Below are 112,799 nucleotides of genomic sequence, written 5' to 3' on the forward strand. Positions count from 1 at the left end.
GACCCCGGCCGCCGCCGCGGACACGCCCCACATCGTCGAACCCGGCATCGTCGAAGCCCTCGCCGAGCTGGAGCGGGCCCACGACGCCCGCCTGGGCGTCTACGCCCGCAACACCGCCACAGGCGTCACCGTGCGGTACCGCGCGGACGAGACCTTCCCGATGTGTTCGGTCTTCAAGACCCTCGCCGCCGCGGCCGTCCTGCGGGACCTCGACCGGCGCGGCGAGTTCCTGGGGCTGCTGATCCGGTACACCGAGCAGGACCTCAAGGACGCGGGGGGCTCCCCCGTGACGGGCCGGGCGGACAACCTCGCCAACGGCATGACCGTCGCCGCCCTGTGCCACGCGGCCATGGCGCACAGCGACAACGCCGCGGCGAACCTGCTGCTGCGCGAACTGGGCGGCCCGACCGCGATCACCCGCTTCTGCCGCTCGATCGGGGACACCACGACCCGCCTCGACCGATGGGAGCCCGCGCTGAACACGACCGAGCCGTGGCGTACGACGGACCTCACCAGCCCCGCCGCCGCCGGGCGGACGTACGCGAAGCTCGCCCTCGGTGACGCGCTCGTGCCCCGGGACAGGCGGCAGCTGACCGAGTGGCTGCTGGCCAACACCACCAGCACGAATCGTTTCCGCGCGGGCCTGCCCGCGGACTGGGCGCTCGGCGACAAGACGGGTACGGGCAGGTACGGCACGACCAACGACGTGGGCATCGCCTGGACCCCGGGCGGGGCACCGGTCGTGCTGTCGGTCCTGTCCACCAAGTCGGCCCCGGACGCCCCGATGGACGAAGCACTAGTCGCCGGCGCCGCCGAACTCCTGGCGGCGACGCTCAACGACTAGGGCGTGCGGTCGGTCACGGCCGCCAGAGCGGGTGCTCCCGCTTCGCCCACTCCCTGCTGACCGAGCCCGTCCGCAGTCCCCGCCGGGACTCCGGGCGGGCGAGGGCCATCCCGATGTGCCCCGCGAGGACGAGTCCGATGGTCAGCGCGAGCCAGTCGTGGACGAAGGTCGCGCTCGTGCGCCAGACCAGCGGGGCGAGGTGCGTGAACCACATCAGCAGCCCCGTGCCGACCATGACCAGGACGGCCCCGGCGATCCAGGCCGCGTACGTCTTCTGTCCGGCGTTGAACTTCCCGGCCGGCCGGGATTCGGGCCGGGCGTCCCGGCGCAGCGCGGAACGCAGCCAGACCCGGTCGTGCGGTCCGAAGCGGTTGAGGAGCCGCAGGTCCGCCCGGAAGGCGCGCGACGCGAGCCCGGCGAGGACGGGCACCGGAAGCAGCAGCCCGGACCATTCGTGCAACCGCACGACCAGCTCGCGGCGGCCGACGAGTTCGGCGAGCTGGGGCAGGTAGAGGCAGCCCGCGGTCAGCACGCACAGCCCCATCAGGAGGGCCGTGGTCCGGTGCACCCAGCGTTCGGCGGGCGTGAAGCGGCGGACCCGCAGCGCACCCGCGAGACGCTCCCCGGCGGCCGGTCCCCCGGAGGCGTCCGTCTCGGACTGTGTCTCAGACGGTGTCTCGGGCGATGTCTCAGGTGGTCTCATCGTCACGTCCGTTCGACCGGCCGACCCATGCGTCCACGTCGTAACCGCGCTCTTCCCAGTAGCCGGGGCGGACGTCCTCGGTGACGGTGATGCCGGAGAGCCACTTCGCCGACTTGTAGAAGTACATGGGGGCCACGTAGAGGCGGACGGGGCCGCCGTGGGCGTGGTTGATGTCCTTGTCCTGCATACGCAGGGCGACGAGAACGTCGGCGCGGCGGGCCTGGTCCAGCGTCAGGCTCTCCGAGTACGCCCCGTCGAAGCAGGTGAAGCGCACCGCCCCGGCCGAAGGGCGCACCCCTGCGGCGTCCAGCAGCCGGGACAGGCGTACCCCTTCGAAGGGGGTGTCGGGCACCCGCCAGCCGGTGACGCACTGGACGTCCCGGACCATCCGTGTCTGCGGCAGGGCGCGCAGGTCGGACAGGGTGTACGTACCGGGGTGGTCGACCAGGCCGTCGATCTTCAGGCGGTAGGAGTCCTCGTCCTTGTGCGGGACGGAGGAGGTGACCGAGTAGTAGCGGAAGCCGCCGCCGTTGGGGAGCAGGCCGGTCAGACCGGTGGGGTCCTTGTCGGCGGCGCCACCGAGGAAGGACTCCAGGCCGCGCTGGAGGGTGGGCGCGGTCACCACGCCGAGGGCGCCGAGTCCGAGCACCCCGAGCATGAGCCGGCGCCCCACCGGGGCGCCCCCCTCTTCGGGACCGCCCGCGGCCGCTGACGAAAGTTCCGGGTTCACAGGGTGATTCGAGCACCCCCGGCCCCCGTAAGCCAGGGCCCAAGGGTGCCCGTCAGCGTTCCGTAATGACTTCTTACGTATTTCTCAGGAGCCGTGACTTTCAGCAGCGGGCGGTCGGGCGTCGGACCCCGCCGCCTTGTCCAGCTGGAACGCCTCGTTGCCCAGGCCGATGCCGGCGTACGCCTCGGGCTTGCGGGCGCGCAGGAACAGGCCCTGGGCGACGCCCCCGGCGGCGGCCAGCACGATGATGCCGGGCAGCAGCCGGCTGAGCGAGGAGCCGGGTCCCGCGCCCACCAGGACGTCGAAGTCCTTGATGGTGTAGACGGCGATGACGAGGAGCGCGAGCCCCGCGATCACCGAGCAGCCCAGGCGCCAGGCCTGGGCGCGCCCGGCGCCCCGGCGGACGAAGAAGACGACGACGGAGAGCGAGGCGGCGGCCATCAGCACGATGACGCCGAGCGCGCCGACGTTGCCCATCCAGGTGAAGAGGTGCAGTACGGGCGCGGTCGGGTCGCCGACCGGCTTGTCGTCGGCGACGGCGAACGCCACGACGGCCACCACGGCGACGGCCGACTGGAGGAGCGAGCCCGTGCCGGGCGCACCGCTCGCACCCGTGGTCCGGCCGAAGGCGGCGGGCAGCAGCCCCTCACGGCCCATGGCGAAGGCGTACCGGGCGACGACGTTGTGGAAACTGAGCATCGCGGCGAACATGCCGGTCACGAACAGCACATGGAGCACGTCGGTGAACGTGCCGCCGAGCCGTGACTCGGTGAGGAAGAACAGCAGTCCCGCGCTCTGCTTCCGGGAGGCGCCCACGATCCCGGAGGGGCCCGCGGCGACGGTCAGCGCCCAGGAGCTGAGCGCGAAGAACACGGCGACGAAGCCGATCGCGAGGAACATCACACGCGGGACCAGGATGTGCGGGCGGCTGGTCTCCTCCGCGTACACGGGGGCCTGCTCGAAGCCGAGGAACGCGGCGACGCAGAAGCACAGCGCGGTGCCGAGGCCCGCCCCGCCGAGGGTGTCCGGGTTGAAGGCGTGCAGCGACAGGCCTTCCTTGGCGGGGTCGGCGACGGCCGCGATGTCGAAGATCACGACGAGGGCGACCTCGATGAGCAGCAGCACCCCGAGCACGCGCGCGTTGACGTCGATCTTCAGCCAGCCGAGGGCGCCGACGAGCACGGCGGCCAGCAGCGCCGGTATCCACCAGGCGAGTTCGACGTCGAGGTAGGTGGCGAACAGGCCGGACACCTCGAAGCCGAAGATGCCGTAGATCCCGACCTGGAGGGCGTTGTAGGCGACGAGGGCGACCGCCGCGGCGCCCGAGCCCGCCAGGCCGCCGAGTCCTCGGGAGATGTACGCGTAGAAGGCGCCCGCGTTGTGGACGTGGCGGCTCATCTCGGCGTATCCGACGCTGAAGAGGACGAGCACGACGCCGAGCAGGACGAAGAGCAGGGGCTGCCCTACGATGCCCATCACTGCGAATGTTGTGGGCATGACACCTGCGACCACCATGAGGGGGGCGGTCGCCGCGAGGACGGAGAGCAGCAGGCCCCCCGTGCCGAGCCGGTCGGAACGCAGGGCCCGGTCCTGGCCCTTGAAGGTACTGATGCCGTTGTCCGCGGCGGCCGGTCTGCTCGTGCCCGTCGTCATGGCGGGATCGTCCTTTCGGCTGGCAGGCTGCTGCCTGGCTGGGTGACTGGGGGGCGGGGCGACTGGGTGACAGGGTGAGTGGGGTGGCTGGGTGGCTGCCGGGTGGCCGGCCGGGTGTCGTTCAGACCGTGCCGAGCACGCTGTCGCGGGCGGCACGGAAGGCCGTGTGCGGGTCCCGGTCGGGGTACGACCAGGGCACCGCGGTCGCGTGCGGTCCGATGCGGTGGAACAGGGCGGCTGCCTCGGCGCCCCGGCCCTCGCAGAACTTGGCGTGGACAAGGAAGTTGAGGTCGAGCCGGCTGCGCGGATGGTCGTCGCGCTCCCACTCCAGCCACCAGTCGAAGGCCGACTTCATCACCTGCCGCGCCCGGCGCCCCACCCAGTGCCCGGAGGCCACCGGGTCGGGCGGTTCCCTGCCGGCGGCGGCCAGGGCGCGATAGCGCTCGGCGTGCGCGACGACGGGCAGGATCGCGAGCGGTGAGTCGGCGGGCGCCTGTTCGGCGGACCAGGTCGCGAAGTCGTAGACCTCGTGCAGCGGGTCCTGCCCCGGCTCGGGGCGCCGCTCGGCGAGCCGGGCCACCATCAGATGGTGGGCGTGGTGGTGGTCGGGGTAGCGGTGGCGGACCTCGTCGAAGAGCCGCACCACGTCCTGGTCGGCGCCGAGGACGCGCTCCAGCATCAGCAGTCCGAGCCAGGGCGTGGGGTCGTCGGGCAGCGCCTCGGCCGCGGTACGGCACGCCTCACGCGCCCCGGCCGGCTTCTCCTTGCCGTTCAGGGCGCGTTGGACGGTGGCGACGGCGAGCAGCACGGCGGCGTCCGGCGACTCGGGTTCGGCGAGCTGCCAGTCGCGGGCCCAGGCGAGCGTGCCGCTCTCCTGGGCGAGGGTCGTGACGCGGTGGCCCCGGCGGTCCCAGTCGTCACCGGTCGCGGCCAGCAGGGCGCGTACGGCGGTCCACCGCCCCTGGGCCAACGCGGCGCGGGCAGCGATGAGTTCGGTGTCGTCGAGTGCGGCGTCGAAGGGCTGGACCGCGCGCTTGCGGGCGCGGCCGAGGGGCGGCGGAGGTGGGGACACCGCAGAACTCCCTCGCACGACGCGGATATTCAGTGTCTGTTTTGTGTGACCGGTTGACATTCACCGTTGACTGGTTCTGTCAGCTCCCGGTCACGGACAGCCAACCCCCGTCACGGGTTCACGTCAAGGCCCGATGATTACTGACACGCTTCAACACGGCCCCGCGGAGAGTGAGTTGAGCCTCACCGCCAGTCGTCGAGCCTCAGCGCCGGTCGTCGAGCCACACCGTCAGCCGTCGAGCCGCACCGTCAGTCCACGGCCTTCGCCGCGGCCCGCCCCGCCGTGCGCCCGGAGAACAGGCAGCCGCCCAGGAACGTCCCTTCGAGGGCCCGGTATCCATGCACTCCGCCGCCCCCGAAACCGGCCGCCTCCCCCGCCGCGTACACCCCGGACAGCGGGTCGCCGCCCTCGGTCAGCACCTGCGACGAGAGGTCGGTCTCCAGGCCGCCGAGCGTCTTGCGGGTGAGGATGTTGAGGCGGACGGCGACGAGCGGGCCGGCCTTGGGGTCGAGGATGCGGTGCGGGGTCGCCGTGCGGGTCAGCCGGTCGCCGAGGTAGGCGCGGGAGCCACGGACGGCCATCACCTGGAGGTCCTTGGTGAAGGGGTTGGCGATCTCCCGGTCGCGCGCGGTGATCACGCGGCGCAGCCCCGCCTCGTCGATGAGCGGCTCCTTGGTGAGCGCGTTCATCCCGCGGACGAGTGCGCCGAGGTCCTTCTCGACGACGAAGTCGGCGCCCTTGTCCATGAACGCCTGCACCGGCCCCGGCACGTCGGCCCGCGCCCGCTGGAAGACACCCTTGACGGACTTGCCGGTGAAGTCGGGGTTCTGCTCGGAGCCGGAGAGCGCGAACTCCTTGCCGATGATCTTCTGGTCGAGCACGAACCACGTGTAGTCGTAGCCCGTGCCCATGATGTGTTCCAGCGTGCCGAGCGTGTCGAAACCCGGGAACAGCGGTACGGGCAGCCGGTTGCCGCGGGCGTCCAGCCAGAGCGAGGACGGGCCCGGGAGGATACGGATGCCGTGCTTGTCCCAGATGGGGTCCCAGTTCTGGATGCCCTCGGTGTAGTGCCACATCCGGTCGCGGTTGATGAAGTGCGCGCCCGCGTCCTCCGCGACACCGAGCATCCGGCCGTCCACGTGCGCCGGCACACCGGAGATCATCCGCTCCGGCGGGACGCCGAGGCGCTCGGGCCAGTTGGCGCGCACGAGTTCGTGGTTGCCGCCGATGCCGCCCGAGGTGACGATCACCGCCTGGGCCCGCAGCTCGAAGGCACCGGTGACCGCGCGACCGCTGGCCCGGCCGCGCTCGACGCCCGACGGCTCCAGGATCTCGCCGCTCACCGTGTCGACCGCGCCCGCGCTGCGCGACAGACCCGTCACGCGGTGGCGGAACCTCAGCTGTACGAGCCCTCGCGCCACGCCCTCGCGGACCCGCCGCTCGAAGGGGGCGACGACACCGGGGCCCGTACCCCAGGTGATGTGGAAACGCGGCACGGAGTTGCCGTGGCCGTTCGCGTCGTAGCCGCCGCGCTCGGCCCAGCTGACCACCGGGAACCAGCGCACGCCCTGCTTGTGCAGCCAGCTCCGCTTCTCGCCGGCCGCGAAGTCGACGTACGCCTCGGCCCACTTGCGGGGCCAGTGGTCCTCCGGACGGTCGAAGGCCGCGGTGCCCATCCAGTCCTGGAAGGCCAGCGCGCGGCTGTCCTTGATGCGCATCCGGCGCTGCTCGGGCGAGTCCACGAAGAACAGGCCGCCGAAGGACCAGTGCGCCTGGCCGCCGATCGACTGCTCCGGCTCCTGGTCGAGGAGGATCACCTTGCGCCCCGCGTCGACGAGTTCCGCGGTCGCCGCGAGCCCGGCGAGCCCCGCTCCGATCACGATCACATCTGCGTCGTACGCCATGAGCGGGTCCTCCTGGGGTGTGTCACCGATCGGTGGTCACTGATCGCTTGTTACTGACCGGTCAGATCCTTGGGCAACGGAGTGACCCAGTCAACTGCCGGGTCGCGGGTACTCGGGCTACAGTCGATCGCAACCACACCCCGCCCCGTCACCGTCCGAAGTCTTGAGGTACGCAGCGTGTCGGTTCTGGTTCTCGTCCTCGCCGTCGGCGCGGCCTGCTGTCTGGGCGTCGGTTTCGTCCTCCAGCAGAACGCGGCGGCGCACGCTCCCCTGGGCGACTTCCTCTCCCCCCGGCTGCTCCTCGACCTCGTGAGGGTGCCGCGCTGGCTGGGCGGCATCGGGTTCATGGCGGTGGGCATGGTGCTCGGCGCGATAGCGCTGGCGCACGGTGAGGTGTCCCTCGTCGAACCGCTCCTCGCCACGAATCTGCTCTTCGCGCTCGTCCTCTCCCGGCGCCAGACCCGCCAGCCGCTCGGCCGGCAGGGCTGGGGCGGGCTTCTGCTGCTGGCCGGCGGGGTGACGGCCTTCATCGTGGCCGGGCAGCCGCGGGGCGGCGACGCGATCTCCGACCCGGTACGGCACTGGCTGATCATCGGCGTGATGGTGGGCCTCGCCCTGCTGCTCACCGCGTACGCCAAACGGTCCCGGCTCAGCTCGGGACCGGCGCTCGGGGTGGCGGCGGGGCTGCTGTACGGGGTCCAGGACGCGCTCACCCGGGTCAGCGGACAGCGCTTCTCCGACGGCGGCTGGGCCGCGCTCGCCACCGGCTGGCAGCTGTACGCGGTCGTCGCCCTCGGGATCACCGGGCTCGTGCTCGTCCAGAGCGCCTTCGAGACCGCGCCGCTGCGGATGTCGCTGCCCGCGCTCACCGCCGCGCAGCCGCTCGCCGGGATCGTGTGCGGGGTGGGGTTCCTCGGGGACCGGCTGCGGGCCGACACCGGGGCGCTGGCCTGGGAGGCCGCCGGACTCGCCGGGATCGTGGCGGGGGTCGTCCTGCTGGGACTGCATCCCGCGATGCCGAACGGTGTGGCGCTCAAGGAGCGGCTGCGGGATCTGCAGCCCCGCTGACGTCCCACCGGCCGGGGCGGGCCGCCGGCGGGCTGCTTTGATGGTCGGATGACTTCCGCTGACGAGATTCTCGACGTCGTCGACGAGCACGACGAGGTGGTGGGGCAGGCCCGGCGCGGGGACGTGTACGCGCGCGGGATGCGGCATCGATGCGCGTTCATCCAGGTCAGAGACGCGCAAGGGCGCCTGTTCGTGCATCGCCGCACGTCGACCAAGCTGGTGTTCCCCTCCCTCTACGACATGTTCGTCGGCGGAGTGGTGGGCGCGGGCGAGAGCTACGACGAGGCGGCTCTGCGGGAGGCCGAGGAGGAGCTGGGGGTGTCCGGGCTGGCCCGGCCGTCCTTCCTGTTCAAGTTCCTGTACGACGACGGGGCCGGGAAGAGCTGGTGGTCGGCCGTGTACGAGGTGCGGTGCGAGGTGGCGGTGCGGCCTCAGGTCGAGGAGGTCGCCTGGCACGCGTTCCTGCCGGAGGGCGAGGTGGAGGAGCGGCTGGGCGAGTGGGAGTTCGTGCCGGACGGGTTGGCCGCGTTTGCGCGGCTGCGGGCGTTTCGGGAGGCGGGGGCGGGGGCGGGCTGAGGTGCGTTCCCCTGTGCGGGTCGGTGGGGGCTTGTCGCGCAGTTCCCCGCGCCCCTGAACAGCCAGAAGACTGCGCCGTTCCCCGCGCCCCTGAACAGCGAAAAGCGACACGATTGCGCCGTTCCCCGCGCCCCTGGCGGGCGGAAGGCCGCGCCGTTTACCTTGGCGGGGGCCGGTAGTGTCGCTGGCGTGATCGAATTTGTGCGGAACGTCCGGTTGTGGTTCGCGCCTGCGCGGATCGAGGAAGAAGGGGTCACCCCCGACTACCGGTTCTCGTTGGCGAACGAGCGGACGTTCCTGGCGTGGCTGCGGACCTCGCTCGCCCTGATCGGCGGCGGTTTCGCCGTGGACCAGTTCCTGCCGGATCTGCGGTGGGAGTGGCGGGCCGGACTGGCGCTCGGACTGCTGGCCGCGGGAGTGCTGTGCGCGCTGCGGTCGGTGAACCACTGGGTCCGCTGCGAGCGCGCGATGCGCAGGGGCGAGGACCTGCCGGTGTCCCGCTTTCCGGCCCTGCTGAGCATCGGTGTGGCCCTGGTGGCCATCGCGATGGTGGTGGTCGTACTCGCGGGGTGGGAGTCGTGACGGCGGGCGCCGGCGGATCCGGGGGCCGGGACCCCGGACTGCAGCCCGAGCGCACCCGGCTGGCCTGGCGACGGACGACCCTCGCGGCGACCGTGGCCGCCGTGCTCGCCGGGAAGTCGGCACTGCGCGACGGGCCGGGCGTGACCGCGCTGCTGGTGTGCGCGCTGTGCTGCGGGCTGTGGCTGGGGTTCCTCGCCGTGGCACACCGGCGGATCCGCGCCCTGTCCGGGAGCGTGCCCCCGGAGGCGTTCACCCCCGGGCACGCGAGCACCGCCGCCCTGTGCACGATCGCGTTGGCCGTCTGCGCGGCGGCGCTGGTCTTCTGAGGATCCGGCAATGATCACGTGCCGTTGCGGGCGAACACATCGCGGTTCGTGTGGCCGGCCCGGCCGACGTCACACTCCGCACCTCGAAGGCGAGCGAGCACCATGGCCACCACTTTCATCACGAACACCCCTCCCACCGGTACGCCCACGGTCCGGACCGCGGGCACGCCGAGGTGCCGCACGGCGACCGCGTCGACTACGTTCATGACGGTCACCGCCACGTCCGCCACGAAGGGCACCGGGACGACCACCAGGCCCCGCGGAGATCCCGGAACCCTCGAAGCCGCAGGTGACGGCCCGCGGGTTCCTCATGCCTTCGTGGCCGAGACGCCGATCACGTTTCGTTTGCCCACTGGACGGCATACCGACCGGTCGGCATCATGTGGGGAGTCCTGATTCCCGCCTACGGAGGAAACACGATGAGTCCAGACCACCCGCCAGGTCTCGATCTCGACCGGCTGCGCGGCCTGCTCGACAGCGAGCGGCCCGGGCTGGTCGACGGCGCGCTGACCGGCCGGCTGATCGAGGGCGGACGGTCTAACCTCACGTACGCGGTGACGGACGGCACCTCCCAATGGGTCGTGCGCCGGCCGCCGCTCGGGCACGTACTGGCCACCGCGCACGACATGAAGCGCGAGCACCGGGTGATCAGCGCGCTGCACCCGACCGCCGTGCCCGTGCCGCGCACACTGCTGCTGTGCGAGGACGTGGAGGTGCTGGGCGCGCCCTTCTACGTCATGGACTTCGTCGAGGGCACGCCCTACCGGACCGCCGAGCAGCTCGCCCCGCTCGGCCCGGAGCGCACGCGCGGCGCGGTGCTGGGTCTCGTCGACACCCTGGTCGAGCTGCACGCCGTGGACCCCGCCGAGGTGGGCCTCGCCGACTTCGGCCGGCCGGAGGGCTTCCTCGACCGGCAACTGCGGCGCTGGGGCAAGCAGTTGGACGCCTCCCGCAATCGCGAGCTGGCCGGCATCGACGAACTGCACGCCGCCCTCGGACGCGAGCTGCCGCACTCCCCCACGGCCACCGTCGTACACGGCGACTACCGCCTCGACAACGTGCTGATCGGCGAGGACGACCACATCAGGGCGATCCTCGACTGGGAGATGTCCACGCTGGGCGACCCGCTCACCGACCTGGGCCTGCTGGTCATGTACAGCATGCCGCTGGGACTGACCGACTCCCCCGTCTCCACGACCGCGACGGCCGCCGGGCACCCGTCACCGGCCGAGCTGGTCGAGCGGTACGCCGCGCGCTCGGGGCGCGACGTGTCCGCCGTCGCCTGGTACACGGCCTTCGCGTGGTTCAAGCTCGCCGTGATCCTGGAGGGCATCCACTACCGCTACACGCTCGGCCAGACCGTCGGCGCGGGCTTCGACCGTATCGGCGACCTGGTGCCCGTGTTCATCGAGCACGGCCTGACCACCCTTCAGGAAGGCTGACCGCACCATGGACTTCGCATTCGACGCACGCACCGAGGAACTGCGCGCCAAGCTGCTCGCCTTCATGGACGAGTACGTCTATCCGGCGGAGGCCGTCGCCCACGAGCAGCGCGAGCGGCTGGCCTCGCCGTGGGACACCCCGGCCGTGGTCGGGGAGTTGAAGGCCGAGGCCCGCCGTCAGGGGCTGTGGAACCTCTTCCTGCCGGACTCCGAGTACGGGGCCGGGCTGACGAACCTCCAGTACGCGCCGCTCGCCGAGATCACCGGCCGCTCCCCGCAGTTGGCGCCCACCGCGCTGAACTGCGCGGCGCCCGACACCGGCAACATGGAGGTGCTCAGCCAGTTCGGCGACGAGCAGCAGCGCAAGCAGTGGCTGGAGCCGTTGCTCGCCGGGGAGATCCGGTCGGCGTTCGCGATGACCGAGCCGGAGGTGGCCTCCTCCGACGCCACCAACATCACCACGCTGATCGAGCGGGCCACCGATACGGCGTCCGGCACCGACGAATACGTCGTCACCGGCCGCAAGTGGTACATCTCCGGGGCCATGAACCCCGACTGCAAGATCTTCATCGTGATGGGCAAGACGGACCCCGAGGGCTCCGACATCCGCCGCCAGCAGTCGATGATCCTGGTGCCGCGCGACACCCCGGGCGTCGAGGTGAGGCGCGCGATGCAGGTGTACGGGTACGAGGACCACTCCCACGGGGGCCACGCGGAGGTCGTCTTCCACGGGGCGCGGGTGCCGGTCGCGAACCTCGTCGGCGAGGAGGGCGGCGGCTTCGCCATCGCGCAGGCGCGGCTCGGGCCCGGCCGTATCCACCACTGCATGCGGCTGATCGGCATGGCCGAGCGGGCGATCGAGCTGATGTGCCGGCGGGCGGTCTCCCGTGAGGCGTTCGGCAAGTCACTGGCCCAGCAGGGGGTCGTCCACAACTGGATCGCCGACGCGCGGGTCGCCGTCGAGCAGCTTCGGCTGCTGGTCCTGAAGACCGCGTGGATGATGGACACCGTGGGCAACAAGGGCGCGCACACGGAGATCCAGGCGATCAAGATCGCTACGCCTCGTACGGTCGTCGACATCATCGACAAGGCGATCCAGCTGCACGGCGCGGGTGGTGTGAGCCAGGACTTCCCGCTGGCCGAGCTGTGGGCGGGCGCTCGCACCCTGAAGCTGGCCGACGGGCCGGACGAGGTGCATCAGCGGTCGCTGGCACGGCACGAGCTGAAGAAGTACGTCTGAGGCAGCGCGGGCGGTGGCACCCCCCCATTGCGCAGTTCCCCGCGCCCCTGAGGGGCTCAGGGGCGCGGGGAACTGCGCAATCCTTGGCGTCCGCCCCCACCGGCCGGCGGAAGGCCTCCTACGGGCGGAGCGCCCGAAGGAGGAGGTCCGCCAGGTGGTCGGCGACCTCCTGCTGGGTGAGCGGGCCGTCGGGCCGGTACCACGTGGACAGGTGGTGCACGGAGCCGAAGTGGTAGTCGACGACGAGGTCCGCCGGGGTCTTCCTGGAGAAGACCCCCGCCTCCTGGCCCTCCTCGACCAGCGCGCGGAACCGTTCGTGGTAGCGCCGCCGCTCGGCCCGTACCTGCTTGTTCTTCTCCGGGCTCAGATGGTGCATCGAGCGGAAGAAGATCGACGCGTCGTCGAGGTTGTCGATCGTCGTGACGACGACATCGGCGGCGGCGCCCCGCAGCCGCTCCTCCACCGGCGCGTCGGCGTCCGCGAAGGAGTCGAGCCGCTCCTGCTGCACCCGCAGCACCCGCGCGTACACCTCGTGGAGCAGATCGTCCTTGGAGCCGAAGTAGTGGTACAGCGCACCCTTGGTGACACCGGCCGCCTCGACGATCTCCTGGACCGAGGTGCGGTCGTAGCCGCGCTCGGCGAAGAGCCGGGTGGCGGCGGCCAGCAGCCGCCTCGGAACGGGCGTGCCGTCCCCGTCCGTCGTCCTGGGCACTGCCGCCACCTGCCTTCCAGTGTTCTTTGTGTTGTTCACGTTGTAGAGGCCGTTCAAGGCGTTCCGGTTGCGCCCCGCCCTGTTCGTCCGCGTTTGTCCACGAGCGTTCGTCCGTGTTCGTCTACGAGGCCTCGTGCGGACGCGAGCGCAGTTCCCTCCGGAGGATCTTCCCACTGGCCGTCTTCGGCAGGTCGGTCAGGATCTCCACCTGCCGCGGGTACTTGTAGGCGGCCAGTCTCTCCTTGCAGTACGCGGCGAGTGCGGCCGGGTCCTCCTCCGCGCCGGGCCGCAGGCTGATGTACGCCTTGACGGTCTCGCCGCGATACCCGTCGGGCACCCCGACGACAGCCGCCTCACGCACGGCCGGGTGGGTGTAGAGGACGTCCTCGACCTCACGCGGCCACACCTTGAAGCCGGACGCGTTGATCATGTCCTTCTTGCGGTCGACGACATAGAGCCAGCCGTCGGTGTCGATGAACCCGATGTCACCGGTGCGCAGTTCCCCGTCAGGGAAGGTCTCCGCGGTGGCCTCTGGGCGCCGCCAGTAGCCGGGCACGACCTGCGGGCCCCGTACGAGGATCTCGCCCTGCTCCCCGAACGGCACCTCCTGGCCGTGGTCGTCGACGATGCGTACGACCGTGTCCGGTCCTGGCAGGCCGACGGCGAGCGTCCCGGAGGCCGGGTCGACCGGCGCCTCCAGGTGGGGCGGCACGGAGGCGCAGGGCGCGGTGCACTCGGTGAGTCCGTAGCCGTTGCGGATGTACGGCCCGAAGCCCGCCCGGAACTTCTCGACGAGCGCGGGCGGCAGCGGCGCACCGCCCGAGGAGATGTTCACGAAGGAGGAGAAGTGGTCCGGCGTCACGGACGGATGCGCGGCCAGTGCCATGAAGGCCGTCGACGGTCCGACCGTGTAGTGCGGCCGGTGCTCGGCGAACGCGTCGAGGACGACTCCCGACTCGAAGCGGTACGCGAGGACGAGCGTGCCCCCGCTGTTGAGGCAGGCCAGGAACTGGCAGACCATGCCGGTGATGTGGAACAGCGGAGCCATCGCGAAGTACACGGGCGCCTCGGGCAGCGCCAGGCCGGTGCGCTGGCGCTCGGCGTTGTACATGACGTTGCGGTGCGTGTTGGTGGCCCCCTTGGGAGCGCCGCTCGTCCCCGAGGTGTAGCTGATGAGCGCGATGTCCGCCGGACCGGGATCGCGGTCGGCCGGGGCCCGGTGGCCGGCCTTCGCGACGGTCGTCAGGTCGTCGGCGTCCGGCGCCTGCGGCAGCCGTTCGAAGGTCAGCACGCGCGCGTCGTCCCGCGTCTGGAAGTCCAGTTCGCAGGCGGTCAGCACGATGCGTACGGGCGAGCCGGCGGCCGTGTCGCGCAGATACGACTCCCAGGCCCGGTCGGCGCAGATCAGCGCGGCGACCTCGCCGTCGCGCAGGACGTGGGTCACCTCACCGGACTTGTACATGGGGTTGACGGGCAGGACGGTCGCGCCGGCCTTCCAGGCGCCGAGGACGGCGAGCACGAAGAGCGGGCTGTTCTGCAGCAGGACGGCGACCCGGTCGCCGCGCTCCAGACCGCGTTCGGCGAGGTGCCCGGCGACCGAGTCGCTCAGCTCGTCGACCTCGCGGAAGCTGAGCCGTCCGTCGAAGTAGGCGAGGAAGGTGCGGTCGGGCGTCCGGGCGGCGGCCCGGCGCAGGGCGTGCACGGGCGAGTCGTCGGGGCTGACGGGCCCGCGCTGGGCCTCGTTGAGGAGGGCGACCCAGGGCTGGGCGGCGTACAGGGAGGTGGTGGTCATCGGCGGTCGGCCTCCCACTTCTGCTGGATGTGGTTCATGTTCGCCAGCCAGCGCTCGGGGTCGGCGGCGCGCGCCCGGTAGTACTCGGCGACCTCGGGGTGCGGAAGGATCAGGAAGCGGTCCTCCTCGATCCCCGCGAAGAGGGCGTCCGCGACGGCCTCGGGCTCGATGGCGGTGGGCAGCAGCACGAGGTCTCCGGCGCTGCCGGTGCCGGCGAGCATGTCGGTGCGGACGCCCTGCGGACAGATCGCGTGCACCTTCAGACCGCGGTGGCGGTACGTGAGGGAGAGCCACTCGGCGAAGGCGTACGCGCCGTGCTTGGTGACGCTGTACGGGGCCGCGCCGATCATGGTGAGCAGTCCGGCCGCCGAGACGGTGGAGACGAAACGGCCGCTGCCGCGCTCCAGCCAGGCCGGGAGCAGCTCCTCGGCCGCACGGACGTGCGCCATCACGTTCACGTCCCAGGCGAGCTCCCAGACCCGCGCGGGGGCCGCCTCGGAGCCGCCGGAGGGCAGTCCCGCGTTGGCGCAGTAGACGTCGACGGTGCCGCCGAGGGCGTCCCGTGCCTCGGCCACGATCGTGGAGGCGTCGCCGGGGACCGCGATGCCGCCGATCTCCTCGGCTACGGTCCTGGCCTTCACCGCGTCCAGGTCGTTGACCACGACCCGGGCCCCCGCGGCGGCGAACCGCCGGGCCAGCGCGGCCCCGATCCCCCCGCCCGCTCCGGTGACGACCACTCCGGCATCCTGCAAGGCTTCCACCATCGGTCTCCTTCGACACGACATCTCTGCTCCGCTCCCACCAGACTAACCAGTCGGTATGCGACCCGTAAGGGGCGCGGGGAACTGCGCGACCGGCCACGACGGGCCGGCAGCTTACGAACGACCCGCGGAAGCCATACCGTGCACGTGCCAACCTTCCGCGAGAACGGAGGCCCCACATGCGCCGCCTGTCCAGACGAAGTCTCCTGGCCGCAACGACCACCGCAGCCGCGGTCTCGGCAGGCCCACCCTCCACGGCCACGGCCGTTCCCGCCCCGGAAACGGCGCCCCGCCGTTTCCGGACCGGCTTCGACCGGCTCGCCGCGAGCGGCTACGCCCTCCTGGAAGGCAGGCGCGTCGGGATCGTCACCAACCCGACAGGCGTCACCGAGGACGCCCGCCACCTCGTGGACGTGATGCACGCCGACGACCGCGTGGACCTCGTCGCCGTCTTCGGCCCGGAGCACGGCTTCCGCGGCACCGCGCAGGCCGGCGGCTCCGAGGGCCGCTACGACGACCCGGCGACCGGCCTGCCCGTCTACGACACGTATCTCAAGAGCGGGCAGCCGCTGGCCGACATCTTCACCGCCTCCGGTGTGGACACGGTCGTCTTCGACATCCAGGACGCGGGCGCCCGCTTCTACACGTACATCTGGACGCTGTACGACTGCATGGACGCGGCCAGGATCGCGGGCAGGCGTTTCGTGGTGCTCGACCGGCCGAACCCGGTGACGGGCCGCGGCGCGTACGGTCCCGTACTGCACAAGGAGTTCGCGACGTTCGTCGGCCGGGAGCCGATCGCGCAGGCGCACGGGATGACCGTCGCGGAGCTGGCCCGGCTGTTCAACGCGGAGTTCCTGGCGGAGCCGGTGCCCCTGGACACCGTACTGATGTCGGGCTGGCGGCGGTCGGACTTCTACGACGCCTCGGGGCTGCCGTGGGTGCCGCCGAGCCCGAACATGCCGACGCCCGACACCGCTCTCGTGTACTCGGGCACCTGTCTCTTCGAGGGGACGAACCTGTCGGAGGGGCGCGGCACGACCCGCCCGTTCGAACTGCTCGGCGCCGAGGGCGTCGACCGGCGGTGGGCCGCCGAGGCGGAGCAACTCGGGCTCCCCGGCGTGCACTTCAGGGAGGCGTACTTCGCCCCCACGTTCTCGAAGTTCCAGGGCAGGACGGTCGGGGGTGTGCAGATCCATGTCCACGACCGCGCCGCCTACGACCCCGTACGCACCGGGATCGCGCTGCTGGTGACCGCCAAGCAGGTCTGGAGCGGGTTCGCCTGGCGGCCGGACAACTGGATCGACAAGCTGACGGGCTCCACGCTGGTGCGCACGATGATCGACGCGGGCGCGACGGCCGACGAGGTCGTGGCGGGCTGGCAGGACGAGCTGGCCGCGTTCCGGCGCGTACGCAAGGAGTACCTCCTGTACCGCTGAGACGGCCGCTCCCGATGGGCCGTGGCAGCCCACCCGTATCGGATCCCCTATCCTGGACCACCCGTTCTGGATCATCCGCCGAGACATGAGTTCGGGCTGGTCGGACTGGACGTGGCCCCTGGTCAACTCCCCCGGTCGGCGGGACGATTACGTGCACATCGCGCGGGTCGCGGAGGCCGAAGGGGGCTTGTCATGGCGGATCCTGAAGTGGGCGTGACTCCCTACTGGGAGCTGACGTTCGACGCGGACGGCGACGTGGACGCGCGGCAGCGCGACCGGCTGCTCCGGGAGGTGGTGGACCGGGGTGTCAAGGACCTGGTCGTGTTCGCGCACGGCTGGAACAACGACCGTCCGACCGCGACCCGGCTCTACAGCCGCTTCTTCGAACCCCTCCCCGCCCTCGCGCCGAACGCCCGCCTCGGATACGTGGGCGTGCTGTGGCCGTCGATGCGGTTCACCGACGAGCCGATCCCCGACTTCGCGCGGAGCGTCGCCGCGGTGTCCGTGGGCCCGGCACTGGACAAGGGCACGCGCGGGGCCCTGCTCACGGCCTTCCCCGGCCGGGCCACCCTGATCGACCAGCTCGCCCGGATGCTCGACCAACAGCCGGAGGGAGACGCCGCGTTGGAGGAGTACGGGCGGCTGGTGCGGCTGCTCGTCGAGTTGCGGCCGGAGGCGCCGGGCGCCGCGTTCGCCGCGGACACCCTGACGGATTCCGGCACCCCGTCCGCGACCCCGAACGATCCGCGGATGTTCCTCGGGGACACGGCGCGGACCTGCCGGGAGTTCGCGCGGGCACTGGCGGAGGACGCCGGCGCCGAATCCGCGGAAGAGGGTGCGCGGGCCGCGCCCCGCCTCGCGCGCGCCTGGGACGGGGCACACGAACTGCTGCGGCAGGCGGCGTACTTCGCGATGAAGCGCCGTGCGGGCACGGTCGGCGAGCGCGGGCTCGGGCGGCTGGTCGGGCGGCTCGCACAGACGGCGCCCGGGGTGCGGGTGCATCTCGTGGGGCACAGCTTCGGCGGGCGCCTGGTGTCGTTCGCACTGCGCGGACTGCCCAAGGGGGTGCGGACCGTGAAGTCCGTGACGCTGCTCCAGGCGGCCTTCTCGCACTACGCGTTCTCGGGGCGCCTCCCGCACGACGTACGGCACAGCGGTGTGCTCCACGGTCAACAGGACCGTATCGACGGGCCGTTGGTCTGCTGCTTCTCCCGGTTCGACTCGGCGCTCGGCACGGTCTACCCGCTGGCCTCGCGGACGGCGGACGACGACCGGACGGCCGCCGACCTCGCCCTTCCCCGTCTTCTCGGCCCCAGGTGGGGGGCGTTGGGCCACGACGGGCTGCAGGCGGTGTCCGGCACGAGGACGTTCACGCTCGCCGACGCGCTGCGGGCGAGACTGCCCGCTTCGGGGTGCGTGAACATCGACGCGTCCGCGGTGGTCCGGCGGGGCGGCGCCCCGGCGGGCGCCCACAGCGACATCTGCCACCGGGAACTGGCCCAGGTGGTCCTGGCGGCGGGCCGCATCCGCTGACCCGCCGCCAGGACCCACGTACTCACCTCGCCGACGTGTACGTCAGCGGTGTGAGGTGAACTCCACGACCTGCTGGTAGGTCGGCCGGTTCTGCCAGCTGATCTTCCCGTGCTTGATGCCGCCCAGCGTGCGCTGGTTGACCGAGTCGGCGCACCACTGGTCGCCCGCCGAGCAGAGCTCGTCGCCGGGGTAGACCTGGGCGGTGGTTCTGCCTGCGGCGGTCCTGAGCGTGCCGATCAGGATGTCCCGGCAGGCGCTGAGGCTGCCGCCGCCGCAGTACGGCTTGGCGAGGCCGCCCTGCACGGACTCGCCGAGCACCGCCCGGAGGTCCTTGTGGACATAGCTCCACCAGCCGTACTGGAAGGAGCTGCCGGCGTGCGATCCGGTGGGCCCGTGTCCCGCCGAAGGGGCCTCGTCCACCGGGAGGTTGGCGGTCATCGCGGTGTAGAGGCCGCTGCCGAGGCCCGGTTCGAACTCGCCCTTCACCAGCAGGGGCCACCAGGCGTCGAGGAGGCGGATCGCGTCGGCGTTCGCGTAGGCCTTCGAACCGGCCGCGGTCTCCTTGCGCCTGGCGCCCGCCGTCACCCAGTCGGACAGCTTCGTCACGGCCGCCGCGGCCGTCGTGTCGGTGACCGGCGAACTGGTGACCACCTGCAGCAGCTTCGGCAGTACGTCCTCGGCGCGCAGGTCGGCCAGCGCCGCGTCGGCCATCGCCTTGGTGAGCGACGCCCTGGTCACCCCGCCCGCGGTCACCAGTTTCCGCACCCGGTCCTCCAGGAGGTCGCCGCGGTGGACGGAGCCGTTGCCCCAGGGAGCCGTGGTGTAGTCCTTGGCCTGCTTGTTGTTCCAGGAGATGTAGTAGTCCTGGTCGATCGAGTTGGGGTGGGCGGAGGCCGGGGTGTAGTCGGCGGTGTTCGTCGCCGGCGTCCAGTTCCTCCACTCGTACGGCGCCTGCGCCCAGACCGGGAACTCGGCGTCGACGCCGTCGGCGCGTACGGGATTGTCACCGCTGTTGTAGTAGGCGGTGTGCTGCGAGTCGGCGTAGAACCAGTTGAAGGTGTAGTTGATGTGCTGCACCGCCGCCTGGAAGGTCTGCGGACTCTTCACGTAATCAGGGTCGTTGAGCATCTGGAAGCCGATGATGGAGTCGGCCTCGTGCAGGAAGGAGGAGCGCAGCGTGGTGTACGCGACCTTCTTGCCGTCGACCGTGGCCCGGTGGGTGACCGGCCCGTACCTGGTTCGCCAGACCTGCATGCGGTAGGAGCCCGCGGGGGTGCTGTCGGCGGTGGTCGGCTTCCACGCGTTGGTCTGCTCGATCTTCTCCATGGCCGTGCAGGTGCCGCGGTACAGGTAGTGGGTGTCGTCCTGGCACAGCTCGACCGCGTAGGTGTCGATGATGTCCTGGCCGGAGGTCGTGGCGCTCCACGCGTAGTCCTGGCCGCGGCCGAGTTCGACGTACATGCTCAGGCCCGCGAAGGAGGCGCCGCGGGCGCTGAGGCCTGGTCCCTGGATCTCCTGGAGCATGAGCAGCTGTGGCGCGAAATAGCCGGTCTGCGGTCCGAAGACGGCGATGGGGTGGCCGCTCGCCGTGCTCCTGCCGCTCACCACGAGGGCGTTGGACATGCCGCGCTTGGCCGAGCTGAGTGCGCTCGCCGTCGCGGAGGCGGACGTCCCGGTGGCCTTGGCGGTGGCCGCGCTGCCGGTGCGGTCGTGGACCAGTGGCTCCTCGGTCACCGTGCCCGCGGTGGGCAGCGCGGCGCCCTGCGGGGTGGCCGGTTTGGTGGCGTACGGGAAGCTCTCACCGTTGTGGACGGTGAGTACGGCCTCGGGGTCGTTGCGCTCGCGGAAGGACTCCCAGACCTTGGTGCCCTCCTCCACGCCGTACTTGGACTGGGCGGCCAGCAGGGAGACGGCGTTGTTGACCTCTCCGCCGCCCCCGGAGCCGAAGAGCGCGCCGATGACGGAGGCCAGGGCGACCAGGTCGGTCTCCTTGAAGTGCTCGATGGTCCCGGCGTTGGTGACCGAGTCCTTGTGGCCGGTCAGGACGTACTCGCCGGGGAAGTAGCGGCCGCTGTCCGAGGCGTCTATGTAGGAGTTGATGCCGGCGAGGTAGGCCCTGACGTCGGCGAGCGCCTGCCGGCCCCGGGCGCCGTTGCCGGCGACGGCGCTGTCGATCTGCGCCTGCAGATCCGCCTCGGTGTACGGGGCGTGGCGCCAGAACTCCTGTTCCAGACCCTGGTTGGAAGGGGCGCCGCCCGCGAAGGGGGTCAGCCCGCCGCGCCCGACGTGCCGGAAGACGTCCATCAGCCACAGCCGGTCCTGGGCGGCGGCGTAACCGGCGCCGAACTCGGTTCCGTAGCGGGTGGTGCCTGTGATGTGCGGCACGCCGGTCTTCTTGTCGCGGACGATAGTGACGTCCGTGCGTCCCGCGGGCTTCAGGGTGGACTCGACCTGGTCGGCGGGGACCCCGAACGACGCGTCCCTGAAGAATTCATTAATTTTGGCGTCGGTGAGCGCGGAATAGCCGGACGCCAGATTGCCGTAGGGCGCCAGCTGATCGTCCGCGTGGGCGGGCTGGGTGCCGAAAGCCTGGTTGAGAAGGATCTCGGCGAGGGTCGCGTTGCCGTTCTGACCTGCGGGGAGAATGTCCGAGCACTGGCTGCCGCAGTAGTCGTTCGCCGCCGCGACGGGGGTGTCGGCGGCGACCGCCTGGGAAAGCGGTGACAAAAGACCGGCAATGAGAACGCATACCGAGGCGCCCATGAGGAACTTGGGGAATCTGCGGGGAGTTCTCAGTCTGTCGAGGATGGTGCGTGGGATACGCCGGGGCATGGCTGACTCCTCACGACGGGGGTGGGCGGGATGTTACTGCCGGTATCCCCGGGTTAGAAGATGAACATGCGTCACTTTCGGCGCCGGAGGGGCCGACGGAGCCCCGCCGGGGCCGCCGACCGCCACCGGACGACGGCCGGGAATGACCCGAGAGACGACTGACAACCGTCTTGCGGATGGCCGATAACAGGTTGATTGGCGGTTTTATGGCGGTCGCCGAAAATCAGATGGAGCCGAATCGCGTGTCGATACGTCTATTCGGCGACGTCCTTACGACGACGACGCCGAAGTGACCGAAGTACAGGTGCAGGTGTGACGGAGGTGCAGGGCGATGGCGGGATTCCGCAGTCTGGCGAGACAGGTGCGCGACCCGAGGAGCGATCTGGCACTGCGGCGCTATTCACTGCGCAAGTGCCTTGAGAGGTTCGCTCCTTACGGTCACCGGGCGACCTGGGATCATCTGTGCTCCCGGGCCGGGTTCGACCCCGAGGACCGCTCCCCCGATCCGGTGCGGCTCGTGGCCGCATTGGACGAACTGGAGGCGGCCCGCTCCGTCTGGCTCACCTACGAGGCCGGGTTCGCCCAGCGCCGCAAGAAGGAGAAGCACGACGGTCTGCGCAGCCCCGGCAGCGTGGACGACTGGCACCGGCTCACCTGGGGCGGCTTCGGGGTCGCCTGGTGCGACGACCCCGGGATCCATCCCCATGAACCGCTGGCCGAGGTGCTGCGCCGGCTGATCGCCGCCCTGGAGCGGGAGCCCGGCGCCGTCTGCCCCGTCTGCTCGGGCGAGCGCCTCGTCTGGAAGTACGACCTGGCCCACGAACCGTCCTCCGGCCCCGTCTGCACGGCCTGCGGAATCGTGGTCCCCCGCCCGGTCCTCACCTCCGAGGCGCTGGCGGAATGCCGCCGGGGACGCCTCCTCATGGCGGTCGCGGGTTAGGGCGTGTTTCGAAAGTCCCGTCTGCCCGGCGACGCCATGCACGCACTCTCACCGCACCGGGCGCAGACCCAAGTACGTCCAGTACGAGAGTCTGCGCCCGGCACGCCGAGAGCACGCACCTGACGCCGCCGGGCCCGCCCTCCGGGCGGACGACGCTACTTTCGAAACACGCCCTAGCGCAACGCCGGGGGTGCGCCGGAGGAGCCGCACCCCCGGGTACATGCTTACGGGACCTTGACGTCGGTGTGGATGGCGAGCTTGAACTCGGCGCACATCAGCGGTGCGGAGATCTTCGCGTCGCCCGCGCCGCGTACGGACACCTTCAGGCCGACCGGTGTGCCCGGGTGGACGAACATCTGCCACATGTAGGAGCGGTACTGGCCGCCCCGGGTGGGCCCGAAGTCGGTGGTGGCCGTCGAGTTGTAGCCCGCCGTGGTGAGGTTCAGCGGGTCGCGCACGAAGCGCGCCCGGTACTCAAGGCCGCGGGCGTCCGCCTCCCAGAAGACCAGCGCGGACAGGACTCCCCAGCCGTCGTGGCTCGGCCAGATCAGACCCGAGCGGGCGTCGGGGAACGCCGACGCGGCGCCGCCGCCCTGCCCCGGGTCGTGCATGTTCCAGCGGTCGTACTGCTCCTCGCCCGTGACGTACGGGAAGCGCACGAGGTGGTACCCGTCGCTGTCGTACGTGACCCGCTGGGCCCCCGTGTGCGCGGCTTCCCACTTGAGCGAACAGATGACCAGGCTCATTGCCTGTTCCCCTTTCGATCTCCGGTTGTCGGTACCGCCTGGCACCATCGGGGACATGGTCCAGGTCTGTGTGAACGGGGGGCGCGGGTCCGGCGACGGCGCGCTCGTGCCGCTGTCGCCGAAAGCGATGGCCGGCTCCGCCGCGGAAGCCGTCGCGGCCGGGGCGTCGGACATCCATGTGCATCCCAAGTCCCCTTGTGGAGAGGACACCCTGTCGGCGAAGGCGGTCGCGGCGACGCTGGACGAAATCCGGACAAGGGTGACCGTCCCCGTCGGGGTGACCACCGGAGCCTGGGCCGAGCCCGACCCCGCGGCCCGGCTCGCACGCGTCCATGAGTGGAGCGTCCTGCCGGACCACGCCTCGGTCAACTGGCACGAGCCGGGTGCCGAGGAGGTCGCCGCCGCGCTTCTGAAGCGTGGCGTGGGCGTCGAGGCGGGCATCTGGTCCGGCACGGACGGGGCCGCGCGGTTCGCGGCGTCACCGCTGGGTCCGCGGGTGCTGCGCGTCCTGGCGGAGGTGACGGACCCCGATCCGGACACGGCCGAGGACACGGCCCGCCGGTTGCTGGCCGCGATCGGCGCCGCGCACGGCCGCCCGGTCCTGCTGCACGGCGAGGAGGGCGGCACCTGGCCCGTACTGGCCCTCGCCGCGCGCCTCGGCCTGGCGACCCGCATCGGCCTGGAGGACACGCTGACCCTCCCCGACGGCCGACGGGCCACGTCCAACGCCGAGTTGGTGACGGAGGCACTGGTCCGGTACGGAGCCGGCTCCGGATCCGGCTCCGATGCGGGGCCTTGCGGCCGACAGCCGTGAGGTCGGCTCGGTGGCGGTGAGGTCGGCTCGGTGGCGATGAGGTGGGCTCGGCGGCGGTGGGGCCGGCGGTCATAGCAGCCCCAAAACCCGTCGCTCCACCCCTTTCCCGTCCGCACAGTGGAAGGCGATGAGACCAGGCTGAGCACCATGTGAGCCCCCGAGGAGCCCCACCATGTCGACGCTGCGCGTCACCGCCGAAGTACTGACCGTCCACGAGCATCCGAACGCCGACGCGCTCGAACTGGCCCAGGTGGGCCTGTACCGGGCCGTGGTCGCCAAGGGCGCGTACCGCACCGGCGAGAGCGCCGTCTACATCCCGGAACAGTCCGTGCTGCCGCAGGAGCTGATAGCGGAACTGGGGCTCACCGGGCGTCTCGCGGGCAGCGGCTCGGACCGGGTGAAGGCGGTCCGGCTGCGCGGCGAGCTGTCACAGGGGATCGTCTGCCGGCCGAGCGCGCTGGCCGACGTGGACCTGGCGCGGGCCGCCGCCGACGGCACGGACTTCGCGGAACGGCTGGGCGTCACCAAGTGGGTACCGCCCGTCCCTCCCACCATGGACGGCGAGATCGAGGCGGCCCCCGACCTGCTGCCCTGGGTCGACATCGAGAACATCCAGCGGTATCCCGGCATCTTCACCCCGGGTGAGGAGGTGGTCCTGACCGAGAAGCTGCACGGCACGGCCTGTCTGCTCACCTACTTCGCCGAGGACGACCGCGTCCAGGTCTCCTCCAAGGGCTTCGGCGCCAAACGCCTGGCCCTGAAGGAGGACCCGCGCAACCTGTACTGGCGTGCGGTCCACGGCCACGGGGTCGCGGCGGTCGCGGCCCGGCTGGCCGAGCGGCTCGGGGCCCGCCGCGTCGGCGTCTTCGGCGAGGTGTACGGGGCGGGCGTCCAGGACCTGACGTACGGCGCCGACGGCCGCCGCGAGACCCTCGGGTACGCGGTGTTCGACGTGTCCGCGGAGATCGACGGCGAGGTCCGCTGGCTGGACGCGGACGACCTGCTCACCGGCGAACTGCCGCTCGTACCCAGGCTGTACACCGGCCCGTACGACATCGGGCGGGTACTGGAGTTCGCCTCCGGCCGCGAGACCGTCTCGGGGCAGGGGATCCATCTGCGCGAGGGGGTCGTCATCCGGCCCGCCACCGAGCGCTACAGCCCGCTGACGGGTGGCCGGGCGGTCGCGAAGGCGGTCAGCCCGGCGTACCTGATCCGCAAGGGCGGCACGGAGTACGAGTGACGGGGGCACCCGGGGGGGTAGGGCTCGGCGGTCCGGGGCACGGGGGGGTCGGGAACTGCCTCAGCGGCAGGTTCCGGGCTCCGGGTTCCCTTCGGGCTGCTGGTCCGGCTGCGGGTCCGGGGTCCGGCGTACGCGTTGTCCGGTGCCTTCGACCATGAGGCGGGAGCCGCTCCGGCGTTCGCCGAAGACGTCGTCGGGGTTGGACAGGACGCAGTTCTCCAGGGAGAGGCAGCCGCAGCCGATGCAGTCCGTGAGGTGATCCCGCAGACGGCCCAACTGCTTGATGCGCTCGTCGAGTTCGGAGCGCCAGGCCTCCGAGAGCCGGGCCCAGTCCTCCCGGGTGGGTGTGCGCTCCTCGGGGAGTTCGGCGAGGGCGTCACGGATCGTGGCCAGCGGGATGCCGACGCGCTGCGCGGCCCGTACGAAGGCGACCCGGCGCAGGGCGTCACGGTGGTAGCGGCGCTGGTTGCCCGAGGTGCGACGGCTGCTGATCAGGCCCTTGGACTCGTAGAAGTGCAGGGCCGAGACGGCGGCTCCGCTGCGGGCCGACAACTGGCCGACCGTGAGTTCATGGATGGTCTCGGGAATCTGGGGCACCCCTCGAACCCTACCCAGTCCGTCACCCCTGCGGTCCGTTGACAGGGGACCTCGCTGCGACCATGCTAAGCAGTTGCTTAGGGATATTGCTCAGCAACGCAGCGACGGGAAAGGCCAGGGACATGGCAGAGCCGAGGATCTTCGCGTCCGCCGACGAACTGAAGGCGGCGGTGGGTGAGCAGTTGGGGTACAGCGACTGGGTGGAGGTCGACCAGAAGCGGATCGATCTGTTCGCCGAGGCCACGGGTGACCACCAGTGGATCCATGTGGATCCGGAGAAAGCGGCGACTGGCCCCTTCAAGACGACCATTGCCCATGGGTATCTGACGTTGTCGCTGCTGCCGCTGTTCGGACCTCAGCTGATCGCGGTCGAGGGTGTGAAGATGGGCGTCAACTACGGGACGAACAAAGTCCGTTTCCCGGCTCCCGTGCCGGTGGGGTCGCGGCTGCGCGCCACGGCGAAGATCATCGCGGTGGATGAGGTGACGGGTGGGGTGCAGGTGGCTGTCGGCTTCGCCGTGGAGCGGGAGGGTGGGGAGAAGCCGGTCTGTGTGGCCGAGTCGGTGTCCCGGTACTACTTCTGACGGACCGGGCCGCGGGGGTGCCTGCGGGCCCGTTGTGGCCGATCGCGCAGTTCCCCGCGCCCCTTGAAGGCGGGCTGCCGCCGGTCGGAAGTTGGCTGCGGGTCCGTGGGGGCCGGTCGCGCAGTTCCCCGCGCCCCTTAAAAGCGGGCTGGTGCCGGTCGGGTTTTAACTGCGGGCTCGGTGGGGGCTGAGCGCGCAGTTCCCCGCGCCCCTTAAAAGCGGGCTGGTGCCGGTTGGGGGTTGGCTGTGGGTCCGTGGGGGCTGGGCGCGCCGTTGCCCGCACCCCTGGGGGGTGGGCGTTCGGTTTTTGGGGGCGCGGGGAACTGCGCCGCCGGCCACAGTGGACCCGCAGACAATCCCCGGCCGGCGGCAGCCTCCTGCCCCTAGGCGTGGGGGCGTGTCCCGACCATGCGCAGGACCAGGTCCGCGTACAGGTCTCCGACCATTTCCGGCGTGCGCGGGCCGTTCACGTTGAACCAGCGGGCCACGTCGATGCACAGGGAAAGCACCGCGAGCGTGGTGCCCGGCACGTCGGGAACGTCGAAGTCGCCCGCAACCACGCCGTCCTCGATGATCGCGCGCACCTCCGCGTCGACCTGGCGGCGCAGAGCGATGATCTCCGCGCGGGCGTCGGCGCCGAGCGAGTCCAGTTCGTACTGCACGACCCGCGCGGTGGTGCGTCCGCCGGCGTGCCAGCGGACGAAGGAACTCACCGCGTCGGCGAGCCGCTCGGCCGGGCTGCCCTCGCGGGCGCCCGCGGTCCGCAGGATGTCGAGGGCCTTCTCGTGGCCGATCCTGCTGATCCGGTGGAGCAGCTCTTCCTTGGTCTTGTAGTGGATGTAGAGCGCGGCCGGGCTCATCCCCGCCCGGCCCGCGATGTCACGGGTCGTCGTCGCGTGGTACCCGCGCTCGGCGAAGGCCTCCACCGCGGCGACGAGCAGCCGCCTGGCCGCGTCAGGGGTGACCTCGGCCCACGGCTGCAGCTCGCCGCCGGCCGTCTCCTCCGCCGTACTCATCGCCCGTTCGCCCCTTCCAGTGACAGAACGAACACCATACCTCCGATGCTGAGCGAGCGCTTAGAGTGCCCGCTCAGAGGCGCACGACCTCACAGCCTGCGGAGCCTCACAGCTTGTCGAAGGGGTCGTGTTCCGCGAGGAGCTTCTCCAGGCGGGCCTGATCGACCCGGCTGACGATCTGCCCGGCCTCCTGCCGGTCCCGGATGACCTTGGCGAGGGTGAACGCCGAGGTCACGAGGTACAGCACGGCGATGCCCAGGAAGGCGCGCACCCAGGTGTCGGCCTCCAGCTTGAAGATGCCGATGGCGGTGGCGACGATGGCGACGGCGAACGAAAGCACCGCCTGGCCGTAGAACGCGGCGGTGGACTGCTGCTTGACCTGTGTCTCACTCATGCGACCAGAGTCGGCGGAGGTGGCCGGAACCACATCCGCTCTCGTACTCACGTCACGTACTCAGAACGTCGCAGCGGGCCGCAGAAGACGCCGGGAGACCTCAGAAGGCCGAAACGCCCGTCAGCGCGCGGCCGATGACCAGTTTCTGTATCTGGCTGGTGCCCTCGTAGAGCGTCATGACCCGGGCGTCGCGCAGCAGCTTCCCGACCGGGTACTCGTCGATGTAGCCGTAGCCGCCGAAGACCTGGAGGGCGTTGTTCGCGGCGCGCACCGCGGCCTCCGAGGCGAAGAGCTTGGCCTTCGACGACTCGGTGGCGAACGGCTCCCCACGGTCGACGAGATCCGCGACGCGCCAGGTGAGCAGCCGTGCCGCGTCCACGTCCACGGCGATGTCGCTGAGCAGTTCCTGTACGAGCTGGTGCCGGGCGATGACCTTGCCGAACTGCTCTCGCTCGGTCGCGTACGTCACGGCGGCGTCCAGTGCGGCCTGGGCGATGCCCACACAGCCCGCCGCCACCGACATCCGGCCCTTGGCCAGCGCGGACATGGCGACGGCGAAGCCCTTGCCCTCGGGGCCGAGCATCGCCGAGGCGGGTACGCGGACGTCCTCCAGGGTCAGCTCGGCGGTGGCCTGGCCGCGCAGTCCGAGCTTGCCGTGGATGGCGCGGCGGGTCAGACCGGGGGTGTCCGTGGGCACGAGGAAGGCCGAGACACCCTTGTGGCCGGGGGCGTCGGTCGAGCGGGCGAAGAGCAGGACGACGTCCGCCCAGGTGCCGTTGGTGATGAACGTCTTGCCGCCGCTGACGACGTACTCGTCGCCGTCGCGCACCGCCTTCGTGGACAGGTTGCCCGCGTCGGAGCCGGTACCCGGTTCGGTGAGGCCGAAGCAGCCCACGTACCCGCCGGAGGTGAGGCCCGGCAGCCACCGGCGCTTCTGCTCCTCGGTCCCCCAGGACGCGATGGTCTTGGCGACGAGTCCGAGCGAGACCGAGACGATGCCCCGGACCGAGGAGTCGCCGCGGCCCAGTTCCTCCGTCACCAGGCAGTACGCGAGGTGGTCGCCGCCGGAGCCGCCGTACTCCTCGTCGACGGTGAGACCGAGGAAGCCGACCTCGCCGAGCTTCTTGACGATCGAGCGGTCGACGTCCTCCGCGCGGTCCCAGGCGATCACGTTCGGGGTGATCTCGCGCGCGACGAAGTCCCTGGCCAGCCGTCGGACGGCGGTCTGCTCCTCGCTGAGTTCCAGGTTCACTGTGATCAACCCCTACTTTAAATTAGCACTGCTAGTTTCTGGTCCGCAGCCCTACTATGTGGGCCATGGCCCGACCGCGCAAGCCCCTCCTCAGCACCGACCGCATCGTCGCGGCGGCACGGACACTGGTGGACGCGGAGGGGCTCGCCGCGGTCTCCACACGGCGACTGGCGGCGGAGCTGGGTGTGAGCGGGCCGTCCCTCTACAACCACTTCCGTACGAAGGACCAGATCCTGGAGGCCGTCGCGGACTCCGTGAGCGCGCAGGTCGACCTGTCGATGTTCGAGGACGGGCGGGACTGGCGGACCGCGCTGCACGACTGGGCCGTGTCGTACCGGGCCGCCCTGCGCGACCATCCCAACATCGTTCCCGTGCTGGCGCGGGGGCCGGGGCGGCGGCCGGCCGGGCTGCGGCTCGCGGACGCGGTGTTCGGGGGGATGGTCGCCGCGGGGTGGCCCGCGGCGCAGGCGACGTCCATCGGGGCGCTGATGCGGTACTTCGTGATGGGGTCCGCGCTGTCGTCGTTCGCCGGGGGGTTCGTGGACGACGAGACGGCGTACGATCCCGCGGATTACCCGCATCTCGGGCAGGCGCACCTTCTTGCCGAGCAGCAGGAGAAGATCGATGAGCGGGCCTTCGAGACGGGGCTCGCCGCGTTGCTGGACGGGTTGGCGTCGCAGTACGCGGGGTTGCGTGAGTAGGCCGCTGCACGAGTGCGGGCCGGTGACCGAGAAGGACGAGCGGATGCTCTCGCGACTACTGCGGATCCAGGCCACGTCACCGCGCTGACCCACGCGCTTCGAAGGGCGCGGGGAACTGCATGCCCGGCCCTCACCGGCCCGCAGACAGCCCCGCACCACCGCGCGGAGCGCCCGGTCCGAAAACCGCGAGCCCTTTTCCGCCACCCCACCTAGCCTCGGGAACGTGATGAAACCTCTTCCCGCCACCCGCCGGACCGACCCACTCGCAGCCGCAGCGGCCGGCGTGACCGTGCTGCTGTGGGCCTCCGCCTTCGTGTCCATCCGCAGCGCCGGCGAGGCCTACTCCCCCGGCGCGCTGGCGCTGGGCCGGCTGCTCTCCGGAGCGCTGGTCCTCGGAGCGATCTGCCTGGTACGCCGGGAAGGGCTGCCCGCGCGGGCGGCGTGGCCCGGGATCGTGGTGTCCGGGCTGCTCTGGTTCGGCCTGTACATGGTGGTCCTCAACTGGGGCGAGCAGAAGGTCGACGCGGGCACCGCCGCACTCGTGGTGAACATCGGTCCGCTGATCATGGCCCTGCTCGCCGGATGGCTACTCAAGGAAGGCCTGCCGTCGCGGCTGCTCGCCGGGATGGCCGTCTCCTTCGTCGGCGCGGCGGTCGTCGGCCTGTCCATGTCGGGCGAGGGCAGCGCCTCCGTGCTCGGCGTCCTGCTCTGTCTGCTCGCGGCGGTCGCGTACGCGGGCGGTGTGGTCGCCCAGAAGCCCGCCCTGCGGCACGGCTCGGCGCTCCAGGTGACGACGTACGGGTGTGTGATCGGCGCGGTGGCCTGTCTGCCGTTCGCCGGGCAGCTGGTCTCCGACGCCCGGGACGCCCCGCTGTCCGCGACCCTCAACATGCTGTATCTGGGTGTCTTCCCGACCGCGCTCGCCTTCACCACCTGGGCGTTCGCACTGGCGCGTACGACGGCCGGGCGGATGGGAGCCACGACGTACGCGGTGCCGGCGCTGGTGGTGCTGATGTCGTGGGTGGCGCTCGACGAGGTGCCGGGCTGGATCACGCTCGTCGGCGGACTGGTGTGTCTGGCGGGGGTGGCGGTGTCCCGGTCCGGTCCCAGGGACGAAGCGACCGCGGCCCGGACCGCGACGGCCGCTCCCACCACGGCTCCCGCCACGGCTGTCGCCGCCGCTCCGGAGCCACGGTCCGACAAGGCCTAGTGCCGGCCAGGGCACTAGGCGAGAGGCCGGTCCCTAGGCTCCTGGAACATCACCAGCGCCCGCCCGCCCTTGCCCGCCAGCATGTTCTCGAACGCCGCCGGGATGCCGTCCAGGGCGATCCGTTCCGTGACGAGGGCGCTCAGGTCCAGCCGTCCCGCCCGGACGTGCTCGGCGAGGATGGGCAGGTCGCGGGCGGGGTCGGAGTTCCCGTACACGCAGCCGGCGAGGGTGCGGCCCCAGTGGAAGATCTCCAGGGCGTTGAAGGTGACCTGCTGGTCCTTGCCGCCGATGCCGACGACCGTCGTACGGCCGCCGCGCCGGGCGGACTCCCACGCGGTACGGATCGTGACGGCGCGCCCCGCGCACTCCACGGCCACGTCCACACCGTGCTTGCCGGTGAGTCCCCGGATCTCGCGGGCCGTGTTGTCCGAAGCGATCACGTACTCGGTGGCTCCCGCCGCGCGGGCCAGGGACTCCTTCTCCGACGACACGTCCACCGCCACGATGGTGGAGGCACCGGCGATGCGCGCGGCCTGGATCGCCGAGAGTCCCACGCCGCCGACCCCGAAGACCGCGACCGTCTCACCGGCGCGGACCCGGGCCGAGTAGTGCACGGCCCCGTAGCCGGTGAGTACGGCGCAGCCGAGCAGGGCCGCGTCCGCCAGCGGGATCCCGGCCGGCGCGGGCAGTACGCAGGAGGAGGCCACCACCGTCTCCTCGGCGAACGCGGCGACGTTCAGGCCGGGGTGGAGGTCCGTCCCGTCGGAGGAGCGGTGGGCGTAGACGTTCGCGGCTCCCGCCAGCGCGTCGGCGCACAGCCACACCTCGCCCAGTGAGCAGGCGTGGCACCTCCCGCAGGAGGGTGCCCAGTTGAGCACCACCTCGTCGCCGGGTGCGACATGCTCGACGCCGGGGCCGACGGAGACGACGGTCCCCGCCCCCTCATGGCCGAGCACGGCGGGTACCGGCAGCCGCATGGTGCCGTCGGTCAGTGAGAGGTCGGAGTGGCAGACCCCGGCGGCGGCGAGGCGGATCCGCACCTGCCCCGGTCCTGGCTCGGGCAGGTCGATCTCGGTGATCTCCAGGGGAGCCCCGACGGCGGGCAGCACAGCGGCGCGGGTCATGACGTACAACGCTCCTAGGACTCTGGGACGTCAGAACTGGGACTTCGGAACTGGGACTGGCGAACTGGGGCTGGCGAACCGGGACTTCAGAACTGCAGGGACTTGGTCTGGAGGTACTCGGACAGTCCGTGCGAGCCGAGTTCGCGGCCGACGCCCGACTGCTTGTAACCGCCGAAGGGGGCCCGGGGGTTGAAGCGTCCGCCGTTGATGTCGACCTGCCCGGTGTCCAGGCGCCGCGCGAAGGCCACGGCTTCCGACTCGTCCGCGGCCCAGACGGCGCCCGCGAGCCCGTACACCGTGCCGTTGGCGATCCGAAGCGCGTCCGCCTCGTCCTCGTACCGGATGATCGACAGGACCGGGCCGAAGATCTCCTCCTGGGCGATCGCCATCTCGGGGGTGACGTCCGCGAAGACGGTCGGGCTGACGAAGTAGCCCTGTTCCTGGGGGGATTCGGGGCCGCCCGCGACCAGTCGCGCGCCGTCGCTGACACCCTTCTCGATGTAACCCACCACGCGGTCCCGCTGCTTGGCGTTGACGACCGGGCCGATGCGGTCGCCGTACTTCGCGGCGGCGTCCGCGGCCAGCGTCACGGCCTCTTCGTACTGGGAGTGGTGCACCAGCATGCGGGTCCAGGCGCTGCACGTCTGGCCGGAGTTGGACATCACGTTGGCGACGCCGACGTTGACGGCCTTGGCGAGGTCCGCGCTCGGCAGGATGACGTTGGCGGACTTGCCGCCCAGTTCGAGGGCGACGCGCTTGACGGCCGCGCCCGCCGTCGCGCCGATCTGCCGGCCGACGGCCGTGGAGCCGGTGAAGGAGACCAGGTCCACGCCCTCGTGCTCGGCGAGTGCCTGGCCGGCGACCGGGCCGAGGCCGGTGACGAGGTTGAAGACACCGGCCGGGATGCCCGCCTCGTGGACCGCCTCCGCGAAGAGCTGGGCGGTCAGCGGGGTGTCCTCGGCGGGCTTCAGCACGACCGTGCAGCCGGCCGCGAGGGCGGGGGCCACCTTGGCGACGATCTGGTGCAGGGGGTAGTTCCAGGGCGTGATGGCGCCGACCACGCCGACCGGTTCGAGGTAGACGGTCGAGTTGCCGACCTTCTCCTCGAAGGGGTGGGAGGCGGCGAGGTCGGCGTACGAACCGGCGACCGCGATGGGGGCGCCGACGTGTACGGCCTGGGAGAACTTCAGCGGTGAGCCGAGTTCGGCGGTGACCGTCCCGGCGATCTCGTCCTTGCGGGCGACGAGGACGTCCCGGAGGGCGCCGATGCGTTCCGCGCGTTCGGCGGGCGGGGTGGCGGCCCAGGCCGGGAAGGCGGTGCGGGCGGCGCGTACGGCGGCGTCCACGTCCTCGATCGTGCCGGCCGGGACGTGGGCGATGAGCTGTTCGTCGGCCGGGTTCACGACGGCGATCGTGTCCGTCCCGGCTGCGGGGCGCCAGGCGCCGTCGATGTACATGCCGTCGTGTGCCTTCATGGGGTCCTCCCGCGGGTGGGGGTGTCGTCGTCCGCCGCCCAACTTAGCCGTCGTCCGCGCTACAAACTAGCGGTGTTAGTTTTTGACCGCCAGGGGTAGGGGGTGGGGCGGGTTGCTGGTGGACGGACCCGCCGCGGCAACCCGCACCGTTTCCCTCTGGGGGGCGGGGGGTGGCGTGCGTTGTTGGGTGCGGGTGCGTCTAGGTTGCCCGCGCCGTTCCCCGCGCCCCTTGAGGGGTGGGGGCGGGTGTGCGTTGTTGGGCGCCCGTCCGTCGTGGTGACCCGCGCCGTTCCCCGCGCCCCTGAAGGGGTGGGGGGGGTGGCCTGCGTTGTTGCGTGCGGGTCCGTTGTGGTTGCCCGCGCCGTTCCCCGCGCCCCTTAGGTGGCGCTTCTGGGGAGTGGGGTGCGGTTTTTTGGGGGCGCGGGGAACTGCGCGGTCGGCCACGGCGGGTCCGCACCCGGTAGATGCACGTCCATCCCCCCAGGGGCGCGGGGGCCGAAGGGGTGAGGGGTCAACCCTCCAGGTTCGGGAGTCTTGCCGGGGTCGGCGAGATGCGTACGCCGTCGTGGTCGAAGACGAACAGGTGCGCGAGGTCCACGAGCAGCGGCACCTGCATGCCAGGGCGCAGCGCGTGATCCGGTGTCGTACGGACGATGAGGTCCCCCGGCAACCGCGCCTCCGCCGCCGCCGGTGCACGCCGATCCGGCTCCGCGCGGGCGTCAGCGGCGCCGGCGGCGGCGTCCGCGGGGTGCTCCAGCACCACGACAGGCCCGGCCCGCAGCGCCCCGGCCGCCCGCCCCCGCAGCCGGTCGAACACCCCGCCCTCCCGACGGCGGCGCCCGCCCGCCCGCACCACCGGCCGCGGCGCCTCCAGATCCGGTACCAGCGCGGGCTGCGAACCGGTGTCGAGGTGGACCAGCACCTCGTGCCCCTGGAACTCCACATGCTCGACGAGCCCGCTCATCGCCACCTCCCCGAGCCGGGCCCGCGTTGGCCGGGCAAGGCGTACGGCCTCGGAGCGCAGCCCGACGATGACCTCGCGGCCCTGCTGCACCCGGAGCAGACTGTGGTCCGGGGACAGCGGTTCGGGCAGGACGAGGGCCTGGCGGCCGAGGCCGATCGACATCGCCCCGTCGAGCGGGGCGAGGACGACACCCCGCAGGAGATTGATCCTCGGCGTGCCGATGAACGCGGCGACGAAGACGTTCTCCGGCAACGCGTAGACCGTACGCGGGGTACCGAGCTGCTGGAGGACGCCACCGCGCAGCACGGCCACCCGGTCGCCGAGCGACATCGCCTCCGCCTGGTCGTGCGTGACGTACAGCGTCGTGACGTCCAGGTCCCGGGTGAGCCGGGCTATCTCGGCCCGCAGATGGCTGCGGAGCTTGGCGTCCAGGTTGGCGAGCGGCTCGTCCATGAGGAAGGCGGAGGGGTGCCGGGCGATCGCCCGGCCCATCGCCACACGCTGGCGCTCCCCGCCGGAGAGCTGGTGGGGGAAACGGTCCAGGAGGTCCTCGATGCCGAGCATCCGGGCCGTGGCCTCCACCCGCGGCCCCGGGTCCCGGCCGGGTGCCTCGATGCGTAAGGGGAAGCCGATGTTCGCGCGGCTGTTCATGGTCGGGTAGAGCGCGTAGTTCTGGAAGACCATCGCCATGTCCCGCTCGGCGGGCGCGAGATGGTTCGCGTACTCCCCGTCGAGCCGCACCTCTCCCTCGGTGGGCTCCTCAAGTCCGGCGATCATCCTCAGCACGGTCGACTTGCCGCAGCCGGAGGGGCCGAGGAGGACCAGGAACTCGCCGGGCTCGATGTCCAGCGACAGCCGCTGCACGACACGGACGCCCGGCGTGTAGGACTTGCTCACCTGGTGAAGAGAGACGGCACGTGGCATGAGACGTGACCCCCGGGGCTCACGGGGCGCTGATGCTCCGCGGTCGGACGGCTCGTTCGGATGCGGCGGACACGGCGGAGGTACCGGATGCGTCGGATGCGCCGGATGCGTACGAGACCTATGAGTCACGGAAGCTAACGGACCGCGCATGCCCCGGGGAACCCCTTGAACACCTCGAATCGCCGCAACTCAGGCGCCGCCGCGGCCCGTTCGGCGTTTCTCCAGTTCAGGTGAGGGCACGGACGAGTCCCGGCCCGTGACCGTTTCGGATTCAGGGGGCCCTGCGGGTCCGGTGGGTCCGGCGGCAGGGCGGCCCTGTCGCAGCCCCAGTCCCGAGGCGATCAGCAGGAGCGCCCCGAGCATCACGAACGGCGCGGCCACGCCCGCGACTCCGGCGATCAGGCCCGCGGTGGCGGGCGCGGCGACCTGCCCGAGCCGGTTGCCGGTCAGCCGCAGGGCGAGGGCCGTGGAGCGGGCGTCGTCCGGGGCGGCCCGGACGACCGTGGTCATCGACAGGGGCTGGCCGACGCCCAGGCAGAAGCCGAGCGCGGCGAGGATCACGGCGAGCGCCCAGACCGGCACGGGCAGCGCGATCCCGGCGCACAGCAGGGCCGCCAGCAGACAGGTCGTGGTGAGCAGCGCGGCCCGGCCCAGCAGCCGCAGCATCGGCGTCATCACCAGGCGGCAGGCGATGGTCGCCGCCGCGCGCAGGCTGAGCAGCAGGCCGATCACGGAGGGCGCGATGCCCCGGTGTTCGCCGACCACCGGCAGGTACGCGGTGAGGATGTCCGTCGCGGAGAGCACGGCGAGGCTGATGAAGATGCCCGCCGGTACGCCCCGGGTCCGCAGGATGCGGTGCACGGGCACGCGTTCACCCGGTCCCGTACGGGACGTGGACCCCGTACGGTGCTCGATCCGCCACAAGGAGACGAACGAGACCGCCGCGACACCGCCCGCGACCAGCAGGGCGAAGGCGCTGGTGCCCGCCATGTCGGGGCCGCCGATCAGCGCGCCCGCGGCGATCGGTCCGACGAGCTGGCCGAGCGAGGCGCCGATGGTGAAGTGGCCGAAGTTGCGGTCCTGTTCGTGCGGCGCGGACTGGCGGGCCACGAGCGACTGGGCGCCGATGACGAAGGAGAGGTGTCCGAGGCCCATCACACCGCTCCAGGCCGCCATCGCGGCGAGGGAGTCGGCCGTACCGCTGAGGGCGCAGCCGCCGGCGATCAGGACGACACCCGCCGGCAGCAGCGGGGCGCACCGGCCGTGGTCGGTCCTGCGGCCGAGCGGTACGGCAGCGAAGAGCGGCAGCAGCGCGTACACCCCGGCGATCACACCGATCGCCCGCTCGTCGGCGCCGAGCGCGAGGGCCCGGTAGGAGACGGCGGGCCGTGCCATGGACACCGCCCCCTGCGCGAAGCTGAAGGCGAGGACCAGGCGGAGCAGCCAGCCGCGGTTCCTACCGGGCCTCATGGTGTCGTTCTCCATCGGTTGGAATCGGCCTCCCGGCCGGTCGTCGGGTACGCGGCCGGGGCCGGGTCCGGGTCCGGCTCAGATGATGCCGAACAGGATTCCGGATCCGAGCACCACGAGTGAGGTGAGGGCTGCCCACTTGACCACGAACTTGGTGTGGTCGCCGAAGTCGACCTTGGCCATGCCGACCAGGACGTACACGGCCGGGACCAGCGGGCTCGACATGTGCAGCGGCTGGCCCACGAGGGAGGCGCGGGCGATCTCCAGCGGCGAGACGCCGTGTGCGGAACCGGCCTCGGCGAGGACCGGCAGGACGCCGAAGTAGAAGCCGTCGTTCGACATGAAGTAGGTGAGCGGCAGGCTCAGGGCGCCGGTGACGAGGGCCATGTGCGGGCCCATGCCGTCGGGGATGCCGTCGACGAGCCACTTGGCCATGGAGTCGACCATGCCGGTGCCCTGGAGGACGCCGGTGAAGACGGCGGCGGCGAACACCATGCCGGACACGTTGAGGACGTTGTCGGCGTGCGCGGCGAGCCGTTCACGCTGGTCCGGAATGTTCGGGAAGTTGACCGTCAGGGCGAGCGCCGCGGCGAGCAGGAACAGGACCGGGATCGGCAGCAACTCCATGATCATGGCGGCGAGCAGGACCGCCGTGAGCAGCGCGTTGAACCAGTACAGCTTGGGCCGCAGGGTCGCGCGGTTCGGGTCCAGACCCTGGAGACGTACGTCGTCCACGTCGTCCGTGCCGTCCGCGTCGTGCTCTTCAGGTCCTCCCCGGGACTCGGCGGGGGCGTCGGTGCCGGAGCCCGAGCCGCCCGTGGTCTTGGTGAAACGCACCTTGCCGTCACCAGGACCGCCGGCAGCACCGGCACCGGCACCGACCAGTACCGTCTCGGTCTCGGTCTCGGTCTCGGTCTCGGTCTCGGTCTCGGCCCCGGCTGCCTGCTGCTCCCGCTGCTCCTGCTCCTTCTCCGTCTCCAGTACGTCGGCCAGGCTCAGCACGCCGAGGCGCTTGCGCTCGCGCAGGCCGAGGACGTACGAGAGGACGATGACGGCGACCAGGCCGACGGCGAGCGCCGGGATCATCGGGACGAAGATGTCGCCGGCGTCGAGCTTGAGCGCGGTGGCGGCGCGGGCCGTCGGGCCGCCCCAGGGCAGGGTGTTCATCACGCCGTTGGCGGTGGCGGCGACACCGGTCATCACCACGAGGCTCATCTTCAGGCGCTTGTACAGCGGATACATCGCCGAGACCGTGATCATGAAGGTGGTCGAGCCGTCGCCGTCCAGGGAGACGATCGCGGCGAGCAGGGCCGTACCGACGACGATGCGCATCGGGTCTGCCTTGCAGAACTTGAGAATCCCCCGGACGACCGGATCGAAGAGACCGACGTCGATCATGACGCCGAAGTACACGATGGCGAACATCAGCATCGCGGCGGTGGGCGCGAGGGTGCCCACCCCTTCGATCACGTAGTCGCCGAGGTGTGCGCCTTTTCCGACGAACACACAGAAGAGTGCCGGGATCAGCACCAGCGCCGCGATCGGCGACATCTTCTTCATCATGATCAGGACCAGGAAGGTCGCGATCATGGTGAAGCCGAGGATGGTCAGCATGAGTGGATACCTAACGTTCGCCCTTGAACTCCCACCAGGGACGGCGGTTCGAGTGACGTTAGGTCGGGCCGACAAGTCTTAACAAGATGTTGACACGAGAGCAATAAGCGCAAAACTCCTGGTCACAGCGTTCGCGGTAGTCACAGCTCGGTTCCTGCCGGTGCCACGTCGACGGGTACGCCGTTGAGGACCGCGGTGCCCGACAGCGGGTCGAGCAGGCTGCCGTCCAGGAGCTGGTTGACGTTGACGCCGGGGTCCGCGGTGGCGTGGTGCAGCCGGGTGCCGGGCCGGTCGTGCCCCCAGCCGTGCGGCAGGCTCACGACGCCGCGTCGTACGGAGTCGGTGACCTCGGCGGGGGCGACGACCTCTCCCCCGGCGCCCTTCACGCGTACGGGTGCCCCGTCGCCGACGCCGAGACGTTCGGCGTCGTCGGGGTGGATGTGCAGGGTGCAGCGGTTGGTGCCGCCGGTGAGGGCGGGGATGTTGTGCATCCAGCTGTTGTTGGAGCGCAGATGGCGGCGGCCGACCAGGACGAGGCCGTCGGGACGCTGCCGGAGGGCGTCCCGGAGCCGCGGGAGGTCGTCGGCGAGCGGCCGGGGAAGCAGTTCGACGAGGCCGCTGCGGGTCTTGAGGCGGCCGGGCAGGCGCGACCGGAGCGGCCCGAGGTCGATGCCGTGGGGCGCGGCCAGCAGCTTCTTCAGGCTCAGGCCGTCGGGGCGGGCGCCGAATCCGTCGCCGTACGGGCCGAGGCGCAGCATCATGTCGAGGCGGCGTTCGGGGCCGGTGTCACCGGTGAGGGCGGCGGCGAGTTCGCGGGGGTCGCGGCCGTGCGCCGGGGAGTGCGGTTCCTTGACGGCCTTGCCGAGGGTCTGGTCGATGACCAGGGTGTCGACGGCGGAGGGGTCGGCGCCGTGCATGCCGGTCGCGGCGAGGACGAGCCGGGCGAGGATCTCCGTCTCGGCCATCCTGCCGGCTTCGAGGGGGACGGCGGCCCGGCTGTAACGGACCTGATTGCGTACGGCGAGGGTGTTGAAGGCGAAGTCGTGGTGCGGGCTCTGCGAGGGCGGGGGCGGCGGCAGCACGACGTGGGCGTGGCGCGAGGTCTCGTTCAGGTACGGGTCGACGCTGACCATGAAGTCGAGCGAGTCGAGGGCCTTGTCGAGGCGGTCGCCGTCGGGGGCGGAGAGGACGGGGTTGGCGGCGATGACGACGAGGGCGCGGATGGGCTCGCCCTCCTCGCTCGCCGTGTCGATCTCCTCGGCGAGTGCGGAGAGCGGCAGTTCGCCCTTGGCCTCCGGGTGACGGCTGACGCGGCTGTGCCAGCGGCCGAGCGCGAAGCCGCGGCCGGGTCCCGCGGGGCGGGGCGTGCGGTCGGTGGCGGCCTGCGGGAAGAGGGCGCCGCCGGGCCGGTCGAGGTTGCCGGTGAGGATGTTGAGGACGTCGACCAGCCAGCTGGCGAGGGTGCCGTGCGGGACGGTGCAGCTGCCGATGCGGCCGTATACGGCGGCGGTGGGCGCGGCGGCGAGTTCACGGGCGAGCGCCCGGATCGTGTCGGCGTCGACGTCGCATGCTTCGGCGGCGGCCTCGGGCGTGAAGTCGCGTACGGCGTCGCGGAGCCCGTCCAGTCCCTGGACCAGCTCGCTCAGCTCACCGAGGTCGGTGAGCTGCTCGTCGAAGAGGACGTACGCCATGGCCGCGAGGAGCAGGGCGTCGGTGCCGGGGCGGACGGCGACGTGCCGGTCGGCGAGCTTGGCGGTGCGGGTGCGGCGGGGGTCGATGACCGTGAGGGTGCCGCCGCGCGCCTTGAGGGCCTTGAGCTTGCCGGGGAAGTCGGGTGCGGTGCACAGACTTCCGTTGGACTCCAGGGGGTTGGCGCCGATCAGCAGCAGGTGGTCGGTGTGGTCCAGGTCGGGTACGGGGATCGCGTTGGCGTCGCCGTAGAGGAGACCGCTGGAGACGTGCTTGGGCATCTGGTCGACGGTGGACGCGGTGAAGACACTGCGCGTGCCCAGTCCGGAGAGCAGGAGGGCCGGGTAGAGGGCGCCGGCCATGGTGTGCACGTTCGGGTTGCCGAGGACGGCTCCGACGGAGTGCGGCCCGTACCGCTCGACGACCGGACGCAGTCCGGCGGCGACGGCGTCGAAGGCCTCCTCCCAGGTGGCCTCGCACAGCTCGCCGTCCTTGCGTACGAGGGGGGTGCGCAGGCGGTCCGGGTCACTGTCGGCGGCCCCGAACGACGCCCCCTTCGGGCAGATGAACCCCTGGCTGAACACATCGTCGCGGTCCCCGCGCGCGCTCGTCACCCGGGTCCCCTCGATGGTGAGCGTCAGCCCACAGGTGGCCTCGCAGAGCGGGCAGACGCGCAGGGCTGTGCGGGAGTCGGCGGTGGTGGACACGGGTCCTCCGGAAGGGAATGGCGACAACGATGGCGCTCTGACCGGCCCGAGCATACCGACCGGTATGGACGGTGGGGAGGGGGCACGGGCCGTCAGGTCGGAAAACCGCGAACGGGTTGGGGTGGGGTGGGGTGGGGGTTGGGGTGGGGGTTGGGGTGGGGGTTGGGGTGGGGGTTGGGGTGGGGGTTGGGGTGGGGGTTGGGGTGGGGGTTGGGGTGGGGGTCCGGCCCGGGGGCCGGGGCCGGGGCCGAGGGTCGGGGGCTCGGGGGCTCGGGGGCTCGGGGGCCGGGGGCCGGGGGCCGGGGCCCTCAGACCCTGGGCCGTGGGCCGAGGGCCAGGTTCGGGCCCGTGGTCCGGGCCCGGGCTGCGGGCTGCGGGCTGCGGGCTGCGGATGTTCGCGTAGCCCGGGGTCGGCGGGAGGGCGGGCGGGACGCGCGTCGCGTCGCGCGGCGGACGCGCGGATGCGCGGGTCGGCTGCACGGCAGCACGGCCGCCGCCCAGCGGATCAGTCGAGCGAGCGCGAGAGATACGCCCGGAGCAGTTCCCGTGTCTCGTCGATGACCCGCTCGTCGCCCGCCGGGTCGAGGCGGAAGGCGAGCTGGACGAGGGTGTCGGCGGCCTCGACGGCGATGAGGAAGATGCGCCGGAGGTCGTCGTCGGGAGCGCGGTCGAGATACGCGGAGAGCATGTCGGTCAACCGGTCGGCGACGCGGGTGTTGGGCTCGGCGTCGCGGGTGCCGACGGGTATCTGGTTGCCGAAGTCGACGAGGGAGAAACCGGGTGCGGTGCGCTTCATGGCGAGGTACTCGTCGAGGACCGCGTCCATGGCGACCCGCCAGCCCGCTCCGCTGCCGGTCTCCTGAAGGCGGTGGGTGACACGGTCGGTGTAGCTGTCCAGGTTGCGCTGGGCGAGCGCGTCGACCATGGCCCGCTTGTTGCCGAAGAACCGGTAGACGGAACCTATGGGCACTCCGGCGCGCAGGGCGACCGCGCGGGTGCTCAGGGCGTCGTAGCCGACCTCGTCCAGGAGGTCGGCGCAGGCGTCGAGAATACGGGTGAGTCGTTCGGCACTACGGCGCTGGACGGGCGCGCGGCGCAGCGAGGTCGCATGGGGCACGGGCTTCATGATGCCTTTCCGCCGGAGTCCGGTGAACCTTGCCCTTGGGTACGAAGTCAGTGCCCGTACCACTCATTCAACGACGCGCGCGGCTTGCCGCGGGACGCGGCACGGGGCCGCGCGGGGTACGGCGCTGGTCACGGGCCCCGGGCCGTGCGCCGCCGCCCACTGGGACCGCACGGCATACGCCGCCGCCCCCGGAATCCGAGGGGTGTCCACCACCACTCGGCAGAGGCGCGGACCCTGGCGCCGCAGGAGGCATGCGGCGCTGATCACGGGGCCCGGGCCGTGCGCTGCCACCGCGCGGCAGAAGCCACAGGTCCCGCCGCCGCCCGCAGAGGCCGCAACCCGTGCGCCACCACTCTCGGAGGCCGCCGGGGCGCGCGCAGCCGCCCCCAGATGGTGCAGGTCACGCACCACTGATCGCGGAGGCGGGAGGCCGGGGGACGCCTGCCAGGGTGGCCAGGCTGGCCGGAGCGGACAAGCGCGGCACGCCGTCGGCCGGGGCGGGCAGGCCCGCCGGGGCACCCGGCGGGTCGGCCGACAGCGACAGGCCTGCGGCCGGCCCCGCGGTGAGGAGTGGCGGGCCGTCGACAGGGGGCGCCACAGACAGCGCAGCGCCTGTCGGCGGGGCCGAGTGGCGTGAGTGACCCGCTGGAGCTGTCAGGGGCGCCTCGCCCACCGGGACCGTCACGGACACGGCGACCCCAGCCGCTGCAGCCGTCGCAGCCGTCGCAGCCGCACGGCACGACCCACCCACCGAGGACGCCGCACGCGCCGAGGCCACCTCGCCCGACGGGCACGCCACGGACAGCGTGGCCGCCGCCGTCGGGGCCCAGCCACCCGCCGGGGACGCCGCAGGCGCCGAACCGCCGAGTGCTGTGGTCCAACCCGACGGTCCCGCCGCCGTCGGTCGGAGGGCCGTCGTGGGACCCGGGTCGGACACCGTGATGTCGGCCGTGCTTGCGACGGGCTCTCCGTCGACGGCCCACACCGTGTCGTCGTCGGCGTGCAGACGCACCGTCACCTGATGGGTGCCGCGCGGGACGACGTCGCCCGCGAGGTGGTGGTTCGGGCCCCGGAGCAGGGACAGGGGACGGTCGTCCAGCCGGAGCAGCGCGTAACCGCGACCGCGTACGGCCTTCTTCTCCGTGGCGGCCGGCGAGAAGCGGAAGTCGTGGACGGTCAGCCGGACCTCCCAGCCGTCGTCGCCCTCGCCCTCGGCGCCGCCGCCACCGTCGCCGTCGCCGCCGCCGTCCACGGCCGGCTGTATCTCGATCTCGACCTCGGGTGCGCTCTTCTTGTCGATCTCACGGTAGTGCCGCCCCTCCTCGTCCGTGTCCTTCAGCACCCTGCCCACCGGTGACGGTCTGACCTCGTCGTCCTCGCGTGCGCCGTCGGATCCGCAGCCCGTCGCTCCGACGAGCAGAGCACCGAACAGGGCACAGACCGCGAGCGCGGTGAGGAGTGCGCGCGTCCACGACATGCCGGGAGGTTAGAGCACCGCTCCGACAGCCGGATCCCCCTTGAGTCGGGTTCTTGGGCCGAGTCCGGTTCCTGGGACGAGTCGGGCTCCGGGGCCGAGTCGCGTTCTCAGGCACCGCTCCTGGCCGGCCCGGTGGAAGGTGGCGCGATCCCGCCACCTTCCACCGGGCCGGGCCCCCTCCCCCTTGCGCACCGATTCACCGAATCCTACGGTGATGCATAGGAATCAGAACGAGGGAGCGAGCACTCATGAGCGGGGACGCGCGAAACGGCGCAACGGCACTGCGGAAGACCGCCGAGGCGCTGACGTATCTCTCCGGGTTCGGCAACGAACACAGTTCGGAGGCGGTCCCGGGCGCACTCCCGCACGGCCGCAACTCACCGCAGCGGGTCCCGTTCGGGCTGTACGCGGAACAGCTGAGCGGGTCGGCGTTCACCGAGCCGCGGGCGCACAACCGCCGCTCGTGGCTGTACCGCATCCGTCCGTCGGCCGCGCACCCCGCCTTCACCCGCACGGACAACGGCACCCTGCGCTCGGCCCCCTTCACCGAGTCGGTCCCGGACCCGAACCGGCTGCGCTGGAACCCCCTGCCGGAGCCGGCGCCCGGCACCGACTTCCTGGCGGGCCTGTGGACCCTCGGCGGCAACGGCGACGTCACCCGGCGCACCGGCATGGCCGTGCACCTGTATCACGCCAACTCCTCGATGCGGCGGGTGTTCAGCGACGCCGACGGCGAGCTGCTGATCGTGCCCGAACACGGCGGGCTGCTGCTGCGCACCGAGTTCGGGCTGCTGCAGGTGGAGCCAGGACATGTGGCGCTGATTCCCCGTGGGGTCCGCTTCCGTGTGGAGTTGCTGGGCGACGCCTCCGACGACGGGCGGACCACACACCCGACCGCCCGCGGTTATGTGTGCGAGAACTACGGGGCACCCTTCCAGCTCCCCGACCTCGGCCCGATCGGCGCCAACGGTCTCGCCAACCCCCGGGACTTCCGGGCACCGGTCGCCGCGTACGAGGACGAGGAGGGCGACGGGAACACGGCGGGGCCCGTGGAGGTGGTCAACAAGTTCTGCGGCAACCTCTGGACGGCGCTCTACGACCACTCGCCGCTGGATGTCGTCGCCTGGCACGGCAACCATGTGCCGTACACATACGATCTGCGCCTCTTCAATGTGATCGGCACCATCAGCTACGACCATCCCGACCCGTCGATCTTCACCGTGCTGACGTCGCCGTCCGACACTCCGGGCCTTGCCGGGGTCGACTTCGTGGTCTTCGCGCCGCGCTGGCTGGTGGGCGAGGACACCTTCCGGCCGCCCTACTTCCACCGGAACGTGATGAGCGAGTACATGGGGCTCATCGAGGGCGCGTACGACGCGAAGGCGGAGGGCTTCGTGCCGGGCGGCGGTTCGCTGCACAACATGATGTCCGCGCACGGCCCCGACCGGGAGACCTTCGAGCGGGCCGGCGCCGCCGAGCTGCGACCGCAGAAGGTCGACGACGGTCTGGCCTTCATGTTCGAGACGCGCTGGCCGGTCACCGCCACCGCGCAGGCCGCCGGCGCCGAGCACCTGCAAGCCTCGTACGACGACGTGTGGCAGGGCCTTGAGCGGCACTTCCGGGCGGGCGGGCGGCCGTGACGGCACACGGCCCGCGCAGGCCCCGCCCGGCCGTCTCCCGTGGCCGCCCGTCATGAGCGCCCGTTGCAACCGACGCCCGCGACCGGTACGGATACCCTCGTGACCTCCTTCGCGCCGGACTCGATCGTCCTGAACCGCAAGCTGCCGCTCTGGTATCAGGTGTCGCAGTCCCTGCGCGCCTCGATACTCGGACGCTCGGCGCAGGATCCGCTGCGCCTGCCCACCGAGGAACAGCTGGCGGAGCACTACGGGGTGAGTGTGCTGACCATGCGGCAGGCGCTCAAGGAGCTGGAGGACGAGGGGCTCATCACGCGGCACCGCAGACGCGGCACGTTCATCGAGCCGAGCGCCCTGCGGGGCGCGCCGGTCCGTCTCCTCGGCTCGGTGGACGCCATCGTGGCCCAGCAGTCGGGCATGACGACGGAGCTGCTCGACCACGGCAGCGAGCCCGTGTCCGGCGAACTCTCCGCGTACTTCCCGGATCTGGCTCAGGTGGCGACGTACCACCGGCTGCGCAGCGACGAGAAGACCGGCGAGCCGACCAACCACGCGCGCAACTACGTGCGGCCGGAGCTGGCGGCCCTGTTCGAGCCGGAGGATCTGGTCCGCTGGCCCATGACCAAGGTCCTGCGGGACGTCGCGGGGGCGCGGATCGGCCAGATCACCGACACCGTCGAGGCGCGGCTCGCCGACCCGGAGACCGCCCGGCTGCTCCAGGTCCCGCTGCTGAGCCCGATCCTGCACTACACGGGCGTCGTGCACGGCGCGGACGGCCGGGCCCTGGACGTGGTCCGTATCCACTACCGGGGCGACCGTTTCTCGTTCACGGTCACCCTCGACGCCCACTGACCGTGCGGGACCCGGTCGCCGCCCACGGGCCACGTCGTACGATGCCGAGCGTGACGCACGACGACGCTCCGCTGCTCGCGGACCTCATGCCGTGGTCCGTCGCACCTCCCCGGCTGGGCCGGGCGTGGCCGGCGGCGCCCGACGTGGCGTCCCTGAAAGCACGGTGGGACGCCCTGGTGAAGGCCGAGGGGCCCGACCGGGAGGCGTTGTTCGGCGCCACCCGCGCGCGGACCCTGCACTCGGCCGTGGGGCAGCTGCCCGGCCAGTCCTCCGGTACGGGTCGGCTGGTGCGCGTCTCGGGCCCCTGCGCGGAGCCGGTCCGGGTCCAGACCGGCCCGTTCGACGAGCAGTGGCTGATCCCCGACCACCGGCTGATCGACGCGGCGCGTCCCGAACTGTGGCGGGTGGCCGACGAGCACCAGGTGTTCGCGATCGAGCAGCCGCCCTCGCCCGACGGACCGGCGCTCCTCGTCGCGTCGGTGCTGCCGCTGGTCCCCCCGCAGCCGAGGACCCCCGGGACGAAGGGGGCCCCGGGGGCGAAGGGGACCTCCGGGACGAAGGCCCCCTTCGCCCGCCCCGGCCGCGTCCACCCCCTGTACCGGCGCCCCGGCGGCCTCGAACCGAACCTGGCGCCGGGCCTGCTGGAGTTCCTGGCCGCGCGCCTCGGCCACTCCCCCGCCCCGCTCGACGTCCTCGCCTGGACGGTCGCGGTCGCCTGCCGGGGGCCGCGCGGAGTGACCGTCCCTCTCACCGCGGACCCCGAACTGTGGTCACACGGAACCGAGTTGGGACATCGCATGCTGCGGCTGATGCGCCGCGACGGCGAGCGTCCCAAGCTCCCCGGCGGTCGCCGCCCTTATGTACGGGCCCCGCTCCCGCCCATCCCGGCCGAACCGCGCTACGACCGCGAGGAGGAGACCCTCCACCTGGACGAGGGCCGTATCTCCCCCGTCCCGCCCGCGGCCTGGGACTTCGGGGTCGGCGGCGTCCGCGTCCTGGACCAGTGGTTCGGCAGCCGGATCACCCGCCCCGAGCCCGGCACGCTGGAGGCCGTCCGCCCCGCGACCTGGCCCCAGCCCTGGACCTCCGACCTCCTGGAACTGGTGACAATCCTGACGCTGCTCACCGAACTACGCGCACAACAGCAAGAGTTGGAGCTGGAGTCCCTCATCCCCGCAGCGGACCTGCACAAGGCAGCAGTACTCCCACCCCCCACCACCACCCGCCACCCAGCCTCGGTCCTGACCCACCCCGAGGAGGGCCCAGAAGGCCAATTCGCCCTGCTCTAACCCCTAGGGGCGCGGGGAACGGCGCAATCTTTTGTCTTTCAGGGGCGCGGGGAACTGCGCGACCAGCCACAACGCACCCGCGGCCACAGAACAACCCCTCCCGCGAAGCCCTCACCCAGACACCTCAACGAGACGGGTCAAACCCGTCAAGCACCCGCTCCAACGCCCGCCGAAAAACCGCCTCCAGATCAATGGGCCCCGACCCCTCCATAAACGCCGCAGCCATCCGCGGATAAGCCCCACTGCCCACCTGGCCCCCCAGATACGCACCCCGCACCGCGGCCTCCCGCTCCTCCGACCACGGCAGCGCCCGCGCCCGCTCGGCGGTGGCCAGTTCGTTGCCGACGTACGTCGTCACCACGCCGTTGACCATCGCGACCAGCTCGAACTTCGTCCCGTACGTACCGTCGTAGGAGTCCAGACAGGCCAGGCAGTGCTCCAGATACCGCAGGGCGTTCGGGCTGAAGCCGTAGACCGGTGACATCAGGGCCGGCAGCCAGGGATGCCGGTGCATCAACGCCCGCGTCTGGTACGCGACCCGGAGCATGTCGGCCCGCCAGTCCCCCGCCGGCTCCCACAACTCGTGCTCGGCGCCGACCGCGTCGACCATCAGCTCGTACAGGTCCTCCTTGCGCGGCACGTAGTTGTAGAGCGACATCGTCCCGCAGCCCAGCTCGGCCGCCACATGCCGCATCGACACGGCGTCGAGCCCCTGCGCGTCCGCGATCCGCACGGCCGCCGCCGCGATGTCGGCCCGGGTGAACGCGGGCCGCGGCCCACGCCCCGTGCGCTCGGGTCGGGCCCAGATCACTTCGGGTACGTCGGCTCGTCCTGCCATCGGTGTCGCCAGCCCTGCCATCGGTGGAACCTGTCGTCACCATCCTAGTTACGTACAGCGTACGTAATGCGCTATGGTCGAGCCATGACTACTACGTACGGTGTACTTAGTGAGGGTCTGGAGAAGCGTTTCCGGGACGTCCACGCCCTGCGCGGACTGGATCTCGCGGTGGCCGAGGGGACCGTCTGCGGGCTGCTGGGCCCCAACGGCGCGGGCAAGACCACGGCGATACGGCTGCTCACCACCCTGTTGCGGCCCGACGCCGGGTCCGCCCGGATCGCGGGGCACGATCTCGTACGGGAGCCGGCCGCCGTGCGCCGCGCGATCGGTGTCACGGGGCAGTACGCCTCGGTGGACGGCGACCTCACGGGCCGCGAGAACCTGCGACTGTTCGCGAGACTGCGCCGCCTCCCGAAAGCCGCCGCCCGGGCCGACGAACTGCTCGACCGCTTCGAGCTGACCGACGCGGCGGACCGGACCGCGTCCACCTACTCGGGCGGTATGCGACGCCGTCTTGACCTGGCCGCCTGTCTGCTCACCCGGCCCGCCGTGCTGTTCCTCGACGAGCCGACGACCGGCCTCGACCCGTACAGCCGCAACCAGATCTGGGAGGCCGTGCGCGCCCTGCGGTCCGAAGGCACGACCGTCCTGCTGACCACCCAATACCTGGAGGAGGCGGACCAGCTCGCCGACGACATCGTGCTCGTGGACCGGGGCCGGGCCGCGCACTCGGGGACGCCCGCCGAACTCAAGGCGCTCATCGGCTCGTACGCGGAAGCGGTCGTCGCCCACGCGGACGCGATGACCGGCGCGGCGGCCGTACTGGACCGGCTGACCGGCTCGGCGCCCACCTTCGACCGGGAGCGGCACGCCGTCGGCGCGGTCACCACCGACCCGACGCTCACCCTCCCCCGGCTCGTACGCGAACTCGACGCCGCCGGTGTGCCGTTGCTCGACGTGAGCCTGCGCCCGCCGACCCTCGACGACGTCTTCCTCCGCCTGACCGACGGCCCGGCGGGCGGCCCGACGGCCGGCCCGGCCCACGACCGGAACGACCACAAGGAGCTTGTGACATGAGTGCATCGACACCGACAGCGGCACCCGCACCGGCTGCGGTACCCGCATCGGCCGCCGCAGCGGCCTCCGCACTGGCGTACGACGGAACCGCGATGCTGGGCCGCCAGCTGCGGCGTATCCGGCACAACCCCGGGCTGCTGATCCTCACCCAGACCATGCCGGTCACCATGCTGCTGTTCTTCGGCTACGTCTTCGGCAGCGCGCTGGCCGTGCCCGGCGAGGAGTACCGGGCCTTCCTGGTGCCGGGGCTGCTGGTCGCGACGGCGGCCAACGGCATCATGACGGGGATGTTCCAGGCCGCCCAGGACTCGCACCGGGGCGTCACGGACCGCCTCCGTACGCTGCCGATGAGCAGGGCGGCCGTACCGCTCGGCCAGGCCGGCGCCGATCTCGTCGTCACCGCCGCGGGCACGGTGCCGTTCCTGCTCGTGGGGCTCGCGGTGGGCTGGCGGATCGAGGGCTCGGCGCTCGAAGCGGTGGCCGCCGTGGCGCTGCTGCTGCTCTTCCGGTTCGCGACCACCTGGGTCGGGATCCTGCTGGGGCTCGCTTCCCGGAGCGAGGAGGCGGCCGGGCAGCTCGGCGGCGCCACGTTCCTCCTGCCGCTGCTGTCGAACGCGTACATCCCGACGGACAACCTGCCGGGCTGGCTGCGCACACTCGCCGAGTGGAACCCGATCAGCGCGGTCACCACGGCCCTGCGGGACCTGTTCGGTAACGCGCCCGTGCCGGCCGACGGCGCCTGGCCGGTGACGCACCCCGTCGCGGGCTCGCTGGCCTGGTGCGCGGTCCTCATCGCGGTGTTCATGCCGCTCGCGGTCCGCCGGTACGCGAACGGCAACCGCTGACCCTCCGCCTCAAAGGGCCGCGAGGAACTGCGCGACCAACCCCCACACACCCGCAACCGCCCAACCCACTCGCCACCCCCACCTCCCCGGACACAGCCCCGCCTCAAAGGGCCGCGGGGAACCGCGCGACCAACCCCCACACACCCGCAACCGCCCAACCCACTCGCCACCCCCACCTCCCCGGGCACAGCCCCGCCCCAAAGGGGCGCGGGGAACTGCGCGACCGGCCCCCACGGACCCGCAGCCGACCAACCGACCCGCCGTCCCCACCCCTCGGCCCATGCATGACAAAGCCGCCGCCCGCGGGTCATGATCCCCAGCATGGAGCCGCAACCCCTGCCCCAGCCGCTGCCGCTGGAGGGCATCACCGTCGTCGCCGTCGAGCAGGCCGTCGCCGCGCCCTTCGCCACCCGGCAACTCGCCGATCTGGGGGCGCGGGTCATCAAGGTCGAACGCCTCGACGGCGGCGACTTCGCGCGCGGCTACGACACGGCGGCGGGCGGCCTCGCCTCGCACTTCGTGTGGTGCAACCGCGGCAAGGAGTCCGTCGCCCTCGACCTGAAGGACCCGCGCGGACTCGACGTGGTGCGCCGCCTGATCGCCGGCGCCGACGTCTTCGTGCAGAACCTCGCGCAGGGCGCCGCCGCACGGCTCGGCCTCGACGCGGCCACCCTGTGCGCCGCGCACCCGCGGCTGATCGCCGTGGACATCTCGGGTTACGGGCCCTCGGGGCCCTACGCCGACAAGCGCGCGTACGACATGCTCGTGCAGTGCGAGGCGGGCCTCGTGTCCGTGACCGGGCAGCCGGTCAAGGCGGGCATTCCGGCGGCCGACATCGCGGCGGCGATGTACGCGTTCTCGGGGGTGCTCGCGGCGCTGGTGCGGCGCGGGGCGACCGGGCGCGGCGGGCCGGTGGAGGTGGCGATGCTGGACGCGCTGGCCGAGTGGATGGGGCACCCCCTGCACCATGCGATGCACGGAGGCACTCCCCCGGCGCGCACCGGGCTCGCGCACGCCGTCATCGCCCCCTACGACGGCTATCGGACGGGTGACGGCGGGCAGGTGCTGTTGTCGGTGCAGAACGACCGGGAGTGGTGCCGCCTCGCCGAACAGGTGCTGGAGCGGCCGGAACTGGCCCACGATCCGGCGTACGCGACGAACGCGGCCCGGGTCGAGCACCGGGAGCGTACCGACGGACTGGTCGCCACGGCGTTGGCGGCGCTCACCGCGCAGGAGGCGGTGGCGCGTCTTGAGGCGGCCGGGATCGCCTGCGCGCTGCTGAGGGACGTATCGCAGGTGGCGGAGCATCCGCAGCTGGCGGCCAGGGACCGGTGGCGGGATGTCCGGTCGCCGGTCGGGCCGCTGCGCGCTCTTCTGCCGCCGATCACGCTGCCGGGCGGGGGCGCGGCGAAAATGGGGCCCGTACCCGCACTCGGGGAACACACCGAGGCGGTGCTGCGTGCCGTGGGGATGACGGACGATGAGATCGCAGCACTGCGCCGGGACGGTGTGTCCGCCTGAGCGCGGGTCGGGGTTCTGCCGGTCCTGCTGATTCCGCTGGTCCTGCTCGGTTTCGGCCGCCTCTCAGCGACCGGGGCCGCCTGTCAGCGGCCGCCGAACAGGGAACGGCGCAGCCGGCGCAGCGGTGCGAAGAGCGAGACCCGCCTCACCCGCGCACTCCTGCCGGTGCGGTCGTGCGCGGTGTCACGTGCGGTCAGCTCGCGCATCAGAGACGTCGCCTCGGCCGCCTCACGCTGAGGGATGGCAGGGCCACCCATCACCGAAAGATGGCGGTCGAGGCGCGAACTGGTCGCGCTGCTCCCACACGTGATCGCAGGGACTCGCGCCCTGCCACGCACTGTTATCTGTTCCATGTCACTCCCCACCCATACGAGGGCACCCGGCCCGGGCAGGTTAACCCTATCGCTCCCTCATCACACTCGTGTATCCCGGGCACGGGATTCACCTACCCGCTAAGGAGGTTGACGATTACTCTCCGAATCCGAGTGATTTCAGGGCGAGTTGGACAACCGGTGCGGTAGTTGGCTGCGGAGAGCCGCCGTCGGGCTCGACGGTCACAGCGAGTGAGATCGCGTCCGTGTTCAGTCCGGTGGCAATCAGGGGCGTGTCGCCGTCGAGGAGCCCCAGGGAGCGCGGCTTCCCCTCCGGTCGCATGAGCCACAGCTGATGGACTCTCTTGTTCGTGGGGGTGCCGAGACCGGCCGAGGTGACGACGGCGGTGTGCTGCGAGGCGGACGCCACGACGCCGATGCCCTGACCGTTCGCGTCCCGTCCGGTGCCCGACCGCGCGTCCGGCGCCGCGAGAACGTGGGCGATCTCACGTGCCTGCGCCTGCTGTTCGGCCAGTTGGTCCTGTGTTCGGGACGCCTGCATGCCGAAGAGCGCGGCGACGACGAGAGCGGCGGCGGCCGTGGTGGAGGCGAGCGGGATGAGGAAGGCCGAGAAGGGTGAGCGGCGGGCGCGGGAGGGCGGCCGTTCCGCGCGTGCGCGTGCCGGGGGTTCCGCGGTGGGCGACTCCTGAGGGGTCGTCCGGATGGCCGTCAGGACCCGGTCGCGCATCGCGGCCGGGGCCGGGGCGGCCGTGGACCAGGCGAGGCGGACCGCGTCCTCGCGCAGGGCGCGTACCTCGGCGGCGCAGCTGTCGCAGCGCTTCAGGTGCTTCTCGAATCGTTTGTGCTCATGGAGTTCCAGGGCGTCGAGGGCGTACGGGGCGGCCAGCGAGTGCAGTTCGCTTCGGCGGAAGATGCTGGTCATGCGACACCTCCGAGGCAGTCGCGCAGCCGCGTGAGTCCGTCGCGCATACGGGTCTTGACCGTGCCGAGCGGCAGGGAGAGCCGTTCGGCCACTTCGCGGTAGGTGTAGCCGTCGTAGTAGGCGAGGGTGACGGACTGTCGTTGCAGGGCGGTGAGCCGGTCCAGGCAGCGGCGTACCCATTCCCGTTCGAGGCCGGCCTCGACCTCCTCGGCGACATGGTCGAAGGCGGGTCCGTTCCCCCGCCGGGCCATGCGCAGTTCGCGTTCCGTGGCGGAGCGGGCGCTGCGGACCCGGTCGACCGCCCTGCGGTGCGCGAGGGTCAGGACCCAGGCGAGTGCGGTGCCGCGGCCGGGGTCGTAGCGCGCGGCGGAGCGCCAGAGTTCGAGAAGCACCTCCTGCGCCACCTCCTCGGACTGGGCCGGATCCCGCACCACGCGGCGCACCAGCCCGAAGACCGGCCCGGACACCAGGGCGTACAGATCCTCGAAGGCCTTCTGGTCACCTCCGGCCACGAGGACCAGAAGTTCGTCCGCCTCCACCCGTTTCCCCCTTCGCCGGTCTGAACGGCTCGTCCCGTCCTCACGTATTCGGCGCAGGAACGCCGTCGGATGGGGTTACGGATCAACCGCTCGAAAACGCGGGTGAATCCCGAACCAATCCTTCTTCCCCGCGGCTCCGAATGGCGTGCATCAGGCATCACCCACCGACGCGGTACGAGCGTGGGGGCGGACCGGTCGACAGGTCGCTCCCGCCACATCACCGCCGGAACACAGCTTTGGGACAGAGGACGGACGGCATGACACCTTTCACCAGCGGGTTCGTGGGACGCAGGAGCCTCGCGACCCTTGTCTGCGGTGCGCTGGCCACCGGCGGGCTCGCGGCCGTCGGCGTGACCGCGCTCCAACCGGGGGCGGCGAGCGCCTCAAGTCACCGGGAGGCTCCGCTCATCTCGGGGCAGCCGCAGTACGACAACACGGACGTGTACGCGTTCGCGAGCCCCGACAAACCGGATACGACGACCATCATCGCCAACTGGATCCCGTTCGAGGAGCCGGCCGGCGGACCGAACTTCTTCCCGTTCGCCGAGGACGCGCAGTACGACCTGCACATCGACAACAACGGTGACGCGCAGGGCGAACTGGTCTTCCGCTACACGTTCGAGACGCACGTCAAGAACGACAAGACCTTCCTGTACAACACCGGCCCGGTCGAGAGCCTCGACGATCCGGACCTCAACATCACGCAGACGTACGACATAGACCTGCTGCAGCTCAAGGACCAGCACCTGGTCAAGAAGACGAAGTACGCGGACGACGTGGATGTCGCGCCGTCGAACGTCGGCAAGGCGTCCATGCCGGACTACGCCAAGCTCCGTTCCCAGGCCGTGCACGAACTGCCGGGCGGGGCGACCACGTTCGCCGGCCAGGCGGACGACCCGTTCTTCCTCGACCTGCGCGTCTTCGACCTGCTGTACGGCGGGAACCTGTCCGAGGTCGGCAACGACACCCTCAAGGGCTACAACGTCAACTCCGTCGCCCTCCAGCTCCCGAACGACGTGATCCAGGAGTCGGCCGAGCAGCCGATCGTGGGCATCTGGTCGACGACGCAGCGCAAGAGCGCGAGCGGTCACTACCGGCAGGTCTCGCGTCTCGGCATGCCGCTGGTGAACGAGGTCGTCAACCCGATCAAGGACAAGGACAAGTTCAACGCGTCCGCGCCCTGGAACGACGGTGACTTCCTGAAGAACGTCACCGAGCCCGAGCTGCCGAAGCTCATCGAGGCGATCTACAAGATCGAGGCGCCCGACGAGCCCCGCAACGACCTGGTCGACGTCTTCCTGAAGGGTGTCGAGGGCCTCAACCAGCCCCCGCACGTGCGCCCTTCGGAGATGCTGCGTCTCAACACCTCCACCGAGCCGGCCGCCGAGGAGAAGCGTCTCGGCGTACTGGACGGCGACAACGCGGGCTTCCCGAACGGCCGGCGCCTCGGCGACGACGTGCTGGACATCGCGCTGCAGGTCGTCGAGGGCGAACTGGTCGGCTCCAAGAACGACCTGGGCGACGCCGTCGACAAGAACGACGTGAAGTTCGAGAAGGCGTTCCCGTACGTCGGTCAGCCGACCTCGGGCTCGCGCGGTCCGCTGGCCAAGGGCACGACCGGCACCAACGACGTGCGCAACCAGCTCGGTGACGCGCTGCAGCCCGCCGGCACCAGCGGCACGGGCGGTATGGACGACACCACGCTGATCGCCGTCTCGGCGGCCTCGGGCGCGGCCGGGTTCCTGCTCGTCGGCACGGGTCTGCTCTGGTGGCGTGGTCGCCGCCGGGCGTACTGACCCGCACCTGAGCGGTCCCTGACTGGCGCGGTCCGTGCGTAACCGTCCCCCACGGCGCACGGGCCGCGCCACCCACCGGATCCACCGCATCCACCGCATTCACCACCTGAACCACTTTTTCCAGCATGGCGATTGAGGAGAGCGCAATGTCCCCGCGGAGCAACGACGACGCGCAGGAGAGGGACCTCGTCGACGAGGCCGCCGACCCGGTCGGGACGGCGGAGACGACTGCCGACCTGTCTGAGACGGCCGCGACGGCAGGGGCGGCCACGACGGCAGGGGCGGCCGAGGTGACAGGAACGGCCGAGGCGACGGGGGCGGCGGGGGCGGTCGGGACCGATCCGGCTGCGCCCCCCGGGGAGCGCCGGGGATCCGCGCGGTCCCGGGTGCTGCAGCTCGCGGCCTGCGCCGTCGCTCTCGCCGTCGCGATGACCGCGGGGGCCGTGGTGCTGGGCAACAGGCACGGCGACGACACGAGCACGGTGTCGTCCGCGCCCGGCCTCAACCCCGAACTGCTGGCGGGCGGCAGCCTGGCTTCGGGCATCTCCGCACTGCAGTCCCACCTCAAGGCGCAGCCCAAGGACTCCGGCGGCTGGGCCACGCTGGGCATGGCCTACGTCGAGCAGGCCCGCACCAACGGCGACCCGTCCCGCTATCCGCAGGCGCAGCGCGCGCTGGAGCGGTCGCTGAAGCTGACCCCCGACAACGATCCGGCGCTGGCGGGCCGGGCGGCGCTGGCCGCGGCCCGGCACGAGTTCCCCGAGGCGCTGACCTACGCGGAGAAGGCACTGGACGAGAACGCCTTCAACGAGCGCGCGCTGTCGGTGCGCGTCGACGCGCTGGTCGAACTGGGCCGCTACAAGGAGGCGGCGAAGGCCGCCGACGAGGCCGACTCCCGCCGCCCGGGCGTTCCGGTCTTCACCCGGTACGCCTATGTACGTGAGCTGCGCGGCGACATCGGCACGGCACGCCGCGTCCTGAAGCAGGCGCTGTCCGGTGCGACCGCGCCCGGGGACATCGCGTACGTGGCGGGTTCCCTGGGCCAGCTCTCCTGGCGCGAGGGCGACTACGAGGTGGCGCTGAAGTACTACGAGCAGGCGCTGCGGGCCGACGGGACCTATCTGCCGGCGCTGGAGGGGCGGGCCCGCGCGCAGGCCGCGAACGGTGACCGGGGGGCCGCCATCCGCGGGATGGAGGAGGTCGTGGCGCGCTTCCCGCTGCCAGGACCGCTGGTAGTGCTCGGCGAGCTGTACGAGGCACGCGACGGCGAGGAGGACCCGGCCAAGGCCCGCGACCAGTACGCATTGGTCAACGCCTGGACCTCGCTGGCCCGCGCCAACGGCGTCAACGCCGATCTGGACACCGCCCTCGCGGCGGCGGACCACGGCGACCGCAAGGCCGCCCTGCGCGCCGCCCGCGCGGAGTGGGAGCGCCGGCACACCGTGCACACCGCGGACGCGCTCGCCTGGGCCCTGCACGTCAACGGCCGTGACGACGAGGCCCTGGCCCACGCCCGGCGCGCCACGGCGACCGGCTACCGCGACGCCACGTTCCTCTACCACCGCGGGATGATCGAACGCGCCACGGGCCACGAGAAGGAGGCCCGCGCCAGCCTGTCGTCGGCGCTCGAACTCAACCCGGGCTTCTCGCCGGTGGGCGCGAAGCAGGCCGAGAAGGCGCTGACCGCCCTGGGCGGTGCGCGGTGAGCGCCCTCACTCCGCGCGAACTGCGCGGGCTCCGTTCCCGTCTCACCCGGAACCGGCGGGCGCACATGCGCCGCCGCGCGTACGGGTCCTGCGTGGCCGTGCTCATGGCCGCCTGCGCGCTCGTGCTGATCCCCTCCGGGACGGCTGCGGCGCACCCGCTGGGGAACTTCACCGTCAACCGGTACGACGGTCTCGTCGTCGCGCCCGGAGAGCTGCGGGTCCTGCATGTGGAGGACCTCGCGGAGATCCCGGCGACACAGGCGCAGCCCGCCATCGACAAGGCGGGTATGGGGAGTTGGGCGCGGGAGCGGTGCGGGACGGCGGCCGGGCGGAGCCGCGTGACCGTGGGCGGGGAGCCCGTCGCGCTGACCGCCGGCGAGAGCCGTGCCCGGGTGCGGCCCGGGCAGGCCGGCCTCAAGACGCTCCGGGTGGAGTGCCGTTGGACGGCTCCGCTGCCCGACGGGAATCTGGCGCTGCGCTTCCGGGCGTCCGTGGACGACGGTCCGGGCTGGCGCGAGGTCACGGCGCTCGGCGACCGGATGACGCTCGCCTCCTCCGACGTACCCGAGAAGTCAGTCTCGGGTGAACTGACCAAGTACCCCGCGGAGTTGCTGTCGTCCCCCGCGGACACGGCGTCCGCCTCGCTGCGCGTGCGCCCCGGTGGTCCCGCGCTCGTCGAGGAGAACACCGACGCGCCCGCCTCGTCCGTGCTGCCGCGCGGCGCCGACCGCTTCACCCGCGCGCTGGACGACCTGGTCTCCCGCCACGACCTGACGCCGGGCTTCGCCGCGCTCGCCCTGGGCATCGCCGTACTGCTCGGCGCGCTGCACGCCCTGGCTCCGGGGCACGGCAAGACCATCATGGCCGCCACGGCCGCCGCCCGCGGCAACGCCACGATGCGTGACGTGCTGCCGCTCGCCGCCTCCGTGACCGTCACCCACACACTCGGTGTGGTCGCCCTGGGCATCCTGGTCACCGCCGGTTCGGCGGCGGCGCCCTCGGTGATCGCCTGGCTGGGCGTGACCAGCGGCGTCATCGTCACGGTGGCCGGCGCGACCCTCGTACGCCGGGCCTGGCAGCAGCGCGGACACGGGCACGGCCACTCGCACAGCCATGGCGTCGGCCATACGCACAGCCATGGCCCGACGCACACACCCGACCACGGACATGGGGAGGAGCACAAAGGGGGAGAGCACAGCCACGGCGACGGGCACGGGCACGGGCACAGCCATGGGCACGGGCACGCCCACCCGCACCCGCATCCGCACGCCCACTCGCACGCCCCGGCTCTCAAGGTCAAGGACACGCTTCTGCTGGGCTTCGCGGGGGGTCTCGTCCCCAGTCCCTCCGCCGTCGTCGTGCTCGTCGGCGCGGCGGCGCTCGGCAAGGCCTGGTTCGGGCTGCTGCTCGTCCTGGCGTACGGAGCCGGGCTCGCGCTCACCCTCACCGCGGCCGGTTTCGCCGTGGTCAAGGTCGGCAGCCGGGTCGCGAAGGCGATCGAGAACGGCGCCCGCTGGTCGGGCGGGAGGACTGCGGCGCTGGTCCGGCGGGCCACGCCTCTCGGATCCGCGTTCGTAGTGGTGGCCCTTGGGGCCGGTTTGGTGTTCAAGGGGGCGGCAACCGCACTCGGTTGAGCTACTTTTGGTCAGAATCGTGCGGATGCGAAGAGGGGGACGCCCGTGTCCGAAGAACCGGGCAGTGAACGCGTGATCGCGGGCCGCTACCGTCTTCTCTCGCCGCTGGGCGAGGGCGGGATGGGGACGGTGTGGCGGGCCCGCGACGAGGTGCTGCACCGCGAGGTCGCCGTCAAGGAGGTACGGGCCCCGGGCGGACTGCCGGGCCCGGACGCCGAGCGGATGTACGCGCGTCTGGAACGGGAGGCCTGGGCCGCGGCCCGGGTCTCGAACCGCAATGTGGTGACGGTCTACGACGTGGCGACGGAGGACGGCCGTCCGTGGATCGTGATGGAGCTGATCCGCGGGATCGCGCTGTCCGACGCGCTGGACGCCGAGGGCCCGCTGTCCCCGCAGCGCGCCGCCCACATCGGCGCGGAGGTGCTCGCCGCGCTGCGGGCCGCGCACGAGGCGGGGGTCCTGCACCGGGACGTGAAGCCCGGCAACGTCCTGCTGTCGAACGACGGCCGTGTCGTGCTCACCGACTTCGGCATCGCCACGGTGGAGGGCAGTTCGGCGCTGACCATGACCGGCGAGGTGATCGGCTCGCCCGAGTTCCTCGCCCCGGAGCGGGCGCTCGGCCGTACACCGGGGCCCGAGTCCGACCTGTGGTCGCTCGGTGTGCTCCTGTACGCGGCCGTCGAGGGCAACTCTCCGTTCCGTCAGAACACCCCGCTCAGCACCCTGCGCGCGGTCGTCGACGAGGAGTTGCCGCCGCCGCTGCGGGCGGGTCCGCTCGCTCCGGTCATCGAGGGGCTGCTGCGCAAGGACCCGGCGGAACGGATGTCGGCCGAGGACGCCGAGCGGGATCTGCGGCTCGTCTCGGCCGGCGGCACACCCCGTACGGGCACCGCCCCCTACGCGCCGACGGTCGCGGCGTTCCCCCGGCCGGACCGGCGGGACACGACCCCGCCGACCCCGGTGCCGGCGTACTCCCCCGCCTCCCCCGCCTCCCCCGGCTCGCAGCGGACTCCGACCGTCACGACGACGACCTCTCAGCCCGATCGTCCCCGGCGCGCCATGATCGTGATGATCGCGGGCCTCGCCGCTCTCGCCCTGGCCATCGCGGGCCTGAGCTACGCGCTGATCAACCGCGACGACGGAGGCGACGAGGGCGACGGGGCCAACAGCTCGAACGGCGGGACGACCGGCGGCTCGACGGGCGGGGACGACAGCGGCGGCACCGACGGGGGTGGTACCGACGGCGGCTCGACCACGGACGACTCCGGTACGAGCGGGTCGAACGGCGGCTCGACCACGGGCGGCGGGAGTACGACATCCGCGCCCACCCGGTCCGTGAAGGTGACGGTCTCGGGCTCGCACACCGACTACAACGGCGTCTGCCCGCCGCCCGAGGCGGGGGCTCCGACCTTCACGGCGACCTTCACCGTGGACGTCGAACCGGTCGATGTGAAGTACCGCTGGGTGACGGAGACCGGCGAGGTGTCGGACCCCGGCTGGAAGACCCTCGCGTTCCCGCGGGGCGGCGGGAAGACCAAGCAGAACACGGTCGTCCTGACGACGTACGACACGTCCGGGACGCTCACGAACAAGATCGGTGTGGAGGTCCGCAGGCCGCAGCAGACGAAGTCGAACCAGGTGCCCTTCTCGGTGACCTGCGAGTCGGAGGCCCCGACGGGCGGGACCTCCGACTCCGGTACTCCTCAGGCACTGGCCCCGAACGGGGCGCTCAGGCCGCGGGGTTGATCGGACCGCGGGATTGATCGGACCACGGGGTTGATCGGACCACGGGGTTGATCGGACCGCAGCGGTGATCAGGCCGCGAGGTCGATCAGGCCACGGCGGTGAAGACGGGCAGGTAGCCGCCCGACTGGCCGGCGGCGGTCGGGTGGTAGGACTCGCCGATGTTCAACCAGTTGACGCTGTGCAGCCAGGCGCTGCCGGAGCAGATCTCGTGGTTCGTGAAGGTGGGGCGTACGTCACCGAACGTGAAGCCGTGGTCGGCGGCGCGCTTGGCGATGGCGCTGTCCAGGTAGTCGGCCGCGCCGTTGATGGCGGCCCGTTCCGTCTCGGAGAGACCGGCCAGGCAGCTGCCGCTCAGCTTGTAGAAGCGGGGGTAGCCCAGGACGACCACCTGGGCCGCCGGGGCCTTGGCGCTGATCGCCGAGTAGACCGAGTCGAGCTTGCCGGGGAGTGTCGAGTCGACGTACGCCTTCGCGGTGTTGACGCGGGCGACGCAGGCGCTGTCGGACTGCAGGACGCAGGTCGTCATGACGTCGGAGAAACCGGCGTCGTTGCCGCCGACGGAGATCGAGACGAGGCCGGTGCCGGAGTTGAGCGGGCTCAGCTGGTTCGCCAGAACATCACCCGTACGAGCGCCTGAGCAAGCCGTGAAGTCGAAGGACGAGGGTGAATGCGCCGCCGCCCAGAGGTAGGGGTAGGCCTTCGTGCTGCGCTTGCAGTCGCCGCTGGAGCTGATGTAGCCGCCCGCGCCGACGCCGGAGGAGTAGGAGTCGCCGAGGGCCACATAGCCCGTGGCGGCGGCCTGTTGGGACGCCTGGGCCGTCGCTGCCCCGGTGAGGGCGAAGGCGGCGGCGAGGAGAAGTGATGTCACGTATGCCGTAAGTCGGGAACGTCTCATGGAACCTTCCTTTAGCAGGATCTCTGCCGTGACTTTGGTACCAGCCACGCGTGTCACCAGGAAGTGTTCATGCCAAGACTTTTCTGGACAGGCAGGTAGTTCTTCCTGGCGTTCACCACACGTTCGATTGCGTGCTCATGTCAGACATGTGACATACCCTCAACTCCCTTGAGCTACGCCCGTAGATCGATCACGCTGATGTCTCAACCGGTAGCGGAACGCGACGCTCCCGGCTGTGCGCGCAATCACGTGCGCACCCCCCACAGACGCGCGCCCCATCCCAGGCGCGCGCCGCCTATGAGGAGGAATCCCTCGTAATGGCACAGCTGCGTAGCAAGAAGATCCGGATCGCCGCGGCGACCTCCGTGGTGACCGCCGCCCTGCTCGGCGCCGTCACCGCCCTCCCCGCCCAGGCCGCGCCGGCCGAGGGCCGGGTCCTGGCGGCGGACTCCCCCACCGCCGTCAAGGACAGCTACCTCGTCACGCTCAAGAAGGGCGCCGGCTTCAAGGCCTCGTCGGCCCAGGGCAAGAGCCTCATCAAGGGGTACGGCGGCACCGTCGCGAAGACGTTCGGCGCCGCGCTGAACGGCTACTCGGCGAACCTCTCCGCGGCGGAGGCCCGCAGACTCGCCGCCGACCCGTCGGTGGCCGCGGTCGAGCAGAACCAGGTCGTGCGCGCGAGCGACACCACCCAGTCCAACGCCCCCTGGGGCCTGGACCGCTCCGACCAGGCGTCGCTGCCGCTCTCCGGCACGTACACCTACCCGGACTCGGCGGGCAGCGGTGTGACGGCGTACGTCATCGACACCGGTGTACGCATCACGCACTCGCAGATCAGCGGGCGGGCCAGTTACGGCTATGACGCCGTCGACGGCGACACCGTCGCCTCGGACGGCAACGGTCACGGCACGCATGTCGCCACGACCATCGCGGGCTCGACCTACGGCATCGCCAAGAAGGCGAACATCGTGGCGGTCCGCGTGCTCGACAACGCCGGTTCCGGCACCACGGCGGGCGTCATCGCCGGCATCAACTGGGTGACCGCGAACCACAGCGGTCCCTCGGTGGCCAACCTGTCGCTCGGCGGGGGCGCGTCCTCGACGCTGGACGCCGCGGTGTCCAACTCCATCGCGAGCGGGGTGACCTACGCGGTGGCGGCGGGCAACAGCAGTGCCAACGCCTCGTCGTACTCGCCGGCGCGGGTGGCTGCGGCGATCACGGTCGGCGCCACGACCAGCACGGACGCGAAGGCCAGCTACTCGAACTACGGGTCCGTTCTGGACATCTTCGCGCCCGGGTCGTCGATCACAGCGGGCTGGAACACGAGCGACACGGCTACCAGCACGATCTCCGGTACGTCGATGGCCACGCCGCACGTCGCGGGCGCGGCGGCGGTCTACCTGGCCGGTCACACCTCGGCCACCCCGGCCCAGGTCGCCACGGCCCTGACGAACGGCGCCACCACCGGCAAGGTCACGTCCCCCGGCACAGGCTCCCCCAACCGCCTCCTGAAGATAGTCCCGTAACCCCTCCCACCACGGCCGGCTCCCCGTCCCCCATCCCGGGGGGCGGGGAGCTGCCGCTTTTCGTCTACGGACCGGTGGAGACGCCAGCGGCGCGGGGAACGGCGCAATCTTTCGGCTTCTAGGGGCGCGGGGAACGGCGCAGTCCTTTGACCTTCAGGGGCGCGGGGAACGGCGCAGTCCTTCGGCTTTTAGGGGCGCGGGGAACGGCGCGACAAGCCACAACGCACCCGCACTGATCCCACGGGCCCCGACCGCCCAGCTTCCGGACCACCACAGCCCTGTAACAGGACGGCACCCGGGCCCACCCGTAGACCCCCGCGGACACCCGCGGACGCAACGCGGAAACCGGATGCACGGCGCGTCCGTGTGACGGATCATGTCGGCATGTCTGCCAACCCGCACGACGCTCTGCCGATCCGGCTCAACGTCGACGACAGCGACTCACCGTCGGACGTCGTCGACGCGCTGTTCCTCGGCCGCTTCGCGACGGGCGAGCAGCCGCACTCCCACTCGGCGAACATCGACCGCGTACGGTCCGGGGTCTCCCTCCTCCCGCCGGACGCCCGGGTGTTGCGGTCCGCCCGCGACGACGACCGCAGCGCGACGCTCGCGGAGGGCGACGGCTGGACGCTGCTCGTGTCGCGCTGGAACCGCGGCGCCGACGTGACGGTCACCGCGACCAGCGAGGAGCTCGCCGAGAAGGTCCTCGGCCAGGCCACGGACGGCGCGGCCGACGAGCCCGAACCGCAGCCGGAGAACGTGACCATGGGGTTCTGGTACGTGTCACCCCGGCGCGGCCCGCACCGCACGACCCGGCAGATCTCGGCGGGTACGTGGGAAGAGGTGCGCGGCAACTACACGGCGCCGGTGGCGGACGCCATGGACGGCCTGATGAAGACCACCCCCGAGGACATCGCGGGCCGGCTGCTGTTGCTGCACGGTCCGCCTGGCACGGGCAAGACCTCGGCGCTGCGTACGCTGGCGCGCTCGTGGCGGGACTGGTGCCAGGTGGACTGCGTCCTGGACCCGGAACGGCTGTTCTCCGACGTCGGTTACCTGATGGACATCGCCATCGGCGAGGAGGACGGCTCGGGGAAGGGGCGCTGGCGGCTGCTCCTCCTTGAGGACTGCGACGAACTGATCCGCGGCGAGGCCAAGCACACGGCGGGGCAGGCGCTCTCGCGGCTGCTGAACCTCACGGACGGACTGCTGGGCCAGGGCCGCAACGTCCTGGTGGGCGTCACGACCAACGAGGACCTGGAGCGCCTGCACCCCGCGGTGGTCCGCCCCGGCCGCTGCCTCGCGCGCATCGAGATCGGCCCGCTGACCCGCCGGGAGTCCACGGCATGGCTGGGCACGGACGAGGGCGTGGGCCGCGACGGCGCAACCCTGGCGGAGCTGTACGCCCTGCGCCGGGGCACCACCCCGACTTCGGTCCCCGACCAACGGAGCGACACGGAGGCAGGCCTGTACCTCTAACCCCCACCCTCCCGAACGGGTGTACGGGTGTACGGGTGTACGGCCGCAGCCCAACTCCCCGCCGCACCACGCCCAACCAGCCCGGCGCACGGGGCAGGGGGCAGGCGCCAACCCACCACCCCGGACGCGGGCGCAGCCCAACCCCGCCGCGACGGCGAGCAACCACCGCAGTGCACCCCGGCGGCGCCGAATCCACCCCCGCCCGGTCCGTGCAGACCACCGGCCACCGACCACCCGCTGCCGCCCGGCAGCCGGCCGCGGCAGCCGACCGCGCCAGCCGGGCAAGACGGTGGGGCAGGCCGGTGGGCCAGGCCGGCGGCGCACGACCGCCACGCCCCACCCTCAGCCGGACTCCCCGTAAGCCGCGCGCAGCGCATCCCGTACCGCGGCGAGGGCGGCGGCCTCCGACAGCCCCAGCCGCCGCACGCGCTCGGCGTAGGCCTGCGCGTCGGACGCGGCCGTACGATCGGCCGCCGAGCCCGCGGCAGCGACAACCGTGCCGTTGCGCCCCCGCGTCTCGATGACCCCGTCCGACTCAAGCGCCCGGTACGCCTTGGCGACCGTGTTGGCGGCGAGACCGAGCTCCTCGGCCAACCCCCGTACGGTAGGCAGCCGGTACCCCACCGGGAGCACCCCGGCCCTCGCCTGCTCGGAGATCTGGGCGCGCACCTGCTCGTAGGGCGCGACCCCCGTACCGTCATCGATGTCGATCTTCAACGTCACCCGCCGATTGTCCCGCACCGGCCGGAAAATGAGAGGCGGCCTGCCGCACCCCGCGCGTAGCGTGCGATTCCATGACTGTGATCGTCCGCGATTTCCGCACCGAGGATGCACAGGACGCCGAAGGCTTCTCGCACATCCGGCGTCTGGCACTCCCCTACATGCTCTCCACCCCGGAATCCGTCCTCCACGACGTCACGCACGCCCATCCCGACGCGCATTTCCGGCCGCTGGTCGCCGAGGAGGACGGCGAACTCATCGGCACGGCCAACACGGGCGTCGTGTACGACAGCCCGCGGCCGGGCCAGGGCTATCTGAACGTGTACGTGCACCCGGAGCGCCGGGGCCGCGGTGCCGGCTCGCTGCTCGTACGGACCGCGGAGGAGCATCTCGCCGAGGTGTCCGCGAAGAAGCTCTTCGCCTGGGTGCTCGACGAGCCCGCGAACCGTTCCTTCGCCGAGCGACGCGGCTACCGCGCGAGCCGCTCCGCACACTTCCTCCGTCTCGACCTGGCGAACAGCCCCCTGCCGCCGCGCCGGGAGCCGCCCGCGGGTGTGGAGCTGCGCACGGCGGCGGACTTCGCGGACGACCCCCGCCCCCTCTTCGAGCTGGACGCGGAGACGCTCGCGGACGAACCGAGCGACATCGCACACGAGTTCACCGACTACGAGGCATGGCTGAAGGAGACCTGGCACCACCCGCTCCTCAGCCATGAGCTGACCTCCGTAGCGGTCGTCGACGGCCGGCCCGCCGCGTTCAGCGCCGCCCGCACCGACGGCCGCACCCGGTACGGCACGGTGATGACCGGCACGGCCCGCGCCCACCGCGGACGCGGCCTCGCCAAGCTCGCCAAGGGCGACTCCCTGCACCGCGCCCGCGCCGCCGGCTTCACCGAGGCGTTCACGGGCAACGACTCGGGCAACGACCCGATGCTCGCGATCAACAAGTGGTTCGGTTACGAGATCTGCGCCACGGAGGTACAGCATGTCCGCGAACTCGGCTGATCCCCCACCCCGGTCCGCCACCCCGGCCACCGTGGGCACCACCCCAGCCGTCGTCGACATCGTCCTGGTCAAGGCGGGCCGTACGAAGATCCGGTACCCGGCCGAGCTGCTGCACGACGACGGAACGCACGTCATCGTCCGCGCGGCCTGGGCGGGGGCCGGCGTCCGCGACTTCGGCTTCGTACGCTTCGAGCCGGGCGACGTGTTCACCGAGCACTACTGGCGCGACCGCTGGTACGCGGTGAAGGAGGTCCGGGACGCCGGGGGCGCGCTCAAGGGCTGGTACTGCGACATCGCCCGCCCGGCCGAGGTCACCCCGGCCGGCGCCACCCCGGGCGAGGTGGTCTGCGAGGATCTCGACCTGGACCTCTGGCGCTCCGCCGACGGTGGGACCGTACTGCGGCTCGACGAGGACGAGTTCGCGGCGAGCGGTCTGGAGACCACCGATCCACGGGCCGCGTCCGCCGCCCGGGCCGCCCTGGACGAACTGGAACTCCGCGCGCACGAAGGCGACTTCGAGGCAGTGCTGGCCTAGCCACTGCCCGCCCGGCCTCCCTGCCTCCCTGCCTCCCACGGCACAGTGGCCACCTCAGGGCACAGCGATCACCGCGTACCGCTCGTCCCCCACCTCGCGGCCCCACAACGGGGAGTCGTCCGACAGCCGCTCCACACGCACGTCCTCCGCGAGGGGCGCGAGCAGAGCCGTCAGCCGGTCGGCGGGTATACCGACCGGGCTCACCGTCCCCCAGACGCCCTCGATGAGGACGAGCCGCCCGCCGGGGCGCAGCAGCCCGCGCCAGTGCCGCAGGACGCGGCCGGGCTCGGGCAGCGTCCACAGCACATGGCGGACGAGGACGACGTCGAACCGCTGCTCCCCGACGGGCGGGGCCGCCGCGTCACCGACCAGGAACGCGGCGTCGCGTCCGGCCAGTTTGGCGCGGGCCAGGCCGACCATGCGGGGCGAGAGGTCGACGCCGGTGACCCGGTGCCGCGCCTCGGACGCGAGGAGCGACAGGCTGCCCGTCCCGCAGCCCAGATCGAGCACGTCGGAGGGGCCGCGGGGCAGCCAGCCACGCAGTCTGGCCGCCCATGCCTCGCGCACTGCGGGATCCCGCAGTCCGTGGTCCGGCTCGTCGTCGAAGGTGTCGGCCTCCACGTCCCAGTCGACGCCGGACCGCTTTCCACCAGTGCTGTTACTCGTCATGCACCCAGAGTGGCACCCGCCACTGACAACGGGCCGACCCGGCGGTCCGGGCCCCACCCGACCCCCATCCTTCGTACAAACCGACAAGATGTCCGACATGTGGACTCATTGATGAAACGTGACAGCCGCCACTGACAAGCGGCCACCGATGAGTCACCCTCCCGGAAATGGTCTGTCTCCGTGAGAACGCGGTACTCGGCAGACCAGCCGCAAGGGAGGCCCCTATGCGCCGCATGACCATGCAGAAGCCACTGAAGAAGTCGGACTCCCGTCGCGTACGGGAAGAGGCCGACCAGCGCCCGGCCGAGCGTCCGGAGGTCCGGAAGGACATCCGGCGCACCTGGTGGCCGGAAGGGTGAGGGCCCCCGGGGCCCCCGGGGCGGCCGGAGGCAGTCGGAGTCGGTCAGAGGCAGTCAGGGTGCGAGCCGCTTGCGGTAGTGGAGCCGGTCGTAGGGGCCGTCCACGCGGCGCTCCATGAGTTCGTACCCGTACCGCGGATAGAGCCGCTGGTTCTCCCACATCATCGCGTTCGTGTACAGCCTGACCTCGGGCAGTCCCAGCGCCCGCGCGTGCGCGTCCACGAAGGTGAGCAGCCGCCGTCCCACGCCCTGCCCGTGGGCGTCGGGGTGGACGGCGACGCTGTCGAGGAACAGATGGTCCTCGTGCGCCTCGACCACCACGAGCCCGGCCACCGGCTCCCCCGTGACGAACACCCGCCCCGCGGCGATCGTGGCCGCGTGATCCGTCCGCATGGGCTGCGGCACGACCCCGATCCGCTCGATGTAGGGCTGGTACGCCGCATCGGTCACGGCCCGCACGGCGGCCACGTCGGCGACGACGGCCGGCCTGATCCTCGGCTCCCGCGAACTGTCTGTCATGACCGGAACGGTACCTACCTGAGCCCAGTCTCAGCACTCCCTTAACGGCACCATAAGGATCGCCTCCACCCGCTCCCAGCAGGCGATTTCACGGTTTCCAGGGGCTAGCTTGCTGATCGCCCCCAGGCATCACAGGCACCCCAGATCCGTTTCGAGGAGTACCCCCATGCCCGCTCGCCACCAGGCAGCCGCCGCCCGCATCGCCACCGTCGTCGCGGTCGGCGTCGCCCCGCTCGCCCTGACCGCGCTCGCCGCCGCTCCCGCCGTCGCCCACGGCTCGATGACGGACCCGGTGAGCCGGGTCGCGGCCTGCTTCGGGGAGGGTCCGGAGAGCCCGAAGTCCGCCGCCTGCAAGGCGGCGGTAGCGGCCGGCGGCACGCAGGCCCTCTACGACTGGAACGGCGTCAACATCGCCAACGCCGCCGGGAAGTCGAAGGAGATCATCCCCGACGGGAAGCTGTGCAGCGCCGCCAACGACAAGTTCAAGGGCCTCGACCTGGCCCGCGCCGACTGGCCTGCCACGCAGCTGACCTCGGGCAACCGCACCTTCCGTTACAAGGGGACCGCCCCGCACAAGGGTTCGTTCGAGCTGTACGTCACCAAGGACGGGTACGACCCGACGAAGCCGTTGAAGTGGTCGGACCTGGAGTCGAAGCCGTTCCTCAAGGTCACCGACCCGAAGCTGGAGAACGGCGACTACGTCTTCAGCGGGGTCGTCCCGGTCAAGTCGGGCCGCCACCTCGTCTACTCGATCTGGCAGCGCTCCGATTCCCCCGAGGCCTTCTACACCTGCTCGGACGTCGTCTTCGGCGAGGGCGGCGCGGGTGCGGGGGCCTCCGCGGCTCCGGCCGCGTCGGCGCCGTCCGACGAGGAGATCGCGGACGGCGCGGACGAGTCGTCCGTGGAGCACGGGGGGCACGGCGACGACGACCCGAAGACCCAGGCCTCGGTCACGACCGCGGCCGGCACGAAGGCGGACTCGGCCTCCGGAACCGACTCCGGGGCCGACTCCGGGGCCGAGGCGGAGGAGACTCCCGGAGCCGCCGAGGCCGCGGACGGCTCCGGGAATGGTGCCGAACCCGCCGGCGCGTCGGCGAACCTCGCCGAGACCGGGGGGTCCGACTCGACCGCGTACCTCGCGGTGGGTGGGGCCGCGGCGCTGGCGGTCGGGGCGGCGGCGATGTTCGCGTCCGTTCGCCGACGGGCGGGCGTCCGCCGGTAGGCAGGGACCGTAGGGGGTTCGGTTGTACGGGAGCTGCGGGGCCGGTCATGGTTGGTCGCGCAGCTCCCCGCGCCCCTGAAAAGGGGCTGCGCCCCCTGAAGAGATCAGCTGATCGCCGACAGGCAGGTCGTGGGGGTGGCTCGGGACGGGTCCAGGGCGTTTGCCACCTCGTGGAAGGCGATGCGGTCGATGAGGCCGATCGCGGCGTGCTCGGAGAGGTCGAGCGCGCACAGGTCCTGGATCAGGATGTTGCGTACGTTCGGGCCGTCGAGGAACTGTGAGCGGTACGGCGTGACGACCCCGTCGTACCGGGTGGCGATGACCGTGTAGCGGACGCCCGGCACGGTGTCGCCGCCCGCGTTGAGCCGGGCGAGGAAGGCGGAGCCCGCCACCTGGTCGGCGAGTGCGGGGGTGGCCGATGAGAGCACCTCGCTCGCGCCGGGGAAGTGCGTGACCAGCTTGGCCAGTCCGTTCAGGGTGGTGCCGTGGTTGTCGGGGGCGATACCGACGAGGGCGTTCACCTTGGCGGCACCGCCGAGGAACTTCAGGTAGTGGCGTGGCATCAGACCGCCCTGCGAGTGGCCGACGAGGTCCGCCTTCGCCGCTCCCGTCGCGGCGAGCACCTTGTCGACGAAGGTTTTCAGCTGCTCCGCCGACTTGTCGATGGGGCCGAGTCCGTGGACGAGCGGTACGCCCGGGAGCTGCCCGTAGTCGAGGGCGTAGACGCAGTAGTCGCGGTTGACCAGATAGGGCGCGAGGCCCAGCCAGTTGTCGACGGAGTTGGCGAAGGTACCGTGGACGAGGATGACGGGGCGCGGGTGGGCGGCGGACGGTTTGCAGGAGTAGTCGTTCCAGCCCCTGCTGGTCGCGGTTGCGGCCCGGTCGGTGGCGGCGGCGGCTGTGGTGGCGGGGACGATCGTGACCAGCGCGGTCAGCAGCAGCGCCGACAGGGGTCTGAGCAGGTGCTTCCAGGGCAGCATCGGGTGATCTCCTTGCGGCTCAAGGGGAGTGACGAGGCCATACGCCCTGTGATCCGGATCACGAGGATGCTGTTCTTTTTTCAAGTTACGAGCGAGTAGTAAAAGTGTGAAGTTATGCGTCAGTAAAAACTTCCAGTGATAGGCGGGAGCACTGACACGTGCCGTTGAACCGTCACCAGGCGGGCCTGATGGGACCGTAGGGTGCAATGCGCAGCAGATGGTCGCGCAACGCCCGGACGTCACCCTCCCCGATTAGTTCGACCCACGACCGAACGGCCTCCGCGGCCGACTCCTCCGCCGCCCGGGTGCACTCCCGCCCCCGCCCGGTCAACACGATCAGCCGAGCACGCGCGTCGCCGGAGTACGGCCGCCGCTCCGCATACCCCTTGCGGACGATCTCGTCGACGAGTTGACTCGCGGCCTGCTTGGTCACGCCCAGATGGGCGGCCAGTTCGGTGACCGTCGCCCCGCCGGACGCGATCCGGGCGAAGGCGAACCCGTGCGCGGGCCGCAGCCCCTCGAACCCACGGGCGACGACACCGTCATGGATGCGCTGCGTGAGCTCACCGGCGACGGCGAGCAGGGCGGCGGAAAGGCCCATGGCCTCGGAGTTCTGCACGCATGCATTGAAACACCCTTGACGAACTGGTCAAGCAGCTTGACCATGATGCGAGTCGCCTGGTCAAGCAACTTGACCATCTGGCGTTCGCCGCAGCACGCATCGGAGACGACCATGCCCGTAGTCCGCTCGTCCGAAGCCGTCACCCATGAGATCCATGGCGCCCGCTTCGTCTCGTACGCCACCCCTCTCACCGGGAGCAGGGAGCTGTGCGCCTGGCGGGGTGAGATCCCCGCGGGCACGAAGGCGCCCGCGCACACCGTCAACCGTGAGGAGATCTTCCATCTCCTCGCCGGGGAACTGCTGATGACACTCGACGGCCGCACCGAACGGATCGCGGCGGGCGACACGGTGATCGTCAACCCTGGCGCGACACTCAGCGTCGAGAATCCGACCGCCGAGACCGCGGTCTCATGGGTCACCACGTCCATAGGCCTCCAGGCAGAGTTGGCGGACGGCACGACCATCACCCCACCCTGGGCCAACTGATCGGGGGCCACCCGAAGGGCACCCCTCTCCCCGCGGAGCGTCACGCCGCCAGGGCGCCCGGGACCACCGCCCCCGCTCCGAACTTTTCCCGTACCCGGTCCGCCACCTCCTCAAGGCGCCGCACCTTCTCGTCCACAGGGTCGAACGTGAGCTGGTGGGAGGCCTGTTCGGCGGGGTCGAGCCCTTCGGCCCGCAGAGTCACCCCACGGACCCGGGCCCGCTGCAGACCGAGCGCCTCGTACATGCGGTACGCGGCATCGGTGAGCGCGGAGGAGTGGGCGGTCGGCTCGGGGAGCGTACGGCTGCGTGTTGTCGCCGACCGGTCGGCGTAGCGGACCGTGAGGGTGAGGGTGCGGCACACCTTCTCCAGGGCGCGCAGCCGCGAGCCCAGTTCCCCGGCGGCGGAGAGCAGCGCGCGCCGGTGCTGGTCGGGGTCCAACTCGTCACGCGGGAAGGGCCGTTCGGCGGCGAGCGACCGTGAGACGGCGTTCGGTACGACCCGGCCGCGGTCGATGCCCCGCGCCATCTCGTGCAGTTCGCGGCCGGTACGGGCACCGGTGAGCCGTTGCAGCGTGGACAGCGGTGCGGCGGCCACCTTGCCGATGCTGTCCAGGCCGTACTCGCACAGCGTGCGGGCGGTGGCGGTGCCGACTCCGGGCAGCGCCCGCACGGGCCGCTCCGCCAGGAACTCCGTGAGGGCGCGGTGGTCCCCGGGGACCACCCGGGTCTCCCCCGGGGCGGCTTCCCGCAGGGCCATCCGCGCGAACAACGGGCCGGGTCCTGCCCCGATCGCGCAGTCGACGCCGTGCCAGGCGAGCGCCCGTACCCGGATCAGCGAGGCCAGTTCCACGACGTCCCGCCGGAAGTACCGCTCGGCGCCCCGCAGATCGGCCAGCGCCCCGTCGGGCGGCAGCGCCTCGACGACAGGGGTGAACTCCTCCAACGTGCCGAGGAGCCCGGGCAGGGCGGCCTCGTACATCGGCGGCAGCTGGAAACGTACGCAGAGGATGGTCATCCCGCACTCCCCGGGCTCTGGTGCCACAGTTTCTTTCCGCTCGCGGACCCCTCGCCCGCCGGGCGCAGATCCGCCCACGGATGCATTTCGTATCCCGTGGGCAACTGGATTCGACGGCCGCCCGTCGGATCTCCCGACCCCTGGGAGCCGCCCCCGCCCCCGACCCCAGCCCCTCCGCCGGACTCTCCCTCGGGCTCCGCCTGCGGTTCGGCCAGTCTCATCGCCACTCCGTCCAGTCCTTCCGCGTGTCGCAGTTCCACCAGGTCGGCGAGGTTCCAGGCGGCCGCCCCGACCACGCTGAGGCTGCGCGGGCCGCGCCGCTGCACCACGCCGCGTACGAGCAGGAGCCAGGAGTGGAAGACGGTGTGCGCGCACGTGTCGTGGGAGTCGTCGAAGAAGGCGAGGTCGAGCAGGCCCGTACCGTCGTCCAGGGTGGTGAAGATGACCCGCTTGCCGGAGCGGATCGGCGGTGTCTGGGTGGCCGCCTTGGCGCCCGCGACCAGCACCGTCTCGCCGTGCTCGGCCGCTCGCAGCCGGCGTGCCGTGACGACGCCCAGTTCGTCCAGGAACTTCCGGTGATCGTCCATCAGATTGCGCGAGGCGTCCATGGAGAGCACGCCGAGTTCGGCGCTGAGCCGTTCCGCCGAGGAGAGGTCGGGCAGCCCGGCCGACGCGGTCTCCTGCCCTCCGGTCAGCGGGAGTTGGGAGCCGCCGGCGCCGCGGGCACCTCGGTGCAGTTCGGTCAAGTGCAGTTGCAGATCACGGCGGTTGGCGCCGAAGGCGTCCAACGCGCCCACCTGCGCGAGCCGTCCGGCCAGGGGGCGGCTCGGCCGGGCCCGTTCCCAGAAGTCGAGCAGTGAGGCGTACGGCTGCCCCTGCTCGATCCGGGCCGCCTCGGCCTCGCTGATCCCGTGCACATCGGAGAGCGCGAGCCGGACACCCCAGGACCCCTTGGCCGCTTCCGTCCCGCCGGTTCCGCCGGTTCCGCCGGTTCCGCCGGATTCAGACACCAGTTCGATACTGTGTGCGACCGCCGACCGGTTCACGTCCAACGGCAGGATCGGCACCCCCCGCCGTCGCGCGTCCGCGAGCAGCAGCCGCTTCGGGTACATCCCGGGATCGTGCGTGAGCAGTCCCGCGTAGAAGGCGGCCGGGTGGTGCGTCTTCAGCCACGCCGACTGATAGGTCGGCACGGCGAAGGCGACCGCGTGCGCCTTGCAGAAGCCGTACGCCCCGAAGGCCTCGACGATCTCCCAGGTACGGGCGATCGTCTGCGCGTCGTACCCCCGCGAGGCCGCGTGCTGCGCGAACCAGAGGCGGATCCGCCCCTGCGACTCGGGGTCGGAGAGCCCGCGCCGCACCCGGTCCGCCTCGCCCCGTCCGCAGCCGGTCATGATGTCGACGATGTCGATGACCTGCTCGTGGAAGACCACGACCCCGTACGTGCTCTTCAGCGGCCCCTCCAGATCGGGGTGCGGGTAGCGGGCCGGCGCCCGGCCGTGCCGTGCCTCGATGAACGGTCGCACCATGTCGGCCGCGACCGGTCCCGGCCGGAAGAGGGAGATGTCGACGACGAGGTCGTGGAAGGTCGCGGGCTGGAGCCTGCCGACCAGGTCCCGCTGCCCCGGCGACTCGATCTGGAAGCAGCCCAGCGTCTCCGTGGACCGGATGAGCCGGTACGTCTCCGGATCACCCTCCCCGACGGCGACGGCGTCCAGGTCGACATGACTGCCTGTCGCCCGCTTCACCTCGGCCACCGCGTGCGCCATCGCGGACTGCATCCGCACGCCCAGCACGTCGAGCTTGAGCAGCCCGAGGTCCTCGACGTCCTCCTTGTCGAACTGCGACATGGGGAGCCCTTCGCCACTGGTCGGCACGACCGGCGTACGGGCGAGGAGCGAGGCGTCGGAGAGGAGGACCCCGCACGGGTGCATGGCGACTCCGCGCGGCAGGGCGTCCAGCGACTCCACCAGTTCCCACAACCGCCCGTACTTCGCCCCTTTCCGCGCGGACTCCTCGGCCAGGGAACGGAGTTCGGGCAGTTCCGCCAGCGCCGCGCGGGCGTCGCGGGCGCGGATGTGCGGGAAGGACTTGGCGATGCGGTCGATGTCGGCCGGGTCCATGGAGAGGGCCGCGCCTACGTCCCGTACCGCGTGCCGCACCCGGTACGTCTCCGGCATCGCCACCGTCGCGACCCGCTCGGTGCCGAACCGGCCGATGATCGCGCGGTAGACCTCGATGCGGCGCGCGGACTCCACGTCGATGTCGATGTCGGGCAGGACCGCGCGGCGTTTGGACAGGAAGCGTTCCATCAGCAGTCCGTGTTCGACGGGGTCGGCGTGCGCGATGCCGATGAGGTGGTTGACGAGCGAGCCCGCCCCGGAGCCGCGCGCGGCGACCCGGATGCCCATCCCCTTCACGTCGTCCACGACCTGGGAGACCGTCAGGAAGTAGGAGGCGAAGTGGTGGTGGGCGATGATGTCCAGTTCGCGGTGCATCCGCTCCCAGTACTCGCGCGCCCGGGAGGAGCGGTCGTATCCGAGCCGCGTCATCCCCGCCGCCGCCCGTGAGGCCAGTACGCGCTGCGCGGTGCGTCGCCCGGCGCCGACGAGGTGCGCCTCGGGGAAGTGCACGGCGCCGATCCCGAGGTCGTCCTCCGGGTCGACCCGGCACTCGTCGGCGGCGGCCCGGGTCTGTTCGAGCAGCCGGTGGGCGGTGTCACGGCGGTAGCCGGCGGCCTCGACGACCCGTTCGGCGGCGGCGAGCATGGCCCCCTCCGCCTTGAGCCAGGCCTCGCCGCTGTCCAGCTCCTTGCGGGGGTCGACGGGGACCAGCCGGCGGGCGGCGTCCAGCACGTCGGCGATCGGGCCCATGCCGGGGTCGGCGTACCGGACGGCGTTGGTGAGCACCGGGCGCACCCGCTGCTCGGCGGCGAAGCCGACGGTACGGGCGGCCAGCCGCAACGAGCCGGGGCCGGTTCCCTCGCGTCCGTGCCAGACCGCTTCCAGGCGCAGGGCGTCGCCGTACACCTCCCGCCAGGGCGCGAGCAGTTTCGCCGCCCGGTCGGGCCGTCCGGCGGTGAGCGCGCGGCCGACGTCCGAGGCCGGGCCGAGCAGCACGGTCAGCCCCTCGGCATGGTTCTCCGCCCGGGGCAGCAGCGGCTTCCCCTCTCCCGCCGCGTGCGCCGCAGTAACGATCCTGCAGAGATCGGCCCAGCCCTTCCCGCCGTCCCGGGCGAGGAAGGTCACGCGAGGTGTCGACTCGTCGATGAAGGCACCGCCCCGCACAGGAACCCGGCGCCGTCCGCCCCGTACGGACTCCTCGCCGGACCTCTGCCCGAACCCTCCGGCGGGTCCATCGCCGGGCCCGCCCTCCGGCAGCCCTCCGGCGGGCCCTTCGACCGCGAGGTCGACCCCGAACAGCGGGCGCACGCCCACACCCCGCGCGGCACAGGCCTTCGCGAAGCGGACCGCGCCCGCGACGGTGTCCCGGTCGGTGAGCGCCAGCGCGTCCATACCCCGCTCGGAGGCCCGCTCGGCGAGGCGCTCCGGGTGGGAGCCCCCGTGCCGCAGGGAGTAACCGGAAGCGGTGTGCAGATGCGTGAAGCCGGACACGCGCACCTCCACCACCAGGGGCTTTCACCTAGCCCTCGAACATTAGTTCCCAAGTTCCTCATCTCCACCATAGACCATCCGCAGACCACGCATCGAACATCTGTGCGACATCCGTTCGGACCCGTCCCACCTGCGCGAACACCGCGGCAGCCGGACCGTAAGGACATGGCACGGACAGCAGAGGACCCGCCCAAGTCCTTCCTCGACGAGGTCAAGGACGCGGTCACCCCGCGGGCCACGCTGCTCGTCATCGGCGTGGTCGCCCTGCAGCTGCTCTTCATCGCCTCCTACGTCGGGGCGCTGCACCATCCGAAGCCGAAGGACGTGGCGTTCGGGGTGGTCGCGCCGGGCTCCGCCGCGGGGCAGACGGTGGCCCGGCTCGAAAAACTGCCCGGCGACCCCCTGGACCCCCGGCCGCTCACCGACGAGGCGACAGCACGCGAGCGGATCGCGCACCGCGACATCGACGGCGCCCTGCTGGTCGACCCGGGCGGCACCACCGACACCCTGCTGGTCGCCTCCGGCGGCGGCAAGACCCTGTCGAACGCCCTGATCTCCCTCACCACCGCACTGGAGAAGGACCAGGGGCGCACGGTCCGGACCGTCGACGTGGCCCCGGCCGACGCCCAGGACGCCAACGGGCTCACGCCGTTCTACCTGGTCGTCGGCTGGTGCGTGGGCGGCTATCTGTGCGCGTCGGCGCTGGCGATCAGCGCGGGGGCGCGGCCGGCCAATCTCCGGCGCGCGGTGATCCGGCTCGCCGCGATGGCCCTGGTCGCGATCGTCGGCGGACTCGGCGGGGCGGTCATCGTCGGACCGGTCCTGGGCGCTCTGCCGGGAAGCGTGGCCGCCCTCTGGGGACTCGGCGCGCTCATCACCTTCGCGGTGGGGGCCGCCACCCTCGCGCTCCAGTGCGTCTTCGGGATCGTCGGCATCGGAGTGGCGGTCCTGCTGGTGGTGATCCTGGGCAACCCGAGCGCGGGCGGCGCCCTCCCACCGCCAATGCTCCCGCCCTTCTGGAAGGCGATCGGCCCCGCCCTGCCCCCGGGCGCCGGCACCTGGGCGGTCCGCTCGATCGCCTACTTCAAGTCCAACGACATCACCGTCTCCATGCTGGTCCTGGCGGCCTGGGCCGCTCTGGGAACCGCGATCACCCTGGCGGCAGGCTCACACAAACGACAGGCTCAGCCCCGCGGCTTCTAGGGGCGCGGGGAACTGCGCAATCTTCTGGGCGCGCCCCCCGCCGGACCCGCACCCTGCGAACAACGCGCGAGCCCCGTTCCCACCAGGCAGGTGGGAACGGGGCTCGCGTCCGCTCGGCGGGACGGCGGAGCCGTCAGCCGATCTGCGTGCCCGTCGCGGACAACGCCTCGGTCACCGGCTGGAAGAACGTCTCCCCGCCGGAGGTGCAGTCACCGCTGCCACCGGACGTGAGCCCGATCGCGCTGCTCCCCGAGAACAGCGACCCGCCGCTGTCCCCCGGCTCGGCGCAGACATCGGTCTGGATGAGCCCGTTGACGATGTCGCCGTTGCCGTAGTTCACGGTCGCGTCCAGACCGGTCACCGACCCGTCGTGCACCTGGGTCGTGGACCCGCTCCGGGTGACCTCCATCCCGACGGTCGCCTCCGCGGCCCCCGATATCTGCTGCGCGGACCCGTTGTAGAGGTTCACCTCGCTCGGGTGGGCCACGTCCGCGGTGTACTTCACCAGGCCGTAGTCGTTGTCGGGGAAGCTGGAGTCCGCGTTCTCCCCGATCTCGGTGCCGGAGGAGTCCGACCAGTTGGTGATCCCCTCGGTGCAGTGCCCGGCGGTGAGGAAGAACGGCTCGCCGCCCTTGACCACGTTGAAGCCGAGCGAGCAACGGCCGCCGCCACCGGTGATGGCGTCACCACCGGCCACGAAGGTCTTGAACTCCCCCTTCGTCCGCTTGAGTTCGGTCGTGCCGCCGAGGCCGTCGACGACCTTCGTCAGCTTGGTTAGCTCGGCACCGGTGACCGTACGGTCCGCGGTGACGACGACCTTGTTGGTCGCGGGGTCGAGCGCCCACGAGGTGCCGGGGATGGTCGCGTCCTGCTTCAGCGTCGTACGGGCGCTCTTCAGGTCGGCGAGAGAGTTCTCGACGACTCTCGCCCTGGCGCCCGCCGACTCGACGGTCTCGGCCGCGGCCTCGTCGAGCACGTTCACGACAAGGCTCTTGGCCTTCGCGTCGTAGTACGTTCCCGCCGCGTCGCCGCCGAGGTCCTTGCCGAGCGTCGAGGCGAGCTTTCCGGCCGCCGTGACCGAGAGAACCTTCGGTTCGGGAGCGGGTGTGTTCTCACTCGCGTTCGCACTCTGCAAGGTGACTCCACCCGCGACGAGTGCGGCGATGCCCGCGCCGGCCGCGACGGCCCGTCGCCTGGGTATGCGTCGGTGCTTCAACTCGTGTCCTCCTGTGGGGGGTCGGACGCGGCGGTAGTGGGGACCAGCGCGACCGAAAGGTGTGTGGCAATGGTGACGACTCATAAAAAAAGCCGCGTCCATGCCAACGGACACCACCCACTATTCCGAGGCCCTACCGGGGCACACAAGGTCGACTTCAGGACGCGCGCACCACGACCGACGTGCGCCCCCGCACGGTTGACGCGCGTTGACAAGAACGCCGTCACACCACGTCGATCCCCATTGCAAATACTACGAGCGAGTAACCAACGCCCCTGCGTGAGGTCTAGTCCTGTCCGGATTTCGACCCTCGGGAGTCCGGATCCAGCGGTGTCTCGACGGGCGGGAGTTGCTCCTGCATCGATTGCTGCCACTGGGTCAACAGCAATTGCGCCTGCGCCGCCAGCTCCTGGGGCCGGCCCGGCGTCCGGCCCGAGGTCCGGTCCGGAGCCCCGTCCGGGGCCTGCTGCGATTCGGCCAGTTCCTGCGGTGGCTGCTGTGGCTGCGGCGCCTGCGAGGACCGCACATGAGCCGTCCCCTGCTGCGCCGGATGCGGGACCGGCCCCGGCTGGGCCCGCTCAAGGAACCGCAGCAGCTCGACCGGGAAGGGCAGCACGAGCGTGGAGTTCTTCTCGGCCGCGACCGCCACCACGGTCTGCAGCAGCCGCAACTGGAGCGCGGCGGGCTGCTCCGACATCACTCCGGCGGCCTCCGCCAGCTTCTTGGAGGCCTGCAGTTCGGCGTCCGCGTTGATGACCCGGGCCCGCCGCTCACGGTCGGCCTCCGCCTGGCGCGCCATGGACCGCTTCATCGTCTCCGGCAGCGACACGTCCTTGATCTCGACCCGGTCGATGGAGACGCCCCACTCCACGGCCGGGCTGTCGATCATCAGCTCCAGACCCTGGTTCAGCTTCTCGCGGTTGGAGAGCAGATCGTCCAGCTCGCTCTTGCCGATGATCGAACGCAGGGATGTCTGCGCCATCTGCGAGACCGCGAACCGGTAGTCCTCGACCTTGATGACCGCGTCGGCGGCGGACACCACCTTGAAGTAGATGACGGCGTCGACCCGCACCGTGACGTTGTCCCGGGTGATGCCGTCCTGCCCGGGCACCGGCATCGTAACGATCTGCATGTTGACCTTCTGGAGCCGGTCCACGAAGGGCACGATCATGGTGAATCCCGGGCCACGCACCCCGGATCGCAGTTTCCCGAGCCGGAGCACCACTCCGCGCTCGTATTGTTTGACGACTCGGGCCGCGGCCATCGCGTACACCGCTCCGACGGACGCGAGTGCCACTCCCGCCGTCACCAGCTCCTCGACCATGACGACCCCCAGGGTCCGCAACGGGCGCAAAAGGTGTGTACTTCGACGGTAACTCCGGCGCGCGGGCGAAGGGGAGATGGAGGACAGAGGTGCCTAGCGGGATACGGATGCGGGACGGAAGGCGGCTGGCGTTCGAGGAGTGGGGCGACCCGGAGGGCACGCCGGTGGTGCTGCTGCACGGCACACCGGGCTGCCGGACCGGGGTGGTGCCGCAGGACCTGATCGAGGCGCGCCCCGAGGTGCGGTTCATCGCGTACGACCGCCCCGGGTACGGGGATTCCGACCGCGGTCCGGGACGCCGGGTGGCGCAGGCGGCGCGGGACGTGGCCGCGCTGGCCGACGCGCTGGATCTGGGCAGTTTCGCGGTGCTGGGCCGGTCGGGCGGTGCCCCGCACGCGCTGGCCTGTGCGGCGCTGCTGCCGACCCGGATACGGCGGGCCGCCGCGCTGTCGAGCCTCGCGCCGCCCTCCAGCGAGGGGCTGAACTGGTTCGAGGGGATGGCGGAGTCCAACGTCGAGGAGTTCACCCGGGCGCTGACCGATCCCGTGGACTTCGCGGAGCGGCTCGCCTCGCGGGCCGCCGAGATCCGGACGGACCCGGCCCAGCTCCTCGCGTCGATCCGGGACGGCCTCACCGACTCCGACCGGCGGATCGTGTCCACTCCGGCCGTGAGCGACATGCTGTTGCGCAACTACCGTGAGGCGTTGCGCACTTCGGCGTACGGCTGGCTCGACGACAATCTCGCGCTGCTGAGCCACTGGGGCTTCGACCCGGCGCGTATCACCCGGCCCGTGCTGCTGTGGCACGGCGCCGAGGACACCTTCTCCCCGGTGGGCCATTTCGAGTGGCTGGCCCGGAACATCCCCCGCGCCCGCCCGGTCCTGGACCCGAAGGGGGGCCACTTCTCGGCGCTGGAGGCACTTCCCGACGTACTGGACTGGCTGTGCGCCACACCGAGGAGCGACGACTGAGCCGACACGGGGTGCGCGGGACGAGTCCGCTCGTCTCCGGCCGGCGGTCCTTCGCGGGCGGCAAGGACGAGCCCCCGCACCGCGAACGGTGTGCGGGGGCTCGTCTGCTGCTGGCTGCAGGTCAGACCTTACGGATCCTACTTTGACGCGTACCGATCAGAAGACGCTCACGCCGTAGGCGCTCAGGGCCTCGGTGACCGGCTGGAAGAACGTGGTGCCGCCGGAGGTGCAGTTGCCGCTGCCGCCGGAGGTCAGACCGTAGGCGACACCGTTGCTGCCGTAGAGCGGACCGCCGGAGTCGCCGGGCTCGGCGCAGACCGTGGTCTGGATCATGCCGTAGACGACGTCGCCGCCACCGTAGTTGACGGTCGCGTTGAGGGCGGTGACCCGTCCGGTACGCGTACCGGTGGTGGAACCGGTGCGGATGACGTTGGTGCCCACGCTCGGGGTGGCCGCACTGGTGATGTCCGTGCTGCCCGCGGTGCCTTCCTTGGCGATCGTGGTGTTCGAGTAACGCACCAGCCCGTAGTCGTTGGTCGGGAAGCTGGACCCGGCCGTCGGCCCGAGGACCGTGGTGCGACCGGAGTTGGAGTACCAGGTGCCCGCACCGTCGGTGCAGTGTCCGGCGGTCACGAAGTAGTTCGTGCTGCCACTGCGGACGTTGAAGCCGAGCGAACAGCGCCAGCTGGTCGCGTAGATGGCGTCGCCACCCTTGATCAACTTGTTGATCTTGCCCGGGGTGCTCTTGATCTGCAGGGCTCCGGCGTTGGCGCCCGCGGCCTGCTTGATCTTCGCGATCTCCGCCTTCGAGACGGTGCTGTCGACCGTGACCACGACCTTGCCGGTCTTGGCGTCGGTCGCCCAGGCGGTACCGGGCACATCGGCCTTGAGTACCGCGGAGTTGGCGCTCTTCAGCTGGGTGGTGCCGAACGTCGACGCGTCGTTCGCGTTGGCCGCGGGGACGGTGAACGCGGCCGCGGCCACGAGTCCGGTGGTCACGGCGATCAGCCGGGTCCGTCTCGCTATGCCGCTACGGGGGGTGGTGCGCTTGGTCCTCACTGCTCGTTCCCTCCAAAGGGAAGTCGGGGGCCCGCGTGGGGTCGGGGCCCGTGAGGCGCACGCCAGAGGCAGAGTGTCCGGATTCCGGATACGCCGTGCCCCTGACAAGGCGCTGGGGGGAGTATTTGGCCGCGCACCCGAACGACGCAAGGGCGCCTTTCGGCCGTACGGCGTTCAACTTACGTATGGCCCACGGGAGTTGATCTCTTCGGCACCGATGTGCGGGTCGCGTGCGGATCGGGTGGTGCGCGTCACCGGAGCGGGTTGCGCTCTCCGGCCGCAATCTCCGCGCCCAGGGTATTCCCCGGCGGCGGGAATGGGCAGACGAAGTGGTCCGCGAATGCGCACGGCGGGAGCAGGGCCTTGTTGAAGTCCACCGTCGTGCGCCCCCGCGCGCACGGTCCGCTTCTCCCCGTACGGCGTGAAACGCCCCGGCACCGACCAGCGCGGGTCGTACGAGGTGGCCTCGATGCCGCGGAACGCCCGCCGGGCAGGTGAGGCCGGGTCGAAGTCACGCACAGCCCGGGCGCCCTCGCGTACGAGGACGACGAACCGGCGCTGGCCGTACGCGCCCCGGGCATCGGCCGCCGGACCGAGGTCGGCCACCAGCCTGACCTCGCCGTTCAAGGGCCGCCCGTTTAGCTGGATGCCGTCGTACTCCCCGGCCGCCGGCGCCACCGCGTCCCCGTCGACGGCCCAGCGGCCGGGCGTGTCCGGAATTCGCCCCTCCGGATGATCTTCGATCCAGTGCGTCCCGCGGAGCGCCGGCGCGCTCGGGGGCCGTGCGGCGCGGACAGCGTCCCGGTGCGCCGCTCGTGCCAGTGCTTCCAGTCATCGGCCGTCCGTCGTCAGGTGATCAGCCCTTCCAGACGGGATCGCGCAACCCGAGGTGGGAGCGCAGCGTCGTACCGGCGTATTCCGCACGGAACGCGCCACGCTCCTGGAGCAGTGGTACGACCCGGTCCACGAATGCGTCGAGGCCGCCCGGCGCCGGATGCGGTACGAGGACGAAGCCGTCGGCCGCGCCGGTCCGTACGGAGTCGTCGATCTCGGCGGCGACGGACTCCGGTGTGCCGACGAAGGACCGCCGGCCGTCCGACGCCCCGGCCCCGGCGGCCCTCTGCCACGCCTCGGCGGCCGTGTCGCCGAGCACGACGGTGGCCTCGGCCATGATCTTCAGGTCCGCGCGGTCACGGCCGTACGTGGCGAGGCGGCCCTTCACCTCGGCGTAGAGCGCGCGGGCCGCCTCCGGGGCGCCGTGCCGCGTGAGGATCACGTCGGCGGTGGACGCGGCGAACTCGCGCCCCTGCGGCGAGTCGTCGCAGGGGCGGATGACAACGGGGTGGCCCTGCGGAGAGCGCGGCACGGTGAACTCGCCCGCGATGTCGAAGTACTGCCCGCGGTGCGCGAACGGGCGCACGATGCCGTCCGGCGTCCACGAGTCCCACAACTCCCGGGAGACGTCGAGGAATTCGGCGACGCGGGCGAGCAGGTCGGTGGAGGCAGCCACGTTCCAGGCGGCGCGCCCCGCGCTGAGGTGGTCCAACGTGGCGAGTCTGCGGGCGAGTTCGTACGGCTCGTTGAAGGCCGTGTCGACCGTGGCGGCCAGCCCGATCCGCTCGGTGAGGGCGACGAGCGCGTTCAGCACGGTGACCGGTTCGGGCCGTCCGGCCGCGTCCGGGTCCAGATCCAGGCCCAGGTCCAGGTCCAGATCCAGGTCGGGGATGCGTCCCCTGGGGCCGGCCGGCCGTGGCTCCTCGGCGAGGAGGAGGAAGTCGAACAGACCGCGCTCGGCGGTGCGCGCGAGACGCTCGTAGGACGCGAAGTCGGCCCCGGCGGTGGTGTCGCCGCCCCCGGGAAAGCAGACGGCGAGGTGCACCTGCTGGAGAAGAGGCTCACGAGAAGGCTGCCCGGCCGGTGTCCGTACGGTCATGACGTTCCCCCTGTCACGGCGTACCGATGGGCGGGCCGGCCGAGCCCCAGGTGCTCGCGGAGCGTGCTGCCCGGATAGAAGGTGCGCAGGAGCCCGCGGTGCTGAAGCAGTGCGGCCGTGCCGTTGACCAGGCGTTCCAGGTCCCGGCGGGGCTCGACCGGGGTGAGGTGGAAGCCGTCGGCGGCACCGGTCTCGTGCCAGGCGGCGATCAGTTCGGCGAGGTCGACGGGCCCGCCGCGGTACAGCGGGCCCTGCGCGGTCTGCCGGGGACCTCCCCCGCCGTGGCCCGGCTCGGCCGCGCGTTCGCCGTCACCGAGGTCGACGGTGAGGGCGGCGAGGACCCGCAGCTCGTCCGGGTCCCGGCCGTGGGCGAGCGCGGAAGCCTGCAACTCGGCCCGTATCGCGCCCACTTGGCCCGGGTTCGTGCCCTGGACCAGTGCCACGTCCGCGTACCGGGCGGCTGTCGCGCGGGCGTGCCGGTCCGTGGCGTCGACGACCCGTACCGGGGAGTGGCCAGGGTGCGCATTTCCCTGGTCGGCGCTGTCCCACAGCCGGGCGGCCACGTCGGCGACCTGTCCCGCCTCGTGCCACAGCGTGTCGACGGGCGCCGCGTGCCGACGGCCGAAGAGGCGGGCCTCGCCCTCGGTGGTCGACACGTCGATACACCAGCCCGCCCGGCCACGGCTCACCCGGTCGAGGGTCGCCACGGCGGCCTGGACCTGGAACGGCTCGGTGTGGGTGGTGGTGACGGTCGGCACCAGACCGATACGGGCCGTGGCGGGCGCGACCCGCGCCAGCACGGCGAGCGCGTCGAACCCCGGCCGCGCGAAGCTGTCGCCCAGGGTCACGAAGTCGAACCCGCCGCTCTCCGCGAGCCGCGTCAGCTCGACGTGGACCGAGACGTCGTCGTGGGCCGCCGCCTGGTCGACGGCTGCGGCCAGGTGCAGAAGCCCCCGGCCGTTCGGTGGTGTCATGGAAGGAGAACCTTTCTGGGAGGCTCCCGTGCCGCCGCCGCGACGAGCGGCGCCGCGGCGGCGGCACGGGGCATCGGGGGAACGGAACCGGTGTCGGGCGCCGGCTCCCGGATCCGGGCGTCAGATCTTCGGCAGGCCCGGCGGGTTGATCTCCGACTTCGGGACGGCCTCGCTCGACAGGCCCCAGCGCTTGAGCACCTTCGCGTAACTGCCGTCCTCGATCACGTGGTTGACGGCGGCCGCGTACGCGTCGACGAGCCCGCTGCCCTTCTTCGTCGTAGCGGCGATCTTGCCCTGGAGGTCGTCACCGGCGCCCGAGAGCGTGCCGACGATCTCCGACTGCCCGGCGCTGGACACGTGGTACGCGGCGGACGGGCTCGGGCCGAGATAGGCGTCGATGCGGCCCGACTGGAGAGCCAGGTAGTAGTCCGTGTCCTTCTGGAAGTACTTGATGGTGACCGCCTTGCGGCCCGCCTTCTCGTTCTGCTTGCTCCAGTCGACGAGGATCTTCTCCTGGTTGGTGCCGGAGGAGACGGCGATCGTCCTGCCTGCCACGTCCTCGGGCCCGTCGACCTTCCAGCCGCTGCCCTTCTTCGCCTCGAACGCGATGTTGTCGAGACGGTAGGTGGCGAAGTCGTACTTCTCCTTGCGCTCCTCGGTCACGGTGACGTTCGAGAAGACGGCGTCGAACTTGCCGCTGTCCAGGCCGACGAAGAGGTTCTCCCAGGAGACCTCGTCGTTGTCGAGCTTCAGGCCGAGGGTGTCGGCGACGAGGGTCGCGAGGTCGATCTCGGAGCCGATTCTCGTCTTGTCGTCGGTCGCGTAGAAGCCGAGTGGCGGTGAGGCGTCGGCGCTCTGGCCGAGCCTCAGCGTGCCGCGCTCGCGGATCGCCGCCGGGACGAGGGCTGCGATCTCGTCGGCCTTCTTGCCGCGGATCCGGTTCTGGTCGGGGCCGATGTTGACGTCGCCGACCTTCTTGGTGCCGGCCGAGCCGGTCCCGGTCGCCGCGTCGCTGTCACCGCCGCAGGCGCTGAGCAGCGGGGCGACGACGAGGGCTGCGACGGAGGCGGCGAGGGTGCGTCGGGATATCACGGTGAACTCCTGTGCTGAGAGCGGAGGGTGAACGAAGGGGCCTCGGCCGAACTGCCGGTCCGGAAGCCGGTAGCCGGCCGGGGGCCGGAGGACCCTTGGGGGCCTCAGAGGACCGTCGGGCGTCAGAGGACCGTCAGGGCCTCAGAGGACCTTGGAGAGAAAGGCGCGGGTGCGCTCGTGCTTCGGCGCGTCGAGTACGTCGCCGGGGGCGCCCTGTTCGACGATGCGGCCGTCGTCCATGAAGACGACGGTGTCCGCGACCTCGCGGGCGAAGCCGATCTCGTGCGTGACGACGATCATCGTGGTGCCCTGGTGGGCCAGGTCCTTGATGACGTCCAGGACTTCGCCGACCAGTTCGGGGTCGAGCGCGGAGGTCGGTTCGTCGAAGAGGAGCAGCCTCGGTTCCAGGGCGAGCGCGCGGGCGATGGCCACGCGCTGCTGCTGCCCGCCGGACAGCTGCTTCGGGTAGGCGTCGGCCTTGTCGGCGAGCCCGACCCGGTCGAGCAGCCTGCGCGCCGCCTCGGTGACGTCCTTGCGGGACCGCTTCAGCGCGGAGACCGGGGCCTCGACGATGTTGTCCAGGACCGTGAGGTGTGGGAAGAGGTTGAAGTTCTGGAAGACGAACCCGATCCGGGTGCGCTGCTTGAGGATCTCGCGCTCGCGCAGTTCGTAGAGCTTGTCGCCGGAGCGCCGGTAGCCGACCAGGGATCCGTCCACGCTGATCCAGCCCTGGTCGACCTTCTCCAGGTGGTTGATGGTGCGCAGCAGGGTGGACTTGCCGGAGCCGGAGGGGCCGAGGACGACGGTGACCTCGCCTGCGCGCACCTGGAGGTCGACGCCCTTGAGCACCTCCAGCGAGCCGAAGCTCTTGTGGACGGCCCTGACGTCGACCATGGGCGCGGCCGGCCCGTCAGCCGCGCCGTCGGTGTCGGTGTCGGTGGCAGGAGTGGTGGGCGCGCTCATCGGGTGCTTCCCTTCGCGAAGTGTCGTTCCACGTAGTGCTGGAGGATGGAGAGCGCGGTGGTCAGGAGGATGTACCAGGCCGTGGCGACCATGAGCAGCGGTACGACCCGCCCGTTGCGTCCGTAGATGACCTGGACCTGGTAGAACAGCTCGCCGATCGCCATGACGGAGACGATCGAGGTGCCCTTGAAGAGGGAGATCACCTCGTTGGCGGCGTTCGGCAGGATGGAGCGCATCGCCTGCGGCAGCACGATCCGGCGGATCTGCCGCAGCCGCGGGATCCCGAGGGCCGCGGCGGCCTCCAACTGGCCGCTGTCGACGGCCAGTACACCACCGCGCACGATCTCGGCGGCGTACGCGGCCTGGTGCAGGGCGAGTCCGAGGACGGCCGCGCTCATCGCGCCGACCAGGCCCATCGTGTCGAAGGTGAAGAAGCCGGGGCCGAAGGGGATGCCGAACTTCAACTCCTGGTAGAGATAGGCGAGGTTGAACCAGAAGAGCAGCTGCACGATCAGCGGGATGGACCGGAACGCCCAGATGTACGCGAAGGAGACGGCCTTCAGGAACGGGCTGTCGGACAGCCGCATGAAGGCGAGGACGATCCCGAGGGCGAAGCCCAACGCCGTTCCGTAGGAGGTGAGTTGCAGGGTCACCCAGACCGCCTTGAGGATCACCTCGGCGGTGAAGAACTCGGCGAACACCTCCCATTCCCAGCCGGGGTTGGTGGCGAGCCCGTGGGCGAACTGCGCGAGCAGTACGGCGGTCACGATCACGGCGGCCCAGCGCCAGGGGTGCCGGACGGGCACGACCTTGAGCGCGCCGTAGTCCTCGGGCTCGGCCGGCGCCTTGACGATGAGTGGATCACTGGTCAGCGACATGGGGTCCTCGGGGCGGAAGGAGGGGACGGGGTGCGCGGTGCGGCGCGAGGTGCGCCGTGGGCGCGGATGCGATGAGGCGTCCGCGGCTGCGGGGCGCTGGTTACGCGGCGGTGGCGCGACAGGAGAGGTCGCGCAGGAAAGCCAGCGCGGCACGCGCGGTGGCGTCGTTCTGCCGGAAGGCGGGCCCTCCGGTACGGGGCCGGGTGAACGCGCCGGAACCCCGGGCGTCGGTGTGCGGACCGAGTGCGAAGCGCCGTGGGTGCGGGGCGCCGGACCGGTCGAGGACGCGTCCGTCGGCGGGGTCCACGGCGAGCAGGCCCTCGGGCGTGGCGGCGGCCCCTTCGGCGTACAGCTCGCGCAGCAGGGTGTCCCGGGTCCGCTCGACCGTGGGGTGCGGCAGTCGTGCCTCGACGAGTGCGCGGGCCTCGACGTACCGGCCGGGCACGGTGGTGCTCGTGGCCCGGAGGACTCCGTCCGCGGCCGTCACCGTCATCCCGGCGCCGAGGAAGTTCAGCACTCCCGCCCGTGACAGGGCGAGCATCTGCCGCAGTCGCGGTCCGGGCGGCCCCGACGCGAGATAGCTGAAGAAGCCGTGCCACCAGGGCCCGATGTCGCCGAGCCGCACCAACTGCCCGTAGACGGAGAGGAGCCCGAGGAAGACCGCCAGGTCAGGGCTGCGCCCGGGGTCGTGCCGCCGGGCGAGGTCCCCCTCGATATAGGTGCGCAGGCCGTCCTGGAGTGTGTCGTACGACGAGTGGTGCACGCCGTCCAGGGGGTGGTCGAGCGCCGACAGGTCCAGCCGGTCGGCGGGGTCGGGCACGGCGGCTGCGACCAGCGCCCGGATCTCGGCGCCGCCCGCTCCGCCCGCCCCACCTGCCTCGCCCGCGCCGTCGACGGCCGCGCACTTCTCGTACGCCTCCTCGAAGTCCGTCCAGGCCATGGCCGTGCGGTCGGGATGGGCCGCGAACAGCCGGTGGTAGTGGGCGAAGCCCAGTTCCTTCTCGACCAGCGGCCACACGTCCCGCCGGAAGTCGAAGCCACCGGGGCGCGCCAGCAGTTCGTCCACCTCGGCGGGTCCGAAGAACCGCGGCAGCGGCGGGCGTTCGCCGGTCCAGTCGTAGCCGATCTTCGAGTGGTACGGGACCCCGCGCCGTGACCCGACGTGCAGCACGGGCTCGCGTCCGGACGCCCGGTACGTCAACTGCCCGTCCGTGTCGGTCTCGTAGCGGCCCCCGCGTCCTTCCGTGAGCAGGACCATCAGGTCGACGAAGGCGAGCCCGAAGCCGCGTACGAGCACCGGTTCGCCGGGGCCGAGGGCGGACAGGTCGCTGTCGGCGGTGAAGTCGGGCGGCAGATGGACGAGGCCGTGGGCACGCGCGTATGCGGCCAACTGCTGCTGTTCGTCGTCGAGTTCCGCGTCGAGATGGCCGAGCGCCAGGACGACGAGGTCGGCGAGGAGCGGACGCGGCCGGCCTTCCAGCCACACCTGCTGACGGCCCTCGCGCGGACCCCCGACCCGCACGGCACGGTCGGGGTGGTGACGGACCCGGATGCCCGGCGGGAGGGCGGCGACGGTCCGCTCGTACACCCAGCGCAGATAGGCGCCCTGCCGCTGCCGGTCCGCGAAGTGGCGTCCGTCGAGCGCGGCCCACTCGTGCAGGGTGGGGCCCTCCCGTACGGGTCCGGCCATGTCCACGGTGTCGTCGGTGAACATGGTGACGTCCTGGGCCTGCGAGTTCATCCACAGCAGCGGTGGCTGCTCCTCGCGCCAGATGCGTCCGCCGCCGGGCGGATAGGGGTCGACGAGATGCACGTCGAGCCCCGAATCGGCGTACAGCTCGGGCGCGTTGGCGGCGATCCGCTCCAGGAGTCCGGTCCCCCGCGGGCCCGCGCCCACGATCACCAGCGACGGGCGCACCCCGCCCGCCCCGCCGCTCATCGCCTGCGCTCCGAACCGCGTCCGTAGTGCCGCTCGACGTAGTACTGGCCGACGCTGAGCACGGAGGTGACGATGATGTACCAGAGCGTGGCCACCATCAGGAGCGGGATGACCTGGTAGGTGCGGTGGTAGACGAGCTGCACGGAGTAGAGCAGGTCCTGCACGGCGATCACGCTGATGATCGAGGTGCCCTTGAGTGTCCCGATCAGCATGTTCCCGGCCGGCGGCACGATGGAGCGCATGGCCTGCGGCAGCACGATCTTCCACCAGCGGCGCCACCGGCTCAGCCCGAGCGCCTCGGCGGCCTCGATCTGGCCGCGGTCGACGGAGAGGATGCCGCCGCGTACGACCTCGGCGGCGTACGCGGCCTCGTGCAGGGTGAGGCCGATGACGGCGACCGTGACCGGGCCGAGCAGATTCACGGTCTTGATGCCGAAGAGCGTCGGGTAGAGCGCCCCGATGTTGAACCAGAACAGCAGCTGCACCAGGATCGGCATCGACCTGAAGAGCCAGACGTACCCCCAACTCACGGCGCGCAGAACGGGGTTGGCGGACAGGCGGCACGCGGCGAGCAGGGCGCCGAGGGCGAAGCCGAGCGCCATGACGAGCCCGGTCAGCCACAGGGTGAGGCCGAGGCCGCGCAGGACCGAGGCCGAGGTGAAGTAGTCGCCGACCACGTCCCACTGGAACGCCTCGTTGCGTGCGACGGAGTTGACGGCGAGCCCGAGCAGGATCAGGACGAGGCCCGCGGCGGTCCACTGGCCGGTCCGGCGCCGGGGGACGATGCGCGAAGGCACCGCGTCTTCCGGCGCGGCCACCTCGGTGAGGGTGTGCGAGGACATGCGAAGGCTCCGTGATGCGTCGAGTCGAACACGGGTGGTGCCTTCACACGGATCACGGCCAAGCCCCTCAGCAGGACCGTCCGTTGAGAGTACGGGTGTGTTTCCCCGGCCTGTCAAGGCTGTCCACACTGTGAGCGGTACGTCTCACGTCGGTTGACGTTCAAACGAATGCCTGTTCCACTTGTGCGCATGTATTCGCAGCAGTGGCTGGTCACGCGCTCCCACATCGACTTCGGTCGAGTGTGGTCCTCATCCTGTTGAGCTGACCCCCTGCGCGCCCGGGCCCTTCCAGGGCGGGCGCTCTCCTCGCTTCTCCACCTGTAGCCAGGCCTTCACACGCGCACCCCTCCCCTCGCACTCCCGCGTTTCGCGACCTTTCGTACCTTTTCGCGCTCTTTCGCGTCCTCTCTTCGCGTCCTCTCTTCGTGTTTCCTCACCGCGCGTTCCTTCGTCCCGCGCTCTGCTCCCAGGAGACCGCTCCATGCGTACGTTCACGCGTGCCCGCACTCACCGTGCCCGCAACCAGCTCTTGCTGCCGTTCGCCCTGATCACCTCCGCGACCCTGCTGCTCACCGCGTGCGGCTCGGGCGGGAACGACACCGCGGCGGGCGGTACCGCCCAGGCCGCCGCCGGCAAGAGCAACGAGATCCCCACCGCGGACGTCGTCTCCGCCGTGCAGAAGAACGCCGCCGCCGCGAAGCTGCTGCCCGCCGGCACCGACTCGCTCACTCTCGCCGTCAGCGTCGGCGGCTCGCCGCCCGGCACCAACTACCTGGCGGACGGCAAGACCCTCGCGGGCCAGGACGTCGACTTCGCGGACGCCGTCGCGAAGACCCTCGGCCTGCGGCTGAAGCGCGAGGCGGCGAGCTTCGAGGCGATCCTCCCGGCCCTGGACAGCGGCAAGTACGACGTCGGGGTCGGCAACTTCGGTGTCACCGACGAGCGCCGCAGGACCATCGACTTCGTCACCTACATCAACGACGGTCAGGGATTCGCGACCCGTGAGGACAGCGACCTGGACAAGGTCACCGACCTCGCCCAGCTGTGCGGGCTGAACGTGGCGACCGGGGCGGGCACCACGTTCGAGGCCACGCTGGAGGAGCAGAAGCATGTGTGCTCCGACGCGGACAAGAAGGCGTACAAGGTGCAGACGTACAGCGAGCAGGGTGCTCTGTGGTCCTCGCTGCAGCAGGGGCGCAGCGATGTGGTGATGAGCACGATCAATGGGCTTCGCTATGCCGTCTCCCAGCAGGAGGGGCTGAAGTTCCTCAACGAGTTCCACCGGCTGGATGTGGGGTTCGCCTTCAAGAAGGGCACGAAGCTGGCGCCTGCCGTTCAGGCCGCCGTGAACGAGCTGATCTCGGACGGGACGTACGCGAAGATCCTCAAGAAGTGGGGCACGACGGGCTCGGCGATCGCCAGGTCCCAGATCTCCCCGCCGGAGATCAAGAGCTGACCTGCCGGGATTTTCGCCCCCGCCGCCCCTACCCTTCCCGTCACTGCATGGGGGCTGCGCCCCCTCGCCCCCTTTGCGCAGTTCCCCGCGCCCCTAGGTACCTAGGGGCGCGGGGAACTGCGCAATCTTTTGGGCCAGCCACAGCGCACCCGCACGAGCGATCAGCAGCTGCAGTCGCAAGAGCAACCGTCACAACAGCAATCGCACCCGTCACAGCAGTCGCAGCAGCCGTCACATCCGTCACAGTTGTCGCACCGCTGACAGAACCCCGGCTTCTGCTCCCCCGACCACGGATCGTGGTACTCCCCGCAGCACATCTGACACGTACAGGCCAGCCCCACCCACACCGCGCACCCCGCGAGGAGTCCCCGCCGGTCGCGCCGGGGCGGCTCGGGCGGCGGAGGCGAGGGCGGCCCGCCCGGCCCCGACGGCGCGTACGGGTTGCCGTGCGAGGTGCCGTGCGTGCTGCCGTGCGAGGTGCCGTGCGAGCAGGACGCGGTCCCGAACGCCCGGTCCACCGAGTTCCGCAGTTCGTGCACGAGCAGCACATGCGCCAGTTTCGCGTCCGTGAACTCCACGTCACGCAGCGCGAGCCGTATGCCGTGCAGCGCGTCGTCGGCGAGCCGCCGTGCCTCCGCCACGGACGCCCCCGTGGCGGTCAGCGGATTCCAGGCTCCCGCCGCGGCATCGGCCGCACGGTCCTCCACGGCGTCCAGCAGGTGGGCGAGCCGGCCGAAGAGCCGGCCGGCCTCGGCGAGCGGCACCGCGTTGGCGGGCCGGCCGGCCAGGACCGCGGTGTGCGCGAAGGCCGCCGCGGTCGCGGACTCGGTCGGCTCGGTGACGGTCAGCAGGGGCGTGCCGAGCCCGGCGAGCGTCTCGATGCCGACCTGCCGGTCCACGGCGTCGACCAGCACCGCGGTGTCGAACCCGACGGCCGAGCCGGTCCTGGCGCCCGCCCGGCCCCAGTTCGTGGCAACGCGGCGCGCCGCGAGCGCCACCGGCCGACGCGCCAGCAGCCCGTCCCCGTCGGCCATGTGATCGCGCATCTTCGCCGAGGCGAGCACCAGCGAAACGGCGGCGGCGAGCCGTGCGCCCTCACCCTGAGCTACCGACGCGCTCCGCATTCCGCGCAGCGGACACGGCCCGGCGGTACGCCGCCACTGGGCTCCCGACGCGGCCTGAGCCTCCGTCAGAACCGATATCAGCAAGCCGTCGTAGTTCGTTACCACCCGAGCGAACTGACCGTGATCCCCGCGCAGCGCGAGACAAAGCCCGCACAAATGCGCCATCCATTGGGTTTTGAGGTTCTCTCCCAGCCGATGACGGCAGGGCCTGACGATTCCGAACACGACGATCCCCCGTGGTGTGTACGACGTTGAGCTGCGGCGTCTCGGCGGCGGCTCGTTCACCCGTACGCTCCAGCCGTCACCCGTCCGCCGTGAAGAATCATATTTCACTCACAGTCAGCAGCGGTGTACCGCACGACCCTTGGGGTACGCGGCCTCTCGACGAATTCGCTGTGCACCAGTACCGTCACGAAACCCCAGCGCGGCGTCTATCCCCTTGGCGCGACATCCGCATCATGCACGACCATGGGGATGCGGAAAGAAGAAAGACCGCTGTGAGAGGAGGCGTCCATGGGATCGGTGCGCAAGGCGAGTGCCTGGCTTGGCCTCGTCGACGACAACGATGACGAGCGTTACTACGACGACGACTACGCCGAGGGATCCGAGACCGGGAGCCGGGAGGTCTGGGTCACGGACCCTCGGGTCAAGGTGGCATCGGAGGCCGCCGAGGAGAAGGGCCGACGCATCGGCACGGTCACCCCGGACAGCTTCCGGGACGCCCGTGGCATCGGTGAGCTCTTCCGCGACGGCGTGCCCGTCATCATGAACCTCACGGCCATGGAGGCCGCCGACGCCAAGCGCGTCGTCGACTTCGCGGCCGGCCTGATCTTCGGCCTGCGCGGCTCGATCGAGCGCGTGTCGAACCGGGTTTTCCTGCTGACCCCCGCCGACACCGAGATCGTCAGCGGGGAACCCGCCGCCCGTCGTGTGGACGGCTTCTTCAACCAGAGCTAGGCAAGGCCGCTCACCGGACCCGCCCGCGGGCGGCGCGGTGGTAGGTCCCCTGTCGGGGTCCTACCGGAACGCGTCGAGACCGGTGAGCGCCTTGCCCAGTACCAGTTGATGCATCTCGACGGTGCCTTCGTAGGTCAGCACCGATTCGAGGTTCGTCGCGTGGCGCATCACGGGGTATTCGAGCGAGATCCCGTTGGCGCCGAGGATCGTCCGTGCCGTGCGGCAGATGTCGATCGCTTCCCGTACGTTGTTGAGCTTGCCGAAACTGACCTGTTCGGGACGGAGCCGTCCCGCGTCCATCCGCCGGCCCAGGTGGTGGGCCAGCAGAATCCCCTTGTGCAGTTCGACCGCCATGTCGGCGAGCTTGGCCTGGGTGAGCTGGAAGCCGCCGATGGGCCGCCCGAACTGCTCACGCGTCTTCGCGTACTCCACCGCCGCCTCGAAACTCGCCCGCGCGGCGCCCATCGAGCCCCACACGATCCCGTACCGGGCGTGGGACAGACAGCTGAGCGGCCCCTTGAGCCCGGTGACCTCCGGCAGTACGGCGTCGGCGGGCAGCCGCACCTCGTCGAGGACCAGCTCGCTGGTGACCGACGCCCGCAGTGACCACTTGTGCTTGATCTCCGGCGCGGAGAAGCCGGGGCGGTCGGTCGGCACGACGAACCCGCGGATCCCGTCGTCGGTCTGCGCCCATACGACGGCCACGCCCGCCACGGACCCGTTGGTGATCCACATCTTGCGTCCGGTGAGGACCCAGTCCCCGCCGTCCCGCTCGGCGTACGTGCGCATGCCCGCGGGGTCGGACCCGTGGTCGGGCTCGGTCAGCCCGAAGCAGCCGATGACCTCGCCGGCGGCCATCCGCGGCAGCCAGGCCTGCTTCTGCTCCTCGCTCCCGAACCGGTGGATCGCGTACATCGCGAGCGAGCCCTGCACGGAGACGAGCGAGCGGATACCGGAGTCCGCCGCCTCCAGCTCCAGACAGGCGAGGCCGTACTGCACGGCGGAGGCTCCGGCGCAGCCGTATCCGTCGAGCGACATCCCGAGGGCGCCGATCGCGCCCAGCTCCCGCGCGAGCTCCCGGATCCCCGGCAGCTCCCCCTTCTCGTACCACTCGGCGACGAACGGCAGCACCCGGCCGGCGGCCCAGGCCCGCACGGTGTCCCGGACCGCCAGATCCTCCACGCCCAGCAGATCGTCGATCCCGAGCGGATCGGCGGGATCGAACGGCGGCAACTTCGAGGAAGCGGACATGGGAGCCTCCGGCACGTAAAACTAGCAGTGATAACTACGGACGATCCTCGACGTTACGACGAGGTACGACGCACGTCCAGAACCGCACCGAAGCCACTGACCACTCCCCCGCAGCCGCCGACGGCGGGGCCACCCCACGGGAAACCCGCACGGTGTGGCACCCCGCACGGGCGGAGCGGGCGGGTAAGGCATGGGTGCGCGCCACGACGCACGGTCAGCGAACGGACTCGACGGGCACGGGCGCACCGGAGCCCTCCCTCGGCCCCGGCACCTCCGCGAGAGCCGCCGGCTCCCCGCACTCCATGGCCCGAGGCAACCGCAGCGCCATCACCGCCCCCAGCAACAACAGCCCCGCACTCACCAGCAACGTCACATGCAACCCGTGCACGAACGCATGGCGCGCAGCGGAACGCAGGGCCTCCCCCGATCCCCCGCCGAGCCGCGCGGCGACCTCGTACGCCTCCCCCAGCGAATGCCCCGCCGCGGCGGCGTCCCCGGGCGGCACCCCCGAAACGGACGCGAGCCCGGGCGCGTACGCCGCGTTCATCACGCTCCCGAGGAGCGCGATCCCGATCCCCGCCCCGAGCTGGTACGACGTCTCGCCGATCGCCGCCGCCCCGCCGGCCTGTTCCGGCGGAGCCTCGCTCAGCATCGACTCGTACGCCCCGAAGAGCGTGATCTCCAGGCCGAAGCCGAGCATCACGAACCCGCTCAGCAGCAGCGGGGCGTCGTCCTCGGCGCCCATCGCCGTCAGGGTGACGACCGCGGCGGCGGTGAGGCAGAAGCCGGAGCACACCATGGTCCGCGGCCCGAAGCGCTGCAGCATCTTCGCCCCGGCCAGCCCCGCGGCCATCGCGGCGACGGTGAGCGGCAGCAGCCGCAGCCCGGTCTCCAGCGGGGAGAGCCCCAGCACGAGCTGGAGATACTGCGCGGCGATCAGTTCGAGGCCGACCAGCGCGAGCATGGCCAGCACGATGCAGCCGACGGAGGTACTGAAGGCGGGCCGGGAGAACATCGTCAGGTCGACCAGCGGATGCCGGCGCCGCCGCTGCCGCCGTACGAAGGCGACGAGAAGTCCGGCGCCCGCCATCAGCGGCACCGCCGTGAACACGCTCAGCGGGTCCTCTCCGCCGCCGAGCCGTTTCACGCCGAGAACCGCGCCGAAGAGACCGGCCGCGGCCATCAGCGCGCCGACGACGTCCCACGGCCCGTCGCGCTCGCCCTTCGACTCGGGCAGCAGGAGCCGGCCGACGGGCAGGCTGACGAGCATCAGCGGAATGTTGATGAGGAAGACCGAGCCCCACCAGAAGTGCTCCAGGAGGAACCCGCCGAGGAGCGGTCCGACGGCCGCGCCCACCGCGGCGACGGCGCTCCAGACGCCGATGGCCAGCGCCCGTTCGCGCCGGGCGGGGAAGACCTGCCGCAGGATGGACAGCGTCGCGGGCATGATCATCGCGCCGCCGACGCCGAGCAGGGCGCGCGCCGCGATCAGCACCTGCGCGCTGTCGGCGAGGGCCGCGACGGCGGACGCGACGCCGAAGAGCGCGTATCCGAGGAGGAGGACGCGTCTGCGGCCGATCCGGTCGCCCAGGGTGCCGAAGAGGATGAGGAGCGAGGCGCAGACGAGCGGGTAGACGTCGACGATCCACAGCAGCTCTATCGCGCCGGGCGTGAGGTCCTCGGTGACGGCGGGCACGGCGACGTGGAGCACGGTGGCGTCGACGGCGACCAGGAGCAGGCTGACACACAGCACCACAAGGACGACCCAGCGGTTTGCACCGGCCCCGGTCTCCCGACGGCGACGCGCGGCGGCCGTGGTCGTCCCGGACATGTACGTACCTCCCAGATGTTCCCTCGCGTTCGGCGATCCGCTGGGTGGGGACTCCCTGCGGCTGCGGCTCGGGAGGAGCGGTGTCCCGGCCCACGCAACAAAGGCGAGTGAGACGTCAGAGTACGCGAGTTCCTCCCGGCGCCGGGTGGTGGACCTCTCACGTTCTCCTGGGACGCGTGTGGCGTGCGCCACGCCTCCCCGTGTACGGCCGTCCGGCCCCCGGGGTCCGAGCACGCCCCCGCCGGGGACCACGGTCGCGGGCCCCCTCGATAATCGAGCCCGTGACCGATCTTGAGACGCCCGCCGCGCCGCCCCGTCCGGGGCCGTCCTGGCGCCGCGCCGCGCCCGCGCTCCTCGGGTACGCGGCGGTGCGCACGCTGGGCCTGGTGGCGCTCGCGGTATGGAGCGCCACCCGGGACACGAGCGCGCTGCGGCTGCTCTCGGCCCGCTGGGACTCCCTCTGGTACTCCAGGGTCGCCGAGCTGGGTTACGGCTACGAGGTGCGCCTGCCCAACGGGGACGTGCACTCGAACCTGGCGTTCTTCCCGCTGCTGCCCTGGCTGGAGCGGGCGGTGTCGGCGGTGTCCCCTCTCTCCCACGCGGACGCGGGCCTGCTGGTGAGCTGGGTCGCCTCGCTCGCGGCGGCCTGGGGGATCTTCGCGGTCGCGGACCATGTGTACGGCCGGCGGGCCGGGGTCTGCGCCGTGCTGGTGTGGGCCGTCCTGCCGGTCGGCATCGTGCAGTCGATGGCGTACAGCGAGTCGTTGTTCACGGGGCTCGCGGCCTGGTCGCTGTACACCGTCCTGACCGGGCGCTGGCTGACCGCCGGCCTGCTCGCCTCGCTGGCCGGTCTGACCCGCCCGGTGGGTGCGGCGGTCGTTGCGGCCGTATGGGTGACGGCGATCGCCTCTTTCGTACGGGAGCGGAGCGTGCGCGCCGAGGACGGCGCGTCCCGGTGGCGGCGCGCCCTGGCGATGCTGATCGCGCCCCTCGGCGCGGCGGGTTACGTCCTGTGGGTCGGCCGTCGCACGGGCGGCGGCCCGCTGGGCTATCTCGACGTCCAGGCGGGCTGGCGCAACGGCTTCGACGGCGGCTACGCGTTCGCCCGGTTCGTCGCCGACAAGTTCACCGCGTTCCCGTCGGCCCTGGCCGGGCTGGGCCTGACCGTCGGGGTCGGCCTGCTCGTATGGCTGTACGTGGTCTGCGTACGGCAGCGGCAGCCGTTGCCGCTCCTGGTGTACGCGGGGGTCGTCATCGCCCTCGCCCTGTGCGCGTCGAGCTATTTCGGCTCGAAACCACGCCTTCTGCTGCCTGCCTTCCCCCTCCTGCTGCCCCTCGCCCTGGCCCTCGCGCGACTGCGAACGTCCAGGTCGGCGTGGGTGCTGGGCGGTGTGGCGGTGGCCTCGGCGGTGTACGGCGCCTGGTGGCTGAACGGGTCCGGTCCGCCGTGATCACACACGGTCGCCGGTGAGCGCCCGGAGAAGTGCACGCAAGCATTCGGTGAACGAATTCGAAAGCGCCATAAAACTTCCCTCCGGAATGATCAATCGAATTGAAGGAAGAGCGGACGGGGGGTTCCATAATCCACGGCGATAAACCCCCGCCTGAGAGCAATCCCACATCACATCGTCATCACAAAGACGGTGCTTCGCCCTGGAACACAGCTCACTCGCTGTAACGTCGATTGAGTGCGTACCGAACGAAAGCTGACTCGTCTGGACCGGGTCTTCGCCCGGCTGGACCGTGAGCCGGAACGACCGGCCCACATCGACGTGCCCCGGATGAGCCGGCACCGGGTGGTCCTCTTCGCGTCCACGCTCGCCTTCTACGCGGCCATCGTGTGGGCCGTCGTGATCACCTCATGGCTGGTCCGGCTCGACTGGCAGGTCATGTTCTTCCGGCCGTACCAGCAGTGGCCGGAGATCCACGCGTTCCTCGACTACTACGTGGTGCTGGGCCAGCGCGGCCCCACCGCCGTGATGATCGCGGCCTGGCTGGGCTGGCGCTCCTGGCGGCAGCACACCCTGCGCCCGCTGCTCACGCTGGGCGCCTCGCTGCTGCTCCTGAACCTCACGGTCGGCGCGGCCAAGATCAGCATGGGCCGCCTCGGTCCGCACTACGCGACCAGCGTCGGCTCGAACGAGATGTGGCTGGGCGGCGACATATTCCCTTCGGGTCACACCGCCAACGCCGTGGTGACCTGGGGCATCCTCGCCTATCTGGCCTCGACGCCGCGGGCCCGCCGCTGGCTGTCCGCCCTCTCCGCCGTGGTCTCCCTCGGCGTCGGCCTGACCACCGTGTACCTGGGTACGCACTGGCTGAGCGATGTGGTGCTCGGCTGGGTCGCCGGACTGCTGATCCTGCTGGCGCTGCCCTGGGTCGAGCCGCTGATCGCGCGTGCCGAGTCCGGCATCTTCGACCTGCGTGACGCCTGGCGAGACCGTCGGCGTGGTACGGGTCCGGCCGAGGTTCCGGTTCCGGCGCCCCTCAAGCCCATCGGCAGCCCGGCCGGCGAGCAGGAGCCCGTGGTGCGTGAGCCGGTGGCCGCGTCCCGGCCGCCCCGGCCGCCGGGCTATCTGGCCCCGGGTCCGCACCTGAGCCGCTCGGAGCGCACACCGGTGACACCGCTCGGCAGCCGCCGGCCGCCGCAGTCGGACCGGGTGACACGTGGCACGGCGTCGGCGCGGCCCCTGGCCGGGGGCTGAGCGCGGGAGCGACGGCGGGGCCGGTACGCACACCGCTGCCTCGCACGCTTCTGCCTGCGGGCCGGTGGGGGCTGGTCGCGCAGTTCCCCGCGCCCCTACGAGCGCCCCTGACGGGGCAGAAGCAGGGGCGCAGCCCCGCTTCTGAGGGGCGCGGGGAACTGCGCGGCCCGCCCCCACCGGCCCGCAGGTTCAAACGCACGGGCCCGGGGCTTTCAGCCCCCACCACCCCGTACCGGACAGGTCACCCCTTCCAGCAGCGCGTCACCCGGCCGTCCGTGACCTCGAAGTTGAGCCGTCCCGACAGGTACTCCATCGTGATGATCGCGCCCGGCGGCAACGACCGCACGGTCGACCAGCCGCGCGCGCGGGCCTGCCGCTCCGCGCCACCGGCGTCGAGGCCGACGTACGCGTCCGGAGTGTCGGAGGGCTCCGCGGGCGGAGTGGGAATCGGTGCCATGCCGCCACGGTAGGCGCCCCCGCGCGGACACGGAACCCCGGGCCCGCCACCATCAGTCACCGGTCCCCCTCCGGTCACGCTTCTGTCACAGGACAACGACACTCGTTCCGGCGCGCCGGCATCAGCGGTTACGCATCGAGCCGTCACACGAACGGGCGGTTCCACACGTTTTCCGCCCGCCTTCGAACGTAATTCCGCGGCGCCGGGGACTATCTCCGAAACGGCCCCGGATACCCCGGTCGAAAGCGGGTATCCGGACCGGTTTCCCTACCTTTTCTTTCCGATTCCGCGGCGCCGCAAGGAAGTTGGCCCGCCACAGGAAATACATGGTTCAAGCACAGAGCCCACGTACGCCCCCTGTCGGAGCGCGGTGCCCCGCGAGCATCATGGCGTGAGCTTCAGGAGGCCCGGGACACGACGAGCGAGGGGGCGGCGATGGGGACGGACACCGCACAGGCGGCGGTACGGCCCGTACCGGTGAGGCGGCCGGGGCGGCTGATCGTGGACTGGCTGACGACCACCGACCACAAGAAGATCGGCCACCTCTACCTGATCACGTCGTTCGCCTTCTTCCTGGTCGGCGGTCTGATGGCGCTGCTGATGCGGGCCGAGCTGGCACGGCCGGGAACGCAGATCATCGACAACAACACGTTCAACCAGATGTTCACGATGCACGGCACGATCATGCTGCTGCTCTTCGCGACGCCGACCTTCGCCGGTTTCGCCAACGAGATCATGCCGCTGCAGATCGGCGCGCCCGACGTCGCCTTCCCCCGGCTGAACATGCTGTCGTACTGGCTGTTCCTCTTCGGCGGGCTGATCGTGCTGGGCTCGCTGCTGGTGCCGGAAGGACCGGCGAACTTCGGCTGGTTCGCGTACGCGCCGCTGAACAGCATGGAGCGGTCGCCCGGTATCGGCGCCGACATGTGGATCATGGGGCTCGCGCTGGCCGGCTTCGGCACGATCCTCGGCGCGGTCAACTTCCTGACGACCATCATCGGGATGCGCGCGCCGGGCATGACCATGTTCCGGATGCCGATCTTCACGTGGAACACGCTGTTCACGTCGATCCTGATCCTGCTGGCGTTCCCGGTGCTCGCCGCGGCACTCCTGGTGCTTGAGGCGGACCGGCGGTTCGGCTCGCAGGTCTTCGCCTCGGCCAACGGCGGGGCACTGCTGTGGCAGCACCTCTTCTGGTTCTTCGGGCATCCCGAGGTCTACATCATCGCGCTGCCGTTCTTCGGGATCATCACGGAGATCATCCCGGTCTTCAGCAGGAAGCCGATCTTCGGCTATCTGACGCTGGTCGGCGCCACGATGGCCATCACCGGTCTGTCCGTGGTCGTGTGGGCCCATCACATGTTCGCGACGGGCGCGGTGCTGCTGCCGTTCTTCTCGTTCGTGTCGTTCCTGATCGCGGTGCCCACGGGCGTGAAGTTCTTCAACTGGACCGGCACCATGCTCAAGGGGTCGCTGTCCTTCGAGACCCCGATGCTCTGGGCGACGGGTTTCCTGGTGTCGTTCCTGTTCGGCGGCCTCACCGGAGTGATCCTGGCCTCGCCGCCGCTGGACTTCCACGTCACCGACACGTACTTCGTGGTCGCGCACTTCCACTACGTGGTGTTCGGCACCGTCGTCTTCGCGACCTTCGGCGGCTTCTACTTCTGGTGGCCCAAGTTCACCGGGAAGATGCTCGACGAACGGCTCGGCAAGATGCACTTCTGGACGCTCTTCGTGGGGTTCCACACCACGTTCCTGGTGCAGCACTGGCTGGGCGCGGAGGGCATGCCGCGCCGCTACGCCGACTATCTGGCGGCCGACGGGTTCACCGCGCTCAACACCCTCTCGTCGATCGGCGCGTTCCTGCTGGGCATGTCGACGCTGCCGTTCCTCTACAACGTCTGGAGGACCGCCAGGTACGGCGAGAAGGTCGACGACGACGACCCCTGGGGCTTCGGCCGCTCACTGGAGTGGGCGACCTCGTGCCCGCCGCCGCGGCACAACTTCACCACGCTGCCCAGGATCCGTTCCGAGTCGCCGGCGTTCGACCTGCACCATCCGCGGTTCGCGGCGATCACACCGCCGCAGACCCGCTCCGGCCAGGAGGACAGCCCGCAGATCCGCTTCGGCCAGGAGCGCCCGGAGGCCGGCCCCGAGCAGTACTGAGCACCGACCGCGGTACTAGGGAGTCGCCGCGGTGACGGCCACCGCGAGGTCGTTGTCGCTCGTGTAGTACGGCCCGGCCGTCACCGGGCCGTACGCCGTCTCCACCGTGACCTTCGGGTACGTGAAGATGGGCTTCTTGTCCGCGATGTCGTCGAGCAGCCGCGCGATCCGTACCCGCGGCCCGCTCTCGCCCGCCGGGCGCAGCCACAGGTCCCACACCCCCTCGGGCAGTTCGGCGTAGTCCACGGTGAAGCGGAACAGCGCCTGGTCCCGGTGGACCCCGATCCTCGGCGCGGGGTCCGTCTCCTCGCGGCCGGCCAGTTCGGCGTACGCGTCCGGGGTGAGCGCGACCCCGTACACCTGGCCGTGGACGCCGAGGCCGCCCTCTCCTATGTGCAGTTCGCCGGCCTCCGCGTGCGGGGCGCGCAGCCAGCTGCGGACGGAGAGGTTGCCGTGCTTGGTCGCGTACGGGATACGGACGGCGACATGGCCGCGCGCGCCGCTCGGCACCCGGTCGACGAGTGAGCGCAGGTCGTTGAGGCCGGGTGTCAGGCGCTGCGGCTCGCCGTCGCCGGTCTGCGCGAAGGCGTCCCAGCGGCCCTCGGGCAGTTCGACCCCGCTGGGCAGCGCGGCGCGCAGCCGGCCGTCGGCGGCCGGGGCGAGCGGCAGCCGGACCTCCTGGAGGCCGTCGCGGTGGAGCAGCACGAGGTGGGTGTCACCGCTCTCGCCGGTCTCGACCATGTCGAAGGTGAGACCGCCCGCGGAGTCGGCGAGGCAGTCGGCACGCGGCAGCACGGCGGCGTCCTCGTCGGTGGGCGTCTGCGTGGTCTGCGGAGCCAGCGTCATCATGCGGAACGCTCCTTCCCGAATACGGTCAGTCCGGCGTCCCGGGCGGCATACGCGCTGCCGAGCAGGGCTCCTCGGGTGCGGTGCAGCGAGCCGCGCACCCGGCCGATCTTCGAGGTGCCGCCCCGCGAGACGAGACCGCTGAAGATCGATTCGTACCGTTCGGCGATCCGGGACGGGTCGAAGCGCTCGGAGTCCTTGAGTGCCGCGCCCGCCATCTGCTGGCGCAGCGCGTCGTCGTTGATGAGTTCCAGCAGGCCCCCCGCGATGGCCTGGACGTTTCCGACCTGCACGAGGCGTCCGTCGACACCGTTGTCGATGATCTCCCCCGGGCCGTGCGGGCAGTCGGTGGAGACGACGGGCAGACCGCAGCGCATGGCCTCGACGATGGTCATGCCGAAGGATTCGAGGCTGGAGGTGACGGCGGCGATGGAGCCCTTGGCCCACTCCGGCTCGATGGGGTTGGCCGCTCCCATCAGCAACACGTGGTTGTAGAGGCCGAGTTCGTCGATGAGACGGCGCAGCTTGTCCTTCTGCTTCCCGCTGCCGTAGATCCGCAGGCGCCAGTCGGGCCGTTCGGCGCGCACCAGGTCGAAGGCCTTGATCAGCAGGTCGTACCGCTTGACCGGGGCGAGCCGGCCGGCCGCGACGACCCATTTGCCGGTGCCGTCCGCGGGCTCTATGCCGGGCGCGGGCACCGAGTTGGGCACGGCCTCGACGCGCACCCCGGGCAGCCGCATCTTCGTGCGGTACGCGGTGGCGTCCGCCTCCGTGGTCGTGGTGACCGCGTCCAGGCGGGGGTAGGCGCCGCGCAGTTCGGTGCGCAGCCCGACGGAGTGGCTGTCGAGGGTGAGGTGCTCCTGGCCGACGCGGGACGGGCCGCGCCTGGTCTCGCGGGCCAGATGCACGTTCAGGCCGGGGCGGGTGCCGACCACGACGTCGGCGTCGGTCGTGGAGAGATGCTCGGCGATACGGCGGTCGGTCAGGGCGCTGTACTGCTCGTAGCGGATCTCTCCTTTCGGGAAGACCCGGGCCGGTTTCCGGTAGTCGGGGTCGTCGCCCTCGTAACCAGGACTGCCCTTGCGTACGTCGACGAGGTGGCGCAGGCGGACGCGCGGGTTCCGTGTGAAGACCGGCTCCTCGCGGTGGCGGAGGACGGAGACGATCTCCACGTCGTGCTGCTCGGCAAGGGTGTTCGCAAGGTTGTACGTCGTCCGGATCGTCCCACCGATTCCGTAGGCGTTGTGTATAAGGAAAGAAATCTGCATGCGTCCCCGTATCTCCGGCTCATCCAGCTACCAGAGGGTTAGACCCGGGTACGGATGTGATGGTTGGGCTCCCTTATCACTCTGTGCCCGAACAGTTGCGCCATCGGTAAGCAGATGAGGGAACCTTTTGGGGCCCGCACGCATCAGGGCTTGTAGGAGAGCTGCGGGACGTCGTGGCACTCGCGGTCCATGTCCCCCTGGCTCACCCATCCACGGGCGTCCTCCCAGCGGGCCACGGACAGGCACGTCCTGCGCGTCCTGGGCGGTTCGGGCAGGTGGTCGAACCGGACCGGCAGCAGCAGCCCCTTCGCGGTGTACGGCTTCCCCCCGGCCATGTACCGGTCGACGCACGCGCGCGTGACGCCCGTCTTCGCGCAGGACCGGGCCGCGTCCGTGAACCACATGGCGGCGGCCCACCCCTCCACCTGCCACTGGGAGCGGGTCCTCAGTTCCTTCGTGCCGTCCCGGAACTCCCGTACGGCCTCGTGGCCGGTGTCCTCGTAGTTGCGGCTCGCGCCCGTCGCCCACAGGGTGTTGCGGCAGCGCGGGGCGTCCTTGTAGTCCTTCGGGACGGTGGACGTCCAGTTCTGCACGTTGGTGACCTTGGCGAGGACCTCGGCGCCGACGTCGTCCATCGCCTCGCACAGTTGGGCGTTCCCGTAGGTGTCGATGGCGTCGAAGACCAGGTCGGCGCCCTGCTCCCGCAGATCTGCCGCGGCGGCACGGAAGTTGGGCAGCGCGAAGTCGACCTGCTCGGTGACGACCTCGTACCCCTCGGCCTTCAGGCCCCGGACCACGAGCCGGGCGTACGCCGCCGACGCGGACTGGTTGTACGAGACGACGGCCGCCGTACGCGCGCCGTGCTTCTCCTTGAAGTAGCGGTAGATCTCCGTGCCGCCGTACAACTCGCCGTCCCAGCCGGGCTCTCCGTTCCGTGGCGCGAGGCTGCCGTAGATCCCGTAGAGGTGCGGGTACGTGTCGTAGGCCGCGCCGATGGGCTGGCCGCCGATGTCGGGCACGCGCGCGTGGGACACCCGGGAGGCGCCCGCGTAGTCGAGGGCGGTGGTGGCGACGAGGGCCACCACCTTGTCCTCGTCGACGAGCCGGTGCACGCACTCGTTGTTGCCGACGCCGCTGCCGCCGTCGTCGCACGTACGCACCTCGACCCTGCGTCCCGCGATACCGCCGCGCGCGTTCAGGGCGTCGAAGTAGGCCTTCGCGCCGTCGCGCGGCCCGGTGAAGGCGTCGGCGCCGACCGGGCTGGTGGCGCTCGTGACGATGCCCACGCGGATCGGTTCCGCGGTGGTGCGGGCGGGCGTGCGGTCGCGCCGGTTCTCGAAGTCGCTCTCCGGGAGGCGGCTGCCGCAGGCCGTGCCCACCAGGAGCAGCAGGAACAGCAGGCCCACGACAGCGGATTCAGCAGCCCGGCCCGGGCGAGGCATTGCCGCTCAGGGTGACGAGACCGCAGAGCGTCTTGACCGACACCTTCCAGGTGCCGTCCTGTTCGACGGAGGTCCCGGCGGCGTCCGGCATGACCGTGGCGCCCTTCAGGGTGAGGGTGTACGTGACGTCCGCGTCGGTCGGCGAGGTGAAGGCAACCTTGCCGACCGTCGCCTCGACCTGCCCGCCCCGCTCGTCACCGCTGAAGCCCTTCAGGACCGCGCCCATCTCGTCGCCGTTCTCCAGGACGGCCTGTTTCTCCTTCGGGGGGACGGCGGGGTCGAAGAACTTCTTCCAGTTCTCCTTGATCTCCTTCTCGGCCGCCGCCGGGTCGTCCGGCGCGCTCGTGCTCGGACTCGGACTCGGTTCGGCCTTCGAGGTCCGCTCCGCGGAGGGCGAGGGCGGATCCGTGTCGTCACCACCACTGTCGTCGCCGCACGCCGTGAGGGCCGGGGCGAGCAGGAGAACCGCCACCACCAGCCGCCGGCCCGTACCTCGCCTGAGATCACTCCCGAGAACCATCTGGCTCACCACCGGGTGTCGGTCCGGGCCGTGCACGCCCGGAGCTTTCAGGGACAGCTTCCAGAAGGCATAGTGCAAGTCCGTCGGCGGACTTGGAAGACAGCCGGACACATCATGTGGAGCCCCCATGCGGACTGCTCGACCGCGGAACGTGCGTCCCGTCCTCTGGACCGGGTGGGCCGCGCTCGCCACGGGCGCCGTACTGTGCGTCCTCGGCTGGTACGGGATCTCCGGCGAGCGCTACGCGGAACGGCAGTTGCCGTACCTCGCGTCCTGCACGGTGCCCGGCGCGGCCCTGATCATCGCCGCGGCGGTCCTCCTCACCCACGGCGGGAACGCGCTCGCGGCGACCCGTGTGGAGGAGCTGTACGGGCTCCTGGTGGCGGCCGACCCGGCCGGTGCCGATGGAACCGCCGCGGGACAGCCGGCCGGCGCGCCCGTGGCCGTCAGCGGGGATCTGCTGATGGTGCCGGGCGGCACGCTGTGGCACCGCGCGGACTGCCCGCTCGTCGCCGGAAAGCCCGAGGCCCTGCCGGTCGACTCACGGGTCCTCGCGGGCGGGGACCTCGCCCCCTGCCCGATCTGCGAACCCACGGCCTCGAACGACCCCCCGGGCGACGCCCCGCACGAATCCCCGGGCGAATTCCCTGACGCCTCCTCGGACGGCCCGCCGTCCGGGGCGGCGGCCGGCTGATGCCGTCGCTGACGTACGACCTCACGCTCGCCGGGCTCTCCGTGGGCAGCGCCGCCGCGCTCACCGGGATCGGCCTGGTCGTCACGTACCGCGCGACCGGCGTGCTCAACTTCGCGCACGGCGCGATCGCGATGGTGTGCGCCTGTCTGCTGCGCCAGCTCACCGTCGAGTGGCACTGGCCGCTCGCGTTCGCCGCGCCGCTCACGCTGCTCGTGGTGGCCCCGGCGACCGGTGTGGCGCTGGAACGATTCGTCTTCCGCCCCCTGGCCGTCCTGGGCGGCGACCCCGCGCAGACCCTCGTCGCGTCCATCGGCGTGTTCGTCCTGCTCGTCGGCGGGGCCGCGCTCGTGTGGGGCCCGGGCGCGCGCTCGGACGCGCCGACGCTCGTTCCCGCGGATCCCTGGGGCCAGTTGGCCGTGACGCTCGTGCTGGCCGCGGGCGTGGGAGCGGTGATCCGCTGGACCCGCTTCGGCCGGGAACTGCGGGCCGTCGTCGACGACCGCTCGCTCGCCGCCCTGACCGGCGTCGACGCCGACCGGGTGGCCGCGGCGGGCTGGGCGTTCGGCTCGTTCACCGCGGGCCTGACGGGGGTGCTGCTGGCTCCGTACGTACGCCTGGACCCGTACGGCATGCCCCTGCTGGTGATGGAGGTGGTGGCGGTCGCGGTGGCCGCCCGGATGCGCAGCCTGCCGACGGCGGTGCTGGTGGCCCTTGCCATCGGCGTCGCCCAGAGCCAGCTGACCCGGCTGCACCCGGCGGGCCGCCTGGAACCCCTCCTCCAGGCGGTGGGCGCGAACCTCTTCGTCGTCGTCCTGCTGGTCGCCGCCCTGGTGCTGCCGGGGATCGGCACCCGGGACGCCCTCCCGCGCACGGCGACGGCCCGCGTGCCGACCCCGGCGGGCGCGTGGATCGTCGCCGTGGTCCTGTTCCTCCTCCCCCTGGGCTTCGCGGGCTCGGACCTGCGCACGGCCGTCCAGGTACCGGCGCTGGGCGTCGTCCTGCTCTCGCTGGTCGTGGTGACCGGCCGAGGCGGCCAGATCTCCCTCGGTCAGGCCGCGTACGCGGGTCTGGGCGCCCTCTTCACGGCGCTGCTGGCGGCGGGCCGCTTCCCCGGCCTGCCCGAGCTCCCGGAATCGGCCGCGCTCATGGCCGCCGTGCTGCTGGTGGCGCCCCTGGGCCTGCTGACCGGCTGGCCCGCCGTCGGCCGGCACGGTCTGGCCCTCGCCCTGGCGACCTTCGCGGTGGGCGTCGGCGTCAGCCGTTTCGTCTTCGCCCAGCCGTACGCGACCTCGGGCCTCGCCCTGGGCCGCCCGGCGGGCTTCGAGGACGACCGCGCGTACTACGCGCTGGAACTCCTGCTCCTCGCGGGCGCGTCGGCGGCCGCCCACGCGTTGCGCCGAGGCCGTACCGGCCGGGCCCTGGCCGCGATGCGGGACCACGAGGCGGGCGCGTCGGCGGCGGGTGTCCGCGTCCCGCGCCTCAAACTGACGGCCTTCGTGGCGGGCGCCGCGCTGGCCGCGCTGGGCGGCGGCATGCTCGGCATGGGCGTGCGCGCCTTCGACCCGGCGGCCTACGACCCGGTCCGCGGGCTGCTGTGGTTCGCCGCGATCGTGGTGCTCGGCGCCGACAGCGTCCTGGGCGCCCTGCTCGCGGCGGCGCTCCTGGTCGGCCTCGACGCGGGCACCCGGGGCGGGGTGGCGGCGGCGACGATCGGCCTCCTGGCGGTCCTCGTCGGCCGCTTCCCCGGCGGCCCGTACGAGGCCCTGCGCTCGGCGGCCGAACGCCTGCGACCGGGCCTGCGCCCGCGCCGGGATTCGACGTTGACCCCGCTGGGGGTCGGGGCGAGGCGAGCGGTACGGGCGCGGGGCCTGGGCGCGCCCCGGGGGCCGGGGGGTGCCACGAGCGGGACGCGCTCACCCGGGACGCGCTCACCCGGGGCGCCCGTCACGGCAGCGCGCACGGCGGGGACGCCCGCGGCAGGGACGCCCGCGGTGGGAGCGCCCCCGGCGGGGGCGCCTGCCGGCCCGAACACGCTGCGCCTTCGCGTCGGCGGGCGGCCGGTGGTCCGGCGGTCGGTACCGCCGGTCGGGTCCGACGCCGACGGATCCGACACCGGCGGATCCGGCGCCAGCGGGTCCGACGCCGGCGGATCCGACACCGGCGGGTCCGGCGCCAGCGGGTCCGACGCCGGCGGATCCGTTACCGGCGGATCCGACACCGACGGATCCGACACCGACGGATCCGCTGCACGGTGGCCGTCCGGCACGGCAGAACGGGCCGGGCCCGGCCGGGGCACGCCCCCTGGGGCGCCGCCCGCGCCGGGCACGGGCCGGCAGGAGGGGGAGGCCGGGCACGACGCCGGCGAGGTGCCCGGCCCGGCCCCGGGCGAACACACCCCGGCGCCCCCGGGTGTCCCGAGTCCAGCGACACCGGGGACACCCCGCCCCGGGGCCGCTCCCCGGGATGCCCGCGCGGCGGAGCAGACCGGCCCCGACCACGCCCCTGGCCGGCGCACACCTTCCGGGCCGCCGCCCGCGCCCGGCACCAAAGCCTCCGACAGGACCGCCGATGCCCGCCCCGGCGGGTACAACGGGCACGGCGGGCACGACGGCGGCGAGGCGCCCGGGGCGGCCCAGGGCGAGCGCGCCCCTGGCCCGCGCACGCCCCCGGGGCCACCCGCGGGGCGCTCGGCGGGCTCGGGCGTCGCCGGTGGCACCGCTGGGACCGGTGCGGGGAGGCGCGGCCGTGCCCGTGAGATGGGGCCCCGCCGCCCCCGGGGCGGACGTGTGGCGCCCGGTCTCCCCGTCCTGCGGGCCCGGGCCCTGCGCGTCGCCTACGACGGGTTCAGCGCTCTGGACGGGGTCGACCTCGATCTCCCACCCGGCCGGATCACCGCGGTCGTCGGGCCCAACGGGGCCGGGAAGAGCACGCTGTTCCACTGTCTCGCCGGAACCGTCCGACCGGTGTCGGGCAGGGTCGTACTCGGGGAACGGGACATCACCCGGCTGCCCGCCCACGCACGGACACGGCTCGGCGTCGCCCGCACGTTCCAGCAGTTGGCCGTCTTCCCGACCCTGACCGTGGCCGAGAACGTCCGCGTGGGCGCCGAGCAGGGGCGCATCGTGGACACGGGAGCGGCGGAACGGGCGCTGCGGCTGCTCGGGCTCGACGGAGCCGTCCGGACGCTGCCGGCCGCGGGCCTGCCCACCGGAACCCTGCGGCGGGTCGAACTCGCCCGGGCCCTCGCCGGAAGCCCGCGCGTCCTGCTGCTCGACGAACCCGCGGCCGGGCTCGACACGGGCGAGGTGACGGCACTGGCCCGGGTGCTGCGCGCGCTCGCCGCCGACGGAACGACCCTGTTGGTCGTCGAGCACGATCTCGACCTGGTGGCCGACCTCGCCGACACCGTGCACGTCATGACCGCGGGCCGCGTCGTCGCCTCCGGCCCCGCCGACCACGTACTCGAAAAACTGGACGCGTACGCCGAGTTGAACGAGTACGCCGAGTTCGACGGGCTCAACGGGCTCGATGGGCTCGATGGGCTCGATGGGCTCGACAGGTTCGACGGATGAGCGCGGCCGGGGTCTCGCTGCGCCACGCGCGCGTGCGCTACGGCCCGCTGGAGGCCCTGCACGGTGTCACCCTCCACGCACCCGCCCCCGGCGTCACCGTCCTGCTCGGCCGCAACGGCTCGGGCCGTACGACCGCGCTCCGCGCCCTGGCAGGCACCCTGCCCCTGTCCCACGGCGCTGTGGTCTGGGACGGCGCCGACGTCACGTGCCTGCCCCCGTACGAACGGGCCCGCCGGGGCCTGTGCCTCGTCCCGGACCGCCGCGCGGTGTTCGCCTCGCTCACGGTCCGCGAGAACCTGGAACTGGCCGCCCGCGGCCAACCCCTCTCGTTCGCCCTCGACGCCTACCCCCAGCTCGACTCCCTGCTGCCCCGGCGAGCGGGCACGCTCTCCGGCGGTGAGCAGCGCATGCTCGCCCTCTCCCGTGCCCTGCTGGCACGCGCGCGCGTGGTCCTCGTCGACGAACCCGCGCAGGGCATGTCCCCGACGGTCGCCGCCCGCACGTACGAGCTGCTGCGCGGCCTCGACGCCTGCGTGGTCGTGGCCGAACAGCGGCTGCCGCCGGGCCTGTGCGCCGGAACGACGATCGTGTACGAACTCCGGCGCGGCGCGGTCGTGTTCAGCGGCGAGGCGACGGAGACGGTGACGTCCACGACAACGGCAACGGCGATGACAGCGGCAACGGATCCACCAGGACCGGCGAAGCCGACGTGACCGGCGCGGAAGGGGCGGCCGAGGGGACCGAAGGTACTGGCCGGGTCGAGGGGGTCGGATGGGCCGAAGGGACCGGCGGTGGCGACGGGGCCGGTGCGGCCTGCGGGGCTGCCGACGGGGCTACTGACGGGGTCGGCTTGCTCGGGCCGCTCGGGCCGCTCGGACGGTTCGGGCGGCTCGGGGCAGGCGCGGATGTCCCCCCTCCCCCGGCCTGGGAAGTGAGCCGCCGTCCCGGGCCCGCCCCCTTGGGAAGCCGCAGCATCGTACCCACGTTCAGACGGTCGGGACGCGCCCCGACCATCTGCCGGTTGAGCTTGTAGAGCGCCTTCCACCCGCCCTTGACGCGGTACGACCGGGCGATCGACGAAAGGCTCTCCCCCCGCCTCACCACATGTGCGCGGCCCGTGAGCCGGTACCGCTTGGCACAGACGGGCCACGCCTTCCAGCCCTGGACGCGCAGCACTTCCTCCGCGACCCTGATCTGCTCGTCGCGCGTGGCCAGATCGGCCCGCCGCGCGTAGGCCAGGCCGCCGAACGCCCGCCAGGTGGGCTGCCAGAACTGCAGCCCTCCGTAGAAGCCGTTCCCGGTGTTCGCGTTCCAGCGGCCGGAGCTCTCGCACTTCGCGACGCAGCCCCACGGCCAGCGGTCCTTCGCACAGGCGTACGGCGCCCGGTCCGCCGTCGCGGGGCCGGACGCCGGGGTCGGTGGTGCCGCCGCCTCCGCGGCGGGGGCCGGCAGGGCCAGCACCGCGACGACGACGGCCACGTACCGCATGCGCTTGATCGACATCGGGCCACGCTAGGTGGGGGTACGGCGGTCTCGGACGAGCCGCGCGGACGGTCGAAGGGGCCCCACCCGGTCGGCCGACCGGGTGGGGCCCTGGGACCCTCGGGCAGGAGCGCCGGCTGCGGGCCCGGTGGGGGCTGAGCGCGCAGTTCCCCGCGCCCCTAAGAGCCGCAAAACCAGGGGCGCAGCCCCGCTCTTGAGGGGCGCGGGGAACTGCGCGGCCCGCCCCCACCGGACCCGCAGCCAAACCGCGGCTCAGATCCCCAGCCGGGACGATGGGATCAGGGTCCCGCCACACCCCCTGGAGGGCCAAGAAGCAGGGGCGCAGCCCGCTTTCGAGGGGCGCGGGGAACTGCGCGGCCCGCCCCCACCGGGTCGCAGCCGAACCGCGGCTCAGAGCCCCAGCCGCTGTCCAGGGACGATGACATCGGGGTCCCCGCCGATGACAGCCCTGTTGGCGGCATAGAGACGCTGCCAGCTCGTCCCGTGACCCGCCGCGATACCACTCAGCGTGTCACCACCGCGGACGGTGTAGTCGCCACGCGTCGAGCCACGACCGGTATGCCCCGTGGATCGCTCCGCCGACTCCGCCGATTCCGCCGACTTGGACGGTTTCGACGGTTTCGACGGCACGGCCTCGGCGGGCACGCCGGACGTGGACCCCGCCGGAGCGCTCCCGGACGCACCCGCGCGGGCCGCGCAGGTGGGCCACGCGCCCCACCCCTGCGCACGCTGCAGCTTTGCGGCGACAGCGATCTGCTGCGCCCTGGATGCCTTGTCGGCCGTGGACGCGTACGCCGTACCGCCGTACGCGCGCCAGGAGCCGGCGGAGAACTGGAGCCCTCCGTAGTAGCCGTTCCCGGTGTTGATGTGCCAGTTGCCGCCGCTCTCGCACCGGGCGATGCGGTCCCACACCCCACCGTCCGCCGCGGCGGCGTCGCCGTTCGCGGCGAGCAGTCCGAGC

The 112,799-nt window shown here is 71.7% G+C and carries 97 protein-coding genes and 1 pseudogene (2 of these 98 running past the window's edge); 42 read left to right on the forward strand and 56 right to left on the reverse strand.

Features of this window, described 5'->3' with window-relative positions:
* Window positions 1-844, forward strand: partial view of a class A beta-lactamase gene (bla, locus tag ACH4DZ_RS22685; RefSeq protein WP_398289070.1) — the 3' portion only. It extends 89 nt beyond the left edge of the window; 844 of the gene's 933 nt are visible here — the last part of the coding sequence; its start codon lies off the left edge, out of view; its stop codon occupies window positions 842-844.
* Window positions 845-857: 13 nt separating this feature from the next.
* Here the strand turns inward: bla and ACH4DZ_RS22690 are convergent, their stop codons facing one another.
* The 5 genes from ACH4DZ_RS22690 to ACH4DZ_RS22710 form a co-directional block, all read right to left on the reverse strand.
* Window positions 858-1,547, reverse strand: coding sequence for a cytochrome b/b6 domain-containing protein (locus ACH4DZ_RS22690; protein WP_398289071.1), 690 nt, complete (start codon window positions 1,545-1,547; stop codon window positions 858-860).
* Complete coding sequence (locus ACH4DZ_RS22695; RefSeq protein ID WP_398289227.1) at window positions 1,534-2,205, reverse strand: molybdopterin-dependent oxidoreductase; 672 nt, start codon at window positions 2,203-2,205, stop codon at window positions 1,534-1,536. The genes ACH4DZ_RS22690 and ACH4DZ_RS22695 overlap by 14 nt, the downstream gene beginning before the upstream one ends.
* A gap of 156 nt (window positions 2,206-2,361) precedes the next feature.
* Window positions 2,362-3,930 (reverse strand): APC family permease, encoded by a 1,569-nt coding sequence (locus tag ACH4DZ_RS22700; RefSeq protein WP_398289073.1) that lies wholly within the window; start codon window positions 3,928-3,930, stop codon window positions 2,362-2,364.
* A gap of 121 nt (window positions 3,931-4,051) precedes the next feature.
* On the reverse strand, window positions 4,052-5,002 hold the full coding sequence (locus ACH4DZ_RS22705) for a hypothetical protein (RefSeq protein ID WP_398289074.1): 951 nt from the start codon (window positions 5,000-5,002) through the stop codon (window positions 4,052-4,054).
* A 248-nt stretch (window positions 5,003-5,250) separates the two neighbouring features.
* Complete coding sequence (locus ACH4DZ_RS22710; RefSeq protein WP_398289075.1) at window positions 5,251-6,906, reverse strand: FAD-binding dehydrogenase; 1,656 nt, start codon at window positions 6,904-6,906, stop codon at window positions 5,251-5,253.
* Window positions 6,907-7,083: 177 nt separating this feature from the next.
* On the opposite strand from ACH4DZ_RS22710, the gene ACH4DZ_RS22715 reads away from it, so the two are divergent.
* The 4 genes from ACH4DZ_RS22715 to ACH4DZ_RS22730 all read left to right on the forward strand — a co-directional run bounded on the left by ACH4DZ_RS22715 (window position 7,084) and on the right by ACH4DZ_RS22730 (window position 9,458).
* Window positions 7,084-7,974 (forward strand): DMT family transporter, encoded by an 891-nt coding sequence (locus tag ACH4DZ_RS22715; RefSeq protein WP_398289076.1) that lies wholly within the window; start codon window positions 7,084-7,086, stop codon window positions 7,972-7,974.
* A gap of 48 nt (window positions 7,975-8,022) precedes the next feature.
* Window positions 8,023-8,550, forward strand: coding sequence for an NUDIX domain-containing protein (locus tag ACH4DZ_RS22720; RefSeq protein ID WP_398289077.1), 528 nt, complete (start codon window positions 8,023-8,025; stop codon window positions 8,548-8,550).
* A 189-nt stretch (window positions 8,551-8,739) separates the two neighbouring features.
* Window positions 8,740-9,132 (forward strand): YidH family protein, encoded by a 393-nt coding sequence (locus ACH4DZ_RS22725; RefSeq protein WP_398289079.1) that lies wholly within the window; start codon window positions 8,740-8,742, stop codon window positions 9,130-9,132.
* Window positions 9,129-9,458 (forward strand): DUF202 domain-containing protein, encoded by a 330-nt coding sequence (locus ACH4DZ_RS22730; protein WP_398289080.1) that lies wholly within the window; start codon window positions 9,129-9,131, stop codon window positions 9,456-9,458. Before ACH4DZ_RS22725 ends, ACH4DZ_RS22730 begins: the two co-directional genes overlap by 4 nt.
* Before the next feature lie 14 nt (window positions 9,459-9,472).
* Here the strand turns inward: ACH4DZ_RS22730 and ACH4DZ_RS22735 are convergent, their stop codons facing one another.
* Entirely contained in the window at window positions 9,473-9,664 is a 192-nt protein-coding gene (locus ACH4DZ_RS22735; RefSeq protein ID WP_398289082.1) for a hypothetical protein, read from the reverse strand.
* 213 nt (window positions 9,665-9,877) lie between these two features.
* Between ACH4DZ_RS22735 and ACH4DZ_RS22740 the strand changes: the two genes are divergently transcribed.
* Window positions 9,878-10,900 carry a phosphotransferase family protein gene (locus ACH4DZ_RS22740; protein ID WP_398289084.1) on the forward strand — a complete coding sequence of 341 codons (1,023 nt, stop codon included), beginning with the start codon at window positions 9,878-9,880 and terminating at the stop codon, window positions 10,898-10,900.
* A gap of 7 nt (window positions 10,901-10,907) precedes the next feature.
* A complete protein-coding gene (locus tag ACH4DZ_RS22745) occupies window positions 10,908-12,140 on the forward strand; it encodes an acyl-CoA dehydrogenase family protein (protein WP_398289085.1) in 1,233 nt (410 codons plus the stop codon).
* A gap of 118 nt (window positions 12,141-12,258) precedes the next feature.
* Here ACH4DZ_RS22745 and ACH4DZ_RS22750 read toward each other — a convergent pair whose 3' ends face one another.
* From ACH4DZ_RS22750 to ACH4DZ_RS22760, 3 genes are all read right to left on the reverse strand, one after another.
* On the reverse strand, window positions 12,259-12,852 hold the full coding sequence (locus ACH4DZ_RS22750) for a TetR/AcrR family transcriptional regulator (RefSeq protein ID WP_398289087.1): 594 nt from the start codon (window positions 12,850-12,852) through the stop codon (window positions 12,259-12,261).
* Window positions 12,853-12,973: 121 nt separating this feature from the next.
* Complete coding sequence (locus tag ACH4DZ_RS22755) at window positions 12,974-14,644, reverse strand: class I adenylate-forming enzyme family protein (RefSeq protein ID WP_398289089.1); 1,671 nt, start codon at window positions 14,642-14,644, stop codon at window positions 12,974-12,976.
* Window positions 14,641-15,408 (reverse strand): SDR family oxidoreductase, encoded by a 768-nt coding sequence (locus ACH4DZ_RS22760; protein WP_398289091.1) that lies wholly within the window; start codon window positions 15,406-15,408, stop codon window positions 14,641-14,643. Before ACH4DZ_RS22760 ends, ACH4DZ_RS22755 begins: the two co-directional genes overlap by 4 nt.
* Before the next feature lie 176 nt (window positions 15,409-15,584).
* Here ACH4DZ_RS22760 and ACH4DZ_RS22765 point away from each other — a divergent pair, with 176 nt between their 5' ends.
* Window positions 15,585-16,844 carry an exo-beta-N-acetylmuramidase NamZ domain-containing protein gene (locus ACH4DZ_RS22765; RefSeq protein WP_398289092.1) on the forward strand — a complete coding sequence of 420 codons (1,260 nt, stop codon included), beginning with the start codon at window positions 15,585-15,587 and terminating at the stop codon, window positions 16,842-16,844.
* A 192-nt stretch (window positions 16,845-17,036) separates the two neighbouring features.
* Window positions 17,037-18,377 carry a serine-threonine protein kinase gene (locus tag ACH4DZ_RS22770; RefSeq protein WP_398289094.1) on the forward strand — a complete coding sequence of 447 codons (1,341 nt, stop codon included), beginning with the start codon at window positions 17,037-17,039 and terminating at the stop codon, window positions 18,375-18,377.
* 42 nt (window positions 18,378-18,419) lie between these two features.
* Here ACH4DZ_RS22770 and ACH4DZ_RS22775 read toward each other — a convergent pair whose 3' ends face one another.
* The gene (locus ACH4DZ_RS22775) at window positions 18,420-21,209 is read right to left on the reverse strand and encodes a penicillin acylase family protein (RefSeq protein WP_398289096.1); all 2,790 of its coding nucleotides are present in this window, start codon (window positions 21,207-21,209) and stop codon (window positions 18,420-18,422) included.
* Window positions 21,210-21,540: 331 nt separating this feature from the next.
* On the opposite strand from ACH4DZ_RS22775, the gene ACH4DZ_RS22780 reads away from it, so the two are divergent.
* The gene (locus ACH4DZ_RS22780; protein WP_398289098.1) at window positions 21,541-22,149 is read left to right on the forward strand and encodes a hypothetical protein; all 609 of its coding nucleotides are present in this window, start codon (window positions 21,541-21,543) and stop codon (window positions 22,147-22,149) included.
* A 224-nt stretch (window positions 22,150-22,373) separates the two neighbouring features.
* Here the strand turns inward: ACH4DZ_RS22780 and ACH4DZ_RS22785 are convergent, their stop codons facing one another.
* A complete protein-coding gene (locus ACH4DZ_RS22785) occupies window positions 22,374-22,895 on the reverse strand; it encodes a hypothetical protein (protein ID WP_398289100.1) in 522 nt (173 codons plus the stop codon).
* Window positions 22,896-22,950: 55 nt separating this feature from the next.
* On the opposite strand from ACH4DZ_RS22785, the gene ACH4DZ_RS22790 reads away from it, so the two are divergent.
* Complete coding sequence (locus ACH4DZ_RS22790; protein WP_398289102.1) at window positions 22,951-23,709, forward strand: 3-keto-5-aminohexanoate cleavage protein; 759 nt, start codon at window positions 22,951-22,953, stop codon at window positions 23,707-23,709.
* A 172-nt stretch (window positions 23,710-23,881) separates the two neighbouring features.
* On the forward strand, window positions 23,882-24,949 hold the full coding sequence (locus ACH4DZ_RS22795) for an RNA ligase (ATP) (protein ID WP_398289103.1): 1,068 nt from the start codon (window positions 23,882-23,884) through the stop codon (window positions 24,947-24,949).
* A 60-nt stretch (window positions 24,950-25,009) separates the two neighbouring features.
* Here ACH4DZ_RS22795 and soxR read toward each other — a convergent pair whose 3' ends face one another.
* Entirely contained in the window at window positions 25,010-25,546 is a 537-nt protein-coding gene (soxR, locus tag ACH4DZ_RS22800; RefSeq protein ID WP_398289105.1) for a redox-sensitive transcriptional activator SoxR, read from the reverse strand.
* A gap of 122 nt (window positions 25,547-25,668) precedes the next feature.
* Between soxR and ACH4DZ_RS22805 the strand changes: the two genes are divergently transcribed.
* Window positions 25,669-26,130, forward strand: coding sequence for a MaoC family dehydratase (locus ACH4DZ_RS22805; protein WP_398289107.1), 462 nt, complete (start codon window positions 25,669-25,671; stop codon window positions 26,128-26,130).
* Window positions 26,131-26,513: 383 nt separating this feature from the next.
* Here the strand turns inward: ACH4DZ_RS22805 and ACH4DZ_RS22810 are convergent, their stop codons facing one another.
* From ACH4DZ_RS22810 to ACH4DZ_RS22820, 3 genes are all read right to left on the reverse strand, one after another.
* Window positions 26,514-27,146 carry a TetR/AcrR family transcriptional regulator gene (locus ACH4DZ_RS22810; protein ID WP_398289109.1) on the reverse strand — a complete coding sequence of 211 codons (633 nt, stop codon included), beginning with the start codon at window positions 27,144-27,146 and terminating at the stop codon, window positions 26,514-26,516.
* 106 nt (window positions 27,147-27,252) lie between these two features.
* Window positions 27,253-27,540, reverse strand: a complete 288-nt coding sequence (locus tag ACH4DZ_RS22815; protein ID WP_267025559.1) for a YiaA/YiaB family inner membrane protein — start codon at window positions 27,538-27,540, stop codon at window positions 27,253-27,255.
* A 100-nt stretch (window positions 27,541-27,640) separates the two neighbouring features.
* Complete coding sequence (locus ACH4DZ_RS22820; protein WP_398289228.1) at window positions 27,641-28,792, reverse strand: acyl-CoA dehydrogenase family protein; 1,152 nt, start codon at window positions 28,790-28,792, stop codon at window positions 27,641-27,643.
* A gap of 65 nt (window positions 28,793-28,857) precedes the next feature.
* Between ACH4DZ_RS22820 and ACH4DZ_RS22825 the strand changes: the two genes are divergently transcribed.
* Together ACH4DZ_RS22825 and ACH4DZ_RS22830 are read left to right on the forward strand one after the other, a co-directional pair.
* Entirely contained in the window at window positions 28,858-29,493 is a 636-nt protein-coding gene (locus tag ACH4DZ_RS22825; protein WP_398289111.1) for a TetR/AcrR family transcriptional regulator, read from the forward strand.
* A 226-nt stretch (window positions 29,494-29,719) separates the two neighbouring features.
* Window positions 29,720-30,703 carry a DMT family transporter gene (locus ACH4DZ_RS22830; protein ID WP_398289229.1) on the forward strand — a complete coding sequence of 328 codons (984 nt, stop codon included), beginning with the start codon at window positions 29,720-29,722 and terminating at the stop codon, window positions 30,701-30,703.
* Window positions 30,704-30,717: 14 nt separating this feature from the next.
* Here the strand turns inward: ACH4DZ_RS22830 and ACH4DZ_RS22835 are convergent, their stop codons facing one another.
* The 8 genes from ACH4DZ_RS22835 to ACH4DZ_RS22870 form a co-directional block, all read right to left on the reverse strand.
* On the reverse strand, window positions 30,718-31,827 hold the full coding sequence (locus tag ACH4DZ_RS22835) for a Zn-dependent alcohol dehydrogenase (protein ID WP_398289113.1): 1,110 nt from the start codon (window positions 31,825-31,827) through the stop codon (window positions 30,718-30,720).
* Window positions 31,828-31,913: 86 nt separating this feature from the next.
* A complete protein-coding gene (locus ACH4DZ_RS22840) occupies window positions 31,914-33,302 on the reverse strand; it encodes an aldehyde dehydrogenase family protein (RefSeq protein ID WP_398289114.1) in 1,389 nt (462 codons plus the stop codon).
* A gap of 511 nt (window positions 33,303-33,813) precedes the next feature.
* A complete protein-coding gene (locus ACH4DZ_RS22845) occupies window positions 33,814-35,190 on the reverse strand; it encodes an ABC transporter ATP-binding protein (RefSeq protein WP_398289116.1) in 1,377 nt (458 codons plus the stop codon).
* A gap of 189 nt (window positions 35,191-35,379) precedes the next feature.
* Complete coding sequence (locus ACH4DZ_RS22850) at window positions 35,380-36,660, reverse strand: MFS transporter (RefSeq protein ID WP_398289117.1); 1,281 nt, start codon at window positions 36,658-36,660, stop codon at window positions 35,380-35,382.
* A 78-nt stretch (window positions 36,661-36,738) separates the two neighbouring features.
* Window positions 36,739-38,274: a CitMHS family transporter gene (locus ACH4DZ_RS22855; protein WP_398289118.1), complete on the reverse strand. Its 1,536-nt coding sequence runs from the start codon at window positions 38,272-38,274 to the stop codon at window positions 36,739-36,741.
* Between the two features lie 140 nt (window positions 38,275-38,414).
* Window positions 38,415-40,724, reverse strand: coding sequence for a molybdopterin oxidoreductase family protein (locus ACH4DZ_RS22860; protein WP_398289119.1), 2,310 nt, complete (start codon window positions 40,722-40,724; stop codon window positions 38,415-38,417).
* A gap of 451 nt (window positions 40,725-41,175) precedes the next feature.
* Window positions 41,176-41,796, reverse strand: a complete 621-nt coding sequence (locus tag ACH4DZ_RS22865) for a TetR family transcriptional regulator (protein WP_398289120.1) — start codon at window positions 41,794-41,796, stop codon at window positions 41,176-41,178.
* 400 nt (window positions 41,797-42,196) lie between these two features.
* A complete protein-coding gene (locus ACH4DZ_RS22870) occupies window positions 42,197-43,273 on the reverse strand; it encodes a hypothetical protein (RefSeq protein WP_398289121.1) in 1,077 nt (358 codons plus the stop codon).
* Window positions 43,274-43,521: 248 nt separating this feature from the next.
* On the opposite strand from ACH4DZ_RS22870, the gene hmgA reads away from it, so the two are divergent.
* The 3 genes from hmgA to ACH4DZ_RS22885 all read left to right on the forward strand — a co-directional run bounded on the left by hmgA (window position 43,522) and on the right by ACH4DZ_RS22885 (window position 47,051).
* Window positions 43,522-44,913, forward strand: a complete 1,392-nt coding sequence (gene hmgA, locus ACH4DZ_RS22875; RefSeq protein ID WP_398289122.1) for a homogentisate 1,2-dioxygenase — start codon at window positions 43,522-43,524, stop codon at window positions 44,911-44,913.
* Between the two features lie 99 nt (window positions 44,914-45,012).
* Window positions 45,013-45,762, forward strand: a complete 750-nt coding sequence (locus tag ACH4DZ_RS22880; RefSeq protein WP_398289123.1) for a GntR family transcriptional regulator — start codon at window positions 45,013-45,015, stop codon at window positions 45,760-45,762.
* Between the two features lie 41 nt (window positions 45,763-45,803).
* On the forward strand, window positions 45,804-47,051 hold the full coding sequence (locus ACH4DZ_RS22885; RefSeq protein ID WP_398289124.1) for a type ISP restriction/modification enzyme: 1,248 nt from the start codon (window positions 45,804-45,806) through the stop codon (window positions 47,049-47,051).
* Window positions 47,052-47,175: 124 nt separating this feature from the next.
* Here the strand turns inward: ACH4DZ_RS22885 and ACH4DZ_RS22890 are convergent, their stop codons facing one another.
* A complete protein-coding gene (locus tag ACH4DZ_RS22890) occupies window positions 47,176-47,889 on the reverse strand; it encodes a TetR/AcrR family transcriptional regulator (protein ID WP_398289125.1) in 714 nt (237 codons plus the stop codon).
* A gap of 84 nt (window positions 47,890-47,973) precedes the next feature.
* Here ACH4DZ_RS22890 and ACH4DZ_RS22895 point away from each other — a divergent pair, with 84 nt between their 5' ends.
* From ACH4DZ_RS22895 to ACH4DZ_RS22905, 3 genes are all read left to right on the forward strand, one after another.
* On the forward strand, window positions 47,974-48,966 hold the full coding sequence (locus tag ACH4DZ_RS22895; RefSeq protein ID WP_398289126.1) for an ATP-binding cassette domain-containing protein: 993 nt from the start codon (window positions 47,974-47,976) through the stop codon (window positions 48,964-48,966).
* A gap of 92 nt (window positions 48,967-49,058) precedes the next feature.
* Window positions 49,059-49,811: an ABC transporter permease gene (locus ACH4DZ_RS22900; RefSeq protein WP_398289230.1), complete on the forward strand. Its 753-nt coding sequence runs from the start codon at window positions 49,059-49,061 to the stop codon at window positions 49,809-49,811.
* 309 nt (window positions 49,812-50,120) lie between these two features.
* Complete coding sequence (locus ACH4DZ_RS22905; protein WP_398289127.1) at window positions 50,121-51,332, forward strand: CaiB/BaiF CoA transferase family protein; 1,212 nt, start codon at window positions 50,121-50,123, stop codon at window positions 51,330-51,332.
* Window positions 51,333-51,415: 83 nt separating this feature from the next.
* Here the strand turns inward: ACH4DZ_RS22905 and ACH4DZ_RS22910 are convergent, their stop codons facing one another.
* The 3 genes from ACH4DZ_RS22910 to ACH4DZ_RS22920 all read right to left on the reverse strand — a co-directional run bounded on the left by ACH4DZ_RS22910 (window position 51,416) and on the right by ACH4DZ_RS22920 (window position 53,173).
* On the reverse strand, window positions 51,416-51,685 hold the full coding sequence (locus ACH4DZ_RS22910) for a hypothetical protein (protein WP_107021126.1): 270 nt from the start codon (window positions 51,683-51,685) through the stop codon (window positions 51,416-51,418).
* A gap of 115 nt (window positions 51,686-51,800) precedes the next feature.
* A complete protein-coding gene (locus ACH4DZ_RS22915) occupies window positions 51,801-52,586 on the reverse strand; it encodes an anti-sigma factor domain-containing protein (protein WP_398289128.1) in 786 nt (261 codons plus the stop codon).
* Window positions 52,583-53,173, reverse strand: coding sequence for a sigma-70 family RNA polymerase sigma factor (locus ACH4DZ_RS22920; protein ID WP_398289231.1), 591 nt, complete (start codon window positions 53,171-53,173; stop codon window positions 52,583-52,585). The genes ACH4DZ_RS22915 and ACH4DZ_RS22920 overlap by 4 nt, the downstream gene beginning before the upstream one ends.
* Before the next feature lie 209 nt (window positions 53,174-53,382).
* On the opposite strand from ACH4DZ_RS22920, the gene ACH4DZ_RS22925 reads away from it, so the two are divergent.
* The 4 genes from ACH4DZ_RS22925 to ACH4DZ_RS22940 all read left to right on the forward strand — a co-directional run bounded on the left by ACH4DZ_RS22925 (window position 53,383) and on the right by ACH4DZ_RS22940 (window position 60,007).
* Entirely contained in the window at window positions 53,383-54,921 is a 1,539-nt protein-coding gene (locus ACH4DZ_RS22925; protein ID WP_398289129.1) for a DUF4331 domain-containing protein, read from the forward strand.
* A 146-nt stretch (window positions 54,922-55,067) separates the two neighbouring features.
* Window positions 55,068-56,627 carry a tetratricopeptide repeat protein gene (locus tag ACH4DZ_RS22930; protein WP_398289130.1) on the forward strand — a complete coding sequence of 520 codons (1,560 nt, stop codon included), beginning with the start codon at window positions 55,068-55,070 and terminating at the stop codon, window positions 56,625-56,627.
* A 65-nt stretch (window positions 56,628-56,692) separates the two neighbouring features.
* A complete protein-coding gene (locus tag ACH4DZ_RS22935; RefSeq protein ID WP_398289232.1) occupies window positions 56,693-58,261 on the forward strand; it encodes a sulfite exporter TauE/SafE family protein in 1,569 nt (522 codons plus the stop codon).
* Between the two features lie 45 nt (window positions 58,262-58,306).
* Window positions 58,307-60,007 carry a serine/threonine-protein kinase gene (locus tag ACH4DZ_RS22940; RefSeq protein WP_398289131.1) on the forward strand — a complete coding sequence of 567 codons (1,701 nt, stop codon included), beginning with the start codon at window positions 58,307-58,309 and terminating at the stop codon, window positions 60,005-60,007.
* 85 nt (window positions 60,008-60,092) lie between these two features.
* Here the strand turns inward: ACH4DZ_RS22940 and ACH4DZ_RS22945 are convergent, their stop codons facing one another.
* Entirely contained in the window at window positions 60,093-60,902 is an 810-nt protein-coding gene (locus ACH4DZ_RS22945; RefSeq protein WP_398289132.1) for an SGNH/GDSL hydrolase family protein, read from the reverse strand.
* 317 nt (window positions 60,903-61,219) lie between these two features.
* Between ACH4DZ_RS22945 and ACH4DZ_RS22950 the strand changes: the two genes are divergently transcribed.
* Both ACH4DZ_RS22950 and ACH4DZ_RS22955 read left to right on the forward strand, forming a co-directional pair.
* Complete coding sequence (locus ACH4DZ_RS22950) at window positions 61,220-62,428, forward strand: S8 family peptidase (protein WP_398289133.1); 1,209 nt, start codon at window positions 61,220-61,222, stop codon at window positions 62,426-62,428.
* Window positions 62,429-62,812: 384 nt separating this feature from the next.
* Window positions 62,813-63,907, forward strand: coding sequence for a DUF5925 domain-containing protein (locus ACH4DZ_RS22955; protein ID WP_398289134.1), 1,095 nt, complete (start codon window positions 62,813-62,815; stop codon window positions 63,905-63,907).
* Window positions 63,908-64,249: 342 nt separating this feature from the next.
* Here the strand turns inward: ACH4DZ_RS22955 and ACH4DZ_RS22960 are convergent, their stop codons facing one another.
* Window positions 64,250-64,630, reverse strand: a complete 381-nt coding sequence (locus tag ACH4DZ_RS22960) for a GntR family transcriptional regulator (protein ID WP_398289135.1) — start codon at window positions 64,628-64,630, stop codon at window positions 64,250-64,252.
* 71 nt (window positions 64,631-64,701) lie between these two features.
* On the opposite strand from ACH4DZ_RS22960, the gene ACH4DZ_RS22965 reads away from it, so the two are divergent.
* Both ACH4DZ_RS22965 and ACH4DZ_RS22970 read left to right on the forward strand, forming a co-directional pair.
* Entirely contained in the window at window positions 64,702-65,631 is a 930-nt protein-coding gene (locus ACH4DZ_RS22965) for a GNAT family N-acetyltransferase (protein ID WP_398289136.1), read from the forward strand.
* The gene (locus ACH4DZ_RS22970) at window positions 65,612-66,166 is read left to right on the forward strand and encodes a DUF402 domain-containing protein (protein ID WP_398289137.1); all 555 of its coding nucleotides are present in this window, start codon (window positions 65,612-65,614) and stop codon (window positions 66,164-66,166) included. The genes ACH4DZ_RS22965 and ACH4DZ_RS22970 overlap by 20 nt, the downstream gene beginning before the upstream one ends.
* A gap of 54 nt (window positions 66,167-66,220) precedes the next feature.
* On the opposite strand, the gene ACH4DZ_RS22975 is transcribed toward ACH4DZ_RS22970, so the two are convergent.
* Window positions 66,221-66,835 carry a class I SAM-dependent methyltransferase gene (locus ACH4DZ_RS22975; protein WP_398289138.1) on the reverse strand — a complete coding sequence of 205 codons (615 nt, stop codon included), beginning with the start codon at window positions 66,833-66,835 and terminating at the stop codon, window positions 66,221-66,223.
* Between the two features lie 224 nt (window positions 66,836-67,059).
* Between ACH4DZ_RS22975 and ACH4DZ_RS22980 the strand changes: the two genes are divergently transcribed.
* Window positions 67,060-67,194 carry a hypothetical protein gene (locus tag ACH4DZ_RS22980; protein WP_398289139.1) on the forward strand — a complete coding sequence of 45 codons (135 nt, stop codon included), beginning with the start codon at window positions 67,060-67,062 and terminating at the stop codon, window positions 67,192-67,194.
* Window positions 67,195-67,248: 54 nt separating this feature from the next.
* Here ACH4DZ_RS22980 and ACH4DZ_RS22985 read toward each other — a convergent pair whose 3' ends face one another.
* A complete protein-coding gene (locus tag ACH4DZ_RS22985) occupies window positions 67,249-67,713 on the reverse strand; it encodes a GNAT family N-acetyltransferase (RefSeq protein WP_398289140.1) in 465 nt (154 codons plus the stop codon).
* 166 nt (window positions 67,714-67,879) lie between these two features.
* Between ACH4DZ_RS22985 and ACH4DZ_RS22990 the strand changes: the two genes are divergently transcribed.
* Window positions 67,880-68,935, forward strand: coding sequence for a lytic polysaccharide monooxygenase (locus ACH4DZ_RS22990; protein ID WP_398289141.1), 1,056 nt, complete (start codon window positions 67,880-67,882; stop codon window positions 68,933-68,935).
* Between the two features lie 104 nt (window positions 68,936-69,039).
* Here ACH4DZ_RS22990 and ACH4DZ_RS22995 read toward each other — a convergent pair whose 3' ends face one another.
* Window positions 69,040-69,915, reverse strand: a complete 876-nt coding sequence (locus ACH4DZ_RS22995; RefSeq protein ID WP_398289142.1) for an esterase/lipase family protein — start codon at window positions 69,913-69,915, stop codon at window positions 69,040-69,042.
* Window positions 69,916-70,087: 172 nt separating this feature from the next.
* Window positions 70,088-70,534 carry a MarR family winged helix-turn-helix transcriptional regulator gene (locus ACH4DZ_RS23000; protein ID WP_398289143.1) on the reverse strand — a complete coding sequence of 149 codons (447 nt, stop codon included), beginning with the start codon at window positions 70,532-70,534 and terminating at the stop codon, window positions 70,088-70,090.
* A gap of 114 nt (window positions 70,535-70,648) precedes the next feature.
* On the opposite strand from ACH4DZ_RS23000, the gene ACH4DZ_RS23005 reads away from it, so the two are divergent.
* Window positions 70,649-71,023, forward strand: coding sequence for a cupin domain-containing protein (locus ACH4DZ_RS23005; RefSeq protein ID WP_398289144.1), 375 nt, complete (start codon window positions 70,649-70,651; stop codon window positions 71,021-71,023).
* A gap of 40 nt (window positions 71,024-71,063) precedes the next feature.
* Here ACH4DZ_RS23005 and ACH4DZ_RS23010 read toward each other — a convergent pair whose 3' ends face one another.
* The gene (locus tag ACH4DZ_RS23010) at window positions 71,064-72,038 is read right to left on the reverse strand and encodes a DNA polymerase thumb domain-containing protein (protein WP_398289145.1); all 975 of its coding nucleotides are present in this window, start codon (window positions 72,036-72,038) and stop codon (window positions 71,064-71,066) included.
* Window positions 72,035-75,652, reverse strand: coding sequence for a DNA polymerase III subunit alpha (locus ACH4DZ_RS23015; RefSeq protein WP_398289146.1), 3,618 nt, complete (start codon window positions 75,650-75,652; stop codon window positions 72,035-72,037). The genes ACH4DZ_RS23010 and ACH4DZ_RS23015 overlap by 4 nt, the downstream gene beginning before the upstream one ends.
* Before the next feature lie 165 nt (window positions 75,653-75,817).
* Between ACH4DZ_RS23015 and ACH4DZ_RS23020 the strand changes: the two genes are divergently transcribed.
* Window positions 75,818-76,855, forward strand: coding sequence for a DUF3533 domain-containing protein (locus tag ACH4DZ_RS23020; protein WP_398289147.1), 1,038 nt, complete (start codon window positions 75,818-75,820; stop codon window positions 76,853-76,855).
* A gap of 133 nt (window positions 76,856-76,988) precedes the next feature.
* Here ACH4DZ_RS23020 and ACH4DZ_RS23025 read toward each other — a convergent pair whose 3' ends face one another.
* Window positions 76,989-78,071, reverse strand: coding sequence for a S1 family peptidase (locus tag ACH4DZ_RS23025; RefSeq protein ID WP_398289148.1), 1,083 nt, complete (start codon window positions 78,069-78,071; stop codon window positions 76,989-76,991).
* Window positions 78,072-78,357: 286 nt separating this feature from the next.
* Window positions 78,358-79,395 carry an SPFH domain-containing protein gene (locus ACH4DZ_RS23030; RefSeq protein WP_398289149.1) on the reverse strand — a complete coding sequence of 346 codons (1,038 nt, stop codon included), beginning with the start codon at window positions 79,393-79,395 and terminating at the stop codon, window positions 78,358-78,360.
* A 107-nt stretch (window positions 79,396-79,502) separates the two neighbouring features.
* Here ACH4DZ_RS23030 and ACH4DZ_RS23035 point away from each other — a divergent pair, with 107 nt between their 5' ends.
* Window positions 79,503-80,366, forward strand: coding sequence for an alpha/beta fold hydrolase (locus ACH4DZ_RS23035; protein WP_398289150.1), 864 nt, complete (start codon window positions 79,503-79,505; stop codon window positions 80,364-80,366).
* Window positions 80,367-80,522: 156 nt separating this feature from the next.
* Here ACH4DZ_RS23035 and ACH4DZ_RS23040 read toward each other — a convergent pair whose 3' ends face one another.
* From ACH4DZ_RS23040 to ACH4DZ_RS23080, 9 genes are all read right to left on the reverse strand, one after another.
* On the reverse strand, window positions 80,523-81,425 hold the full coding sequence (locus tag ACH4DZ_RS23040; RefSeq protein ID WP_398289151.1) for a S1 family peptidase: 903 nt from the start codon (window positions 81,423-81,425) through the stop codon (window positions 80,523-80,525).
* Between the two features lie 251 nt (window positions 81,426-81,676).
* A complete protein-coding gene (locus ACH4DZ_RS23045) occupies window positions 81,677-82,006 on the reverse strand; it encodes a DUF1684 domain-containing protein (protein WP_398289152.1) in 330 nt (109 codons plus the stop codon).
* Window positions 82,007-82,281: 275 nt separating this feature from the next.
* Window positions 82,282-83,358 (reverse strand): LLM class flavin-dependent oxidoreductase, encoded by a 1,077-nt coding sequence (locus ACH4DZ_RS23050; protein ID WP_398289153.1) that lies wholly within the window; start codon window positions 83,356-83,358, stop codon window positions 82,282-82,284.
* Window positions 83,355-84,332 carry an LLM class flavin-dependent oxidoreductase gene (locus ACH4DZ_RS23055; protein WP_398289154.1) on the reverse strand — a complete coding sequence of 326 codons (978 nt, stop codon included), beginning with the start codon at window positions 84,330-84,332 and terminating at the stop codon, window positions 83,355-83,357. The genes ACH4DZ_RS23050 and ACH4DZ_RS23055 overlap by 4 nt, the downstream gene beginning before the upstream one ends.
* A 120-nt stretch (window positions 84,333-84,452) precedes the next feature.
* A complete protein-coding gene (locus ACH4DZ_RS23060) occupies window positions 84,453-85,424 on the reverse strand; it encodes an ABC transporter substrate-binding protein (protein WP_398289155.1) in 972 nt (323 codons plus the stop codon).
* Between the two features lie 141 nt (window positions 85,425-85,565).
* A complete protein-coding gene (locus tag ACH4DZ_RS23065; RefSeq protein WP_398289233.1) occupies window positions 85,566-86,318 on the reverse strand; it encodes an amino acid ABC transporter ATP-binding protein in 753 nt (250 codons plus the stop codon).
* A gap of 65 nt (window positions 86,319-86,383) precedes the next feature.
* Window positions 86,384-87,265: an amino acid ABC transporter permease gene (locus ACH4DZ_RS23070; RefSeq protein WP_398289156.1), complete on the reverse strand. Its 882-nt coding sequence runs from the start codon at window positions 87,263-87,265 to the stop codon at window positions 86,384-86,386.
* Between the two features lie 100 nt (window positions 87,266-87,365).
* Window positions 87,366-89,204, reverse strand: coding sequence for an FAD/NAD(P)-binding protein (locus ACH4DZ_RS23075; RefSeq protein WP_398289157.1), 1,839 nt, complete (start codon window positions 89,202-89,204; stop codon window positions 87,366-87,368).
* Window positions 89,201-90,046, reverse strand: a complete 846-nt coding sequence (locus tag ACH4DZ_RS23080; protein ID WP_398289158.1) for an amino acid ABC transporter permease — start codon at window positions 90,044-90,046, stop codon at window positions 89,201-89,203. The genes ACH4DZ_RS23075 and ACH4DZ_RS23080 overlap by 4 nt, the downstream gene beginning before the upstream one ends.
* A 481-nt stretch (window positions 90,047-90,527) precedes the next feature.
* Here ACH4DZ_RS23080 and ACH4DZ_RS23085 point away from each other — a divergent pair, with 481 nt between their 5' ends.
* A complete protein-coding gene (locus ACH4DZ_RS23085) occupies window positions 90,528-91,502 on the forward strand; it encodes an ABC transporter substrate-binding protein (RefSeq protein ID WP_398289159.1) in 975 nt (324 codons plus the stop codon).
* Between the two features lie 161 nt (window positions 91,503-91,663).
* Here the strand turns inward: ACH4DZ_RS23085 and ACH4DZ_RS23090 are convergent, their stop codons facing one another.
* Window positions 91,664-92,851, reverse strand: a complete 1,188-nt coding sequence (locus ACH4DZ_RS23090) for a DUF5685 family protein (RefSeq protein ID WP_398289234.1) — start codon at window positions 92,849-92,851, stop codon at window positions 91,664-91,666.
* Window positions 92,852-93,139: 288 nt separating this feature from the next.
* Between ACH4DZ_RS23090 and ACH4DZ_RS23095 the strand changes: the two genes are divergently transcribed.
* Complete coding sequence (locus ACH4DZ_RS23095) at window positions 93,140-93,583, forward strand: cell division protein SepF (RefSeq protein WP_107021161.1); 444 nt, start codon at window positions 93,140-93,142, stop codon at window positions 93,581-93,583.
* 60 nt (window positions 93,584-93,643) lie between these two features.
* Here the strand turns inward: ACH4DZ_RS23095 and ACH4DZ_RS23100 are convergent, their stop codons facing one another.
* Together ACH4DZ_RS23100 and ACH4DZ_RS23105 are read right to left on the reverse strand one after the other, a co-directional pair.
* Window positions 93,644-94,834, reverse strand: coding sequence for an acyl-CoA dehydrogenase family protein (locus tag ACH4DZ_RS23100; protein WP_398289160.1), 1,191 nt, complete (start codon window positions 94,832-94,834; stop codon window positions 93,644-93,646).
* Between the two features lie 214 nt (window positions 94,835-95,048).
* On the reverse strand, window positions 95,049-96,665 hold the full coding sequence (locus tag ACH4DZ_RS23105; protein ID WP_398289161.1) for an MFS transporter: 1,617 nt from the start codon (window positions 96,663-96,665) through the stop codon (window positions 95,049-95,051).
* Window positions 96,666-96,946: 281 nt separating this feature from the next.
* Here ACH4DZ_RS23105 and ACH4DZ_RS23110 point away from each other — a divergent pair, with 281 nt between their 5' ends.
* Both ACH4DZ_RS23110 and ACH4DZ_RS23115 read left to right on the forward strand, forming a co-directional pair.
* A complete protein-coding gene (locus ACH4DZ_RS23110; RefSeq protein WP_398289162.1) occupies window positions 96,947-98,116 on the forward strand; it encodes a glycosyltransferase family 39 protein in 1,170 nt (389 codons plus the stop codon).
* A 237-nt stretch (window positions 98,117-98,353) separates the two neighbouring features.
* The gene (locus tag ACH4DZ_RS23115; RefSeq protein WP_398289163.1) at window positions 98,354-99,370 is read left to right on the forward strand and encodes a phosphatase PAP2 family protein; all 1,017 of its coding nucleotides are present in this window, start codon (window positions 98,354-98,356) and stop codon (window positions 99,368-99,370) included.
* A gap of 241 nt (window positions 99,371-99,611) precedes the next feature.
* Here the strand turns inward: ACH4DZ_RS23115 and ACH4DZ_RS23120 are convergent, their stop codons facing one another.
* Entirely contained in the window at window positions 99,612-99,827 is a 216-nt protein-coding gene (locus ACH4DZ_RS23120) for an I78 family peptidase inhibitor (protein WP_398289164.1), read from the reverse strand.
* A gap of 435 nt (window positions 99,828-100,262) precedes the next feature.
* On the opposite strand from ACH4DZ_RS23120, the gene ctaD reads away from it, so the two are divergent.
* Entirely contained in the window at window positions 100,263-101,993 is a 1,731-nt protein-coding gene (ctaD, locus tag ACH4DZ_RS23125; protein ID WP_398289165.1) for a cytochrome c oxidase subunit I, read from the forward strand.
* Between the two features lie 15 nt (window positions 101,994-102,008).
* On the opposite strand, the gene ACH4DZ_RS23130 is transcribed toward ctaD, so the two are convergent.
* The 4 genes from ACH4DZ_RS23130 to ACH4DZ_RS23145 all read right to left on the reverse strand — a co-directional run bounded on the left by ACH4DZ_RS23130 (window position 102,009) and on the right by ACH4DZ_RS23145 (window position 106,069).
* Complete coding sequence (locus ACH4DZ_RS23130; protein WP_398289166.1) at window positions 102,009-102,842, reverse strand: hypothetical protein; 834 nt, start codon at window positions 102,840-102,842, stop codon at window positions 102,009-102,011.
* Complete coding sequence (locus ACH4DZ_RS23135; RefSeq protein WP_398289167.1) at window positions 102,839-104,107, reverse strand: glycosyltransferase family 4 protein; 1,269 nt, start codon at window positions 104,105-104,107, stop codon at window positions 102,839-102,841. Before ACH4DZ_RS23135 ends, ACH4DZ_RS23130 begins: the two co-directional genes overlap by 4 nt.
* 143 nt (window positions 104,108-104,250) lie before the next feature.
* Window positions 104,251-105,549: an ABC transporter substrate-binding protein gene (locus ACH4DZ_RS23140; RefSeq protein WP_398289168.1), complete on the reverse strand. Its 1,299-nt coding sequence runs from the start codon at window positions 105,547-105,549 to the stop codon at window positions 104,251-104,253.
* Window positions 105,524-106,069, reverse strand: coding sequence for a hypothetical protein (locus tag ACH4DZ_RS23145; RefSeq protein ID WP_398289169.1), 546 nt, complete (start codon window positions 106,067-106,069; stop codon window positions 105,524-105,526). The genes ACH4DZ_RS23140 and ACH4DZ_RS23145 overlap by 26 nt, the downstream gene beginning before the upstream one ends.
* A gap of 127 nt (window positions 106,070-106,196) precedes the next feature.
* Here ACH4DZ_RS23145 and ACH4DZ_RS23150 point away from each other — a divergent pair.
* The 3 genes and pseudogenes from ACH4DZ_RS23150 to ACH4DZ_RS23160 form a co-directional block, all read left to right on the forward strand.
* Window positions 106,197-106,676, forward strand: a pseudogene (locus ACH4DZ_RS23150) (hypothetical protein); the annotation flags it as partial.
* Between the two features lie 86 nt (window positions 106,677-106,762).
* Entirely contained in the window at window positions 106,763-110,335 is a 3,573-nt protein-coding gene (locus ACH4DZ_RS23155) for an ATP-binding cassette domain-containing protein (RefSeq protein ID WP_398289170.1), read from the forward strand.
* Window positions 110,332-111,048, forward strand: a complete 717-nt coding sequence (locus ACH4DZ_RS23160; protein WP_398289171.1) for an ATP-binding cassette domain-containing protein — start codon at window positions 110,332-110,334, stop codon at window positions 111,046-111,048. Before ACH4DZ_RS23155 ends, ACH4DZ_RS23160 begins: the two co-directional genes overlap by 4 nt.
* On the opposite strand, the gene ACH4DZ_RS23165 is transcribed toward ACH4DZ_RS23160, so the two are convergent.
* Window positions 110,954-111,838: a transglycosylase family protein gene (locus ACH4DZ_RS23165; RefSeq protein WP_398289172.1), complete on the reverse strand. Its 885-nt coding sequence runs from the start codon at window positions 111,836-111,838 to the stop codon at window positions 110,954-110,956. The genes ACH4DZ_RS23160 and ACH4DZ_RS23165 overlap by 95 nt on opposite strands.
* A 390-nt stretch (window positions 111,839-112,228) precedes the next feature.
* A protein-coding gene (locus ACH4DZ_RS23170) for a transglycosylase family protein (protein ID WP_398289173.1) crosses the window boundary here: on the reverse strand, window positions 112,229-112,799 show its 3' portion. The gene runs 74 nt beyond the window's last position; the window shows 571 of its 645 coding nt (coding positions 75-645); the start codon falls outside the window, past its right edge; its stop codon occupies window positions 112,229-112,231.

Source organism: Streptomyces sp. NPDC017991, from assembly GCF_044328075.1.
Classification (GTDB): domain Bacteria; phylum Actinomycetota; class Actinomycetes; order Streptomycetales; family Streptomycetaceae; genus Streptomyces.

Bases quoted from the DNA above. Each gene is read 5' to 3' on its own strand.
- ACH4DZ_RS22855 (WP_398289118.1), bottom strand. From the start codon at position 38,274: ATGCTGACCATCCTCGGCTTCACCATGATCGCGACCTTCCTGGTCCTG.
- ACH4DZ_RS23055 (WP_398289154.1), bottom strand. From the start codon at position 84,332: ATGACACCACCGAACGGCCGGGGGCTTCTGCACCTGGCCGCAGCCGTC.
- ACH4DZ_RS22785 (WP_398289100.1), bottom strand. From the start codon at position 22,895: ATGAGCCTGGTCATCTGTTCGCTCAAGTGGGAAGCCGCGCACACGGGG.
- ACH4DZ_RS23020 (WP_398289147.1), top strand. From the start codon at position 75,818: ATGGCACGGACAGCAGAGGACCCGCCCAAGTCCTTCCTCGACGAGGTC.
- ACH4DZ_RS22775 (WP_398289096.1), bottom strand. From the start codon at position 21,209: ATGCCCCGGCGTATCCCACGCACCATCCTCGACAGACTGAGAACTCCC.
- ACH4DZ_RS22980 (WP_398289139.1), top strand. From the start codon at position 67,060: ATGCGCCGCATGACCATGCAGAAGCCACTGAAGAAGTCGGACTCCCGT.
- ACH4DZ_RS22810 (WP_398289109.1), bottom strand. From the start codon at position 27,146: ATGAGTACGGCGGAGGAGACGGCCGGCGGCGAGCTGCAGCCGTGGGCC.
- ACH4DZ_RS22825 (WP_398289111.1), top strand. From the start codon at position 28,858: ATGGCCCGACCGCGCAAGCCCCTCCTCAGCACCGACCGCATCGTCGCG.
- ACH4DZ_RS23075 (WP_398289157.1), bottom strand. From the start codon at position 89,204: ATGAGCGGCGGGGCGGGCGGGGTGCGCCCGTCGCTGGTGATCGTGGGC.
- ACH4DZ_RS22865 (WP_398289120.1), bottom strand. From the start codon at position 41,796: ATGAAGCCCGTGCCCCATGCGACCTCGCTGCGCCGCGCGCCCGTCCAG.
- ACH4DZ_RS22850 (WP_398289117.1), bottom strand. From the start codon at position 36,660: ATGAGGCCCGGTAGGAACCGCGGCTGGCTGCTCCGCCTGGTCCTCGCC.
- ACH4DZ_RS22995 (WP_398289142.1), bottom strand. From the start codon at position 69,915: ATGCTGCCCTGGAAGCACCTGCTCAGACCCCTGTCGGCGCTGCTGCTG.
- ACH4DZ_RS22770 (WP_398289094.1), top strand. From the start codon at position 17,037: ATGGCGGATCCTGAAGTGGGCGTGACTCCCTACTGGGAGCTGACGTTC.
- ACH4DZ_RS23140 (WP_398289168.1), bottom strand. From the start codon at position 105,549: ATGCCTCGCCCGGGCCGGGCTGCTGAATCCGCTGTCGTGGGCCTGCTG.
- ACH4DZ_RS23050 (WP_398289153.1), bottom strand. From the start codon at position 83,358: ATGACCGTACGGACACCGGCCGGGCAGCCTTCTCGTGAGCCTCTTCTC.
- ACH4DZ_RS22790 (WP_398289102.1), top strand. From the start codon at position 22,951: ATGGTCCAGGTCTGTGTGAACGGGGGGCGCGGGTCCGGCGACGGCGCG.
- ACH4DZ_RS22930 (WP_398289130.1), top strand. From the start codon at position 55,068: ATGTCCCCGCGGAGCAACGACGACGCGCAGGAGAGGGACCTCGTCGAC.
- ACH4DZ_RS23145 (WP_398289169.1), bottom strand. From the start codon at position 106,069: ATGGTTCTCGGGAGTGATCTCAGGCGAGGTACGGGCCGGCGGCTGGTG.
- ACH4DZ_RS22955 (WP_398289134.1), top strand. From the start codon at position 62,813: ATGTCTGCCAACCCGCACGACGCTCTGCCGATCCGGCTCAACGTCGAC.
- ACH4DZ_RS22860 (WP_398289119.1), bottom strand. From the start codon at position 40,724: ATGCTCGGGCCGGTCAGAGCGCCATCGTTGTCGCCATTCCCTTCCGGA.
- ACH4DZ_RS23165 (WP_398289172.1), bottom strand. From the start codon at position 111,838: ATGTCGATCAAGCGCATGCGGTACGTGGCCGTCGTCGTCGCGGTGCTG.
- ACH4DZ_RS22965 (WP_398289136.1), top strand. From the start codon at position 64,702: ATGACTGTGATCGTCCGCGATTTCCGCACCGAGGATGCACAGGACGCC.
- ACH4DZ_RS22745 (WP_398289085.1), top strand. From the start codon at position 10,908: ATGGACTTCGCATTCGACGCACGCACCGAGGAACTGCGCGCCAAGCTG.
- ACH4DZ_RS22840 (WP_398289114.1), bottom strand. From the start codon at position 33,302: ATGAAGGCACACGACGGCATGTACATCGACGGCGCCTGGCGCCCCGCA.
- ACH4DZ_RS22760 (WP_398289091.1), bottom strand. From the start codon at position 15,408: ATGGTGGAAGCCTTGCAGGATGCCGGAGTGGTCGTCACCGGAGCGGGC.
- ACH4DZ_RS22795 (WP_398289103.1), top strand. From the start codon at position 23,882: ATGTCGACGCTGCGCGTCACCGCCGAAGTACTGACCGTCCACGAGCAT.
- ACH4DZ_RS22975 (WP_398289138.1), bottom strand. From the start codon at position 66,835: ATGACGAGTAACAGCACTGGTGGAAAGCGGTCCGGCGTCGACTGGGAC.
- ACH4DZ_RS23130 (WP_398289166.1), bottom strand. From the start codon at position 102,842: ATGATGACGCTGGCTCCGCAGACCACGCAGACGCCCACCGACGAGGAC.
- ACH4DZ_RS23105 (WP_398289161.1), bottom strand. From the start codon at position 96,665: ATGTCCGGGACGACCACGGCCGCCGCGCGTCGCCGTCGGGAGACCGGG.
- ACH4DZ_RS22990 (WP_398289141.1), top strand. From the start codon at position 67,880: ATGCCCGCTCGCCACCAGGCAGCCGCCGCCCGCATCGCCACCGTCGTC.
- ACH4DZ_RS22815 (WP_267025559.1), bottom strand. From the start codon at position 27,540: ATGAGTGAGACACAGGTCAAGCAGCAGTCCACCGCCGCGTTCTACGGC.
- ACH4DZ_RS22885 (WP_398289124.1), top strand. From the start codon at position 45,804: ATGCCGAGCGTGACGCACGACGACGCTCCGCTGCTCGCGGACCTCATG.
- ACH4DZ_RS22890 (WP_398289125.1), bottom strand. From the start codon at position 47,889: ATGGCAGGACGAGCCGACGTACCCGAAGTGATCTGGGCCCGACCCGAG.
- ACH4DZ_RS22945 (WP_398289132.1), bottom strand. From the start codon at position 60,902: ATGAGACGTTCCCGACTTACGGCATACGTGACATCACTTCTCCTCGCC.
- ACH4DZ_RS22910 (WP_107021126.1), bottom strand. From the start codon at position 51,685: ATGGAACAGATAACAGTGCGTGGCAGGGCGCGAGTCCCTGCGATCACG.
- ACH4DZ_RS22905 (WP_398289127.1), top strand. From the start codon at position 50,121: ATGATCCCCAGCATGGAGCCGCAACCCCTGCCCCAGCCGCTGCCGCTG.
- ACH4DZ_RS22740 (WP_398289084.1), top strand. From the start codon at position 9,878: ATGAGTCCAGACCACCCGCCAGGTCTCGATCTCGACCGGCTGCGCGGC.
- ACH4DZ_RS23065 (WP_398289233.1), bottom strand. From the start codon at position 86,318: ATGGTCGACGTCAGGGCCGTCCACAAGAGCTTCGGCTCGCTGGAGGTG.
- ACH4DZ_RS23080 (WP_398289158.1), bottom strand. From the start codon at position 90,046: ATGTCCTCGCACACCCTCACCGAGGTGGCCGCGCCGGAAGACGCGGTG.
- ACH4DZ_RS22720 (WP_398289077.1), top strand. From the start codon at position 8,023: ATGACTTCCGCTGACGAGATTCTCGACGTCGTCGACGAGCACGACGAG.
- ACH4DZ_RS23045 (WP_398289152.1), bottom strand. From the start codon at position 82,006: ATGCCCGGGGCGCGTACGGCCAGCGCCGGTTCGTCGTCCTCGTACGCG.
- ACH4DZ_RS22925 (WP_398289129.1), top strand. From the start codon at position 53,383: ATGACACCTTTCACCAGCGGGTTCGTGGGACGCAGGAGCCTCGCGACC.
- ACH4DZ_RS23155 (WP_398289170.1), top strand. From the start codon at position 106,763: ATGCCGTCGCTGACGTACGACCTCACGCTCGCCGGGCTCTCCGTGGGC.
- ACH4DZ_RS22830 (WP_398289229.1), top strand. From the start codon at position 29,720: ATGAAACCTCTTCCCGCCACCCGCCGGACCGACCCACTCGCAGCCGCA.
- ACH4DZ_RS22935 (WP_398289232.1), top strand. From the start codon at position 56,693: ATGCGCCGCCGCGCGTACGGGTCCTGCGTGGCCGTGCTCATGGCCGCC.
- ACH4DZ_RS22985 (WP_398289140.1), bottom strand. From the start codon at position 67,713: ATGACAGACAGTTCGCGGGAGCCGAGGATCAGGCCGGCCGTCGTCGCC.
- hmgA (WP_398289122.1), top strand. From the start codon at position 43,522: ATGAGCGGGGACGCGCGAAACGGCGCAACGGCACTGCGGAAGACCGCC.
- ACH4DZ_RS22690 (WP_398289071.1), bottom strand. From the start codon at position 1,547: ATGAGACCACCTGAGACATCGCCCGAGACACCGTCTGAGACACAGTCC.
- ACH4DZ_RS22695 (WP_398289227.1), bottom strand. From the start codon at position 2,205: ATGCTCGGGGTGCTCGGACTCGGCGCCCTCGGCGTGGTGACCGCGCCC.
- ACH4DZ_RS23070 (WP_398289156.1), bottom strand. From the start codon at position 87,265: ATGTCGCTGACCAGTGATCCACTCATCGTCAAGGCGCCGGCCGAGCCC.
- ACH4DZ_RS22755 (WP_398289089.1), bottom strand. From the start codon at position 14,644: ATGACCACCACCTCCCTGTACGCCGCCCAGCCCTGGGTCGCCCTCCTC.
- ACH4DZ_RS22765 (WP_398289092.1), top strand. From the start codon at position 15,585: ATGCGCCGCCTGTCCAGACGAAGTCTCCTGGCCGCAACGACCACCGCA.
- ACH4DZ_RS22780 (WP_398289098.1), top strand. From the start codon at position 21,541: ATGGCGGGATTCCGCAGTCTGGCGAGACAGGTGCGCGACCCGAGGAGC.
- ACH4DZ_RS23095 (WP_107021161.1), top strand. From the start codon at position 93,140: ATGGGATCGGTGCGCAAGGCGAGTGCCTGGCTTGGCCTCGTCGACGAC.
- ACH4DZ_RS22950 (WP_398289133.1), top strand. From the start codon at position 61,220: ATGGCACAGCTGCGTAGCAAGAAGATCCGGATCGCCGCGGCGACCTCC.
- ACH4DZ_RS22805 (WP_398289107.1), top strand. From the start codon at position 25,669: ATGGCAGAGCCGAGGATCTTCGCGTCCGCCGACGAACTGAAGGCGGCG.
- ACH4DZ_RS23135 (WP_398289167.1), bottom strand. From the start codon at position 104,107: ATGCAGATTTCTTTCCTTATACACAACGCCTACGGAATCGGTGGGACG.
- ACH4DZ_RS22870 (WP_398289121.1), bottom strand. From the start codon at position 43,273: ATGTCGTGGACGCGCGCACTCCTCACCGCGCTCGCGGTCTGTGCCCTG.
- ACH4DZ_RS23160 (WP_398289171.1), top strand. From the start codon at position 110,332: ATGAGCGCGGCCGGGGTCTCGCTGCGCCACGCGCGCGTGCGCTACGGC.
- ACH4DZ_RS23085 (WP_398289159.1), top strand. From the start codon at position 90,528: ATGCGTACGTTCACGCGTGCCCGCACTCACCGTGCCCGCAACCAGCTC.
- ACH4DZ_RS22735 (WP_398289082.1), bottom strand. From the start codon at position 9,664: ATGAACGTAGTCGACGCGGTCGCCGTGCGGCACCTCGGCGTGCCCGCG.
- ACH4DZ_RS23030 (WP_398289149.1), bottom strand. From the start codon at position 79,395: ATGGTCGAGGAGCTGGTGACGGCGGGAGTGGCACTCGCGTCCGTCGGA.
- ACH4DZ_RS22970 (WP_398289137.1), top strand. From the start codon at position 65,612: ATGTCCGCGAACTCGGCTGATCCCCCACCCCGGTCCGCCACCCCGGCC.
- ACH4DZ_RS22915 (WP_398289128.1), bottom strand. From the start codon at position 52,586: ATGACCAGCATCTTCCGCCGAAGCGAACTGCACTCGCTGGCCGCCCCG.
- ACH4DZ_RS22900 (WP_398289230.1), top strand. From the start codon at position 49,059: ATGCTGGGCCGCCAGCTGCGGCGTATCCGGCACAACCCCGGGCTGCTG.
- ACH4DZ_RS23005 (WP_398289144.1), top strand. From the start codon at position 70,649: ATGCCCGTAGTCCGCTCGTCCGAAGCCGTCACCCATGAGATCCATGGC.
- ACH4DZ_RS22845 (WP_398289116.1), bottom strand. From the start codon at position 35,190: ATGCCACGTGCCGTCTCTCTTCACCAGGTGAGCAAGTCCTACACGCCG.
- ACH4DZ_RS23100 (WP_398289160.1), bottom strand. From the start codon at position 94,834: ATGTCCGCTTCCTCGAAGTTGCCGCCGTTCGATCCCGCCGATCCGCTC.
- ACH4DZ_RS22895 (WP_398289126.1), top strand. From the start codon at position 47,974: ATGACTACTACGTACGGTGTACTTAGTGAGGGTCTGGAGAAGCGTTTC.
- ctaD (WP_398289165.1), top strand. From the start codon at position 100,263: ATGGGGACGGACACCGCACAGGCGGCGGTACGGCCCGTACCGGTGAGG.
- ACH4DZ_RS22700 (WP_398289073.1), bottom strand. From the start codon at position 3,930: ATGACGACGGGCACGAGCAGACCGGCCGCCGCGGACAACGGCATCAGT.
- ACH4DZ_RS23035 (WP_398289150.1), top strand. From the start codon at position 79,503: ATGCGGGACGGAAGGCGGCTGGCGTTCGAGGAGTGGGGCGACCCGGAG.
- ACH4DZ_RS22835 (WP_398289113.1), bottom strand. From the start codon at position 31,827: ATGACCCGCGCCGCTGTGCTGCCCGCCGTCGGGGCTCCCCTGGAGATC.
- ACH4DZ_RS22710 (WP_398289075.1), bottom strand. From the start codon at position 6,906: ATGGCGTACGACGCAGATGTGATCGTGATCGGAGCGGGGCTCGCCGGG.
- ACH4DZ_RS23010 (WP_398289145.1), bottom strand. From the start codon at position 72,038: ATGACCATCCTCTGCGTACGTTTCCAGCTGCCGCCGATGTACGAGGCC.
- ACH4DZ_RS23120 (WP_398289164.1), bottom strand. From the start codon at position 99,827: ATGGCACCGATTCCCACTCCGCCCGCGGAGCCCTCCGACACTCCGGAC.